We start from the raw sequence: 115,343 nt of genomic DNA, 5'->3' as shown, positions 1-115,343 counted from the left end.
TTACCAAGCCCTTTTCAAATAAGGACTTGGTTTCCAAAGTAAAATCATTAATTAATTAAAATCATTTTCAATAACCTAAAATAATTAAAACATGAGCGATAGAATTCATACACTAAGCGGATATTTCTACGAGTACCAGAAGTCGGTGGCAGAACCCGAAAATTTTTGGGCCAGAATAGCAGACTCTTTCTTCTGGCGAAAAAGATGGGATAAAGTTTTAGAATGGAATTTCGAGGGCCCTGATGTCAAATGGTTTGTCAATGCCAAATTGAATATTACAGAGAATATCTTTGAAAGAAATCTTTTTACCATAGGGGACAGGCCTGCTATCATTTGGGAACCGAGTGACCCAACTGAAAAAGGGAGAACCATCACTTACAATGAACTATATGCAGAGGTCTGCCAATTTGCCAATGCATTAAAAGCTAAAGGAATTGGTAAAGGGGACAGGGTCATCATCTACATGCCCATGATACCTGAAGCTGCTGTTGCCATGCTTGCCTGTGCTAGAATAGGTGCTGTGCATTCGGTAGTATTTGCAGGCTTCAGTTCCACTTCTCTAGCAGACAGGGTAATTGATTGTAAAGCAAAAGCCATATTGACTTCTGATGGAAACTTCAGAGGAAATAAAAAGATAGCAGTAAAAGCAATAGTGGATGAGGCAATGGAAAAGTCCAGTGTGGAAACGGTCATTGTCTGTAAAAGGACAGGACAGGATATCACCATGGTAGAAGGCAGAGATCATTGGTGGCATGATGTCATCCAGGATCAAGCATCTACCCATCCCGCAGAAGTGATGGACAGTGAGGATATGCTGTTTATCCTTTATACCTCAGGGTCTACAGGAAAGCCAAAAGGGGTAGTACATACAATTGGAGGGTATATGGTCTATACCAAATATACTTTTGACAATGTGTTTCAATACTCACCGGGAGATGTCTATTGGTGTACAGCTGATATAGGATGGATTACGGGGCATTCTTATATCGTTTATGGCCCCTTATTGGCTGGTGCTACTACATTGATGTTTGAGGGTGTACCTACCTATCCTGATCCAGGGCGGTTCTGGGCGGTGATTGAAAAACACAAAGTCAATCAGTTTTATACTGCTCCGACGGCTATAAGGGCTCTGCAGGCTTATGGTACCGATCCGATAGAACCTTACGACCTGAGTTCTTTGAAAGTATTGGGTTCGGTGGGTGAACCCATCAATGAAGAAGCATGGAAATGGTATTATACACATATTGGGCAGTCGAGGTGTCCAATAGTAGATACTTGGTGGCAGACAGAAACAGGAGGGATTATGGTTTCCCCTATTGCAGGCATCACGCCTACGAAGCCAGCTTATGCAACACTTCCATTACCTGGGATTCAGTTGATGATAGTAGATCCTGAAGGAAAGGAATTGACAGGGAATTCAGTAGAAGGAAATCTCTGCGTCAAGTTTCCATGGCCTTCGATGATACGTACGACTTATGGGGACCATGAACGCTGCAAACAAACTTATTTCTCGACTTATAAGGGGTTGTACTTTACAGGTGACGGGGTGAAGCGTGATCATGATGGATATTACCGTATCCTTGGCAGGGTAGATGATGTGATCAATGTTTCAGGTCATAGGATGGGAACCGCGGAAGTGGAAAACGCCATCAATGAACATCCGCTTGTGATAGAATCAGCCGTAGTCGGGTATCCACATGATATCAAAGGTCAGGGCATTTATGCCTATGTGATCTGTGACATGTCTCATAGGACTGAAGATAACCTTATCAATGAGATCAAGGATATGGTCAGTAAAATTATAGGACCAATCGCTAAACCTGATAAGATTCAGATAGTTCCTGGATTGCCCAAAACACGTTCTGGTAAAATTATGAGAAGAATTCTCAGAAAAGTAGCTGAAGGCAGTACGGACAGTATGGGAGATACTTCTACTTTACTTGACCCGGATGTGGTGACGGCAATTATTGAGGGCAAGAAGTAGAAGGTAAATTATTTCTAAATAGACCCATCAAGAATGTCCAATGTCATTGTCAACAGAGTCAAAGAATTTCTAAAGAGATACCCGCCTTTTTCTTTTCTCAGTGATTCCTCCTTGGAGTTGGTCGCAAAAGGAGTAGAGGTACGGTATTTTGTGAATGAAGAAGTATTGTTTGAGCAGGGAGAACCTGCTCAAAACTATTTCTTTGTGCTGAAAGAAGGATCAGTTGAATTGACTGAAAAAAAAGATGGTGTGTCCAAGGTGGTGGAGGTGTGTGATGAAGGAGATGTTTTTGGAGTACTGGCACTGTTGGGTAAAAGACCCTATATCCTAAGCGCTCGGACCCGAGAGGAATCCCTGATTTATGCCATACCTGTTGCCATTTTTGAAAAAATTCTACAGGAAAACAGTAGGGTCAGCTTATATTTTGCTGCAGGATTTGCCTCAGGCCAAGTAGTAGTCAGGTCGGATCTTTCGCAATCCCAAAAAGCCAGAACCGCTTTCACCGAATTATCCAAAGACAATGGCCTGTTAATATTTACCGGTCAATCCGACCTGAATTATTCCCATGAAGTACTCACCTGCCAAGCAGGAGAAACGGTGGCAATGGCTGCCAGAAGCATGTCTGAAAAAGGAGTAGGGTCAATCGTGGTAGTGAATCAAAAGAAACACCCGGTAGGCATCATTACGGATAAAGACCTTCGCAACAGACTGGTGGCAAAAGGCAGAAGTTACGATACTTTGGTAGATGACCTGATGACAAGTCCTGTGATGACCAAGAGTAAAGAGGCAGACTTTTCTAGCCTTTACCTCACTATGATCAAAAATCGGCTTCATCATTTGATTTTCACCGAAGATGGTTCGCCTGACAGCCCGGTAACCGGGATTTTATCGGATCATGATATTCTTCTATCTCAAGGAAACAGCCCTGCTGTATTGATCAATGCTTTGATGAATACCTGGGAGGTCAAGGAAATGGCTAAAATCCGAGATAGGGCCGAGCGCTTGTTGAAATATTACCTAGAAAATGAATTGGCGATGGATTTTGTTGCCAATATCATTTCCGAAATCAATGACATCATCATCCAAAGGGCCGTTCAGATTGCCAAAAATAAGCATGATGTAGCTTATCCCGATGAATCCAAAGTAAAGTTCTGTTTTCTTTCATTGGGTAGCGAAGGAAGAGAGGAGCAATTGCTAAGGACTGATTTGGACAATGCCATTGTATTTGAAGATGTTAAGGCTTCAAAGCTGGGAAAAACCAAGGAATACATGTTGCTGATCGGGCAGGAAGTGATTGAGATATTATTGTCCTGTGGGTTTCAATCCTGTCCTGCTGACATGATGGCCAATAATCCAAAATGGTGTCAGCCGCTCTCTGAATGGAAAAAATATTTCAGTGATTGGATCCTAAGTCCTAATCAGGAAGCGCTGATGCATGCGGCTATTTTTTTTGATTTCAGGCCCATTTTTGGGAGTAAAAGTTTGGCAGATGATATGACATCCCATATCTATCAGGAAATAGCAGGGAAAACCATATTCTTAAATTTTCTGGCAAAAAATGCGTTGTTGAACCCGCCCCCTTTGGGGTTTTTCCGAAACTTCATCATGGAAAAGTCAGGTGAGCACCGGGATAAATTTGATATCAAATTACGGGCGATGATGCCATTGGCGGATATTGCAAGGCTTTTAGTGCTGAGCCATAAGATAGTAGGTATCAACAATACCTTCAAGCGATTCGAGAAATTGTCAGAACTGGAGCCAAATTATAAGGATCTTTTTTTGGAAGCGGGTAAAGCTTATGAAATCCTCATGCGGATGCGTGCCATTGAAGGCCTGCGATCCTCAAATTCCGGTAGGTATATATCACCTGAATCATTGGGCAAGCTGCAGAGGCAAATGCTTAAAAACACTTTTGCTCCCATAGATGAGCTTCAAAAGATCCTGAGGGTAAGGTTTCAATTGGATTATTTCGGAGGTTGATATGGCATGGTTTGACTTTTTGAAAAAGAATAAGGTTCCAAAAGCAGGATTTGTAGCCGAATATGAAAAGTTGTTTGAAAAAAAAACACCTTCTTTAAGACCTTTGGACCAATTGGGATTTGTGGTTTTGGATACAGAAACTACGGGATTGGATCCTAAAAATGACCATATTCTTTCCTTTGGAGCCGTAAAAATCAAAGGATACAGAATAATTGTGAATACGGTATTGGAAGTTTATCTCGATGCTCCCAAAAGAAACAAAGAAGCTGTTCAGATTCACGAAATATTGTACGACAATCAGGTATTTCCGCAGGCAGATTTTGTAAAAGAACTTTTAGCTTATGTTGGTTCAGACATCATAGTAGGACATCATATTGGTTTTGATATGATGATGTTGGAAAAGACATTAAAGCCTTTTGGTTTCAAAAAATTCCTAAATCCTACGATTGATACCTTGTACCTCAGTTTAAGACTTGAAAAGGGGCCCCACTATGATATTTCCCTTGGAAAACCCGGAGAACACTCACTTGATAGCTTGTGCCAAAAATATGGTATTCCGCTTGATGACAGGCATACTGCGGCAGGTGATGCTTTTTTGACTGCGCAGCTGTTGATGAAACTATTGAAAATTGCAGAAAAAAAGGGGATAAAAGATTTTGGGAGTTTGGTGAGGTGAGGATGAGGTGGTATCCGCAATAAGGCCAAATCTTACCTTCCCATCACTTCATAAACCATTAAAGGCACCTTTTTATTTTTCATTTCTAAAAGTCCGATCGTTTCACAATTAAATGAGTCTTTGATGATATGATAACTATTTTCTGCTATAAAAATTTGACCTTCTTTTGCGGATGATTGAAGTCTTGCAGCGGTATTGACAGTATCCCCGATTACAGTATAATCCAAGCGCCTTAAAGTAGAAGATCCAATATTTCCAGAGATCATTTCACCTGTGTTGATGCCTATAGAGACATTGGGTTTAAAATTCATCTTCCCTTCGATTTCCGGTTTATTGGATATTTCGTCTTTGATGTTGAGACAGGAATTTATGGCCCGCTCCAAATGGTTATCTCCTTTGAAAACAGCCAAAACGGCATCACCCATAAACTTATCCACAATTCCGTTTTCATCGATTATTGACCTTGCCATGATGTCAAAATATTCATTTAAGAGTCCTACCACTTCATCAGGTGGGTGGTTTTCGCTAATGGCTGTAAATCCGCAAATATCTATGAATGCAACGGTTCCTTGGATAGTTTCATTGTCAAATAAGGATGCTCCGATTTCACGGCTACCCATAAAATTGAGTACTGTCTCGTCGACATACATTTTTAAAATATTATTTTCTTTCATGGCTTTCAGGGTGTCCTTGATCATACCAACATGCTTGACAGTTCTGTCAATGGTAATTTCAAGGTCAGAAAAATTGACTGGTTTGGTGACAAAATCAAACGCGCCCCTGTTCATTGCAGTACGGATATTGTCCATATCACCATAAGCGGAAACAATGACCGACTTGAGCAGCGCATTTTTTTCATTCAACTTGGAAAGCAGTGTCAATCCATCCATTTCAGGCATATTGATATCACTCAACACCACATCCACATCATGATGAACTTCCAACTGTTCTAAAGCATGTCTTCCGTTGATGGCAAAAATGAATTCATATTCATTTTGCCGGATTTTTTGCCGGAATTTTTGCTTGATCAGCACTTCTAGATCAGCTTCATCATCAACTACAAGTATCTTCGCCATAATTATAAAAATCTAATTGTATTCTCTTCAATTCAATAATTCTTTTATTTCTTTTTTTAGGGAATCAAAATCAATGGGTTTGGTAAAAAATTCCTTCGCACCGGAATTAATCGCTTTATTAAAGTTTTCGCTGTCGCCATAAGCCGAAATCATACTTACATTGATTTGGGGAAAACGTTTTTTGACCTTATCCAACAATTCAAGCCCTGTCATTCCTGGCATATTAATATCAGAAAACACATAGACTACTTTTGGTGGATCAGATTCTTCCAAAATATTTATTGCCTCTGCACCGGAAAAAGCAAATACGAGTTCAAGTTCCCCATTTCGGACTTCTTTACGGAATTTTTGCCGGAAGAGCATTTCAACATCTTTTTCGTCATCAACTATTAAAATTTTCATACCATTCAATCTTTATTTTGAGTGTTCATTAAAGTAATACTAAAACGGGTAAAATTTCCTACTTCCGAATTTATTTCAAGAGTTCCTTCATGGGCTTTGACAATATCATGGGTGATACTCAATCCCAGGCCCGTTCCTTCTGTTCCTTTTTTGGTGGTAAAAAAAGGCATCAACAATTTTCCTCTATTTTCTTCGGATATTCCCGGTCCGTTATCCTCAACTTCCAAAAAAATCTTATCTCCCATTTCTCTGGTACTTACAATTAACCTGGGCAGATAACCGGTAGTGTTATCTATGGTTTTATCCCTCATGGCATCAAAGGCATTCTTACAGAGGTTGAGAATTACCCTGCTGAAGTCTTCCGGATTGAGATTGACCTTCGGTAGTTTTTCGTCCAACTGTAATTGTATATCCACATTGATCGGATTTTTGTTTGCCCGCATACCATGAAAAGCCAGATTGACATATTCCTTTACCAATTCATTGAGGTCGGTAAGTTCCATGATTCCCTTTCCTCCCCTTGAGTGCATCAACATGGATTTGACAATGCCATCTGCCCGTGAACCATGCTGTAGTATTTTCTGTAGATTGTACTTCACATCTTCCAACAAAGCCCTGATGTCTTCTGTGATTTCACTTTGTTCAAGTTTTGTCATTTCCTCATAAATCTCTTCAATATATTCCAAGCTTAGTTCGGAGAAATTATTGACAAAATTCAATGGGTTTTTGATCTCATGGGCTATACCTGCAGTCAGTTGTCCTAAGCTTGCCAGTTTTTCCTGTTGGATCAATTGTTCTTGCATGGTTTTGAGATTCTCGTGGGCTTTTTGGATTTCCCTTGCTTGCTTCAGTTCTTTTTCTCTGTTTTCTTCATGGACTTTGGCCAATAACTGTCTTTTTTGAAACATATTGATCAAGAACATCAAAAAAACAAGTATGATCAGGTATATCACAAATGCCTGCCAAGTAGCATACCAATAGTTTTGTGTCCAGGTTTCCTCGTCCAATTCTGTGAGACCGGAGGTTGCAACAAAACACATAGTTCCTCTTCCGGTCTGTATCACGCTCCACACATGGCGCGGGGCAATAGAGATTTTTGAGGCGTAGGTTGATATAAACGGAAGCCCCGGTTCAGGATGGGATTGAGCAGACGCATGTACTGGCACCAAGAATGGTGTTAGGAAAAATATTATTAAAAAGAAAAACCTCTGTATCAAAACTATCTTGGGTGTGGTGGTTTTCGTTATCATTAAACCATAGTTTAATTTTTATGTAAAATACACAATTGCATTGAAATTTAACTACTTATTGGGTTCTAATGGAAAATCTTGGGTGATTCTTTACCTATGATGGGCTTCCAAATTCACATGTTTTGCATAATGATGACAAATTCCAGCAGACGACCGATTTTTTCAAATATCTCTTAAATAGGTAGTGTAACAATAAAAACTGTTCCTGCCTGACCGTTAGACAGGGTAGGCAGGCCTTTTCCTTCTTTAGCGGGAGACTCGACTTTAAGTTCCCCTCCATGGGCTTTCACAATATCATAACTCAGTGAGAGACCTAGACCCGTACCTTGTCCTGTGGGTTTGGTGGTGAAGAAAGGTTGGAATATTTTATCTTTCATTTGTTTAGGAATGCCTGGACCATTATCTGCAATTTTAATTATGATTTTATTTTCTTTTTCATTCATCGAGGTATTTACCGTTACCGAGGGTTTAAAGTCTGAATTCTCTGCCTTTTTTCGTTGGTCATTGACTGCATAAAAGGCATTGTTGATCAGATTGAGCATTACCCTACCAATATCCTGTGGGACAATATTGATTTTTGGAAGATTGGTCTCAAAATCGGTTTTAAAATCAGCGTTGAAAGATTTGTCTTTTGCTCTCAATCCGTGATAAGAAAGTCTGAGATACTCATCAGCCAACATGTTGATATCAGTTGGGGTTTTTTCTCCCAAACTTGAACGGCTATGCAGTAGCATTCCCTTGACTATATTATCTGCACGACTACCATGATGATGGATTTTTTCCAGATTCTGTTTGATGTCTAGGGCTATAGCCTTAACCTCTTCTAGGTCACCGCTCTCTAACTCCTGATGCATTTCATCAATCAATTCTTGACTTACCTCCGAAAAATTATTGACAAAATTCAAAGGATTCTGTATCTCATGGGCAATTCCAGCTGTCAGTTCCCCTAATGAGGCCATTTTTTCCGATTGGATCAATTGGGCCTGCGCCGATTTCAACTCCTCCAGTGCTTTTTCAAGTTCTTCTTTCTGTTTGACCAGTTCTGCTGTCCTTTCCGCTACATCTACCTCAAGTTTTGCCTTTAGAGTTTGGGTGATCTGAAATTCTTTTTCCCTTTCCAAGGCCTTGATTTTCTCAGCCAAAAGTGCTTTTTTCTGCTTTCTATACGTGATATACATTGCTACCAACCAGATAAAGGCAAAGAATGAGGCAACGTCGAATACCTTATCCCAAGTCTTGAAAAATTCAGGCATGGCCAGTTCAAAAATATCTCTGATTAAGGATACAGCGATTAAAGGCAGTGCTGCATAGACCAATGATTTTGTTCCCGAAAATTCCGGATGGGTGAAAATATTGTAGACAATGTAAGAAATCAGCAGAATGCTTAAAAATTTGAGAAGCAGATCATTTACAAGACCGGAACCCGCCAAAATGGCTAAACTGACAACGATGATCAGTCCGTAATTTATTGGCTGCCTCCATCTCTCAGGGATTTCCTTTGTTTTCAACTGCCTGCGCAGATAATACAAGAAGATAAATGCAATGACATTTTCGAAACCCATAAACCTATCTTTTATTTTTAAAATTGTCCATTAGGAAGATTTTAACCAGAATTTTTCCTCTACAGGCAATTCATCTAGGTAAGATTTGGTTTGATCATGGCCTTTTTTCACAACCCGCTTCCATTTACTGTCATCCAGAAGACTGACTGCCCTCAGGTTGATTTCAAAAAAGAGAGATACTTTGGATTTATTGATCTCTTCCCGCTGTCGGGAATTGAAAGTCATGGAGTTGACCATTACAGTGGTGATGACAGGATTATCATATCTCTTTTTCTTCGCAAATTTGCCTTTCACTTGATCCCAAACCGAAGGGACGTTTTTAAAATCCACTTTTTCTGGTTCTGATCCTGAAAGAGAAACAGCAATGATGTTTTTGACAGGGTATCGGTACATGGGGTCTATGGGAATATTATCTGCCATGGCACCATCCATATACACCTGATCATCCACCACTACAGGAGGAAAGATTCCGGGAGATAAAAAGCTTTCCCGCACTTGCTGCCATACCTTGCCGGTACTATGGATTTTAACCTCGTTGTTTGTCATATCAGTTGATACGCAATACGAATTAACCCAAATATCCTCCAAAGCGGTACTGCCAAAAACATTTTTGGAAAACTCTTCAATTTTTTGGGTACTGTTTTTCGCAAAAAAGGTCAAAAAGAAATCGTTTATTCCCAGGTCACTCTCTGCGGATTGCTGGCATATTGCCTCAATTCTTTTTTGTCGAAAATCAGCAAAGGCCATAATGATACCATAAAGTGCCCCTGCACTGCTTCCCCCAACAAAATCTATCTCCACTCCGGCTTCCAATAGTGCTTGAGCTGCTCCGACATGAGCATAGCCTTTTGCACCACTGCCACCTAGAACCAAGCCCACGGCCTGATTGGTGATAATCCTACATAGCCTGCGCATGTCCCTGCTGTTATTTTTACGGGCATGAATATGTAAATGGATATTTCTGTCTTTAAACCACTTAGCGGTATTTTCAGGAAGGTCTACATTTTCAGGATGTAATAGCAATAAGTATTTTTTCCTGTTTAGGATATTATTCTCATAAAGTTTCTGCTCCTTCTCGATATCATAAAGATTCGAATCCGCATAAAAGTAAGAAGCTAAAATCACCAGATCAGCATAAAGGAGGCATTGCTTGGACCAATCAGGATCCTGTCCACTGCATACGATCAAATTGACCCCTTTATGTTGTTCCAAAAGCTCAGGAAGTTCTTTGTAGTTTTTTTCTCCTTTTTCTTCCTGACCCAATACCTGGATTGGAATGTGCATAGCTTCCAGATTGTTTTTGATTTCTGATACCCAATAGTCAATATTTAAGTCTTGTTGAAGCTGGATGATGACGATGTTTTTTGGGATGGCCTCTACTTTTTGTTCAAGGACATTTCTCCTCATCCGGTTGATCACAAACCTTGTCAAGGCTGATGCAAATTCCGGGTTTTTTGCTACTGCACTATGATATTCGGTTTTACTGATTTCAAGTACAATGGATTTTCTGATCGCAATGACCGCAGCCATACGGGGCTCATTGGTAAAAAGTGCGATTTCACCAACAGGTTCGCCTTCGGCAATGTCACCCAAAATAACCGTCCCACCTTTATCCTCATTGATGGCACGAAGCCTCCCTGACAATACTATGAAAAGTTCATTTTGGCTGTCACCTTGTCTGAATAAATAATCTCCAGCTTCAAGTTCTATTTTTTTGCCTCCTTCAAAAATTTGCTTAAGGCTACTCTCTTCCATCTCCCCAAAAAGATTGCTAAGGAGCTCTCGGTAATGATCATCAAATTTATTTTTCATTTCCATTGACTTTATTTTTTTTAATTTATGTGGATTTTTTCGAAAAAGGTAAAATTAAAGCAAAAACTGTTTCATAATAGTGTGTTTTTTCTGTTTTGCCTTATTTTATAAGGTTTGGTTCAATTATTTCTACAAAATACATGTCTATTTCTCCCTTTCCTTTGGCGGCGATCTTGCCACGGTGACTACATTTAAAAAACTCCTTTACTTCTTGATAGGTAGTTCCGCTGATATTGACTTTTCCGGTTTCTCCACTACTTTCCATTCTACTTGCAGTATTTACAGTGTCTCCCCAGATATCATATTGGAATTTTTTTACTCCTACAATTCCCGCAACTACAGGACCTGTATGAATGCCAATCCTGATCTCAAAAAACAGTTCACCTTTGGCTTCTTTGGTCAACTTGTGGTTTTTCATATACTCCTGAATGTCCAAAGCGGCATTGACCACATCTTTAGCATGCGTCTGATTGGGTGTCGGTAATCCTCCCGCGGCCATGTAGGCATCTCCGATCGTTTTGATTTTTTCAATTTTGTGTTTTTGCATGATATAGTCAAATGCAGAAAAACACTCATTTATTTCTGCCACCAATTCTCTTGGGCTGAGTTTTTCAGACAATTGGGTGAACCCTTTGAAATCTGTAAAAAGCACAGTGACCTCATCGATTAATTGGGCATCGGCACTTCCCTTGGCTTTGAGTTCTTCTGCCACTTCTTCCGGAAGTATATTCAATAAAAGATCATCGGATTTTTTCTTTTCTGCCCTCAGTTCGGCTGTCCTGACATCCACCGTATGTTCCAGTTCTTCCTGCCGTTTTTTCAAGGCCCATTCCCTCCGTTTGACATAAAATCTTAAGCTTCCAATAAATCCCAAGGCATATATCAAATAAGCCCACCAAGTACGGTACCAAGGAGGCAATACGCTAAAGCTATAGGTTAAAGGTTCTGTCCAATCATTAGCACCCTCCTCCACTACACCTATATATCTCGCCCTAATCTGGAAAGTATAATTTCCTTCCCGGATATTCCCAAAAGTGACTTTAGGTTCATTGTTCACAGGACTCCAGTCCCGGTCATATCCTTCCAGAAAATACTGGTATTCGATCAAGTTAGGATGAGAAAGCTCATTGGTGCCATATTCAAAAGTCACCCGGTTGAACCGATAGGGAAGGACAAGTTTTTGGGGGATGAAATAAAAAGGGCTGATATCATCAAGCCTGACACCAGCCAAATGTGTTGCCAATGAATCCCGCTTTTGTGTATCTAGTTTTACACCCAATTTTTGCATTTCTTCCACATGGACAGCTACGGTATTGGCAGAATCTTTTTCTTCGATCTCTAAGGGATTTGAGATTATGGAATGCCAGGATACAGGTGTTTCGTTTAGCCTGATGTCTTTTAATTTTAATTGAGGTTTATTCTTTCTTTTATGGATTGTCTTGTAATCAAACCTTACCAAACCAGTGTTACTACTTTCTGTTGCAGCCCAGATTATTCCATCCCTATCCAAAAACATGGTCTTTTTTCCAGCCGGGTTGATCTCTTTTACCGGATATCCTGTACTGATATGATACCAGTCAGATCCAACTATTTTGGAAAAATTCGATTCTCCCATGGAAGGAATGTCAAATAACTGAATTCCCTTTGCTGAACCCACCGCTATTTTCCCCTCCGGTAACGGAAGTACCTGAAATGCTTGTTTTTCCACAAGACCATCTTCTTTGGTCAGATGCCTGAAATCAAGTTTTTTGGATGGATTGTTTTTTAATTGCGTGAGTTGATCCGAATCCAAAAAGGCAATTCCTTCTGAAGTAGCTAACCAGAGGTTGCCATTTTCATCTTGGGATATATCTCCAACCAAAATTGGTAAACCCTGTTCTGGACCATAATGTGCGAACATTCCATTTTCAAAAAGTGTAAGTCCATGCCAAGAAGCAATCCAGAAGTTACCAAAACTGTCTATAAAAATCTCCTTAATCTCCTCAAGGACTCCATTTCCTGATTGATAAAATTTAAATTCCTCACCATTGAAACTGGAAAGTCCATTACCCAAGGCAAACCAGAAAATTCCCCGTTCATCCTGTGTGATATCCAATACTTTTTTGTCATGAAACCCCTGTTCTGGGCCATAATGAAGAAATCTTTTTCCATCAAAACGAGAAATACCAATGGGGCCTCCAAACCAATATTCTCCGTTTGTGTCCTGATAGGAACAATTGACTGTATTCTCAATTAGCCCTCCTTGAGTTCTACTAAAAGCAGTGAATGAATATTGGTCATATTTGTGTAAACCAAGAACAGAACCAAACCAAATATTGCCTTCCCTATCTTGAAAAATATTATCGATTATTGCGGTTTCTTTTAAACCTTCATTCTTGGTGAAATTGGTAAAAGCATCTCCCTCAAACCTACTCAAACCCGCCTCTTCTGTCCCAATCCAGATTGTACCATTTTCTTCTATAGCTATATCGCGGGTTCCGTTATCCAAAAGTCCTGTTGCCGTTGTATAGGATTTGAATTCATGCCCATCAAATGAACTGATACCATAAGCAGTAGCCAGCCACAATTTTTTATATGATTCCTCAGCAATACCCCAAACAAGGTTATCTGCAAGGCCATTTTCTACATAATAATTTTTAAAACCCTTGCCATCAAACTTACTCAATCCCAAAACTGTACCCAACCACAAGGGACCGTTCTTTTGCTGTTTAACAGTCAGTAAAGCATTTGAGGGGAGACCATTATCGATGGTATAAGTTTCGATTTTTTCTCCGGACATCTTGTTAAGCCCCGCAATTCCCCCAAACCACATCGTCCCTTCCAAATCTTTATCTATCCCCAAGATAAAATCTCCGGCCAGTCCATCTTCAGAACCGATTGTAGTAAATGAATTTCCATCATATTTGACTACTCCCGCATCATAGGTGCCAAACCAGATGTTTCCTTCCAGGTCTTCCCCCATACTCCAAATAATATTTGAGGACATGCCTTCAAATGTCCTGTATTTGGTGAACTTTTTGCCATCATATTTGCTGACACCTCCAGTATTGGAGGCAAACCAGAGGTTTTCATTGCTATCCTCAAAAATCCGTACAATGGCTTCATTGGGCAAGCCATGATCCACGGTGAAGTTTTTGAATTCCAATCCATCAAAACGGCTGACCCCCCCTCCGAATGTCCCTATCCATAAATCACCTCTGCTGTCAATCAGGATACTTCGGATCATATCAGCAGCTAAACCATCCTCAGAAGTATAATTCTTAAATTGACCTTTGCCCCCATTACCGATCAAATAGGGAATTCCTTGCTCATTTAATGGGGTGAGGCCATTTTCATCGATCAAAACAGGGAGGGAGTAAAGTTGAGGAGGTTCGAGTTCTACAATTTGCCTTTCTCCTGCTATATTGGTTCTTTCGTAGGAATTTCCTTTTTGTTTTGGGACAGGTATCACCCTGGGTTTGGGCATTTCGCTGAGGAGAGATTTTGTAGGTTGGAGAGAATCCGGGAGCTCTGAGATATAAGTTATTTTTGGGTTTGAAAAAGGTTTATCTGTAATGATTTCTTCTGAAACCGACCTAAAAGGAGAATCCTTTTTTGTACAGGAATAGAAGATAAAAAGCACCAAAATGAAAGTATAGCAAGGAATCAAATAAAGAGAGGAGATACCTTGAAAATCTGGATGTTTTTCCATTTAGATTAGCACTGAAGGCTATTCTTTTTTAGGTTCCTTATCCTCAATGATCTTGTTCAATTCCACTTTCAGGTTTTCAAAGTTGATCGGTTTTACAAAAAACTCCTTTGCCCCCAATTCGATGGCTTTTTCATAATTTTCAGCGTCACCATACGCTGAGATCATGCTTACAGGTATTTGAGGAAATTTTGCTTTTAACTTATCCAACAATTCAAGTCCGGTCATTCCTGGCATATTGATGTCAGAAAAAATATACATCACCTCTTCTGATTCACTTTTTTCCATGATTTCAAGCGCTTCATTTCCTGAAAAAGCAAACTTTAGCTCAATGGAACCATTTCTGATTTCTTTTCTGAGTTTTTGTTGAAACAATAACTCAACATCCTTTTCGTCATCAACCACTAAAAATTTCATTTTTTTTTAATTTATGTGAATTTAAAATTTAATTATTTACACAAATAATTCTTTTTAAAAGCTGAAGAGCAATAAACTCTCAACTTAATTTTAAATACAGGTTTTTGGTAATTATGGTGTTATTTCTGGACTACAATTTAGCAATTTTCATTAATATTTTTCGAAGTAAAGCAACTTTATGTAAGTTTTTACCTATGCTTCATTTGCGCCTTCATGGGCAGGCACATCAATCAAAAAAGTAGTTCCTTTTCCAACTTCTGAAAATACCTTAATTTCTCCACCATTTGCTTTTACGATGTCATAACTCAAACTCAAACCTAATCCGGTACCTTCTCCGGTAGGTTTTGTGGTAAAGAACGGTTGAAAAATTTTACCTTTGATCTTATCAGGAATTCCAGGTCCGTTGTCGGTGATGGAAATTTTTGCACCTTTTAATCCTTGAGGGTTGGTGTAGAAAGAAGTCGTAAGGGTTAGCGTAGGAAGCTTGTCTTCGTTTTGAGTTCCATTTTTTTTGTTAAGGACGTAAAAAGCATTGTTGATGATATTCAATAATACCCGTCCGAAATCCTGTCGTACTATCTCGATTTTTGGAATTGATGTATCAAAATCTGTAATCAGTTTGATGTCTGCATCCTTGTTTTTGGCCTTGAAACTTTGATAGGTCAAATTCAAATATTCTTTTGCAAGTACATTAAGGTCAGTCGGTTCCTTCTCACCATGACGGATCTTACTATGTTCTAACATTCCTTGCACAATGGCATCGGCCCGCTGCCCGTGATGCGTTACTTTTTCAAGATTAATCCTAATGTCTCTCAAAAGTTCATCCTCCAATTTGTCATTTTCTGTTTTTAGAGTTTCAGAGGGTTGATTTTCGGTGTCCTGTTTGCTTCTCAATTCCTGTATCTCCAGAATCATGTCATAACTTACTTCTGAAAAATTGTTCACAAAATTCAAGGGATTCTTGATTTCGTGGGCAATGCCTGCGGTAAGTTCACCTAGGGAAGCCATTTTCTCAGAATGGATCAATTGTGCTTGGGTGGATTTCAATTGATCTAAAGCCAATTCAACCTTTTCCCTTTGGGCATGGATCTCTTCTTTTTGGGCTTGGAGTAGGCGGTTGGCTTTTTTCTTGCTCAGGTTGTTACGGAAAAGCGAAATACTGATAAAAAGAAACATGAACAAGCCCCCAAATGCTGCAAAAATTACAATCCGCTGATTGGATACTGCTGCATTTTTCAACTCCGTGTCTTTTTGGAGGAGTTCTATTTCAGCTTCTTTTTGGCTCAGTTCAAATTCAAACTGAAGCTGCCTGATCATCTCATCCGTGCTGGATTTTGCAATTTCCTCTTTTATAGATTTTGCATTGATCTCATTCTCATAAGCGGTTTTGTAATCACCAGTCAATGCAAATAATTCAGATAAACCCTCATAAGCATCTTTTAATTCGTTTTTGGCATCGATCTCTAACGCAAGAACTCTTGCCCTTTCCAATGTTCTGATAGCCTGTTGGGAATCCCCTTGTCTTTTTTGGGTTTTTGCAAAACCGATAAGACTTTGGGTAAGATCAAATTTAGCATCCAGTTTTTCTGAAATGCCCAATGCCCTTCTATGATAGTTATTTGCAGTTTCGAATTCACCCAAAATACCATATATCTCTCCCAATTGGGTAAGTGGAAAAGGTGCATCAATAGTCCCATCACAAATTTCCAAGGCTACTTGATGGTATTGTATGGCAGAATCGTATTTAAATTCCAAAAAATAGATTTCTCCAATATTCATGGCCACTGTGGAAATTCCGGCTTCATAATCTATTTGCTCAAAAACATCCAAAGCTTTTTTGTAGGAATCCAATGCATCATCAAGCGTACTTTCGGATTTTTGATAAACTGTACCAATATTATTATATGAAGTTCCAATTCTTAATTTATTATCGATTTCCTGAGAAATTTTGAGGGATTGAAAATGATATTCCAAGGCTTTGCTACTGTTTCCCATTCTGTAATAAATAGACCCTAGGTTGCTTAGAATATTAGCTTCTCCGGCTTTGTCATTGAGATTTTGATATTCAGCTAAAGATTGTCTGTTTATAAAAATAGCATCCTGGAAATTGCCCTGATTGGCCAATGCCCTTCCTTGTAAATTATAAGCATCTGCCAGCCCCTTTTTATAATCGATTTTAAGGGCTATAAGAATGGCATCATCAAGGTAATGGATCGCTTGACTGATGTCTGAACTCAAAAATTCCTGACCCAAATCCAAATAGGCCCTAACCTTCAAACTATCATCCGACGAGGAATTGACTACTGTTAAAAGACTATCTGCTCTCGGTGTTTGGGAAAAGCTTTTTTCCGAAATAAAAGTGAGTGACAAAACTAAACCCAGAACAAACCTAATAGGCATCATTTGACAGTTAAATAATTTAAGTGATTCATTTTCAGCAACGCTTATTTTACTTTTTTTGTCCAAAGTTCTTGTTTTTTTATTTAAACAAGGAAATATAATCATCAAGAACGGATAATTTTTGTAGATCACTGAATTTCATTGGAATTTATTGTGTAAACCAATTTTTGATTCCTTGAGGATGGTCAAAAATTACATTTTGACTAAAAATTAACTAAAACGCTCAACATCCATTGAATTTTAGGCCTTGGTAGAATTATTTCTTTTTCTCAGGAAAGGGATTCATCCAACCCAAATTATCAAGGATTACCACTCCTTTGGGGCTTCTGTCAAAAACAAACCGGATCAAGGCCAGGCGACTGGGGTTAAAATCAGGGTTAAGTTGCTTAAATGTATCCAAATCGAAGATGAATTTTTGAAAAACCATTTCTGATTGCTTGTCCCCTTTGATAAAATCCGATTTCCAGATGGCTACTTCCAATTGGTTTTGTAGGGCTGAATAGGTGCTCAGTGGAAATCTGATTTTTTGACCTTCAAAATCCTCCAATTCGATGGAAAAGTCTATGGGATATTTTTCGGGTTTATCATCCTTTTTGCCTTTCTTGGATTTTGAAGTTTCTTTTTCAGGTTCATCCTCGTATTTGTCGTTTTCCTTCTCTTTGGCTTTTACCCATTTTCCTTGGCTTTTGGGATTGCTTTCTTCTGAAGATTCAGCCAATGAAAAAACCAATAGATCATTCGATTTTAATGCTTTGAATCCTGAATCCAATAAAATGGTATAATTGGCTATCAGCGAATCCGGAAAATCGGTACCTATGGATTTCAGGTTTATGGAATCCTTCAATGCCGCTTCGTAATGCCAGCCCAATACGGCTGCTTTTGTGCCTGATTTTCCCGGTTTGAGACTCAGTTCCTGTTCTTTCCAAACGGTAAGGTTACTGGCTTCTATTTTTCCATGATCGAGGGTAGTGGTACTCAGGTCAAAATCTTCCTCAAAATCGCAGATGTAATGCGTTTGTGAATCCTCAAACTGGCTCAGGTAAACTGTTTCAGGAAACCAATTTTTGCCATACCGGGCATCCTTGAATAGAGGCAGATATTCAAATTTATCCATTAAAGTACCTTGAAGAAAGGCACTGATGTATACTTTGGCGATGCTTCGTTGGGATTCTCCGGACATCAATTGTTGGAGATTGAGCAGCCCCAAAAACGGTGAGCCTATATCATTTTTCCCCCAAGAGGTGTTGAATTGCCCATGGTTAGCGCCATAGATGTAGAGGCCTGATTTGAAATGGTAGGTATCTCTGTCTTTGAAACTTATCCGATTAAACTGCTGAGCACCCATGTAGGAAGTGACATCCCCATCCTGAGCACCATGAAAGACGAGATAGTTGATGTCTTCAAGGCTGGTTTTGCGGTCACTTGGCATGTATTGGGCATCTACCGGGGCAATGGCAACAATGGATTTTATGGAAAAATTGTAATCAAATGCCACTGATGCATCATCGGGATAGAAGGGCAGCCGGTTAAAAAGTGCGGCATGTGCTACTGCTTCTCCACCTCTGGAATGTCCGATCAAGGCAATATTTTGTAAGTTAGCTTTTTCAAATAAAGGATGTTCTGCATCCGCTTTCGATTGTCTCCACAGCTTCAAATGCTCCAACAACAGCCATGCCCTGGCATCATTTTCTTTCTCCAAGTTTCCAAAAAGGTTAGACCAGGAACCATTGATGAAATTTTGATCAACCGAAACCAAAATCATACCTTGAGAAGCCAGTAACTCGCCCAAATAGGCATAGCCTGGGTCTGAATAATCCTGCATGAGGTGGTTGCCATGAACAATTAATACCAAGGGAAAAGGACCGTCTCCCTCCGGATACCAAACCCGGGCATTCAAAGGCAGGTTACTTTCATCAAAACCCCAGTATTTTTCCCGCCACCAACCACTGATGCCTTTCCAGTTGTCTATAAACGGCAATCCATTGACTGCTTTTGTTTTGAGGTCTGCTTTTTCCCCGAATCCAATGCGGTGTTTATCTTCCCCACTGCCATAATTTAAAGTGCCGACAGCATAAGGCCCATATTCGGCCGGAGATTCAATTTGTAATGGCTGGATGTTAGTTTCCGCATAAATGGCCGCGTTTATTGGCGGGTCCATTTCAAAGCCCTTTGATTGATAAAAATAGATTGCGGCCACTAAGCCTGAAAAACCTAGAACCAATCCAATCAGAAGGATGGATTTCTTTGGCCAGGTCAAATTGGAATAGCCAGTATATTTAAAAACTCCAAAAGAAGCCCCCAGCAATAATCCAATCCATAAAACGGTCAATAAAAGGATCAACTGAAAAGACAAAGAAACAAACCAGATAGGAATGGAGAAGAGCAGGGACAATATAAGTGCTTTCGGAAAGGAGAGCAGCAGCTTAAATATCCAACGACCAATAAAGGCAAACAAAACAGCTACTACGAGAACGCACAAAGCAAGTACCAAAATCCATGGGTCTTTGATTGCAAAAAATATGATGAACAGCAGATAGATGAATAAGGAAAGCAAGGCCAAACCCCAAGCAGCACCTTTTACGGCATTGGGACCAGGTTTAACCAGCTGGGTTTTTACCTTAATCCATTCCCGGATTTTTTTAAAACGTTTCTTCATGTGAGGGAAAAATAAGTGAAAATAGTAAACTGTCCTTTATAATATATTTTGTTTAAAATCCTTTTTAAAAATAGTAACGAATTTCTTGACCGATTCTCCTCTTTGGGCTTTCAGATGGAACACAATTTCATCTGGTAGGTAGTTGTATGATAAATGTAGTAACTGTGTCCCCTGCCGGCATCCTTCTGGAAAAAGTTAACTACTGGAATAACTGATCCATTACCTCAATATTCTTTCACCAATGTATTCGTATCCTTGTTTTTCAAATCAATGGCTTTGCCCAAGTATGCCAAGCGACAACCTTTTTCTATAATTAAATTCTCAGAGTGGGCGAGTACTTCGATATTGCCATTTTTGTCTTTCATGAATATCGCTATGGCGTTATCGTCTTTTTCAATTGCTTCCAATAGGTGCGAAAAAGAATCATTTGAATCTATCGGGATTTCATGGATAAAAGGATATTGCCGTGCTACCGTAGTTATCTTAACGTAATCGTGGGTTTTTGAAAAGAGTTCTTCGGAAGCCCGTTCTTTTTCGGATTTCATTTCCTCGGAATTGATCAGTCTAAAAGAACCATGTTCCCCAAATTCAGACCCAAGCCTTTCAATAGCCTGTTTGTTGATATCATCGTTTCCGGTCATTGCCAGGAGGAATCCCATGTCGTTTAATTCGAGGTATTCATCCAGGTCATCAGAATAGATATCGGCATATATGGCTTCCAATCCTATGCTTTTGCATCTTTCTAAATTAATGCGGTTGGTATCTGCGAGAACCACATGCCGATCATGTTCTTGTAGGTAGCGCCCAATTAAACGGGATGCCTTCGAAGCTCCTACGATCAATACACCATCAGATTTTTTGATCAAGCCAGCCACGGAAGCGAATAATCTTGCTGTGGTCGCATTCAATAGTACGGTTATCAGCACTACAGAAAAGACTAGCGGCGTGATATATTCCGCCCCTTCAACTCCTGCTTGGGTAAGTTTTGTTCCAAAAAGAGAGGCTATACCAGCAGCCACAATTCCCCTTGGACCGACCCAACTGATAAATAACTTTTCATTAGTCCCAAGAGGAGAGTTGGTAGTACTCAGAAACACCCCCAATGGTCTGATGATAAATATGATAATAGCCAGCAAAATGGCTGTTTCCCACCTAAAAATCAAAATCAGTTCATCCAGATTGATATTGGCAGAAAGCAAAATAAAAAGAATGGATATCAGCAATACACTCAAGGTTTCTTTAAAATCGATCAATTCCTTGAGGTTTGGAAGATCACTATTGCCCAAAAACATGCCCATAACCACCACTGCCAACAAGCTTGACTCATGTGCCAAAAGGTCACTAAAAACAAAAGTGAATAGGACAAAGGATAATGCCACTACATTCAATAAATAATGAGGAACCCATTTGTTCTTGATCGAATAATAAAGGGCGTAACCTGCAGCAGTCCCAAAAGACAATCCTACGACAACCACTTTTCCAAAATCATACAAAGCCTGTCCGGTATAGCCTGCATCGCCCTCAACACTGATAAAGTTAAAGACCAAAACCGCAATTAAGGCCCCGATGGGATCAATAAGAATTCCCTCCCACTTCAAAACTGCTGAAACGTCTTTTTTTAATGGAATATTCCTCAGAATAGGATTAATTACAGTAGGTCCCGTCACAATAATTAAGGCAGAAAATAAAAATGAAATGCGCCAGCTGAAATCAAACAATGTGTGGGCAGCCAACCCAGCCCCTATGAAAGTAACCACCGAACCCACACTGATGAGCTTGCCAATGACCGGCCCCACTTTTTTTATTTCTCCTCTCCGTAAGGTTAATCCTCCTTCAAAAAGGATAATTCCAATGGCCAGAGAAACAAAATTAAACAGGTTTTCGTCAGGGAAAAGCCCATAATTTCCTTGGTATATCGGTTGGATCCATTGCGATCTTTCATCAGTAAAAAGAGAAGATATTGGTCCTACAAAGAGGCCTATCAGAATCAAAGGCAGGATAGAGGGAATTTTAAGTCTCCATGCAAGCCATTGTGCGAATATTCCCAAAATAATTATTCCTGCTAATTCCAGCATACGATCTATTGGCGGTAATTAAATATTGATAAGAACACTAAGAAACAGCTTTTATTAAAATAAGCAACTTTCTTGCAGGACATTAAACACATAGTATATCATAAAATCTAAGCTTTTGTTTAAAGAAGCCTTTAAAATCTTTAAGAAGTCAAGGTTTATTTCTTGTTCTTTAGCGTTTGAATAGTTAAAAAATACTGCCCGAAATAATTAACCACAGGCAGGTTTTCAAAATCATATAATTAATTTAACAGCATGTTTATAGGACTTATTTACATAAGATTAAGCTGGTAAATTTATAATAAACTCACTCCCTTCTCCTTCCTTGCTCTTCACCTTCAACTCTCCGCTGTGAGCCTTCACGATATCATAGCTCAAACTCAACCCCAAACCTGTTCCCTGCCCTGCAGGCTTGGTAGTAAAGAAAGGCTGGAAGATTTTGTCTTTGATGGAGGAGGGGATGCCGGGGCCGTTGTCCTGAACTGAGATTTCTACCCACGTCCTCTCGCTACCCCCAGCCCTCCCGAGGTCTCGGGACAGGCCTGAAGGGGAGCCTTCCCGCTTCTTAGTGGTTACGGTTACTCGAGGCTTGAAACTCTCCCAGGGTTCTGAACCCTTGGAGAGTTCGTGTGTGGCTTGAAACGCATTATTGATAATATTCAGCAGCACCCTACCGATATCTTGTGACACCACACTGATTTTTGGAAGGTTTGGATCAAAATCAGTGATAAAGTCGGCGTTGAAAGACTTGTCCCTAGCCCGCATTCCATGATATGACAAGCGAAGGTATTCATCCGCCAAAGCATTAATATCAGTAAGTACTTTCTCTCCTGGACTTGTCCGGCTATGCTCCAACATCCCTTTCACTATCGCATCAGCACGTTTGCCGTGGTGGTTAATCTTTTCCAGGTTTTGTTTAATATCCTCCAGAATTTCATCTTCTATCTCATCCTCTTCGGTTTTAGGTCTTGATTCTTGGCTCTTGGCTCTTGTCTCTTTAATTTCGTCCACCAACTCCGCACTTACCTCACTGAAGTTATTCACAAAATTTAAAGGATTCTGTATCTCATGGGCAATACCGGCGGTGAGCTCACCAAGGGAGGCCATCTTTTCGGATTGGATCAGTTGGGCTTGGGTGGATTTTAGAGTTTGGTGAGCTTTTCCAAGTTCACCATAGGCCTTCTCGATTTCTTTTGCCTGTGCAAGTTTTTCCTCCCGAGTCCTCTCCCGTTCCCTGTGAAGGATCTTCCGGCGCTGAGTCCGGTCAACGGCAAATATAACCATCGCTCCCATCAACCCATAGCATCCGTAGGCCCACCAGGTGCGCCACCAAGGTGGGAGAACAGTGACGGCAATGGATTTTTCAGCCCAAACTCCCTCACTACTGGCTGCTTTCACCCGAAACTCATAATTGCCCGGGGGGACTTTATAATAAGCTGCCGAATGCAGCCCATTGGCCGGGCGCCAATCGGTATCATAATTCTCCAGCATAAAAAACTGCTGGTTCTGTTCCGGATTGGTAAAGTGAATAGCTACAAATTCAAAGGTGAATACGTTTTGTTTATGGTTAAACCTGATCTCCTCCTTCTTTCCAACTGGCATAGCCCAGGGACCCAACTTTCCCAGTACAACCGGTTCATCAAAAAGACGAACACCTGTCAGCTCCACTTGAGGTGGATGAAGGTTATGCTTCATATCTTTCGGATTAAAAGTGTAAAAACCTGTTGTATCAAAGAAATAAAGATTTCCTTGTCTTCCTTTATAAGTAACCCCTGTAAAGGCTCCTGAGTTTAGGCCCATTTCTACCCCATAAGTGGCCACTATCTTTCCCGATTTATCAATTTTATCCAATCCTGAAACGGTGCTAACCCACACATTTGCGTGGTCATCCCGGACCATGCCCAGAACCCTTGTCCGATTAATAACACCGGTCTGTTTATCTTTGAAGCGAACAACTTCGTCCTTTTGTTGGTCATAGGTATATAGACCATGATATAAGGAACCAATCAAAAGTGTATTCGAACCATCTTCCAAAATAGAAAAAATTGTCTGCCTGTTGTTTGCTAAGTGCCTCTTGAATTTGCCTGTTTTTCGGTTTAGTATGTTGACTCCAGCAGCGGTTCCCACCCAAATATTGCTTAAATGGTCCTCATGAAGAGTATAAACCTTGTTGTTGCTTAAGCTTTGAGGATTTTGGGGATCATGGGTAAATGCGGTAATGGAATGGGTTTTAGGGTTCAATTGAAAAAGGCCTTGTGAGGTTCCAGCCCAAAGCATTCCTTCCCGGTCCTCATAAAGCACATATACAACATATTGACCAGCTTCTTCAGCACCTTTTGGTTCAAATGGATATGATTTATAGGTTTGATTAGTAATGTCGTATTGCCAAACCTCATTTCCCCCAATCCAAATGTTGAATTTCCGATCCACAAGAAGGGCATTTACGGGGTCCCTGGTTAGGGGTGGCGGAAAAGATAATACCTCTTCTGGTTTCTGGATTTTTCCAGTATGCAAATCATATAGTTTTAAACCATTCTCCGTACCGGTCCAAACAATTCCAAAGTTATCCTCAACTAAAGTATTAACAACACCATCAGTTAAATGATGGGAAATGCTTACAGCCAATGGGTCCGCCCGGTATAAATCACCACTCAGTGTGGTCATCCAAATTACCCCTTCCCTTGTGCTTTGTGCTTTCCAGAGATCATTATTCTTCAAACCATTCGGATTTTGGGTTCTAGCGGCAAAATGCTGCACTTTTTCCGTTATGGGTTCATAGCGACTTAATCCGTTAAAACAGTTGCCTATCCAAATGGCTCCCGTTACATCTTCGTGGACGAACGAAATGTGTGCAGGATTACCCCTAAAATTTGGAGCCGGGCTCAATTTTTCGGGATTTTCGGGGTCGTATTGGTGGCTGGTAAAGGTCCCTTTTTCCCGATCCATAGTGCGCAGCCCATTATAAGTGCCTACCCAAAAGGTGCCACGACTGTCCTCGAATAAAGCGGTGATTCTATTTTCGAGTATTGACTTTGAATCCATTGAGCTGTTCATGTATCTGGTAAAGGAGCTGTTTTCCGGATTGAACTTATTAAGACCGCCTTCTCCCGGTTTAGATTCCCAAGGGCTGCCTGTTCCTATCCACAATGTTTCTTGCTTATCCAGATATAAGACCCTCACCTTATCATGACTTAAGCTGGTCGGATCTTTAGGATTGTGTTGGTATCGGGTAAAGGTACCACTCTCTGGGTGGAATCGATGTAGTCCACCATGAGTGCCCACCCACAGGATTCCTTGAGCGTCTTCCAGAATGGCCGTGACAGTATTGTTGTTTAAACTAGTGGAATCTTTTGGATTATGGGAAAAATGGGTGAAAATTTTGGTGTTAGGGTCAAACCTGTCAAGCCCCTTTTCAAAGGTTCCGATCCAAATAATGCCACTTTTAGAAATGAATATAGATTCAAGCCTATCTGCTGCGATTGAATTATCATCGTCCGCATGGTGGTAGTAGGAGACAAAGCGAGTTCCATCATATCGGTGCAATCCGTCCACCGATGCCAACCAAAGAAACCCTTGTTGATCCTGAGAAAGGCCGGTAATTGCCTCCCAATTGATTTCAGCGGGTGGGCTGACTTTGTTTAAAACTGGCTGTTGCCCATAACTAGGAAGTCCGAAAATCAGCAACAGGGGAATGAAGAGAATGAATCGGATAAAAAGGAAGATTATTTTCATGATACTTATTGTCAAATAGATAGCCTGATATGCTTTCTTTAACTCATTATACTAAAGCAGTAACTTAATTGGTAGATTCTTTAGCCAAAGGGATAGGTTCAACTTGGGAAGTAGAAGTCACAGGAAGGAGTATAGTGAATTCAGAAAATGCTCCCTCCTTGCTTTCCACTCTGATCTCTCCCCCATGCGCCTTAACAATATCATAACTCAAACTCAATCCCAATCCAGTCCCTTGTCCGGTCGGCTTGGTGGTAAAGAAAGGTTGGAAAATTTTGTCTTTGATGGCTGAGGGGATGCCGGGGCCGTTGTCTTTGATTGAGATTTGGACCCACTTCCTCTCGCTGCCTCCAGCCCTCCCGAGGTCTCGGGACAGGCCTAAAGGGGAGCCCTCCCGCAGCTTAGTGGAGACGGAGACCATTGGCTGTAGGGACAGGGTATGTGTCCCTACAGCATAAAAAGCATTATTCAGAATATTCAACAACACCTTGCCGATATCTGAACGGACGATTTCAATTTTGGGAAGGGAAGATTCAAAATCAGTTTTGAGTTCTATCTCAACATCTTTGTTTTTGGCCTTGAAACCCTGATAGGCGAGGTTCAGGTACTCTTTGGCCAGAGTATTCAGATTGGTCAATTCCTTTTCTCCTGAACCCGACCTACTATGCTCCAGCATCCCTTTCACTATCGCATCAGCACGTTTGCCGTGGTGGTTAATCTTTTCCAGGTTTTGTTTAATATCCTCCAGAATTTCATCTTCTATCTCATCCTCTTCGGTTTTAGGTCTTGATTCTTGGCTCTTGGCTCTTGTCTCTTTAATTTCGTCCACCAACTCCGCACTTACCTCCGAGAAGTTATTGACAAAATTCAAAGGATTCTGAATCTCATGGGCAATGCCTGCTGTGAGTTCTCCAAGAGAGGCCATTTTTTCGGATTGGATGAGTTGGGCTTGGGTGGATTTGAGTTCTGAATAAGCCTTTTCAATTTCTTTTGCCTGTGCAAGTTCCTTGTCTTTGGTTTTTTCACGTTCTATTCGGATGGTTCTTGCTTTTTGGATCAAGTGAATTCTCCAGACTAGTCCAACCATGAATAAAGCATAAATTCCATACGCCAACCATGTGCGGTACCATGGTGCCCTAATTTTGATAGCAAGGTCACGTACCTCACTCCAATAGCCCTGATGGTTTGCAGCTTTTACCTGAAACTTATAGTTACCAGGGGGGATATTGGTGTATATCGCTTCCGTTTTATGCTTTACAAATTGCCAGTCATCATCAAATCCAACTAACCGATAGGCATACTCTACATTTCCATAATAATCAACTGCCGCATATTGAATAGTGAATTTATTTTGTGAAAACCGTAGATTGATTTTTTGCATAAAATTGATCGCCTTCGGCAACACGGCATCATCCGATCCAACATTGACTTTCTTATTCCCAATTGAAAAATCTGTGAGAAGTACAGGGGGGACAAAAGAATGATAATTTCCAATACTGTCAGGATTAAACGAACGGATACCTTCGCTGTGCACTAAATACATCAAACCTTGTTTTTCCTCAAAAAAAACCTTTTCGACAAATGATGCATCAAATGCAATACCGTCCTGATTTCTGAAAACGATAAAACGATTTTCGGAAGGTTCCCATTTGCAAAGGAATTGGCGTGTCGTCACCCAGAATACACCATTTCGATCTTCGGTAATATCCGTAATCATCAATTCAGGCAAACCGTTTTTTCTAGTGAGATGTGTTGCTTTTCCTGTGGAAGGGTTAAAAATAGAAATACCCTTGTTGGTAGTTCCTACCCATATCTGTCCTGATAGACTTGTGTACAATGCACTAACATTGTCGCTGCTTATAGAGTTTGAATCATTTGGGTCATGACGATACTCTAAGTACTCATTTTTTGTATGGTCGTATTGAAACAATCCATTGGCACGGCTTCCGACCCATAAATTATTTTTGTTGTCCAATACGACTTTGGGATTAAACAAACCAAACGACTTAAGGGCCTTCAGTATTTCGAATTTTTCTTCCTTCCTATCAAACTTTCCGATTTTACCATTTGTCATAATTAACCATGAATTGCGAATGGAATCCGAAAGTATTTGCATAAATACGCCTGTTTTGACAAGAGAATCCAAAACCGGGTCATTGTAAGATTTAAGTATTTTTCCGGTGCTGTCGCATAAATTAAGGGAAGGATGCAAATCCGGATGTTGAAAAGGATAATATCTAACTGCCACCCAAAATTGACTTGTGGAGGGTAATGAGCCAATCATATACGCCATGCCATCAGGATATTGAAAGGCGGGTCTAATTTGAATAGAGTCGTTCAGATATTTTTGATTTAATGCGACTGGTCCTCGTCTAAAGTTAACATAGGCTTTACCGTTTATAATGTTCAATCCTCTAAATGATAACTGACGTGCTAAGGAATCATTCATTTCCATCGCATTCTCGAACAAAGAGGTGCGACCATCAAGAGGATACAAACCATTTTCTACACAGACGATTGCGTTAGCTCCTATTTTTGCGGGGATAATAGCTTCAATTTCTTTTCCTTCCTTGTACTGCCATACAAGTTCAAATGATTTGGTGGATGGATCTAATTTCAATATAGCTCCCTTGTTTGTGGAGATATAGTTTTCGGTAGCATTGCTACTGATGCCATTGGGACGACCATAAGTGGCGGGAACCGGCAACAAGATTAGTGTGCCGGCATTAGGGTTAAACTCGTGAACGGTTCCTCCGATATACACCAAGTAAGATTCGTCCTGAGTACCTAATAATTTCTCAGTATTTACATATGCTGTCATATACCTGCCAACATTAGAATTTGCAAGATCAAAGTTTAACGTGCGGACAACCTTTTTCTCTTCGGGATCATATTGGCTGAAAGTTAAACCTCTTTTTCTCTCTAAGCCAGATAGCCAAATAGTATGACCAGTCCCTCCAAATAAATTGAATCTTACCCCATCACCGTCTGAAGGAAAAAGGGTGTTGATTTCTTTTGTTTTTAGCGAATAACTTATTAATGCACTGCCTCCAAACCAAACCGTACCCGTTGGATCTTCATACCATGATTCCGTATGAGTTTGCCTATAATTTGTTTGATCATAAATCGCCTGTTGGATGTCATCAAACTCTTTAAGGATGGGATCGAAACGTAAAAACCTGCACCCGGTTGATATCCATATTTTTCCTTCTATGTCTTCCTTTACAATATTGACAAAATCGCAACCTGAAAGTTCTTCCAAAATATCTGCATCACTTTGGGGGTCACCATAAAGCCATCTGCCGATATTTCCAGCATTATCGACATACCAGATATATCCTTGCCGATCTTGTATGAGAGGCCATTTTTCAAAAAATGGTATTCGCCTCGAATTATCTTGAGCATTGATTTCCTCCCGAATTAGTATAATAATAAGCAGCGCCAGCACTATTGATTTAATGTGCATATACTTTTTGGTTTTACCAAAATTAAAAAAAATTAAATAATCACATATGAATACTCACTTAAATAATTGATTCTCTTTTTATTGACTATGACTTTGTGCAAAAAATCTAATTCAATAGGCAGGGATGTTGATGAGAAACTTACTTCCTTTACCCTCCTCGCTATCCAGGCGTATCTCCCCCCCATGCGCCTTCACAATATCATAGCTCAGACTCAATCCCAATCCTGTCCCCTGTCCTGTAGGCTTGGTAGTAAAGAATGGCTGGAAGATTTTGTCTTTGATGGCGTCGGGAATGCCGGGGCCGTTGTCGGAGATGGAGATTTGTACCCCTAAATCCCCTGAAGGGGACTTGGTTGCCGTTGTTTTAACGGATACCGTTGGGATATGAGATTCTCCCCCTTCAGAGCCTGTCCCGATATTTCGGGGGGGCTGGGGGGTAGAACATGCCTGAAAAGCATTGTTGATCAGGTTCAATATAACCCTGCTGATATCCTGTGCCACCACATTCACCTTGGGGAGATTGGGATCAAAATCTGTTTTAAAGTCGGCATTGAAGTTTTTATCCTTGGCTCTTAAGCCGTGATAGGATAGTCTGAGATACTCATCTGCCAGGGCATTGATATCGGTAAGTACTTTCTCACCTGTAGTCGTACGGCTGTGCTCGAGCATCCCTTTGACAATGGAACCGGCCCGATTTCCGTGGTGATTGATCTTTGTAAGGTTTTGTTTGATATCCTCCAGTATTTCGCTGACCAAAGTCTCGTCTCTTGCTTCTTGGCTTTTGGCTCTTTCTTGCTCAATCTCAACGATCATCTCGCTACTGACCTCCGAAAAATTATTTACAAAATTCAACGGATTCTGGATTTCATGGGCGATACCGGCTGTGAGTTCGCCCAATGAGGCCATTTTTTCGGAATGAATAAGCTGCAATTGTGTTGATTTCAATTGATCCAGTGCATTTTCAAGTTTTTCATTTTTATTTTCAATTTCAAGATTTTTTCCCTTCAGAATTTGGTAAGCTTTGTCCAATTTGTTCCTGTTTCTAAAAACAATAAAGAGAATTACCAAAAATGTGAACAATCCTATAAATGCTGAAAAAATCAGCCAACGTTGCCGCAGACTGGCTTTTTCAAATTCCAAGGTCTTCTTGGAAAATTCAAATTCAGACTCCAGTGTTGCTGCCAAGCGCTGTCCTTGAGCATTATTTATGCTGTCGTTGTATTGCTTAAACAGCTTGAAGTTATTCAGGGCTTCACTGTAGTCATTTTCCTTTTCATTGATTTTAGCCAACAATTCATGTGCGTTGCGCTGTTGCATGACCTGACCCATTTTATTGGCCTGTTCCAATCCTTCATCGGCATATACGAGGGCCTCTTGGTAGCTTCCCTTTCTATAAAACAATTCTGCCAATCCTATCAAAGAATGGGAATAAGGGACGCCATACCCTTTTTCTTTGGCAATGGCGATGGACTGTCGGTATAAATATTCGGCCTTATCCATACTGTCAAGCGCAACATAAATATCAGCCATTGTCCGGGCGGTCATTTCTATAAATTCGGGACTCTGTAAAGCCAGGGAAGAGGTATGGGCTATCTTAAGATTTTCAAGGGCTTCCAGGGGTTTGTTCTGCTTGAGCGCCACATCTCCGATATTGTTATAGGCAAGAATCATCCGTCCCTGATTTCCCAGTTCACTATAAATAGCAAGCATCTCCAGATATTTGGATTTAGCTTCCTCTAATTTTCCCTGTTCAAAATATATCATGGCGATGTTGTTCAAAGCAGCCGCTTCAACATTCAAATTCCGAGTATTTTCAGCTCCTTTTATCGCTTCAAAAAAATTACCCAATGCCTCTGCATAATTTCCAAGATTGAAGTATACCAATCCGATGTTATTCAATATTCCCGGAATCAAGCTATCATCAGGGATACTTTCTGCGATGCTGAGCGCATTTTTGTAATACTCCAAGGAATTAACAAAATCACCCTTATTTTGGAGTGCATTTCCATATATTTTCAAAGCTTCGGATTCGCCCTTTTTAAAATTGGCTTCACGGCACATCAAAATCTGCTTATCAAGAAAAACGAAAGCACTGTCAGGATTACTTTCTGCCAGCATAAAACCGAGGTCATTGGCTTTGTTTAGGTAAACAGTATCCTTGGCATAGCCTTGCTTTGCGGAAAGGTTGTCGAGATCAGCTTTTAGTTTTTCGAGGGTCTGTGATTGTACAGCTAACCCGAAAATGATAAGAATACAAAAAACAAGAAAAGAGACCCTTCCAAGTTTGAACCCATATGATCTATAATGGACTTTCATTTGTAAATTATAATTTATTGATTTTTAGAATAGGAAAGGACGAATTTCAAAGTAATAAAACTTGGATTTTTAACTTAAAAAACTAACTTTAATACATATTATTTGCAGTTTAAATTTAAAATCATGAAAAGAAACTATTCTATTACCGGAAATACCTTTATTTTATTTTTCTATACGGAATTAGAATCATATTTAGAAATGGTTGATTCAGATTCGGATGACCAAGATAATGATTCTTCTCCCAATGAGTCTTCCAACGATGATGAAATGGCGGATGAAGATTTTTCCGAGTTTTCCGTAGATCCTGCCCGTACCGCACCGGTAGATCCTGCCCGAACAAGGAGGTAACAATTAACCATCTATGTGGAATAAATCCCTGCCTGAATCTGGTAAGGGATGATTTTTTGTGCGGATCAATTATCTTTTTTGTTCTCATTTAATCCCATTCTTGAACTTCACATATTTTATTCTTTAGGATAAGCTTTGAATTATTTATTATATCTTTAATGTGATTGTGATCTCAGTTCCTGCCTCTCCGGCAGTCAGGCCCTCTCCATCTCTGGATTCTACACTGATCTCCCCCCCATGCGCTTTTACAATATCATAAGATAAGGATAAACCCAATCCTGTTCCCTGGCCGGAAGGCTTGGTAGTGAAGAAAGGCTGAAAGATTTTGTCTTTGATGGCATCGGGGATGCCGGGGCCGTTGTCGGAGATGGAGATTTCAATTTTATCGCCGTGGTTTTTGGTGGAGACGGTCACCGTAGGTTGTAGGGACATGGCATGCCCTGTCCCTACATGCCCATTCCCTACAGCATAAAAAGCATTATTCAAAATATTCAGCAATACCTTTCCTATTTCCGGTCGGACAATTTCGACCTTGGGAAGGGAGAGATCGTAGTCGCTGATCAGCTTAATATCGACATCCTTATTTTTGACCTTGAAGCCCTGATAAGTAATTTTGAGATACTCTTTGACCAAAGCATTCAGATCGGTTAATTCTTTTTCTCCCGAACCTGTTTTGCTATGCTCCAACATCCCCTTCACTATGGCATCTGCCCTTTTGCCATGATGATTGATTTTCTTCAAGTTTTGTTTGATATCCCCAAGTATTTCACTCACCAATGTCTCGTCTCTCGTATCTTGGCTCTTGACCCTTTCTTCTTCAATCTCTTCCACCATCTCCGCGCTGACCTCACTAAAATTATTCATGAAATTCAGCGGGTTCTGAATCTCATGGGCAATGCCTGAGGTGAGCTCACCAAGACTTGCCATTTTTTCGGATTGAATAAGCTGGGCTTGGGTATTTTTGAGTTTCCTGAGGGTTTGTTCAATCTCTTGCTTCTGGTTGCTCAACAATACATTGGCTTTCTTTTTTCCAAAATATGCAGCTAGAGCCCCTAGGATCAAAATCAAGGAAAGAATAAGGCCAATGATCAATGCAACCTGCCGGGTATACATTATCTCATCTTTTGCTTCCTGAATGGCCTGAGCTGTAGTCATCTTTTTCTCAAACTCATAATTCATCGTCAGTTCGGTTGCTTTTCGGATATTTTCCTTCTGCCGTACCGAATCATCAATACTTTTGGATTGCTTGAATAGCTCAAGGGCTTTAGCGTAGTTACCGGTATTTTCATAGCATTCCGATAATTGTTTGGTAACCATACCGATGTGGGCAGTATAGATATCTGAGTTTTGAAGATTTTCAAAACCCTTTTCATAGTATGGAATAGCTTCTTTCCAGCGCTTTTGCGCCATCAAGGCATAACCCATAGAGGAATAAGCTTGGTTGATATTCATTGGAAGGGTAGATAATTCCGCCAATGTGATTGCCTCCTTGGATAATGCTATTGCTTTTTCGGGCTGGTTCAAGTTTACAAGAGCCTGTGAAGCTTTCGACAAACTGGCACCTTCTATTCCCTGATCTCCCATATTGCCGCCCAATTCGGCTGCCTTCATGGCATATTCATAACTGCTTTGCCATTTATTTTCATCTGCATATAGGCCTGCGAGATTCGAATATGCGTAAAGTTCTACATTTTGCAACTGAACTTTTTTGGCAAGCTCTATCGACCTTAGGAAAGTACTTTCTGCCCTGATATGATCTCCCGTCATGAAATGAGTGATGGCCATATTGACAAGTGTATAGGCTTGTCCTATTTCACTATCTTCCAACTCCTCATATGTTTGAAGTGATTTTTGCTGGTATTGTAAGGCCATCGGAAAATTTGACTGCTGTTGATAGGCGATGGCGATGTTTGAATTGATCAGGGCAATGCGGTTTTTATTACCTACCTGTTCATTTATCCTCAATGCCTTTTCATAGAAAAAAATGGATGAATCGTATTTGCTCTGCATGCCGTAAAACATTCCCTTATTGGAGTATAAAACCGCAAACTCTATTGAATCCTTGGATGGTTTGATCGTATTTTCCAACTCTCCCAATTGTTCTGCAGCTGATTTGAAGTTGCCTTTAAAGGAATAATTGGTAAAAAGAGAAGTTCGCAGATCCATCTCCCCACGGTAAAAACTGATGCGCTGGGCGTCTCCAAGTGTTGTCAAGGCCAAGTTGATTGCCGAATCAAGGTTGATCGTGCTGAGAACATCCAGCTTTTTCAAGATCAAGTTAATTCTTCCAGTATCTGTTGGGGCAATTGCTATCAGACTATCATATTGTGCAATCTTGGGATTTTGTGCAGAAGATGACTCGATACAGAGGAATACCAAAACAAAAATTATGAGACTCGATATTTTATTCATATTTAATCAGCTATGGGTAATTGGATAATAAATTCACAGCCATTCTGTACTTCACTTGCCTCGTCGGCAAGGTGGCTTTCCACTTTCAACTCCCCTCCATGCGCCTTCACGATATCATAAGATAATGATAATCCCAATCCTGTTCCCTGCCCTGTCGGCTTAGTCGTGAAAAAAGGCTGAAAGATTTTGTCTTTAATGGAGTAGGGGATGCCCGTTCCGTTGTCTTTTACGGAGATTTTTACCATAGCCCCCTGTTTATCCTGAGGTGGGGAATAGGCAGTTGAAATCTTCACGGTTGGTTTATACCCATCTTCTCCCATTTTCTTTCGTGCATTGACCGCAAAAAACGCATTGTTGATCAGATTTAACAAAACCCTGCCCATATCTTGAGCTACCAAATCTACCTTGGGTAGATTAGGGTCAAAATCTGTATTGAAATCAGCATTGAAGCTTTTGTCTTTGGCACGCAAACCATGATAAGACAATCGTAGGTATTCATCTGCCAAAGCGTTGATGTCTGTGGGTATTTTCTCACCGGAGCTACTTCGGCTGTGTGCCAGCATGCCTTTTACAATGGCATCTGCCCGCTTGCCGTGGTGGGTGATTTTCTCCAGGTTTTGTTTGATGTCTGCGGAGATGGCTTTCGCTTCTTCTATGGCGCCTTTATCCAATTCTTCATTCATCTCATCCATCAACTCATGGCTTACTTCGCTGAAGTTATTGACAAAGTTCAAGGGATTCTGGATCTCATGGGCAATGCCGGCGGTGAGTTCTCCCAGGGAGGCCATTTTTTCAGCCTGTATGAGTTGGGTTTGTGTAGTTTTTAGTTCGGTATATGCTTTTTCAATTTCTTTGGCATGAATTAATTCCTTCTCACGGTTTTTCTCCCTTTCGGCCTTAAGCAACCGCTCCCTCTGAAAGCGATCAAAACCGAAAATTGCAGCGCCAAACAACAATACATAAATACTATAAGCCCACCAAGTACCCCACCAAGGGGGCAGAATGATGATATCTATTTTCTTCTCAGCCCAAACGCCATAGCTGTTTGCACCTTTTACACGAAATGTATATTTTCCCGGTGGCACATTAAAGTAGTAAACCGTACGACCTGTAGCCTGAAGCCAGTTTATGTCATAGTTTTCGAGGTAATAGATCATCTGGTTTTGTTCAGGTTTTGCATAATCAATTACACCGATGTCAAAGGAAAAAACATTCTGGTTATATTTTAACTGAATTTCCTTTACGAGGGAAAGGCTTTCTTTCAGCAGGCTCCCTTCGCCGGGCGTTACCTTCTGATCGGAAAGGCGAAAACTTGTAATAGCAATTTCAGGAACCCTTAATTTCTGGATCAACTCAACCGGTGAAAATGAAAAATAACCAGTAGCATCACCAAAATAAATTTTTCCATTGCTCCTTTTGAAACCCGAATTAAGGGTCAAAGAGTTAGTAATACCGAAATTTTTACCAAATAAGGTGTTTTCGTTTCGTTGGGCATTAATTTTTACGATTCCCGATGAGGTACCCAGCCATAAAATTTTCTGGTCATCTTCAACAATGCTTGTTATTTCTGCTATACCCGATGGAGAACCTGAGTCGGTATAACGAATAAAATTATCGATGTCGGCGTTGTATCGGTAAAATCCATCATAGCCACCTATCCACAAAACGCCATCGGTATCTTGGTAAATGCTCACAATACCGGTACCCATAAGATAATTTTTAAATGTTTTATTTTCACGGTCAAATGAACTTATCCCACCTGTATTCCATGCACCTACCCACAACCTGCCATCTTTCGTTTCTAATAAATCAGTAATTAAATTTTCTCCAAAGGGTTCGGTATTAGCCGGATTTTTAAAGTATTGGGTAAACCTGCCCGTTTTACGGTCCATCAGGTTCAATCCCCGAAATGTTGAAACCCAGAAATTTCCTTCTTTGTCTTCATATACCCAGGTTACATTATTGTTTGAAAGGCTGTTGCTGTTGTTGGGATCGTTGATATACCTGATAAATTTTTCATTTTTTCTATCCCATAAATTTAATCCACCTGTACTGCCAAACCAGATATTGCCCTGTTTGTCGGCTCTTATGGAATATACAATATTTGCATCTGCATTAGCAGGGTTCGAATCAATTAAATATCGTTCTTCTATGCCATTTTTAATACGAATGACACCCTGGTTGGTGCCCATCCAAAATGTACCGTCGGGCTCTTCATAAAAGCTGTTGACATTCGCTGTTGAAATTAGGGTGTGTGGGATTTCCTTGTGCAAAGGATCGATGTGGTGGATATTTCCCTGTGTAGAGCCAATCCACAGAATACCATCGCGGGAGTTAAAGGAGGTCCAGGCACCGAGGTCATTAAATCCTTCTGTTGAACCAGCGGTTCTTTTATAGTTTACTATTTTTCCAACGTCAGCACTGAAGTAAAAAAGTCCCGCATCCACAGTTCCATACCAGAGACTTCCGGCTGCATCTTGATTGATAAAAGTAATATGTTCATAATCCGGGCCTGCAGTCGTAATGGGCGGGCTGCTTAACTTTTCTGGATTTGACGGATCGTAAACCAAAAGTTCAAAAATTCCGTCCTTGCGGTTCATTTTGTGCAATCCCAATTTGGAAGTACCGATCCAGAGGTTTCCTTGTTTATCCTCAAATATTGCACTTATTTTATTGGTTAGCAGGCTTTTGCTGTTATTAGGATCGTGCATATACCGGGTAAATTTACCGGTTTCTCTGTCGAACAAATTTAAACCTCCCGCATCGGGCCCTCCACCGTTATCAAGGTAAGGACTGCCGGTACCAATCCAAAGTCTTCCTTCGCTGTCCTCATACATACAGCGTACCTGATTATTGCTGATAGATGTTGTATCATCAGGCGAATATCGATAATGATTAAATTTGTTTGTTTTTGGGTCATATTGATCCAACCCACCGTGAGTGCCAATCCAAAGTGTACCCTGCTTATCTCTTAATATCACAGTTACAGTATCGCTGCTTAAACTTTCGGAATCGTTAGGATCGTGCGTAAAATGGGTAAAGATTCCGGATTCCGGGTCAAAATGATCCAGGCCTATTCCCAAACTACCTACCCAAAGGGTGCCATCATGATCAGCATAAACCGATTCCAAAAAATTGCCCATTATCGAATTCGGATTTAATGGATTGTTTTGGTAAGATGTAACATTTTTGCCATCGAAACTGTACAATCCCTTTTTGGTGGCATACCACATAAATCCATTTACATCCTGGGTTATACCTGTCACAAAGGTGAAATTGCCACCATCAGGAGGGGTTACGCTGTTAAATTCAATTTGCTGGCCAAATGCCTGAAAAGTTAAAACTATCAGGAACAAGAAAATACCTAAAGTGTATTTGAATAGATGTTTCATTTTATCAATTAGGTTTTGTTAGAGGTAATTGAATAATAAACTCGCTGCCTTCATATTCTTGAGATTCCACTCTTAATTCCCCCCCATGCGCCTTCACGATATCATAAGATAAGGATAATCCCAATCCCGTCCCCTGCCCCGTGGGCTTGGTGGTGAAAAAAGGCTGGAAGATTTTGTTTTTGATGGCGTCGGGGATGCCGGGGCCGTTGTCTTTTACTGAAATCTCGATTTTGTCGCCGAGGTTTTTGGTGGAGACGGTGATCGTAGGCGGTAGGGACAGAGCATGCTCTGTCCCTACATGCCCTTTCCCTACAGCATAAAATGCATTATTCAGAATATTCAACAATACCTTGCCAATATCCGAACGGATGATGTCGATCTTGGGAAGTGATGGATCAAGGTCTGTGATCAAAGAGATTTCAACCTCTTTGTTCTTGGATTTAAAGCTTTGGTAAGCCAGGTTCAAATATTCGTTTGCCAGACTATTGATGTCAGTCAGTTCCTTCTCCCCCGAACCTGTTCGGCTATGCTCCAACATCCCCTTCACTATCGCATCCGCCCGCTTGCCGTGGTGATTGATCTTCTCTAAGTTCTGCTTAATATCCTCCAAAATCTCATCCTCCAACTCCTCACTTTCATCTGGCCTCTCGCCTCTCGCTTCTCGCTTCTCATCTTGTTTCTTGGCTCTTGCCTCTTGCATCTCTTCAACAAGCTCCGCACTCACCTCCGAAAAGTTATTCACAAAATTCAATGGATTCTGAATCTCATGGGCGATACCTGCCGTCAGCTCACCGAGACTCGCCATTTTTTCGGATTGGATGAGTTGGGCTTGGGTGGATTTGAGATTGGAAAGGGTGGTTTCCAATACTTTGTTTGTCTTTTGTTTTTGGCGGTTGTTTCTGTAAAGAACTACAGCTACAACTAGGAATAAAGCGACTCCGCCAATCAAACCCCGTTGCCTTAAGTTGTTTCGGTAGGCAATTGCAGCTGCTTCAATTTCGGTTTGTCTTTCCTGTTCTTCCATCGTGGCAGACTGAAGCTGCTGAAATTTTTGTATGCCGTACAAACTGTCTTTTGCTGCCGAAGCCATCTGATAATACTTAACCGCCTCTTTGGGATTTTCTTCAGCATATAGCTCCGCCAATAAACTGCTTGCTGTGAGTATCCTGTTGGTGTAAGAAAGTTCTTTTCCGAATTCCAATCCCATTTTTGCATAAAAAATGGCTGAATCAGGCTGATTTAGCTCTTTGAAAATCAGGGCAATTTCGTTACTGGCTGTAGATGCTTCTCTTATCACATTTTCAGCCATCGCCGCCGTCAAGCCTTTTTTCAAGTACATCAGGGCTTGTCTTGGTTCCCCTCTTTTCTTTTCTAATTCTCCTCGTAAACCATTATTTATAATAATCCATAATGGAACAGAAACATACTTTTTTTCAAGTAAGCCCAATCGGTTTTCAACAGCATCCAATTGGTTTAATTGTAGGTTAATTTGAGCTATAAAATATTGTGTAACCCGCCATTGAAATTCATCATAGTTTCTTTCTAAAAGCTTATCCGCCTTTTGGAAATATGGCAAGGCCTTTGAAACATCCCCGACACTTAGATAAACATTGCCCACCCGGATCAAGCTATAAACCCATACGTAAGTAAGCTGTTCTTTTTCGGCAATTTTCAATCCCTGAAGTCCCATTTGTAAGGCATAAGGTAAGTCGCCTTTTTCCCGGTACAGCACACTCAGAACATTCAGTGCCATTATTTCGCCCTTCTTAAAACCTATTTCCCTTGCTTTGTATAATGCCTGATTGGCAAGAATCAGGGAGGTATCCGGATTATTGCCTCTGTAAGCCTCACTTAACCGACTTTTTAGTACTACCCTGCCTGTATCAGTTCTTGCCTGAGAAAGTTCCTGAAGCAATCTTTCCGCATCCTTGAATGTTTCTTCCTGAGAGAATGCAGAACCACAAGAAATAATCAGTATTAGAAAAATCAAAAGGATCTTCATATTCCGGGATTTTTAGAAACCAATAATAATTATAAATTCACTTCCCTCTCCCTCCTTCGTTTCCACCTTTATTTCCCCCCCATGCGCCTTTACAATATCATAAGATAAGGATAACCCCAATCCTGTTCCTTGTCCTGTCGGCTTGGTCGTAAAGAATGGCTGGAAGATTTTGTCTTTGATGGTGTCGGGGATGCCGGGGCCGTTGTCGGATATTGAAATTTCTACCCACTTCCCATCGCTACCCCCAGCCCTCCCGAGGTCTCGGTACAGGCTTGAAGGGGAGCCCTCCCGCAGCCTCGTGGAGACGGTGACCGTAGGCGGTAGGGACCGCTCTGTCCATACATGCCCTGTCCCTACAGCATAGAACGCATTGTTCAGGATATTCAGCAATACCTTTCCGATATCCGCACGGATAAGTTCTATTTTGGGGATTGTTGGATCAAGGTCTGCAATCAGTTCGATTTCAATTTCTTTGTTCTTAGATTTGAAGCTTTGGTAGGCCAGATTCAAATATTCCCCTGCCAAAGAATTGATGTCGGTCAGTTCTTTCTCCCCTGAACCAGTCCTACTATGCTCCAACATCCCCTTTACGATCGCATCCGCCCGCTTTCCATGATGGTTGATCTTTTCCAAGTTCTGCTTGATATCCTCCAGAATCTCATCCTCCAACTCCTCCCTTTCATCTCGCCTCTCGCCTCTCGCTTCTCGCTTCTCATCTTGGCTCTTGCTTCTTGCTTCTTGCATCTCCTCAACCAGCTCCGCACTCACCTCCGAAAAATTATTGACGAAGTTTAATGGATTCTGAATCTCATGGGCAATGCCTGCAGTAAGTTCTCCGAGGGAGGCCATTTTTTCGGATTGGATCAACTGGGCCTGAGTAGCCTTTAATTCGGTATAGGCTTTTTCAATCTCCTTCGCCTGTTCCAATTCTTTTTCGCGGGCTTTTTCTCTTTCTCTCAGTACAACCCGATGGCGAAAAATCCTGTCTGCACCGAATAATGCACTTATAAAAACAAGCCCATAAAATAGATATGCCCATATTGTCAGCCACCAAGGCTTATTTATAATAATCTTCAATTTTGCCCCTTCTTCGTTCCATACCCCATTGTTATTGGCTGCTTTGACATGAAAGAGATATTCCCCAGGGGAGAGATTGGGGTAGTAGGCATCCTGAAAATTGGTGGATTCCCGCCAGTCATTATCATAATTATCCAGTTTGTAAGCAAACTTATTTTTTAAAGGATTGGAATAATGAAGGGCGATGAATTCCAGCGTGATGTTGTTCTGATTGTGTGCCAAAACAATTTCCTCTGTATCATAAATAGGATCTTTCAGAATTGAGTTTTCACCGGGCAATACCCTTTCATTAAATAATTTAAACTCTGTTAGAAATACCCTTGGAGGGATGGAAGTTGTATTAACTGTATTCGGGTCAAAAATAGTGATGCCGTTTGACCCTCCGAAAATAAACTGGCCCTTAGAGGTTTTCAAATAGGATCCGTCTGCATACAGCTGTCCTTGTATCCCATCATCAATGGAGTAATTGTAAAATTGCTCTGTGGGGATATGAAACCGACTGATTCCCTCAAAGGTGCTCAGCCATAGATTTTCATTTTCTTCATCAGCTATAATGGACTGAATGCTCATGGAGGGCAGTCCATCATTGACCGTATAGGTTTTTATTTTCCCTGTTGCCACATCAAAGCGATTCAATCCTCCCTGCCAGGCACCTACCCAAGCTATTCCATTTGTATCTTCATAAAAAGAATTGATGTCCTGAGTGCCTAAAATATCACCTTGGGCTTTATCATGACCTATGGACCTGATTTGTCCGGTGGTGTAATCGTATAAAAACAACCTGTCATCAGTGGGTAACCATAAACCATACTTTTCACTTTCATATACCCGGACTACTGAATGAAGGCGTTTTTCATCATCAGCGCTTAATTCCAATTTGAGCCTTGAATAGGGTGCGGCACTGCTTTTCCTGGTGTAAATTCCCCCATTGGTAAATGCCCATTGATTTCCCTGACTGTCATTAAAAAAACTATTTACCCAGTTGGATTCAGGTATGCCGGGTATGCTTATCTTCTTTATTGTTTTTTCAGGATAGGTAAATTGATATACTCCAAAAGTGGAATTCAGGTAGTATTCTCCCGCTGACACTTCTGAGATTGAAAAAACTTTTGGTGAAGATGGAAAATATTTGTTGTAAGGTAAACTTTCGATCACATTGCTTTGCAGATCGATTATATTTAAGCCAGAAGTTGTAACCAGTAATTTTCCATCGGGTAGTTCCAAGATATTATCCGCCCAGCCAGAAAGTATGGAATTGGGATCCTCATTTTTGAAAGTGTAGGATTTGAAGATAGAGCGTTCTTCATACCTTAATAAACCCATCACCCGGGTTCCTGCCCAAACCCCTCCGAATTGATCCACCGCAAGGGTATTGACTGCATCTCCTCTGAAGCCAAATCTATCGGATAAATCCTCTTTGAAATACACCACTGAATCTTGCGTTGGGTAATACAAAAAAGGACCATAGTTGGTAGCCATCCACAAATTCCCATCAGCATCTATGGTCAGACTGTTAAAGAAATTTTCTTCTAAAATTCCTACAGGTGAAAAAATCTCATATTCACCATTCTCCACATTTAGCTTAAACAAACGTCCGAAATTGGTTATCATCCAAAAGTAACCTTCTCCGTCGCTGACCATACCTGTTGGATATTCGTCTTTCAATTCAGGTTGGCTTGAAATATTCTTTGGGGTGACTTCTTCAAGTTTATTTCCTTGGGTTATTTTTAAAATTCCGGAGTAGCCAATGGCCCAGATAGTTCCGTCCTGGTCTGAAGTCATGCTGACAATATTTTTGATCGTCAAATCTCCAAGTGTTTCAAAGCTTTTGATTTTATCCTCTTTCTCATCCAGATACAACAAGGTATTCGAAATCTCTTCCCCATGATAAGTATGAACTCCAAAATATATCCTGCCATTATTATCTTCAGCAATCTTCCATATTCCCTTTTCTACATTAATATCAAATTCAAACAAATCTCCAAAGGGATATTCTCGAAATATTTGAGTTGAAGGATCATAGACATTCAGTTTACCAGGTGAGGCACCTACCCAAATTTTGCCTTTACTATCCTCAAACAAGGACCAGACATTGAGTCCTTTGATTGAACCGGGGTTATTGGGGTCTTCATAAAAGCGTTTGAAAGAATAGCCATCGAACTTTGCAAGTCCGTTGATGGTACCTACCCAGATGTAGCCGAATTGATCTACAATTATGTTATTGATCTGGGTCCCGGGCAGACCATCCTTTTCTGAATATAAGGTCAGGTTATTGGAGTTTAACTGCGCTAAGGAGGGGGATGAAAAAAGCAAAATACAACCAAGGCTTACCCAAATGAAAAGATTCAAACGAATAGCAGTCACATAGGATTTTTTGGGTGGTATCATGTGCTTTTGGATTTATTTTAATAAAGTAATGATAAATGTTGTCCCTTTTCCTTCTTCACCTGCCTTGTCGGTAGGCAGGCTTTTTACTCTGATCTCTCCCCCATGGGCCTTTACGATATCATAAGATAAGGATAATCCCAATCCTGTTCCTTGTCCTGTCGGCTTGGTCGTAAAGAATGGCTGAAAGATTTTGTCTTTGATGGCATCGGGGATGCCTTGGCCGTTGTCTTTTATTGATATCTCAATTGCGTTTCCGAGGTTTTTGGTGGAGACGGTGATCGTAGGCGGTAGGGACAGAGCATCCTCTGTCCCTACATGCCCTTTCCCTACAGCATAAAATGCATTGTTCAGGATATTCAACAATACCTTTCCGATATCCGCACGGATAAGTTCTATTTTGGGGATCGATGGATCAAGGTCTGTGATCAGTTCGATTTCAATTTCTTTGTTCTTAGATTTGAAGCTTTGGTAAGCAAGGTTCAGATATTCCTTTGTCAAATTACTGATATCGGTCAGTTCCTTCTGCCCCGAACCTGTCCGGCTATGCTCCAACATCCCCTTCACTATCGCATCAGCCCGCTTTCCATGGTGGTTGATCTTTTCCAAGTTCTGCTTAATATCCTCCAATATCTCATCCTCGATTTCGTCCTCCTCTGTCTTGGGTCTTGTGTCTTGTGTCTTGTGTCTTGAATCTCGTATCTCATCAACCAACTCCGCACTTACCTCCGAAAAATTATTCACAAAATTCAGCGGATTCTGAATCTCATGGGCAATGCCGGCTGTCAGTTCCCCGAGAGAGGCCATCTTCTCGGATTGGATAAGTTGGGCTTGGGTGGATTTGAGCTGATGCAAAGCGGATTGAATTTCCTCTTTTTGCCTGGCAAGCAGCAGGTTAGCTTTTTGTTTTTGGCGATTGGCACGAATAAGGATGCCCCCTATGAATAAAAATACGGTCAGTACAAATACAAATAAATAAGTTCGGTATCTACTCTGAATAGCAAGATTTTCTTTTTCAAGGTTTGCGAGTTCTCGTTCTCTGATCAAGAGAACTTGTTGAAAAGCAGCCATATTGGCAAACTTTCTTTTGGTCAAAACAGATCTTTCTACCTGAGCCTGTTCCAAATATCTGAATGCACTGTCAGGCTGGTTAAAATGTCGAAAATGCCCGTAAAGGTTTTGATAAGCCGAGGCAATATCTATTTCAAACATCTGGATCTCTCGGATTCTCCTTAATTCATTTATGGATTGTCTTGCAAAAAAGTAACTGGAATCCATATTATTGAGATATCTGTAGGTCTCTGATAATCCAAGATTATTTGTGGCTTTGCCCACAGGATAGTCCTTTTCAATGGCATCCTCAAGACCATCCCAAAAAGCGTTTAATGCAGGTTCATACAGCTTCAATCTAAGCTTGATTGCACCATCAATGTATTTAATTTCAGGATATCCTTCGAAATTGTATAATTCCGGTGGATAGGACCTTGCTTCTTCAATTTTCATCTGAGCTGAATCCAATTCATTATTCGTGAGATATACGAAGGCCAATCCAGTTAAGGAAAAAACAGTATTCATCACATCTTCCTGTTCTTTGGCTATCTGATAAGCTTTTTGATAGTAGTAAAGCCTCTCTTCGATATTTCCTGTTGCCCCCATCAGGTGGCCATAATTAAAAGTTAAATTGGCCAGCACGCTCCAGTAGCTTTTTTCATATTCATTATCATGCTTGACTTTCTCAAAAATTTTGATGGTTTCTGGATTTTCCCAAAAATCAAAAGCCTTCCTAAAGGCTTCATAAGCCACAGCAAATTGACCTGTATTGGTTGCAATCCAAGCTTTGTTGCCCAACACATCCATTAATTTTATGGCCGTCTGAACTCTGACAGAATCCAATGAGGCATTTTCATATTGAATTTGCAGACTATCAATCCTCCTATCCCATTGCCTTAGGTTTTGACCAAGGCAATAATCCTGGATCAAAAAGAAAAACAGTACCATTAAAATTCTTTGCTTCATCACTTAGGTTGTATTGGTAATTGAATGATAAATTTCGTTCCAGTTTCAGCTTTACTCAATACGCTTAATTCTCCCCCATGGGCTTTGATAATATCATTTGTAATACTCAGCCCCAATCCCGTTCCCTCAGTACCTTTTTTGGTCGTAAAGAAAGGCTGCAGGATTTTGTCCTTGATCTCATCGGGAATCCCCGGTCCATTGTCATCAAACAATATCCGAACCTGACCATTTTCAAGGATCGTGGTCACCTTCAATTTCGGCAGGTAGTTTACATCATTATGCGCCTCATCTTGGTACATGGTACTTTGTACATTGTATATCCTCACCTTCTCCCGCATCGCATCAAAAGCATTGTTACAAAGGTTGATCACCACCCTCGTAAAATCCTCTTTGATCAGTGGTACTTCCTTTATCTCAGGATCAAGATCCAAGGATATTTCAACGTTGATGGATTTTTTACCGGCCCGCATCCCATGGAAACAAAGATTGACATACTCCTTGATCAGGGCATTGAGATCAGTGGGTTCAATGATACCTGTACCTTCGCGGGAGTGCTGTAGCATAGAAGTCACAATACTATTGGCCCGTGTACCGTGTTGATGGATTCTCACCAGATTGGACTTGATATCTTCGAGGATTTCATCTACCAGTGTCTCATCCCTTGATTCTTGGCCTCCCGATTCTCGGGACAGGCCTTTGGCTCTTTCTTCTTTAATTTCCTCAATCATATCAATCGACACCTCCGAGAAGTTATTGACAAAATTCAACGGATTCTTGATCTCGTGGGCGATTCCGGCTGTGAGTTGACCGAGTGAAGCAAGTTTTTCCTGTTGCACGAGTTGGGCTTGGGTAACTTTTAAGTCCAGGTAGGCCTTTTCTATTTCCTTGGCCTGCTCAAGTTCTTTTTGCTGAATCCGATCTCTTTCCTTGCGGATGGTTCTGTTTTTTTGGAATTTATTTATCCTATTGATACCCGCCAAAAAAAAGATCAGGTAAATCAGATAGGCCCACCAGGTTCTGTGCCATGGAGGAAGGACGGAAAATCTATAGACAGCCTCTTCTGACCATTCTTTTCCTTCAGCTTCGGCAGGACCGATATATCTTGCTATTACTTTAAATACATAATCTCCTTCACTGATATTGCCGAAAGTAGCAAGGCTGTTTTTTATGACAGGACTCCAGCTTTTATTGTACCCTTCAAGGATATACCTGTATTCCATTAAATTGGGTCTTACCAGTTCATCTGTCCCAAAATCTATGGTGATTTGGTTTTGAAAGAAAGGAAGTATCAGGTTTTCAGGAAAGTTTTCAAATCTCCTGATATCTGAGAATTGTATTTTTGAGAATTCTTTTTGCTGGGATTTTCTTTCTTCAGTGCTGAGTTGCCTACCAAACACCCTGACTTCATCGGTGATATAAGCCATGGATTTTGAACTATCGGAAAGCGCATCTTCAAGATTGCTTTTTTGCAGGGAAGTCCAACTAATAGGCTGTTCATTTATTCTGATATTTTTGATTTTTATGCCAGGCTTTGTTTTCTTTTTTCTCAAAGCTTGGTAATTGAATTTCACCAAACCTGTTTTGTCACTCCCATTGCCTGCCCATATATTACCCTGCCTGTCCAGGTAGATACCCTTATTTACATCTTTGACGGGATAGCCATTAGGAGTATTGTAGTATTCTAAACTTCCGTGTATTTCCTGAAACGGTAGGGTTGCAACAGGTGCAGGTATTACGGTAAAACCTTGATTCGTTCCTATAAAAATATTTCCCTCCTTATCTTCCAAAAGATCATAAACAGTGTCATCACCTAATCCCTCTCTTTTGGTGAAGCTGCTGAAAGATTGGCCATCAAACCGGGAAACCCCTCCGCCTTGGGTTGCAAACCACAGGTAACCTGCTTTGTCTTCCAAAATACTCCATACGATATCATTGGACAGACCTTGGGGAGTACTGAAATTGGTAAAGGCATTACCATCAAATCTGGAAACACCCCCGCCGGCAGTTCCGACCCAAAGATTTCCTTTACTGTCTTCCAAAATGCTGTAAATATAATTGCTGCCCAAGGCATGTTCTGTGGTGAATACAGTAAAACTTGCCTGATCCACAGGCTTGATATTCCAATCAAACTTTACCAAACCTCCTCCACCGGTACCTATCCAAATATTACCTAAGCGATCTTCTTTGATGGTGTATATGATATCATTGGGCAGACCATTGGCAGTGTTAAAAGTGGTAATTCTGGTATTTTTGCTTTTATCAGATTCGTCCTTGAAAAGCGCAATGCCTCCGCCGCCTGTTCCAAACCAAAGTTGGCCATTTTTGTCTTTAAGAGCGCTGATGATCAGTGGATTTGGCAGTCCTTGTTCTGTAGTGAAATTTGTGAATGATTTGCCATCGTATTTTGAAACTCCCCCTCCATCTGTACCAAACCACAGGTTGCCATTATTGTCCTCCAGGATACCATAAACACTGTTCTTGACAAGACCAAGGTCTGCCGTGAAGTTGTTAACTGCAGGACCTTTGTAAAGTGAAACACCTCCTCCTGCAGTTCCAAACCAGATATTTCCTGATCCATCAGTGGAGATGCTGTAAACAACATTTTTGGGCAATCCTTGGGCAGTGGTATAAGTTGTAAATGATTTGCCATCAAATTTTGAAACCCCGCCGCCCTCGGTGGCAAACCACAAGTTCCCATCCAGATCTTCTTCAATATCCCAGACATCATCATGTCCCAGTCCATTCAAAGTGGTGAAGTTTGTAAAGGTTCCTTTTTTCTTTAAATCAGCACTTTCCTGATACTTGGAAACCCCACCGCCCTTGGTTCCAAACCATAGGTTGCCTGACCTATCCTTGGCAATACAATTGATCGCGTTATCCACCAAACCATCTTCGATGGTAAAATGCAGGAAGGATTTGCCATCAAATCTTGAGGCCCCATTACTCCCTGTTCCAAACCAGATAAAACCATTGCGATCTTCAGCAATTTTTATAACAGTATTTTCCGGAAGACCGTTTTCCTGATTAAAGTTGGTAAAGCGTTCACCATCAAATTTTGAAGCTCCACCTACTCCGGCAGCAATCCACATATTTCCACTTTGGTCCGGGGTGATTCCATAGATAATATCATTTGCCAGCCCATCAGATTTGGCTTTGATGGAAAAAGAATATCCATCGTAGATGGAAATCCCCCCGCCTTCAGTACCAATCCAAATGTTCCCGTCTTTGTCTTCAGCAAGGCAGTGTACCAAGTTGTTGGAAAGTCCATGTGCAGTTGTAAAGTTGATAAAGGAAATACCGTCAAATTTTGAAATTCCTCCTCCCCAAGTACCAAACCATAGATTTCCTGACTTGTCCAACAAAGAAGAGGTGATATTGTCCAAGCTCAAACCATCATCGGATGTGAATGTTGCGAAATGGGAAATACCACCATCACCTAAATAGAAATGATTCCCTTTAGGGTCAAGAATAGCTTCCCCCTTTTCGTTTTTTAGGTAAGGTCTTTGAATGATTTGAGGGGAAGAAATGGTACGCGTTTGGCTTTGCTCATCTTGGAGGGAATATTCCTCACGCGGACTTTGGGGAACCGTTATTGTTTTCGGAGGGGAATTGTCTCTGATCCAATTCTTTTGGGGTCGAAGATAATCTTCAAGGCTGTCCAGGTAAATGATTGTTGGTAAAGCGGGATTTACGGGATCTTTAAAATCTTGATTTTGATCAGTACCTTTTTTATCAAATTGCTGACAAGCCCCAAAAAAAATCAGATAACAGCAGAAGCCAAAAGTTGCGTGTATACATCTTCTTATATCAACTTTGGCCGGAAAATTCATTGCTTTACGTTCAGCAACCATATCTTTCAGATTGAATCAAACTTAAATATTTACTGACATTTTTATAGCTGGCATTCGTGAATCTGGGTGATAAATTCAAACAGATTTTTTTTTAAAGAAATTGATTCGGTCATTATCATCTAACCGAATCAATTCATTTTGATCAATTCCTAACGATAATTCTTGGTGGAGATTGACCTCGGGCATAAGTCATGGATTCATGGATAAAGACAGTGTAGGCAAAAGTACCTTTCGGGCTATTTGCGGAAACTGCCATCACCAAAGGATTTCCATCCTTTACATCTCTGGTTTCTTGACCAAAAATCCGAATATCCGGAAATGCAAAAGAGGCATCAGAACCTTCGACGATCCATCTAATCCGATCGCCTCGTCTTAAGGTGACATCACTTTTGGATTCATCATCTTCCAAGACTACTCTCCATTCATCTCCGATGATTTTCACCACCACTCTGTATTCCACTCTGCCCTGATCGAATTCCAATCGATCTTCTTCTATGAAGGATTGATAATTTTGATTTGAAAGGAAGAGTAGGGGAGTTAATAAGGCAAAAATTAAGATTTTTTTGACGTGCATAATTTATTGGTTTTTAGTTAAGTAAAAATTATTTCTTGATCGTTTATTTTCTTATTTCATTTCAAAATATTTAGAGATTGGTTCATTTTGGAGGCTGTCTTTTGTCGGAACCATTTTCATAAATATACATAAACATCTCTTTTCAGGAGAAGTAGTAGTACCCTGAAAGTTATATTTTAGATTATCTAATTTATTTATACCCATCCTGTCCTTTTTTGACTATTTATTTTTTATTTGCGCTATTAAACAAGTATGTGACAAAATTTTAAATAATTTCCGGAAGCACCTTGAATTGCCTGTTACTTCGGACTTCGGTCTTCTAACCATTTTTCTGGGAAAGAGAAGGCTAATTGTAGAAAGGCGGGTAATCATATTATTTATTTACTTGGATTATGAAAGTAGTTCCTATGCCAATGGATGTTTGTATTGTCAACTCCCCCCCATGCGCTTTTATGATATCGTGAGTAATACTCAGCCCCAACCCGGTTCCCTCAGTTCCTTTTTTGGTGGTAAAGAAAGGCTGTAGAATTTTATCCTTGATCTTATCAGGAATCCCAGGTCCATTGTCTTCAAAAGCTATCCGAACCCGACCATTTTTCAAACTTGTAATCACCTTCAATTTAGGATCATATTTAATGTTTTCGGAATTCACATCTTCTGTCTTCCGTCTCCTGTCTTCGGTCTTTAAAACCTTCTCCCTCATCGCATCAAAAGCATTGTTACAAAGATTGATCACCACCCTGGTAAAGTCCTCTTTGATCAGGGAAACTTCCCCTAGCTCTGGATCTAAATCAAATACCAAATCAACATTGATCGGACTTTTTCCTGCCCGCATGCCATGAAAACTCAGATTGACATATTCCTTGATCAGGGCATTGAGGTCAGCGGGTTCCTTTTTCCCTGATCCTCCACGGGAATGATGTAGCATGGAGGTCACAATACCATTGGCACGGCTTCCATGCTCGTGGATTTTCTGCAAGTTTGCTTTTATATCCTCTAAAATCTCATCCTCAATTTCATCAGCCTCCGTCTTGTGTCTTGAGCCTGCCTGACCGGTAGGCAGGTCTTGTGTCTTGTGTCTTGAATCTAGTATCTCCTCAATCATCTCTATCGATACCTCCGAAAAATTATTGACAAAATTCAGCGGGTTCTTGATCTCATGGGCGATGCCTGCGGTAAGCTGACCTAGGGAGGCGAGTTTTTCTTGCTGTATCATTTGGGTCTGGGTAGCTTTGAGTTCACTCATGGCGAATTCTACTGCTGATTTTGCTAATTCCAGTTTATGAAAATCTTCATACCGAGCATAAGCTGTGGAGAATGTTTCTGCAAGGTTTTGCACCAGTTTGAGTTCATCCTCTTTTAATGGCGCATCATTGCCCACATACAACATGCCCTGAAGGAAGGGAAGAAAATGCAGGTAAAGATCTGTGGGTCGGTTTTCTGTCACATATTTTTCATTGCCGGCTAAGGCACCCTGCTGCACCAGATTTTTGGTATATGCGGCAAAGGCAGCTTCATCCATATGGTCTTTAAATAGTTGCTTGTGCTGCCAATGGGTAACTATTTGCTTTGATTGTTCAGTAGCATAATAAGGCAGCCGGAATGCGGCCATGGACTTCCCGTCAGGTGTAGAAAGAAAGGCCTGCACATCCTGCGTTGCTTCATCCATAATAAATACTCCACATCGGATGAAGGGCACACCCAGTGTTTTTAATTCATTCCAAATTAGTGGTTGAATCCTTTCCAGATCGTCCGTGGTACGCATGGAGGCAATCTCTGCACGTACCCGGTCAACCGATGCCCGTTTGATGGCTTCCAAAGCCTGGGTTTCTGCTTTTTGGAGGTCTATGAATCTGGTGTAAGCTTGCTCAAATACTTTTGAAAAGCGTTTTAGAACTTTCAATTCATCTTCCGAATGGGCTTGAGTGGAATAATTAAATAGAGAAATCCCCGAATGCTTAGCAAAAACCCAACTGATTGCCAAACCATCAGCTTGGATGATTCTCTCCTTTCTATCTTCGGGTATCCTACTGAACAGCGTGTGTTCAAACAGGTACTCAAAAAATGAGTCCTTCAGTTCTTTTGGATATACTTTTGAGAATAATTCTTCACCATTGCTTCTGGCCTCATTGACATCCTTATTTATCTGATCTTCAAAGACCTTGAAAAAGAATGGCTGTGGGAAAGTAAATTCCTTATTGGCAACCCACATGTCATGGTCAAGGGTGTTTTCCTTCCAGATAACAATATTGGCCACATCCATACCAACATGCAATTCACGTAATTTTTCAAAAACCACCTCTACAACCATTTTAAGGTCAGTACTGTTGTGCATAGCCAAAGATTGAGAGCGGACTTTTTCCAAAGCGGTTTCTATCTGCGCTTCTCTTGCTTGGGCCTCCGCTTTTTGCAGATCAAGGAAGCGGGTGAAGGTTTGTTCGAATACCCGGCCAAATCGGATGGCAACTGCATTCTCTTCTTCTGAAAATGCTTCATTGCTAAATCTTTGTAGCACCAGGCCGGAATTTTTTTGTAGAACTACAGTTTGGGACCATCCTGGCGCATTTAATAGAAATTCCTTCCTTGCTTCGGGAATGAATTTTAAATCAGATTCTGCGAAGACGATATTGAAATATTGATCCTTTTCTTCTTTTGAAAAGCTTATGGTAAAAAATTCTATTTTATTCTGATAAGCTTCTTCCATTCTTTCATATAGCCGATGTCTCATTTTTGGAAGGAGAAATTTATTGCTGTATGTTTTCCCCGGTATTGAAAACCACATGGAATAGGTACCAGATTTCTCCTTCAGTTTTATATCTGTTACTAATGCCGTATTATCTGAACGAATACCCAGATTGGTGATTTCAGCATTTATCTGTGCGATTACTTCGGCAAGTTCTTCACTATTTTGCATGGCCATTGAGCGCGAACGAACCCGTTCCAAAGCAGCTTCAATTTCAAGTTCCCGGATTTTTATTTCCAGCTCTTTTTCCAGTTCTCTAATCTTCTCCTCTAGTAGATTTTCTTTATTCATGTTAATATTCTTAGGAATGATATCAAAGAGTAGATGTCAGCTTGCATTTTTCATTTGGGAATGGGTTAAACCTATTTCGAGTGGATTATAAAAAATGCAAGGTTTAAAGGAGTGGACAAACAATCCAAATGCTAAAAACTTTGCATGATATGTTTAAATCAAGCCCACATTCCAGCTTTTATCTCCATAACCGGTCGTTGATTGGAAAAATCCAAAAAAGAATAATAACCATTTCCTTTTCCGAATCCGCTGTGACCTACTCCTCCAAATGGTAAAAATGGAGATAAATTGTGCAGTATGGTATGGTTCACGACAGTTCCGCCTGCGGTAGTTTGATTGATCACTTTTTCAATATTTGCTCTATTCTTCCCAAACACATATAATCCCAAGGGATGATCACGTTGATTTACAAAATCGATGGCATCATCTAAAGTTTCATAGGTCATTACCGGGAGCACCGGGCCAAAAATTTCCTCTTTCATAATGATATGGTCCGGGCTTACATCTGCGAGGAGTGTTGGCGAGATGTAGTTTTCCTCTTCATCGGTCTGTCCGCCTGCTACCAGAGTAGCGCCATTGTCCAAGGCATCCTGAAGAAGATTTTTTACCCTGTTGAAGTGTTTTCTATTTACCATTCGAGAATAGGCGGTGCTGCTGATGCCCGGACCTTCAGGGCCATACATGGCTTCAATGGTCGCTTTCATAGTAGCCAAAAATTCATCCTTTCGCTTTTCGGAAACCAGGACATAATCTGTGGTCATGCAGGTTTGTCCGCAATTGAGGTATTTTCCAAAGGCCAATTTTCCGGCGACTTCTGCTAAATCTGCAGAATCATCAATTATTGAAGGAGATTTGCCTCCCAATTCCAAGGTCACGGAACTTAAATTTTCGGCTGCTGCTTTCATGACAATTTTTGCCACTTGGGGACCTCCCGTATAAAAAATATGCTCATAAGGCAACTTCAATAGCTCAGTAGCTACCTCGGCACCTCCTTCAAACACACATATCTCGTCTTGCGGAAATACCGACTCTAAAATCTTCTTCATCAGCTTGGCAGAGTGGGGGGTGAGTTCTGAAGGTTTGACCATGACGGTATTACCGGCAGCAATGCAGGCAACCAAGGGGCGTATGGTAAGCAAGAAGGGGTAATTCCACGGAGTAAGAAATAACACAACGCCTTTGGGTTCCAGAATTATTTTTGAATCCGATGCTTCACCTCCAAAGTCTTCCGGCGTAGGTACCACCTGAGGTGTCATCCAAGATTCTAAAAATGCATTGATAAAATCAATTTCATTCGTAATTCCACTGATTTCAATTCCAGCTTCTTGCTGTGGTTTCTTAAAGTCGAGGTACAAGGCCTCCAAGATTTTTTCAGCATTGGCATTAATCGCTTCTTTTAATTTAGACAACTTGACTATCCTTTCCTGGGCAGTGGATTTTTTTAACTGTAGGGCTTTACGCTTCTGACTTTTAAAAACGTTAGCAGGTTCAACTTTCGAAAGTGTTTTGGTCTCCATATTGTTAGTCCTTTAGGTTATTTGTTTAATGTTTAAAAATTTACAAATGTGTTTAAGAATTCAAGGGTTAGAAATTCGATTTCCTGCATTTATCAATAATTTAAGTACTTAATACCTATAATTTACAACTATTCTTCTGCTTTCCGAATTATTTTATACTTATGTTTATCAGGATTTTATATGTTTCATTTCTTTTGACTACAAGGGCAAATTTATATTGAAGCAAACCCCTTCGTCAGGTTTGTTATCCAAGGTCAACTCCCCTCCATGCGCCTTCACAATATCATGGGTAATACTCAGCCCAAGACCCGTCCCCTCAGTCCCTTTTTTGGTGGTAAAGAAAGGCTGTAGGATCTTGTCCCTGATCTCATCAGGAATCCCCGGTCCATTGTCTTCAAAAGCTATCCGAACCCGACCATTTTCAAGCATTGTGGATACCCTCAATTTTGGCAGGTAGCTTTCATCCACTCCTGCCCCATCTTCCGTCTTCTGTCTTCCGTCTTCCGTCTTCAACTCCTTCTCCCTCATCGTACTTCGACTCCGCTCAGCACAGGCATCAAAAGCATTATTACAAAGATTGATCACCACCCTGGTAAAGTCCTCCTTGATCAGGGACACTTCCCCTAGCTCTGGATCTAAATCAAATACCAAATCCACATTGATCGGGTTTTTCCCGGCCCGCATCCCGTGAAAGCTGAGATTGACATATTCTTTGATCAGGGCATTCAAATCAGTAGGTTCTTTTTTCCCTGATCCCCCCCTGGAATGCTGCAACATCGAAGTCACAATACCATTTGCCCGGGTGCCGTGTTCATGTATTTTCTTCAAGTTTGCTTTAATATCCTCCAAAATCTCCTCTTCAATTTCGTCCTCCTCTGTTTTTGGTCTTGTTTCTTGTCTCTTGTTTCTTGTCTCTTTTATTTCATCTAAAAGCTCCAAACTCACTTCCGAAAAGTTATTCACAAAATTCAGCGGATTCTTGATCTCATGGGCAATTCCAGCGGTGAGTTGGCCGAGGGAGGCGAGTTTTTCCTGTTGGATGAGTTGATCCTGGGCGGCTTTTAAATCCTCGAGTGTTTTTTGTAGAGCCAGATTACTCTCTTCCACCGCTACCCTTTTTTGTTCCAACTCTTCTATAGTTTCCTCGAGTAAAGTCGCAGTTGTCCGCTTTACCTTCTCCGTGCGATCGAGCATGAATTCCACAATAGTCATATCTTTGTCAGCAGCCTTCAGCGATTTTGTGATGCCTGATTTCTGTTCCTCAGAAAGGTTCTCGATCTGTTGAATGGTGTCTAAGATATGTTGGAGGTGTGTGTTCATTTACTTCTCTTTCAATGCCAACCAGCTTACCGTTGTTCCCTGAAATTCACAGCGTCCTTCATCCAGTTTTCCAAATTCACCCAAGGAGAAATAGCCTATCATGGGCTTGCCCCAGGTGGATGCCAGACCTTCTATTTCTGTGGAGATCAGTGGACCAAAAGTCCCTAATCTTCCTACACATGAAAAAACCAACAACACATCGGCATCCGGCATCTCCTTTTCTTTACTGATTCTGGTGGTTTCTACCACTTTGTCAATCACATCAAAATCCGGTGGCAGGGAAAAACGGAATTGATCTCCTTCATTTACACCACCTGCAATCATGACGGATTGATCAGCAGGATTGAAAAACAGCGCAGGCTTCATAATGGCATTTCCTGATGCCCTCTCAAACTGTAATGGATAGCCAAGGTCTGTTGGAATAAATCCACTTCCTTCTGGATTATCCCTTACTATATCATTCCCTAAGAATCTTTGAATGACATGCATCGCCGGTTCATGGTCAATGGTGAGCGCCCAAGTGCCTTCACATTTCGTGATTTTTTTGCTTGTCCCTACCGGCTTCCATCCTGAAACAGCCAGACCGCTCATCGCAACCTTGTCCTGATCCAGAATGAGTGCAAGTAATCCCCCCTTACTTGATACATCATTGGTGAAAAGGATTCCTGTAAAGTCAGCCGGATCACCACTACCGCCGCCCGCGATCATAATATCCTGGCCTGCGGCATCCGTCAATCCTTGGATGAGCCCATCGTAAGAAATTCTGAAATCCAATGGTGAAATGATGAAGCCCGGATTCTTAAAAGCGCTCTTCCCAGTTATACCTGTATTATACCCGGCTTCATAAGCAGACGATCCTTCGTAATCGTTCAACACTATTTTGAAGTTCTCCGGTTTAATATCCAGAAGCATCACAACGATATCACTGTCTGTAATTCCCTGATCTGTAAAGTTTTGTGGTGCAGTGACCCCGAAGATTGCAATGCCCTGATTCTCACAAATAGAGCGAAGAGGTTCCGCATCGTCCATATTGCTTATCATAATGATAGCAAGGGTCGGTTTGAAATTCTGGTCATTGGGCTGGCTGGCATCACTTATGGTTTCCTCCAATGCTTTTTGTATTTCTTCTGCTGATTTCCCTTTGATTGATTTTGCTATCATAACCTCTTTTTTTAATTTTTTATACTAATTGTCATTTTTTAAAACCCATTGCCTTTATGATCTGCTGATGTTCCTCGCTATTAAAAAAGACTTTATCATATTTAAGAGGAATATAAAAGGTATAGGCGTTAGAGGAATTTTGCTCTACCGCTTTCCACTCCCATTCGATCGCTTTTTCATAATTCCCATTAAGGTAATAAATGGATGAAAGGGTGGACGGGTCTTTCACGGTGTTTTGAGAAGCATATGTTAAAAACCGCTCTATTACTGCGTCGGCTTTTTCTTTTTCATTAGATTTTGTATAAATATATGCAAGTGCATCCTGGATGAGTTCCGAACCCCAACCATCTGCCAATAATGTTTGCGCCTTATCAGCCAGCATGATGGCTTCATTATATTCGCCCAAAAGTGCATGCCCATAAGCTTTCTTTATATAACCCCAAATCCAATTTGGATGTAATTCAAGTGCTTTACCAAATGCTTCATGACTTTCTTTGAAATTACTTGCTAATAGGTTACACCATCCCAGGTTGTGCAGGCTTGAAATAGAAACCGGGTCCAATTCGATAGCCTTGTTTGCCAATGGTATTGATTCTGTATGTCTTCCTAAAATGGCCAGGGTTGTTGCATACCGGATATAAACCTGTACATCGGCAGGGCTAAGATCCAATGCCTTTCTATATGCTTCTAAAGCATCCTGCCATTCCCATTCATAATAAAAATTCAGTGCGCCTGTCACAGTATATATCATTGGAATCGAAGGATCCAGTGCCTTAGCTGCTTCCAATGCCGTTCGTGCTTCGTATATAATTTCTTTTGTGGAGGCTGTTCCGAACTGCCCCTGCACAACTTTCTCATTGGCAAGAGCGGCGTAAGCCAATGCATATTTGGGGTCTATTCTGATGGCTTCCCTGAAATGCTCAAGGGCTTTTTCCGATTCTTGTGGGGTTGATCCATAACTTAAATGCCGGCCCATCAGGTATTCGGCATAGGCAGCCGGATCTACTTCCCTGTTTTCATTTACTTCATTTTTGGATTGAATTTTCAGTGCCCTCATCAGATCTGCAAGAATAGAATTTTCAAGACCCGAAATATCATTCATGTCCAACAAGTACTTATTACCCCAAAGCTGATTCTGACTTACTGCATCCACCAACTCACACCTCAGAAAACTCTCGTTCGCTGATTTTTGCAACGAGCCCCTCATTACCAGGTCGGTATTTAAGAGCTTATGCAAATGCTCGTTTGTTTTTGCGGAATCGGGCAATCCAAAAGTGGCGGAACGCGAAAATACTTTAAGGTGAGTTTCTAATGCAGATAAGCTGTTGATGAGATTTTCAGGAATGCCATCCGTAAGGAAATATAAAGTACTGTCCCTTTGTAAATTTTCAAAAGGCAGAATGGCCATCGATCTCATTTCTAAGGTTACACCTTTTGTACCAAACAACTGATCTTTAAATAGAATGAATGCCGCAACCAGGAATAGCAAAAGCCCTATCGGGATCCACACATTCTTTTTCCAGGTTGATTTCTCAGAAGCGCTTTTTAGTTTTCCATCCATATCAGCCTTCTTTGGTACAGCAAACCCAGGATTGGAAAGCGCGAATATTTCCATGGGTTCATCTACATGTTTAAAATCGAAAGACCCAAGTGAAGTAAGTTCAAACCCTGATTTATTCTTTATTTCATTAGCGATACTCTTTGAAAAAAGAATGGATCCCGGTACCCCAAGCGTTTGAATGCGTGAAGCAATATTGACCGCATCTCCAAATACATCATTATTCTCAAAAATTATTTCACCATAATGAATGCCGATACGCAAATTGATTTCGCTTATTTTTTCACAGGCTTGCTGAATATTCATTGCAGCAAGCATAGCCTCTGAAACCGATGGAAAACTTAATAGCATACCATCCCCCAACTCCTTTATAAGTCTGCCATTATGCGGCTCAATAGCATTTAGATGGATATCCCTGTTCATCTTGATTAGGCTAAATGCTTTTTCTTCATTGTTACCCATCATTGCTGTGTAGCCGACAATATCGGTAAACATAATGGCGGAAAGTTGACGTGATACTGTCATAGTTATTTAATTTGATTTCTCTTTCAATGCCACCCAGCAACATGCCGTCGAGTGGACATGCTGCTGTCCGTTTTTTGCCCTTCCAAATTCCCCATAAGTAAAAAACCCTGCCATGGGGCTTTTCCATACTTCGGCCAATCCTTCATTTTCCATGCTTACCAATGGGCCAAGCGCCGGTTCTCTTCCTGCACAGGAAAATACCAGCAAGGCATCTGCATCTCCACCTGCAGCCTTTTTGACCTCTTTTGCTTCATCGATGATTTCCTCCACAATATCAAAATCAGGAGGAACCGAAAACCAGAAAGTCTCGCCCTCCTTCATCTCCATGTCCATGACCAGCGCATTTTCTTCGCGATCAATGTTCATGGGTGACTTGATTAATATTTCATGGCTGTTTTCCCGCTCTGCGATGGCAGAACTAGCGACTTGTTTAGCTGCTGCCTGAATACTCCGCGCTCCCATATTTTCAAACACAATAGCATATGAATCCCGTGATAAGTCCATCAAGAGGATGGCTATTTCGCCCTTGCTTTGGTGACCATCAACAAACTCCCCGCAGGATGTCGCCCCGAACACGTCGATGTCCAGTGCTGCAAGGATTTCGCTTACTGCTTTTCGATCCTGCTTTATGGAGATAAAGACAATGGCCAGAGTGGGCATAAAATCATCGCTTATTGCTGCTTTTAAAGCGGCTTTGATTTCCTCAGGAGATTTGCCGTAAATAGATCTTGCTTTCATCTGTTTAGTTTGATAATAAAATTTGTCCCTTTGCTAATGGTTGTTTCTATTTCCAATTCTCCCCCATGCGCCTTCACGATATCCTGGGTAATACTCAGTCCCAATCCCGTTCCCTCAGTTCCTTTTTTGGTAGTAAAAAAAGGCTGCAGGATTTTATCTTTGATGTCTTCTGGGATTCCAGGTCCGTTGTCTTCAAAAGCTATCCTTACCTGCCCATTCTCCGACCTTGTTGTCACCCTAAATTTTGGTGCATAATTTTCATCCTTTCCTGCCCCATCTTGGTTCTTTGTACTTTTTACTTGGTACTTTTTACTCCGCATTGCATCAAAAGCATTATTACACAAGTTGATCACCACCCTGGTAAAATCCTCTTTGATCAGGGACACTTCCCCTAACTCTGGATCTACATCAAATACCAAATCAACATCGATCGGGTTCTTCCCTGCCCGCATGCCATGAAAGCTAAGATTGACGTATTCTTTGATTAGCGCATTCAGCTCAGTGGGTTCCATTTTCCCTGATCCGCCCCTGGAATGCTGTAGCATCGATGTCACAATACCATTTGCCCGCGAGCCATGTTCATGTATTTTCTTCAAGTTTCCTTTTATATCCTCCAAAATCTCATCCTCAATTTCATCAGCCTCCGTCTTGAGTCTTGTATCTTGTCTTCCCGATTCTCGGGACAGGACTTTGTGTCTTGAATCTATTATCTCCTCAATCATCTCAATAGACACCTCCGAAAAATTATTGACAAAATTCAGCGGATTCTTGATCTCATGGGCGATTCCTGCGGTGAGTTGTCCGAGGGAGGCGAGTTTTTCCTGTTGGACGAGTTGGGATTGGGTGGCTTTGAGTTCGCTCATGGCGGAATCTACTTCAGCTTTGGCCTGTTCTAGCTTGACAAAATCTTCGTATCGTGCATAGGCAGTGGAGAAAGCATCAGCCACCGACTGAACCAATTGCAGATTTTCATTAGTCAGTTCAGCAGTGTTTCCGACATATACTATCCCTTGCAAAAACGGTACATAATGAAGATAAAGGCCGCCTTTTGGGACACTATTCAAATATTGTTCACGGTTGGTTAGCTGCCCTTCCTTGACCAATGAATCTGCGAGTGCTGAAAATTCTTCTGTGTCCCAGTGGGAAATATGAATTTTTTTTGCCCGCCATTCTTCAATGGCATTAAAAAAAGGATTGGAAGTATAAGGCAGATGAAATGCTGCAATGGCCTTGCCATCGGGCGTAGATAGAAATGTGTGGATGAGTTCTTCCTGTTCATCCATGATGAACACCCCGCACCGGAGAAAGGGAATACCCAATGTGGTGAGTTCTTTCCAGATGAGTGGGGTAATGCGTTCCAGGTCATTGGTGTTACGCATGGAGGCGATCTCTGCCCGGACCCGGTCAAGGGAAGCTTGCTTGACAGCTTCTTTTTCCCGGTATTCGGATTCTAAAAGGTCTTTATACCGGCGGTAGGTAATCTCCACGACACGTGAAAATTTCTTTAAAATGCCGATCTGTCCTTCCGAGTGCGGTTCTGCTGACCAGGCGTAAAGACATCCTTCTTTGAAATAGAGGAAGCAGCCAAAGTGTTTTGTATCAGTTCCCTGTCCCTGCACATTCACATACCCCTGTAGCGCCGAATAGTAACTATTTATTTCCTCCCCTTCCAGAATGGGGAAATAATCCTTTTGCTGCTTAAAGTGATTGTAAACACTATCAAGAACCGGGTCACCTTCTAACCTGAACTTTCCGCTCACCTCAAGAATATGGTCTTTCTCGTCAATTCGGGATGTGACGATTTCACCTTCTGGACTATCCGGATTGACCAATCCCAGTCCTAAGCGGATTGTTTTAATATTTAATCCTTTCAGTTCCTCAAAAATGGCGGTGATAGTCTGCCGTAGATCTTCCGAATTGTGCATGGCCAGGGCTTTAGCCCGAACCCGCTCCAGAGATGCCTCGATTTGTGATTCCTTGGCTTGATTTTCAGCTTTTTGAAGATCCAGGAATCGGGTATAAGTCAGGTCAAAAACCTGTGCAAAGCGCTTGAAAATTTCTTCCGCTTCACAGGGGACTTCGGTAATGATCACCAGGTAACCGGTCTTAAAGTAGGCCGCGTGTAGTCGCTGCCAGTTTGGACGCGGAATGCCTGAACCTTCCATTTCCTCAAATATCTTCCTGGAGATTGGAATATTCATCAACCAATCGTAATGTTCCTGAAGCACTTCATCTTGCAGTGTTACCGTCCGGTAGCTTTCGCCCTTTTTCCATCCTTCATAGAGGCTTTCATGCGCATAGTCCCCAATATTGGGGAGGAAGAACGGTTGGATCAAACCATTATCTAAGCTCAGCCACCACTCATCTTCTTGGCGATTTTTTTCACATAGAACAAAGCCACAAGTCCATAAATTATCAACTAATGTATTGAGCTCGCTGAATAATACTGTCGCTACATCTCCCAATTCCTCTGCTTTTTGCATGGCCATGGTTCGGGAGCGCACTTTTTCGAGGGCTACCTCGATTTTTGCCTCTTTAGCTTGAGCTTCAGCTTTTTTGATATCAAGAAAGCGGATATAGGTTTGCCTGAACTCTTTTGCAAAGCGTTCGTAAATCTCAAGTTCCTCATATGTATATGGTTCTGTATTCCATTTTACCATAGAAACAGTTATCTCTTCCAAAAAAGCATCTACTATTATTGAACCTGGAGTGGCATTAACATAATTGACAAATTCATCTGACACAGCTGGTACATGCTTCCAATAGTGGTCGAGAAATTCATTCTTCTCTTTCTTTGTGAATGTTTTTACTTGGATGGGCTGGCCGGTCTTTTGGTACTCTTTTACAGCTTTTGCTGTTTTTGTGAAATACGGAGTCTCTATATAAGGAATGAGAATTTTATCGGTTGTATTTTCTGCCTCCGGCGCATAGCTCCATAGATCCCAGTCTCTTTTTTTTGTGATGGGTCCTTCGATAAACGTGACGTTATCAAACCTTATACCTACAGCATTCAGTTGTTCGCCAAATAATTCTATGATACCGAGGAGATCAGACTGGGTTTTCATGGCCATGGTCTTAGCTCTCACTCTTTCCAACGCCAATTGGATTTCAGCTTCCCTGGCTTGTGCCTCTGCTTTTTGCAGATCGAGAAAGCGGGTATAGGCCTGCTCAAAGACCCTACCAAAGCGTTCGAGAATTTCTAATTCGTCTTCAGATATAGGATTAACACTCACTGTTTGTAGTCCGCTATACTTGAAGAATGTAAAGCCGGCGACATAGCGTTCTAGGGATTTATTTGCTTCTTGGACGTTTTTTGGGAAACGTCGAAATTCAGTATCATTATAAAGATATTGATCATAGATTTTTTTCTCTTCTCCTTCTATGGTATAAACAAATCGCTTTTTCTGAGCTTTCCAGGCATCCCACATGGCGTGATGGAAGGGATAATCTTCAAATTTCATGTAATAGGATTCCGGGTCTTTTCCCTCTTCTGGGTTGGCAGCCCAAACTGTATTGCTCATGTCTTGTTCATCAATCAAATTGATGATACAGAAGGTAAGGGTGAATTCAAGATTGGTGAACTCCTTAAGCAATGTATCAACTACAGCCGATAATTCTGATGAATGATGCATGGCCAAACTGCGGGACCTTACCCTTTCTAATGCCGATTCTATTTTGGCTTCCCTTGCCTGCGATTCGGCTTTTTGTAGATCAAGGAAGCGGGTGTAGGATTGCTCAAAAACATTTGCGAAACGCTTAAGAATGGATCGGTCATTATCTGTAATATCCTCATTCTTTGCCATTGCTATCACCCCATATTTATGGTTACAATCGACAATTTCCACGCGTTTCATACGTTTCTTTTTCTGGATTTGATGAAAACTTGGATGATTCGTCAGCGCAGACAACTCCTTCATCACTTTATCCACTTCCCCCAGGCCATTCCATGATAAATAGGAAAACTCTTCACCAGCTTTCCAGGTTTTTATTGATAGATTCTCAAAGGGTTCAAGGGGTACTAGAGCGGTGTATGCTTCATTAATTACTCCCTTTACGGGAGAAAACCAACAATCGGAGACTCCTTCTTCCAAGCGGAAAATGTTGATCCATACTTGATAAAAATCAAGGTCCAATTCAGAGAACTGTAAAAAAAGCATTTCTACCACTTTTCCCAGTTCATCGGTTTTGTGCATTGCCATTGAGGCTGATCGTACCCGCTCTAATGACACTTCTATTTGCGCTTCCTTTGCCTGCGCTTCTGCTTTTTGGAGATCGAGAAAGCGGATATAGGCTTGCTCGAAGACTTTGCCCACCCGTTTCATGATTTGAATATCTTCAGGCGTAGGAAGTTTCCCTTCAAAACTGGGAATGCATATTCCCGAATTCTTAGCAAGTGTGATGGCAATGGCATAGCCTGGAGCCTGAAGTAGAGAGGATTTAAAATCTACTGGAAGATCTTTGTAATCCGTATGCTCAAAACCATGTGCTAGCCAGGTATTCTTTTCTTCGAGCGTATAAACCTTTGTGAAAAAATCTTCCCCATTTTCTTTCGCATCAAAAAGGTCGGAAGAAATCGGATGGTCAAAATAGGGTACACTCATTGAAGAAACACCATCCGGCAAGGGCAGCCATTGTCTGATATTCCTTGATCCATCTTCAAAAATAAAAATGCTTACCGATGCAAAACCCATATCCACGCTTAGCCCTTGCATTTGTTCAAATAAGACCTTCACTACCTCTCTCAGGTCATCGGGTTTTTGCATGGCCAAAGAGCTGGAACGGATTTTTTCCAAAGCCGCTTCGATCTGTAATTCCCGGTTATTTTGCTTTAATGCCGCTGTCTGCTCATCGACTAGCTGCTGGAGCTTCTCTTTTTCCCTTTTCCACTCCTCCATGTGCCATGGATCATTTTCGGTATCTACCGGTGTTGAAGTGTGCCAGTGGGTGAGTTTCCATTGGTTGTCCAGGTATTCCATCACACAGGTGGCCCTCATAAAAATGGTATGAATTTCTTTATCAGAAGAAAGTGTAAACGTAAGTTCTTCTATGATGCAAGCATTGTTCCCACTGTTTGATATCCGCAGGGCAATTCTTTTGCGCTCATAAGCAGGCTTCATATTTCCCATTTGTTCATATTGGGATTTGAACAAAGCCTCCACACCTTCAAAAGATAGGATCCTTTCATCTTTGGCAGTGCCATATACCATGGGGTCGGGACCTATGATATCCGATATATCTTCATAGGGAACTATACAGAAGCCTACATTGAGGATCCGTTTGTAAGTCTCTTCCAGGTTTTTTTTCTTCTTAGCATCCATACTATGCCTTTTTTTCTAATTCAATGATAAAAGTTGTGCCTACATTCTCTAAGGTTTCCACCTTCAGTTCCCCCCCATGTGCTTTCACAATATCATAAGATAATGATAATCCCAATCCCGTTCCCTGTCCGGTCGGTTTGGTGGTGAAAAAAGGCTGGAAGATTTTGTCTTTGATGGCGTCGGGGATGCCAGGACCATTGTCCTTGACGGAGATTTGGATTTTATCGCCGAGGTTTTTGGTAGAGAGGGTTACTAATGGGTTAAAACCCTCCAAGTGTTTGGAACCCTTGGAGGGTTGGCCAGCACAAGCCTGAAAGGCATTGTTGATCAGGTTCAATAATACCCTTCCGATATCCTGTGGCACCACATTCACTTTGGGTAAATTCGGATCGAAGTTTGTTTTAAAGTCAGCATTGAAAGATTTATCTCTGGCACGCAATCCGTGATAGGATAACCTCAAATATTCATCTGCCAGGGCATTGATGTCAGTGGGTATCTTCTCACCGGAGCTGCTTCGGCTGTGTGCGAGCATGCCTTTTACAATGGCATCGGCGCGTTTGCCATGGTGGTTGATTTTTTCAGAGTTACCCTCAAGATCATTCAGAATTGCCTTGGTTTCCTCCAGGTCTCCCTTAGCCAATTCTTCTTTGGCTTCTTGAACCAGCTCCTTATTAAGCTCCGAAAAGTTATTCACAAAATTCAACGGATTCTGAATCTCATGGGCGATACCGGCAGTCAACTCTCCTAAGCTTGCCATTTTCTCAGATTGGATCAGTTGGGCTTGGGTGGATTTGAGGTTTTCGAGGGATTGGTTTAATTGTGAGGTACGATGCTTGACCTTTTCTTCCAGGATCAAGTTTTCCTTCTTGAGGGCCTTTGCCCGGTATTGAACTATTGCTCCAACTATTGCAGAAAATACTAAAAAGTACAATGACCAAGCCCACCAAGTATTCGTCCAGTGAGGGAGGATGGTAAAACTAATTTTTGCGGGTTCACTCCATAGGCCTTCCGGGGATAAGCTACTTACTAGAAAGGTATATTTGCCGGCAGGCAAGTTTCTATAATTTTCACTGAATGGGTTTGTGGTTACCTTGCTCCATTCCTTATCAAAACCTTCTAAGAAATAGCTGTACTTAGCTTTGTCTTGGTTTGAAAGTTGGGCACTAGTAAACTGGAAACTCAAAAAATTATGTTCAAAAGGAATTTCTAGATTGACCGGAAGATTAAAATAACCCGAAATGCTGTCCCAATTCACATTATTTTTTTGGAGCCAATCGCTTTGTTTGGGAATAGCATTAGAAAGGTAAAATGTATCTAGTTCGGCACTAAGTAGCGTGTCCAAATCGGGGTATTTTCTTAGAATATCCTCTCGGTCAAAGAAATTTTGAGCTTGATCTGAAATGGTGATGCCAGAGATAAAGGTCTTGATTTCTGATGAGTCCTCTCTGGGGATATTTGTAATCGTAAGTGCCTCCGTTTCAATTCCCCACCACAGCTTATTATTAAATTCAATTACAGCGTCAGCATTGAAATCAGTGTAAATTAACCCTTGACCTTTTTCAAATGATTTCAAGTCATAGCCAAATTTACCCTGTTCCTTTTTTTCTGTATTAGGAGTTATGAGGTTAAACCCATTTCCTGTTCCGAAATAGTATTTTCCATTTGATCCATATGAAGTGTAAACAGCAGGGTTTGACAGACCATTTTCAGTATTTATTTCAGTTAATGAATTTGCCTTTTGGTCGACAATCAAGAGCCCAGATCGACTTCCTATCCAAAGTGTTTCGTCTTTATCTGTAAAAAATGCACCCGTATTCCGTTGACTAAGCTCACCATCTTCCATCAAATAGGAAATCGTATTGTTTTCAGGGTTGATCACATTTATTCCTAAATCTGTCCCCGCCCAAATCTGACCATACCGATCTTCTGCAAACCCCCAGACTATATCTCCCATTATTCCATTCAGATTGGTAAGCATTTTTATTTCATTGGTTTCTAGATCAATAAATTCCACAGTACCATTTCTAAAGGAGCCGGTCCAAAGTCTTCCTTTACTATCTACAATAGACGAAGATGGAAAAAGCGTAACAAGACCTTGATTACCTCTGAGGTATTTGATTGTCTCGTTTACCTCGTCATAAATACCAAAACCAAAACCAGGCGAAGTAATTAAAATCTGGCTTGTTGAAAGCCTTTGCATTTTATGGGAAATATTGTTTGCCTTAGGGAGGCCAAGATTTATGTCTAATCTCGATATCGAATTTTTTCCGGGATCATACAGATCCAAACCTTGTCTAGTCCCAATCCAGAGTCTTTCTTCGGAATCTTCAAAAAATGACCAAGCGTCCGGTCCTGTTAATCCATCAGAGCTATTGAGGTAAATAGGAGCAAGACCTTGAAGATCATAAAGGTTGATTCCATCTTGGGTTGCAATCCAAAGTTGTCCCTTACTATCAAAAGTGGTGGTATTGATAAAATCATCAATTATTCCATCAGAAGAATTTAGATTTTTCAGTCTCTGGTTTTCTTTATTATAAATGAATACTCCCTCATTAGAAGACATCCAAATCGTTTGATCAGATCCTTCGGAAAAGTGGACTATACTTGTCCCGACTCCTTGCTCTGTACCTAAGAAACTGATTTTATTCCGATCAGAATTTAAAATTGCTACTCCCTGCTCAGAAGTGCCTATCCAGATCTGGTTCTCATTATCCGTGAAAAGGCCAGTTATCGGGGCGATCGAGGTATTGAATGCTTTTTCTAAGGTTTGAGTTTTTCCGCCCTGGATATCAATTTTTGAAAGTCCCAAAGCTGACCCTACCCAAAGGGATCCATTTTGATCAAGTGTAAGTTTTGAGGCATTTCTGTCATTATTTGGGCCCCATTGAGGAATGTGCTTATAGGTATCGTTGGATGAATTAAAGATGTATATTCCATCCCGAAGGGTACCGACCCAAATCTGGCCATCGTTGTCCATTATCATGGAGCAATTATCATTAAAGTTGAAATTTTGGCCTACAAAATTAAAGCTACTCACCAAGCCAACTTTCAGGTCAATTACATAGATGCCTTTTTGAGAGGTGTAGACCCAAATTCTACCACGCTTATCTTCTAATATTTTGTTTACAATTGCCTGACTTCCCGTGAAAAATGATTCAATGAAATCGAAAATTTCCAAATATGCGCCATCAAATCTAGTTAAACCTTTATCCGTGGCAATCCACATCATACCATTACTATCTTCCATTAAGGCTGTAACCAAATAGCTGGGAAGGCCTTGGTCCTCACTAAATTCTAAAATGCCTAGGGTTGAATTTTTATCTATTTTGGGTAACCCAGCTTTTATTTTTTTTGGACTTGCCAGTAAGGAGGTTTTGAATTCGATCTTGCTAGAAGGAAGCTCTGAAAAATTAAAAGAGGAGTCGACGAAAGAGTCAAATAGCACCTCATTTTCTGTCATGGGTGTCTTTAGTGGAAAGAACCGATCGGGATAAAAGGGTTTCTGCGGAAAGGATTGTATGTTAACCTTTCGCTCAGACATTCTATCAAAATCATTGATGTCTGTCACTTCCCAATTGATTTGTTTAGGCTCGCTTAATTCTAATGGAATTACCCTTGGCTCTTCAAATTCAACACTATCAATTGTGACATCCGCGGATACATTTTTTTCTTCACAAGAAGTAGTGGACAAGGCAATGAATCCTAATAAAAATAGAGATGATCTTAACTGTTTAGAAAGAAGGTTCATATGCTTTTAATTTTTCAATATTGGGAGTGTGATGTAGAAAGTTGTACCCTTATTATTTTCATTATCTGATTTGCTCTCTAAGCTCAACTCCCCACCATGCGCCTTCACAATATCATGCGTGATACTCAGCCCAAGCCCTGTTCCCTCTGTCCCTTTTTTGGTTGTAAAAAAAGGCTGCAGAATTTTGTCCTTGATCTCATCCGGAATCCCCGGCCCATTGTCCTCAAGTAATAACCGAACCCGTCCATTCTCAAGCATTGTAGACACCTTCAATTTCGGCAGGTAGTTTACAACACTGTGCTCCCCCTCTTGGTACTTTGTACTTTGTACTTCGTACTTTTTACCCCTCATCGCATCAAATGCATTATTGCACAGATTAATCACCACCCTTGTAAAGTCCTCCTTGATCAGGGACACCATACCCAAATCAGGATCCAAATCCAATTGGATATCCACATCGATCGGATTCTTTCCGGCCCGCATTCCGTGAAAACTCAGGTTGACATATTCCTTTATTAGCGCATTGAGGTCCGTAGGTTCCATTTTCCCCGACCCTCCTCGTGAGTGTTGCAGCATCGAAGTCACAATACCGTTTGCCCGCGAACCATGTTCATATATTTTTCCCAAGTTGGACTGGATATCTTCCAGTATATCGTCCACCAAAGTCTCGTCTCTTGTTTCTTGGCTCTTGGCTCTTTCCTCTTTAATTTCCTCAATCATCTCAATAGACACCTCCGAAAAATTATTGACAAAATTCAGCGGATTCTTGATCTCATGGGCGATGCCGGCGGTGAGTTGGCCGAGGGAGGCGAGTTTCTCCTGTTGGACGAGTTGGGATTGGGTGGCTTTGAGTTCGCTCATGGCCGATTCTACTTCGGCCTTGGCCTGCTCAAGCTTGACAAAATCCTCAAATCGGGCATAGGCAATAGAAAAGGCCTTGGCCAATGTCTGTACCAATTCCAATTCCTTTTCATCCAAGGGACTGACTGCGCCAACATAAAGCATTCCCTGCGCAAAAGGGACAAAATGCAAATCAAGAGATTCGGGAGGTGCTGCGGTACCCTGATAAGTACTGCCATCCTGAATCTGATCCTCTTTCATCAATTGTTTGATCCATTGGATAAAGTCCTCCTTATTCCAATGCTGCTTATACACCTCTCCCTTTCGCCAGGCCTCCACGGTTTGATAGGTGAGTTCGCTGGCCTTGTAGGGAAGCCGCAAAACCCCAAGTGAATTGCCTTCAGGTGAAGAAAGGTAGGCTTCAACGATTTTTTGTTTTTCCTGGATGATAAAAACCCCACAGCGGATAAATGGAACACCCAGTACGGTCAGCTCTTTAAAAATCAGCGGTGTGATCCTGTCAAGGTCATCAGCATTGCGCATGGATGAAATGTCAGCGCGAACACGGTCCAAAGAAGCCTGTCGCATGGCAGTCCTAGCGCTGGCTTGGGCCATTTGCAAATCCCTGAAACGGGTATAGGCAAAGGAAAATACTGCCGTGGCTCTTTTTAAAAGTTCCCAACTTTCTGAGGAAATCTCCCCGGGAGCTGCCGCACCGATAAAGCCGTTGGAAAATTTGTACAAATGATAGGTACGATCGGGAATAGTTTCTCCATAAAAATTGCTGGTCCCAAACAGGTCGGATTTTTCTTCACAATATCTGATCCATTCTATCCTTCCCTCTCCCTGCATCAGGATGGAAGTTTGTTTTGCTTTGGACCGGTAAAATTCATCCATCTTTCGGCCCACCCAGGTATCCTGAAGGTCAATAGTCATCTGGTCTGTTATGGCTTTGTCAGGGTTTTCCGGATTCTTAATGGTAAACCAACATTGGGTCAATTCGCTGCTTTCATCCTGGATGTAGATGGAGCTGGTCTCCAATTCCTCTACGCCCAATGCACCCATTTCTTCCCTAAGCAGTTGCGCTACCTCAATCAGTTCATCAGGACTTTGCATGGCCAATGACCTGGACCGGACTTTCTCCAAGGCATTTTCTATTTGAGCTTCTCTGGTCTGCGCTTCAGCTTTTTTCAGATCTAAAAACCGAGTGTAGGTTTGGTCAAATACCGAGGTAAAGCGTTTAAAAATACCATGAGCATCCGGAACCGGCTCATAGGTGATGAACATGAGAAATCCGCTCGTGAATTTGCAGAGGTGGTTGATCTGATAGGTGGGTAGGGAAATCCCTTTTGCCTCGATATTTTCAAAAGTGGATTTTAAGTCGGGGAAGGTTTTCATGTAGGCATAGTGATCTTCCAATGCTTTACCACCGAGTTCCTGAACAAACATTGTATGATCACTCAGGATGAATTCACCCATTTCATCAAAAGATGCTTCACCAAACAAGCGAAGCTGAAAAGGCGTTTGCATGATTCCTTCGCTACTCATCCAGGCAGTAGCTGTTTTTTTATCTTCAGCGAGAATATTGTAGCCGCAGCTCCAGGCAGGGATACCAAGCGACCTCACTTCTGTAAACAGCAGATTGGCTACTTCAGGCAGCTCATCGCTCGACTGCATGCCCATCGTTCGTGATCGGACTTTTTCAAGGGCTGCTTCTATTTTAGCCTCCCGTGCCTGGGTTTCGGCTCTTTGGAGATCTAAAAAGCGGGTGTAGGTCTGTTCGAAAACTTTGGCAAAGCGCTTAAAGATTTCAGGTTCGGGATAGGGTTCCAGCGTGATGATCAGTAAATAGCCCTTCGAAAAATAGGCGGCATTCCACTGCTGCTTTTCAGGAAAAGAAAGTCCTTCGTCAATGATTTTTTGGAAAAAAAGCCTGACCTCCGGAAGGGACAACATGTAATCGTAATGGCTCTTGAGCGCTGCTCCTGACTTTTCAATGGATAGAAAATCAGTTTTTTTCAGCCATCCCTGATACATTTGCTTATGTGCAGGATCAGTGGTGTTCGGAATAGCAACGGGCGGGAATACCCCATTTTCATTGGCGAACCAAAATTCATCCTTTTCAACATGCTCTTGGCACAAACCAAATCCGGTGCCCCAGAGATTGCCACCCAAAGCCCTAAGCTGTTCGAAAAGAACAAAGGCTGCATCTGCAAGTTCTTCGGACTTTTGCATTGCCATGGTGCGGGCCCGGACGCGCTCGAGGCCCAGTTCAATTTGTGCTTCACGGTGCTGCCGCTCTGCGGATTTCAAATCTTCAAAACGCTTATAGGCCAAATCGAAGACTCCGGCAAAACGTATCAAGGTATCTACTGCATTTTTAGGTGGATTTGTCACTACTCCCGGCAGGCTGTAACCGATTTCCCCGTGTGTGGTTCGTGCCATTACAAAAGTGAGGCCGCCAATATGCCGGATATCATCCAGCGTAGGCGCTTGCGGGTCCACCTGCTCAAAATCACCAAGGGTGATCATTTTGTGAACATAATCCACAGCCGTTTCTACTTCCATCGCAAGTACTACGGTGGGTTCCTTCGTCTTTTCCCAATCGGCTACCAATGGTATATCTCCGTGGATGTGCCGGGGAAGTGTCATCACCATACCGATTTTGGTACCATCACCGGAAGTCATCGCTTTATCATACCGCTCCGGCAGCCAGCGCATATGCCAGAAGTAATGCGCTTCATGACCAAGCTTAACAAATTCGGTCCGCATGGTCACTACAATATCGAGTAAATCGGAGGATTCCTGCATGGCAGTCACCTGGGATCGGATCCGCTCGAGGGAGAGTTCTATTTGTGCTTCTTTAGCCTGATCTTCTGCTTTTTTTAGATCAAAATATCGATTGTAAGTTAGGTTGATTACGCTGACAAATCGTTCGATAGTTCTCAATGATTCCTTATCGAACGGGTCTTGAGTCCAGGCATAAAATGTGCCATGCTCAAAAGGAAGGAAGTATCCATGCTGTGTTTCTTTTATTGAAAACTTAGGTTTAGGTAAATTACCGTAGCTTTCGAGAAGGATATCGTAATATTCCTTTAATTCCTGTCCATTGAGTTCTATATGATAAAACTGCTTGCTAATCACATTGTCATATATCGATTCTAATATATGATAATTGGTCAATGATATTTCTCCAATAAGCAATAGATTATTTCCATGATCAGAGGACACTGTGGCATACATGAGACCAATCCGGGTTTCTGCATCAACCAATCCGATTCCTGATCTTAAAGGTGAAATTCCTAATGCATTTAACTCATCGAATACTACGCTGTTTGCGTTTGCAAGGTCACTTGTATTGTGCATTGCCATAGCTTTGGCTCTTACCCGCTCCAAGGCGGCTTCTATCCGTGCTTCCCTTGCCTGTGCTTCTGCCTTTTGTAGATCGAGGAAGCGGGTGTAGGCCTGATCGAAAACCCGCGCAAAACGCTGGATGATTTCAACTTCCTCTTCAGCTAAAACCTTCCCTTCAAAATCATTGACATTAAACACCGCATTTTTAACTGCGACCATGGAAATGGTATAATTGGTGCTGTCGAATATCATGCGCTTGATATCTTCGGGCAAATGCCTGAATTCAGCAGTATTTTCTATCACATAATTATAGAAGGCATCTTTTTCTTCTTTTGAATAATGACTCACATAAAAATCCAATTGCTTTTCAAGAATGCTGTATAAATCTTTCGGTATTGGATTATCAAAATAAGGGATGCGATAGTTGGTGATGACCAGCCCGGAATCATTCTGACCGCATACAAAACCATTCAGGTCTTTTGAACCCTCAATCCTGATTGCAATGCCAACGGCTGTGAATGGAATCTGCAGGTCTTTTAATTTTTCAAAAAGAACGGAGACTACCTCATTCAGCTCATCGCTTTTATGCATGGCTAAGGACCGGGAACGTACTCTTTCCAGTGCCGCCTCTATCTGCGCTTCCCTTGCCTGTGCTTCCGCTTTTTGTAGATCGAGAAAACGAATATAGGCTTGTTCAAACACATTGGCCGAGCGACGCAATAAATTTCGTGATGATGCATCCGGTTCGCCATAGGTTACCATAACTAACGCCCCACCAGAAAAATCAGCAACCGACCAGTTGGCTTTGAGCTTATTTACTGAAGCATAACCTATTGCGTGCATAATGGATGCGTGCAGTTCCGGTGCATTATTTTCCATCACCATAAACCACTCCTCAATTTTTTCTCCTTCATTTACCAAAACATAATCCCTGCTTCCATTTTTATATTGTTGCATCAATTCATCAACAATGCGAATTCCCTTTTTTGGAAAGTTGGCCTGCGTCTGAACTATTTCTGTTTCAGAATCCGCTGCTTTCATAGCACTCCACGATTCAAAGGAATCTTCATCATGGCCATACAAATGGATTGCACAAACTTCCAGGTCTTTTTGACCAAGCAATCCCATTTGTTTTCTCAACTCCAAAGCCACTTCTTTTAATTCCTGTGAGTTGTGCATGGCCATTGCCCTGCTTCTTACCCTTTCTAATGCTGCCTCAATCTGCGCTTCCCTTGCCTGGGCTTCAGCCTTTTGCAGATCTAGGAAGCGGGTGTAGGTCTGCTCAAAAACTTTGGCGAAGCGTTGGAAAATGGAATGTGATTCGGGAACCGGCTGATAGGTAATGAACAATAAGAATCCATGCTTGAAAAAAGCAATATGGTCATACTGCGACTCGGGCAAAGAGGCACCGGACGACACAATTTCACGAAGTGCATCACCCATGACCGGAATAGTCATGAGGTAATCATAATGGACTTTGCAATCTTCGCCTAAGAATTCTTCCACATGGAAAGTTTCTCCGGCTTTGCCCTTTTCGTAAAATTTTAAGAAGAAATTTTCTCTGGGAGTTTTGTAAAATGGCAAAGAGCCTTCACGGCTGCTAAACCATTCATAGTCACCGGCAGGATCATCTGCATAAATATGAAAAGCACAGCCCCAGGTTTCGATACCCAATTCGCGGACTTGCCGGTCCAAAACTTCTGAAGCTTCGGTCAGCTCGTCTGAGTGCTGCATGGCCATGGTCCTTGCCCTTACCCGCTCGAGCGCCAACTCGATTTCTGCTTCCCGGGCTTGGGTTTCTGCTCTAACCAAATCCAGATACCTTCGGTAGGTTTGTTCAAAAAGCGCACTGAAACGCTTGGTAATATGAATTAATTCGGGTTGGAATTCACGGGGACTGAATGCATAAAAAAATCCATGCTCGAATATGAAACAGTGTTGTATTTCTTTTTTGGGTAATTTTTCTATCGGAATCTGAATTTTATAGTCAGGGGCATTATTGAGCATTTGGTAGTAATTCAGTAAATCTTCCCCTTCCAATACATACTTGTGAAATGGAACCTGCTCTAGCCAAGCCTGACGGGCTCTCATTAGCATGGGGTGCCAAGCCATATCGATGTTTCCGATATGCATGTTGACTTCCTCTCCGGTTTTGCGTGCCGTCCAAAGCTGATTGTTTTCATTCTCATGATTCAGGATACCGATACCAAAGCGGGTTCCCTCATCCACCCCTAAGGCTGTAAGTTCACTGAACATCTTGACAACACATTTCCCCACGTCCTCGCTGCTGTGCATGGCCATGGTCTGAGCTCTGACCCTTTCCAGCGCAGCTTCAATCTGAGCTTCTCTGACTTGAGCCTCAGCTTTTTGGAGATCAAGGAAGCGGGTGTAGGATTGTTCGAATACATTGCCAAAACGCGTAATGATTTTGTTTTCTTCTTCGGTGTACGGCACAGATGCGTAGTTTGCCAGAATAAGGATAATATTGGGGTTTATGGAGATTGATCTGGCCATTCCCCTACGCATAATATATTCATTTATCTCTTCCGAAAAGATTTGAGACCCACCATATTTGAGCAAATGCGCGTGCCATTTCCTGTTATCCTTCCGGCTGAGGATGTCGGTATAAAAATGAACTCCATCCTGCTGCGCTTTTTTTAAACCCGTAAAGACGGATAAATTGGCAAAGGGAACATTGAACCGCAAAGGATTCATCCCTTTTAGCGAAGACCAAAATTTATAATCCTGGTCAATTTCGTTGTTCGCAAAACTAACGTGGTTAAATCTCAAACCAAGCTGATGCAATTGCTCGGAAACCACTGTGATTACATCTAACAACTCTTCACTTTTGTGCATGGCCATGCTCCTGCTGCGCACGCGCTCCAATGCTGCCTCAATCTGCGCTTCCCTTGCCTGCGCTTCTGCTTTTTGGATATCCCGAAACCGCTGGTAAGCCAAGGAAAAAACCTGATGAAAACGCTTAAACAAAGTCAAAACATCCTCAGCTATTGGCTGGTACAAAGTCAGTCCAAGTCCCCCTTCCCCAATAGACAAAAAGCAATAATCCAACTCGATGGCTTTATCCAAAAATGGATCGGGAAAATGGTTTTCTTCTTTTCGGTGAATCCTAAAATCTTCCAGTTCCTTGCTGCTGAGTCTACCGATGAAATACCCGTCCCGTGAGGCCAGCATCTGCCTGACCATTCCATGCTCTACCGGACTTTTGAGATATTCTGTTTTTTCAATGGTCGTTTTGCCATAAGGAGCGAAATACTGGTAGCAGAGGTATTGACCTATGTTTTCGTCTATAATCGCGAGCTGAACATTTCGGATTTTTTCTACTCCAAATTGCTGTAACTGGTCCGAAATGACCCGGCAGACATCGAGCATATCTTCCGGTGTTTTCATGCCCGTGGCCACAGCTCGCACTTTCTCGAGAGCCGCTTCGATAGCAAGCTCCCGGTTTTTGTTTTCCAGTTCGGAAGTGCGTCGCTTGACCGCATCCTTGAGTTCAAGGTTTTCTTTGGTGATTTTCTCTATAGCCATGGTTTCACCTTCCTGCACCCGCATGTCAGGTAGGGAACCGTGCTGCTGAATGACCTTCCAGCCGGCTTCGGCTTCTCTAAGAAAAGTGGAGATCCTGATTTTCGAATAAAATGTCCAAACCGGCTTGTCATTTGACAGGACTTGGCTATGGGCAGACAAGTCAGTTTCAGTCAAAACATAGATATCGCATTGCTCATTGACCAGCATCAGGTTTTCCACAGGCAGGACATTGATCTGCCGGTTTCTCATTTCCACTTTTCCGACAACCTCTTCCATTTGGGCTTTGAAAAAAGCGATGCCATCCGCTTTGGAGTGGCAAACTTCCGTTTCGGAGGTGCCGATCATTTCAAAAGTGTCATCCAGAGTAGAGGCAAAAGTTTCCAAGTCTCCCTTGGTATAGCTATCCCAAAAGATTTCGTAAATTTTTTTTGCTTCAGTTATTCTCGGGTTTATAGTTGCCATTGAAACTAGTTTTCGATAGGTAAAAAGATAATCATTTCTGTCCCTTCACCTTCTGTACCTGCCTCTCCGGCAGACAGGCTTTTGACCCGAAAATCGCCGCCATGTGACTTGACAATGTCATAGCTTAGACTAAGACCTAGCCCGGTACCGCTTCCAGTAGGCTTGGTGGTAAAGAAAGGCTGAAAAATTTTATCCTTAATGGACTTTGGGATGCCCCCACCATTGTCTTTTACACAAATCTCCACTCCACCAAGACTGCCTGCAAGTTCAACCAAACGGGTTTGGACAGTGACTTTGGGTTTGTAGCGTGATGCCCCATTCTCGGAGGACTTTCGGCTCCGCTCAGCACAGGCGTAAAAAGCATTGTTGATCAAATTCAAAATGACGCGCCCTATATCTTGTGCTACCACGTTTACGGGGGGTAGATTTGGATCCAAATCGGTTTCGAAGTCAGCAGAAAAGCTTTTGTCTTTGGCGCGCAGTCCATGATAGCTTAAGCGCAAAAATTCATCTGCGAGTGCATTGATGTTTGTAGGGTTTTTATCACTGGCATTATTTCTACTATGCTCCAGCATACCTTTTACGATCGAATCCGCCCGTTTTCCGTGGTGTTTGATCTTGGAGAGGTTTTTCTTTAGGTCATTGGAAATTTCCAGAACCAATTCCATATTCCCTTTTTCCATCTCGTCTTTCATTTCATCAATGAGTTCCTCACTGACTTCTGAGAAGTTATTGACAAAATTCAAGGGGTTCTGAATCTCGTGGGCAATTCCTGCGGTGAGTTCGCCAAGGGAAGCCATTTTCTCAGAATGGATCAGTTGGGATTGTGTGTTCTTCAGGTCTTTGTATGCTTTTTCAATTTCTCGTGCATGGGCGAGCTCTTTATCCCTATTCTTTTCCTTTTCTCTAGCCAACACCCTGCCCGTTTGAAATCTCACAAGTCCATAGACCAATAAACCGAACGCGAGGAAATATAAAATAAATGCCCACCAAGTAGCATACCAAGGTGGAAGGATGACGAAGTTATAGACAATCTCGTCTGAGAGTGTATTGAAGGTATTTTTGGCTCTGACCCTGAAAGTGTAGCTGCCATAAGGTAGATTGGTGAAATCACGAGAAACTTTGTCACCCCATTCACTCCAGTCTTCTTCATAGCCCTGCAAAAAGGTTTGATACTGAATCTTGTTTTCTCTCACGAAAAATGGGGCAACATAGTCAAAAGAAATACGGTTTCCCTTGAATGGGATTTCAGGAGTATTCCCGGCAAGAAATTTAGGTAGTGCAAATCGATTTTCTCCTGCCGAAACTGATCTGAAATACAATGGGACAGGATGGTCCACTTTATATTTTTTATTGGGGTCAAGTCTCATCAATCCCTCATCGGTTCCTATCCATATTACCCCGTTCGGTTCGGTGTAGCCGGAAGCTACGCCACTGGCAGTAATCAGGTTGACAGGATAGTTTTCAACTAAATAATTGCCGTCAGTCTGTTTGATGCCATATCTTTTTTCACCTTTGAAGTCCAAGTATACGTTTCCCGTCTCGCCTATGCCTATGCCATAGGTGTCCAAATTGATGTCTGCTACTTCATCAGAAAAACTGAACACCGGGTCTCGCTCAAATTCATTGACACTGGTATTGAAAAAGTAAAAACCGTCGATCCCTGAGGTGTAAACTTTTCCATCGATAGGGCCTACTGCAACTCCTGAGATTCCTCTGATTCCATCTTTTTCTCCATACTCCAGTATTCTTGCATTGGGTATATCCAGATTGCCCGAGGCTGTTTTTGAAAAAATAATGCGAAATAAAAACCCAGCCTGCGTACCAGCCCAAAGTTCACCTTCTTGATTTTCAGCCATCGAATAAACAGACCGTGCTACCCCAGAAATGGGACCGATATCCTCGTATTGGTATTCCCCATCACTACCGAGTTCTCTTTTGAATACTTGAATACCATAATTTCCGCTGATGAAAACATATCCCTCATGCCTTTCTGACACCAAAACCCTTAAGGTTTGTAAATTTTCGGTTCCTGGGATGATTGTCGCTTTGGAGCCCTTGATTTCGCTTAAGCCTACACCAGTACTCAAAACACCATTGGTATCTTTTTCTAAGTCAAAGACCTGGGTATTGGGGATACCTGCTACTTTTTTGATGATACCGTCCGTCTTATCGAGGTACAATACACTGGTGGAAGTACCGATATATAGGGTATTTTCAAAAGCGGATAGCGAAAGGGCATTACCGATTTCATAGGTATCAGAATCGAATCGGGTAAGGGGAGAAAAGATTTCGATTTTAGAGAGGCCACTATTTGTTCCTACCCATAAATTTTCCGTATTGTCCAAATGAAAGGCATAGACACTTTGGTCTGGAATAGAGTTTTTGGTATTGAAATGTGATTTGACCTTTCCTTCCCGATCGATGATAAAAAATCCGTTTCCAAGAACACTCAGAGCATAAGTACTGTCCGGCAGAGCCAAAGCTTTGTACAAACTTCTGTCTTGTAGCAAATCATCGATTTCAGTCTGGAAGGGATTGAAATTTTCGCCATCATAATGAAAAAGGCCACCCGCAAATGCACCCACTAGAAATTCTCCGGCAGTTTTGTATGGTAAGAGTACCTGAACCCTATCCGTACCAAGAAATTCGCTACCGGAAATAAATTCAAGATTTCCCCCCTTCTCTTTGAATAATCCGAGATTCATCTGATGTGTATAGTAGGTCTCATTTAAAGTAAAACCATACATAAATTCCGTATCCGGTTTCCATATTTTCAAGTTGCTCGATTGATTTTCCCCGCCGGGTGTATAAACAAAAATGGCCTCCCGAGCTTGGAAGTAAATTTTCCCTTGGCTTTCGCGGATAGACCAAATATCATTGAAAATAAAATCCGAAGGGAAACCTTCCAAGAGGGATATTTCCAAAGTTTTGCCTGTGGAATCTGTGGTTACGACCCCAAAATCTCCTAATGAGCCATAGTAAAAAGTGCCGTCTGAGGCATCTAAGGTAGAACGGACATTGGTATTGAACCCCGTACTTGGAGAGGCAAGTAGCTCCCAGTTTTTACCGTCAAATTTCTGTAAGCCAGAGCTTGTACCCACAAAAAGGAATCCATCCTGATTTTGATTCACATTCCAAACTTGCTGTCCGGCTATACTCAATTCTCCCACCACATAATTGGTATAACTAGGTACACCATTGGAAGCATTGACTTGACCATATGAAAATGAGCTGTACAAGCTCAACAAAAAGATGCTCAGGACTTTGACATATTTCGAGAGGTGTTTTTTCATGGTTTTATGGTTTTTCATAAGTCAATTTTTTGGCAGTAATTTTCATTTTTACAGATTTTCGTTGGGTAAAAAGATGATCATCTCCGTTCCTTCTCCTTCGGTGCCTGCCTCTCCGGCAGACAGGCTTTTGACACGGAGGTCTCCACCATGTGCCTTGACGATGTCGTAACTCAGACTCAGACCGAGACCTGTCCCGCTTCCGGTAGGTTTAGTAGTGAAGAATGGTTGGAAAATTTTGTCCCTGATGGCTTTTGGGATACCTCCACCATTGTCTTTGATGCAGATCTCTACTCCACCTGCATTGCCTGCCAGGTCGACCATCCGGGTTTGAACCTTTACTTTTGGATAATAAGTGCTCTCTGAATTACCTGATTCTACAAATGATTTTGCTCTTTGCCCGACTGCATAGAATGCATTGTTGATCAAATTCAAAATAACGCGCCCAATATCTTGGGCTACGACGTTTAAGAGGGGTAGATTTGGATCTAAATCGGTTTCAAAGTCAGCAGAGAAACTTTTATCTTTGGCCCGTAACCCATGATAGCTTAAGCGCAAAAATTCATCAGCGAGTGCATTGATGTTGGTAGGAATTTTATCACTTGCAGTATTTCTACTATGCTCCAGCATGCCCTTGACGATTCCTTCCGCTCGTTTTCCGTGGTGTTTTATTTTATTTAAATTCTCTTTCAAATCTTTTCCAATGGCTTTGGCTTCTTCTATGTCACCATTTTCTAGCTCCTCGTTCATTTCATCAACTAGCTCTTCGCTGACTTCAGAGAAGTTATTTACAAAGTTCAATGGGTTTTGGATTTCGTGAGCGATGCCGGCGGTGAGTTCACCCAGCGAAGCCATTTTCTCGGATTGGATCAATTGTGATTGGGTTTCTTTTAATTTGGTGTAGGCCTTTTCAATCTCCTTGGATTGGGCTACCTCCCGCTCTAGGTTTTGTGCTCGTTCCTTCATCCGGATTCTTCGCTTCAGTCCGGAGTAGGCAACTATTCCTACGAAAATTAAAGAGAGGCCATAAAGGGTATATGCCCACCAAGTTTTCCACCAAGGAGGAAGAAGGGTGATGGTCAATGATTTTCCAACGTCGTTCCAAACGCCATAGGCATTGGATGCGATGACTTTAAAGGTGTAGGTTCCCGATGCGAGATTGGTGTAGGAAGCAAAGTTTCTGTTGTCATAAATCCAATCCTGATCCAATCCTTCAAGCATGTGGGCATATTGGTTTTTGGAAGGATTGGCATAGTGAAGTGCTGCAAATTCAAAACTGAGATCATTTTGATCGTGGCGAAGGGTGATTTCATCTGTTGAAAGCAAGTCCACCTCCAAAGGCGATTCTTCCCCCATATCATACACGGAGCGATTGGAAAGCAAAAGATTGGAAATGATAATTGAGGGAGCGATTTTATTGGATGCCACCGAGGAAAAAGTGGTGAGCCCGTGATCTCCTCCGAAAAAGAAATTGCCAGCAGGAGTTTTTACAGCAGCGAGAGAAAGAAAGGACTCTCCCCCTATACCGTCTTTTTCGTTATAGTTGATAAATGTGACCTTGTCCAAGGCTTCATTTTGCATCATTTGAATCAATCCATTTTGGCTTGAAAACCACATTTCCCCATTTTCACCAGGCAATACGGTTTCAATAAAATTGGTAGGCAAACCATCCTGCTCGGTGTAGTAGGAGACTTCATCGGTGGCTATGTCCAAAATATTGATACCCCCGTACGTGGCCATCCAAAGAAGCCCGTCTTTCTCCAGCACATCAAAAACCTGTCTGTCGCTAAGTGCGGAAGGATCCATGGGATCACTGGTGTAAAACTTCACCGCATTGGTTTCAGGATCTATCCGAGTCACACCGGCGTTGATACTGGAGATCCAGATGTATTTTTCTCCTATTTCTATATCTGAGATATTGGCATCCTGAATGATAATTTCTGCTTTTTGCTCATTTACATCTACAACAAGCGATTGACTTTCTATCTGATCTTCCTGTTTGAAAATGGCTATTCCATAAAGCGGTAAAAACTCTGGTTCCGGAACATTCCAGCTATCGTAATGGTGACTATCATCGGAGGAGTAGCGAAGGGAGTAAGACCCCGGATTTAATTCTATTTGAGCAATCTGAAGTCGGTTTTTAAGGCCTCCTCCTGCCCAAAATGAGTCTTCCATGGTTTCCATCCCGATAATGGTTTCACCGGAGGCATTTTGAAGCCAACCGTAGTCCGCCATACTTGCAGGGTCTCCTTCTCCAACAGTTACTACATAATAGGTACCTCGCTCCCTTATTTCAAATCCCTGTGTGAGTTCCTCACTTTGACCCACACGCTCAATACTGGCAATCTCCCGGTCTGTTTCCAACCAGGTTCTGATTTGGTCCAGGATTTCTTGAGAATAAGTTTGGCTATATTGACTAACGATTTCTTCAAAGGTTTCTGTAGCAGGATTAAAGATGGCCAGTCCACCATTGGTTCCCACCCAAAGGTTTCCCTTTTTATCCTCTCGGATTACCCTGACCTGGTCATTGGGTAAGCTACTTGCATTGTTCCCCGCAGTGCGTTTGAATCGTTTGAGCTCTTGATAGTTTTGGTCCATTTTGATCAGGCCATCTCCCCAAGTACCAATCCAAAGGGTACCATCTGCTTGCTCATGGATGGCTCTGGCAGACCCTCCAAACATGTCATTGGACGATGAAAAGTTTACTTTCTGGATATTTTCGTTTGATTCGCTAAAAACATTAATTCCATTTCCTCGGGTACCCACAAAGATTTTTCCCGGAGTGATTTTCGAAGCAAATAAACCGTAGGTGCCCCCGGAACTTAAGGAAGCTGGATTTTGGGGGTCGTGACTGAAATACTTGAAGGGCTGATTGACAGGATCGTATTTGAAAAGACCCTCGCCACGCGAACCAAACCAAAAAATCCCACTTCTGTCAATGGTCAATTCAGTAAATCGATTGGTCCAATAACCAGTGTTCATTTTCCGATTTCCTGGGATAAACACCTCGGAGTACTGATCGCTATTGCCATCAAATTTGAGTACGCCACGGTAGTTATTTAATACCCAAATATTTCCGTCAAAATCCTCTACAATTGAATTTTTAAAAGTTGCGATATCCTCATTGCCTGTTTCATAGCTGACGATTTCACGAAGCTTGTTCTTTTCCACATCATACTTGTAGATTCCCTTTCTGCTTGTAATCCATAGAATTCTATCTTTGTCCTGATAGATATGGGTAATGGTATTTTCGAAGCTGTTCAGGGTATTATCTATGTCAAATTTGATAGGACTGAACTCATTTGCTCCTTTGGGCAAATACATCAATCCATGAAGAGAGGAACCTCCCCAAATTCCTCCTTGCGAATCTTCGTAAAGACACATGGAGAGGGAAGAATGGACAGCGGGCTTTCCATTGATATTCATGTAGGGAGCAAGTATCCAGCTATCAGAATCCGGATCAAACTGGATAATTTCAAATCCAATAGTTGTGGCCCAAACTCTTCCTTGAGAATCCGGGAGAACCTGGATGGTTCGAGCTGCTCCCGAAGTTTGGAATATGGAATCTACATTGTAATTTTTGAAGGTATTTTTTGCCCGGTCGAAATAGGTGAGGCCCAGCTCATTGGCGATCCATAGGTTTCCATCGGCATCTTCTGCTATGTCAAAAGTAGAGTTGTGCTGAGGGCTGTTCGGGTTTCCGATGATGTTTCGGTAAGTTTTCCAATTATAGCCATCGTAGCGCTGGACTCCATTTCCTGTACTGAACCAAAGCAAACCATGGCTATCCTGCATGACATTCATGACCATAGGTGAAGCCAAGCCATTGGAGATGGAAATGGTCTCTAGATTGATTTCTTGGGAATTTACTTCTGAAGTATATGCCCAAAGCAAACTAAAGAGAAAAATGATTAACCGAGGGGATTTAAGGATAGGTTGGTTCATGAACAAAACTGTTTTGGGGAATTATTTTTTGGTTATGGCATAAAATATCTTAGACAAGCAAATCGAGCGTCCAAAGGGTTTCTAATTCACCTTTTGGATAGCTTTTTCACAAGACTTCTTAAATCATCCGTAAAGCTTCCGCCATACTTTTTGCTTTTTGCATCGGGTAATCTTTATGTCCAATTAAAGTGCTTAGGCCTGCTCTTTGAGAATTTGTTCCACTTCACTTTTGAGCGAATCAAAATCTATGGGTTTGGTAAAGAACTCCTTTGCGCCTGAACTCATGGCTTTGTTGTGGTTGTCACTGTCACCGTAGGCTGAGATCATGCTTACTTGGATCTGTGGGAACAAAGTTTTGACTTTTTCCAATAGCTGAAGGCCCGACATCCCCGGCATATTGATATCCGAAAAAATGTACATCACTTCAGGTGGTTGCGTACTTTCCAGAATTTCCAATGCTTCCTGACCAGAAAAGGCGAAGACCAATTCTATGGCCCCACTTCGGATTTCTTTTCTGAGTTTCTGCCGAAACAACATCTCGACATCTTTTTCATCATCTACCACTAAAAATTTCATGTTCTATGTGTTTATTTTTATATTTATTTTAATTGAATTTTTAGCTTAAACCTTATGCAAATCATCATTTATTGTATTAGACTTATAAAGAATATTCTTTGTATTAGAAGGGTAAATTTTAAAGCTAGCTTTAAAGAGGAATCAAACTTTAATATAATGATTTATAGCTAATTTTTTGGATTTAATCTCATGTAGCTTTGGCTGCATAAGAGAGTTTTAGAATTATTTTTTACGTTTTTGTTCAAATTAAAAAATACTGGATTTATTGAAACCGAAGAAGGACGAACGTATGGTTTTATTGTCCCAAAGCCATTAAAAACTTTCCGAAGAAAACTAAGGTTGGTTTTTTTTTTTAAATTCATTTAACAAAAAAATGATTTCTAAGAAGAGCCATGATGAAGAGAAGAGTTATCGTTGATCTGAAATATTCCATGTACTAGGAATACTTGATTGCTTTGGTTATTCAAAAAAAATGGGCTTTTGAAAAAGTCATATTCAAAAGCCCTATAAAAATTGGTGGTTCTAGATTTTTTAAAAAATTTAATTGGATGGTGGTTTGATTTCGAATCCTTGCGCTTCCATAATATTGAGCATATCGTACCAGTAGCGTAAAAATGTAATCTTACCATTCACTACCGTCCCAGCTGTATGATAGGGAACTGTTATGATTTTACCTGTTGCTTTGTGCTGAAGGGTATTGGTGCCCCAAGATAAAATCCATTCCCCCTCGTTCCAATTATTGGTCACTTTGACAGGCAGATAAAGCTCTCCCGAAAGGGTATGTTTGAATTGGTTGGTACTATTGGTGTAATATTCCTTGTGTTGGGCTACTGTTAGTGAGTCTAAGCCTCCTCCCAAGCCATAGATCATCGCATTTGGTGCGAATTGCGCATTCATCGTAGCTACATCCCCGGCCTGAAGTGCTTTGGTATATTTCTGTACCACTTCCAAAGCTGTAGCAGCATTCTGAAATTCAAGCGTCACCACTTGATCCTGAGCGTTCGAAATCATCGGCGTCAGTATCATTAGCAAAGCTAAGGCCATTGTAATTTTTAAAATTTTCATAAAAGATTGAGTTAGGTTAGAACAAAATAAATTTCCGAATCAACATTGATTCTCAATCTAATGACTTGATAATTAATTGGTATTCAAATCAATCAGGGACGAATGACCCCTTTTACTGTCCCAAAGCCATTAAAAACTTTCCCGAAGAAAATTAAAAGTCGAAAAATCAACCTGGGCTAAGCATAGTAGATGCCACCACCAAAAAGGATGGGTTCAGCAGGTTTTCTTTGTTGTAAATTAAAGGAGTAAGCTCCGGTAAGTTTATTACATCTCCTCCCATTGCCAATACAATGGCATGTGCCGCAGCCGTGTCCCACTCCATTGTTGGCCCAAAGCGGGGATATAGCTGAGCTTTGTTTTCGGCCACAAGCGTAATTTTCAAAGAGGAACCCATGTTGGTTACCTTGACTTTAGGATATTTGGCAATGAAATCCTTTGTCTCTTGATTCATATGGGACCTGCTGGCTACGATTGTTTTGATTTCATTATCAGTAACCTTGCTCAGCCTTACAGGTTCCTGATTACCTCCTTGTTTCCAGGCACCGGATTCTTTACTGCCCCAATACAACCAATCCAAAACTGGCGCATAGACCACACCCATTATGGGTTTTCCGAGATGTATCAGCGCGATATTGACGGTAAACTCCCCGTTTCTTTTAACAAATTCCTTGGTACCGTCCAAAGGATCGACCAACCAATAATATTCCCAATCTTTTCGGATCGAATAGGGGATATCGGCACCTTCTTCAGATAGAATCGGCAAATTGGTGTCCTCCAGAACAGATACGATTACTTTGTGAGCCGCTTGGTCCGCCAAGGTTAAGGGGGATTGGTCTTCTTTTAAAGTGAGACCGATTTCATCGGAATGGTAAACTTCAAGGATTTTCTTGCCTGCAATGAGAGCGGCTGATTTGGCTAATTCTGTGAGGATGTTAATTTGCTTGAAATCGGGATTCATGGATTTTTTGATTAATTGAATATCGTTTATTTATTTCAAACCTTTACATTGATTAAAATATGGAACGCTGATGATGTTGATTTTGCGGATGAACACAGATTATAAAAATCAGTGAATATCTACTAAATCAGCGTCATCCCGATAATCGGAACAGGTCCTGCGTGCTATTGAAAACCGTTCTATCTAGGAAATAGTCATAAATAATGAATAAATCTCTTTCCCTTTTCAATACTAAAGTTGTTGAATTTCCCCAATTTAATTGGCAGATTTAGAAATTACATTTCAAACTAGAATACCTAATCATGAACTCAAACAATACCAACATTTCGATATTTACATTTTTAATCCTCCTGTTGTTTAGTCCCATAGTTTCAGCTCAAATCTCTGTAGCCGAAAAAGCCTTTGCAGAAGCTGAATCAAAAGGTTTTTCGGGCGTATTGCTTTTGGCTTTGGATGGGGAGGTGGTTTTTGAAAAAGCCACAGGCTACCGCTCTTTTGAGCAGAAAATCCCACTTCAAACCACCGATGTTTTTGAAATGGCCTCTGTTTCCAAACAGTTTACGGCCATGATGGTGATGAAATGTGCAGAACAAGGGCTTTTGACTTATGATGACGAACTCACTGATTATCTGGACATTCCTTATCCTGGCATCACCATCAGGCAATTACTGACCCATACCAATGGTCTGCCGGATTATCAGGCTGTCATGGACAAGCATTGGGACAAAAGCAAGGTAGCCGACAATGCAGCTATTTTGGAATACCTGCGCAAATACCAACCGCCCATGTTGGCCCAACCCGGAGAAAAATATGAATACAGCAATACTGCCTATGTGTTTCTGGCCAGTATCGTGGAAAAAGTCACCGGCAGGGATTTTATCGAACTGTCCCGGGAATGGATATTCAAACCCTTGGGCATGGGCAATACCGATATCCGGACTTTGGAGGAAAAAGCCAAGGTACCCAATTTTGCTGCAGGTCATCTGAAAGATGAAAACGGGAATTATATCAATGCCAATAAATTCCATTCTTCTGATTATACGGTTTGGTTGGGAAACAGAAAAGGGCCCGGAAGGGTCAGCAGTACGGCAAAGGATCTATTGATCTGGGATCAGGCTTTATATGCGGGTACTTTGGTAAGTAAGGAAACTTTGGAATTGGCTTTTTCACCTCAAACTTTGAATGATGGGAGTTTAAGTAACTATGGCTTTGGCTGGGATTTGAGTGAAGATCCGGATTTTCATAAAATCGTATCCCACACCGGAGACAATCCGGGATACAAAACCCTGATCATGCGCTTTATTGACCAAAACAAAACCTTGATCCTGTTGAACAACAATGCCCATGAGTCCAAAGACCAATTGATCAAGGGGGCTGTGGAGGCTTTGAGGGGGTGGTAAATTGAAATTGAATTGATCTTCAATACAATTTAGGTATTAAATGGAACGCTGGACCTGTCCCGATCATTTGGATAACGCTGATTTGGCAGATTTTCACAGATTTTTTTACCTATGTTATAAGGAAATGTTTAGGGATTTGAAGTAGACTTAATTCGGACTTTTGCGGTTCATGGTTGCCTGTTCATAGGCATAGGTCAGTTTGATCAAAACCGGTTCATCAAACATCCTACCCAAAAACTGTATGCCTGCCGGAAGGTTTTCGGAAGTATATCCCATGGGAACGGTAAAGGCGGGTTGCCCGGTATGGGGTGAGATAATCTGACTGTTATCCCCTTTATATTCCTCTTCAAAAAATGTGATCCGGGCAGGTTTGTTATTCCAGGAGGGGTATACCAAAGCATCCAATTGCAATTCATCCATTTTATTTTCGATGGCCTCCCTAAAGGCCACCCTTCTGATATCTGTATAGGCATCTCCACAAGGAATTTCAGGGTTTTCCCGACGCAGGGTATTGGATGACAAGCGCTCCATTCTGTCTCTGGTATAGGCTGACTTGGAACCTATTCGCATGATATCTTCCAAGGTTTGGACCGTATCCCTTTTGACATAAGTCTTAAGAAAATCCTCCAAATCCAAACGAAATGTGGGACACCATTGATCCTGACTGAGCTTATCGAAATCGGCTATTTCCACATTTTCGATGATCTCAGCCCCCTGTTCCTCCATATCAAACAGCGCTTTTTCGAAAAGCGCATAAACTTCATCATCAGGATTATTGTCCACCAGGTTTCTCAATACGCCTATTCTTGCACCCTTTAGTCCTTCCCTCTCCAGATACTGGGTGTAATTGGAAGGGATTTTTCCTTCGGAATACAGTGTTAAGGAATCCTGGGGATCATATCCCGCAATGACTTCCAGCACTTTCACTGCATCTTCGACCGTCCTGCACATGGGACCTACCACATCATTTCTAAGATAAAGGGGCACTATTCCCTCTCTGCTAACCAGTCCCAGGGTCGTCCGGAAACCAACCAATGCATTGTGGGAAGATGGTCCCCTGATAGAATTACCAGTATCCGTACCCAAGCCAATTGTCCCGAAATTTGAAGCCATGGAGGCACCTGTCCCTCCACTTGAACCTGCCGGAACATGGTCGAGATTATAAGGATTTCTGGTAATGCCTGCAGTTGAGCTTTCAGAATGCATCGGGCTGAATGCCCATTCAGCCATGTTGGATTTGGCGATAACAATCGCTCCAGCGGCTACCAGTTTTTTGATGATAAAGGCATCTTCCTCCGGGTAAAAGTCCTGCAAAGCCAGAGATCCGGCTGTGGTAGGTAATCCTTTGGTATTGATATTATCTTTTACAATCAGGGGAATGCCATGAAGGGGGCGCAGGGTTTTTGTTTGTTGAAACTCCTTATCCAAGGCTTTTGCCATTTCCATAGCATTGGGATTTACCATGCTGATCGAATTGATGTCCTTGTCCATCTCTTCTATCCTATCCAAATATGCCTGTACCAATTGTTGGCTATTGAATTTACCACTTTGGTATGCTTCATGAATTTCGGAAACAGTGAGTTCCGAAAGGTCAATAGATTCCGTATTTGGGGCGCTGCATCCTAAGAATGTATTTAGGATAATTACCCATAGGATGGATTTTTTGTGAAAATTTGTTTGGAGTTGTGTCATTGGTATTTCTTAAGGTCTTGTTTGATCAATTCTTTATCTCCAAAACTCAGTTTATAAATGTCATCAAAAATGCCCGTTTATTTGCGCTTTCAAGGAAAGGATGTTTTCCTTCCTTGTTTCAATTTTGGCAAGTAGGTTGAAGCACCTTCCCAAATCCCCAATAACATATGCTTCGAAACGGGGATCATATAGCACCTTTTCATGGTCACTTTTGATTATTCGGTTGTCCTTGATGGAATCAAGCAGCTCATAGAATTTTGAATTCCCTTTTTCTGCCATCACCATCTTACCTGAATTATTGGACATATGAAGGGAAGGAATAGTAGCCATGACAGGTTCAAATCTGTCATTGATGAAATCGGTAATGGAATTCATACTTATTCTGACATTTTCAAAATCAGCATAGTATTTGTCGAGTGCCTTGAGCGTTTCCTTTTGTCTAAAGTTGCTAAATGCCCCTGAGGATTTTGCAGATTCAAAAGTGGTAGAATAGCTCGTCGCAGCTTCTGAATAATACAGGGGTTCAACGAGCATGCCGAACTTTTCTGCTCCCATTTTATCAGCCGAATTTCTCAGGTGAGTCAATAAGGTGGATAAGATCTCAATCCGATTCCGGTGAAATTCAGTAAGAAAATCCAACTTTTCAAGGTCTTTGTCCAGGTCACTTAAGACGTCTGAGTAAAAATCAGCCTCCTGATTCCGGTACTTCCGATTTTCATTCCAGGTGTTGATTTGGAGGGCAATGAGGATACCGATTACAACGAGGAAAATTTCGCCGATGGCATAAACGAGATATCGGGTGAACCGATTCTGGGAGAGAAGTTTTTGGCGGATTTTGCGGAAAAGTGAGATCATAGCCTGTTTTTTTATTTTAAAATAAAACCACCCTCATCCTATCTTTCCATCTCCATCAATGTCTTTTCCACTTTGCTTTTCAAGGATTTTTAAGGTGTTGACCAAAAGAGATTTTGTCCTCTGAAGTTCATATTCTAAGTAAGCGACCCTTGCTTCTAAAGTTTCGGCCCTACCTTTTTGGTCAGAGATTTGGCTTTGTTGGATTAGATTCCAAAATAGTCCCATGTGGTTTTATGGTTTAGGTGTTTTAAATAATCTAAGTTTTTGGATAAGCCATAGAAATGGATTAGGTCGTTTGCCGGATCGATGCTCTCAAATCGTTTTTGGAAATAGGAAGTTGTCGTATCCGGATTCCGGTAGCATCAAAAATGGCATTGGTCACAGCAGGAGCGATGACCGGAGTACTTGGTTCTCCCCCTCCTCCGGGCGGGTTTCCGGAATTGATAATATGGGTTTCAATTTTTGGCGCTTCATTCATTCGGGTGACGGGATAATTATGGAAATTACTTTGTGCCACTGCTCCGTTTTCAATGGTAATCTCCCCGGTCATGGCAGCGGCCAATCCGTAGATTATTCCACTTTCCATCTGGGCAATGAACCCATTTGGGTGAATGGCAAAGCCGGGATCCACTGCACATACTACCCGATGCACTTTCACCTTTCCATCTATGCTCACTTCCACTTCTGCTACCTCAGCCACAATAGATCCAAAAGATTGGGCAATGGCGATGCCTCTGCCCCAATTGGCAGGAAGTGGATTTCCCCAATTTGATTTTTCGTAAACCATGTCCAACACACGTTGAAATCTTGAATTATCCTTAGTCAGGCTCTTTCGATAGCCAAAAGGATCCTGCTTTGCAGCATGGGCCATTTCATCAATGAAGGACTCAGTCAAAAACCCATGCGTGGAATGGTCGACGCTTCGCCAGTTGCCCCAAGGTACATGGGAGGCAGGACTGGAATATTGAATCAACTGATTGGGAATTGTGTATGGAATATCCGCCGCTTCCGGGGGATGGTGCTTGAATATAAACTGATGGGCGTAGGCAATGGGAAGTCCCGATTCATCCAAGCCTGCCTTCATCCGACTGATGGTTGCCTCCCGATAGACATCGTGCTGCGTATCTTCTTCCCTGGACCAGATTAATTTGACCGGGTATTCAACTTCCTTGGCGATCAATATCGCCTGCTTCATCACATCTGTCTCGGAGCGTCTTCCAAATCCTCCACCCAGGAGCTGATTGTGGACTGTCACCTGATCGATGTCTATTTCAAGGAGTTCTGCGGCGGCAGCTCGGACTCCAAGGGGGTTCTGACTTCCACACCATAGCTCACATTTTCCATCGTGCACCCATGCAGTGCAGTTCATAGGTTCCATGGTGGCGTGGGCTAAAAACGGAAGTTGGTATTCTGCCTCGACAAGGATAGTAGACTTTTCGAATGCTTTTGCAGCGTCACCGTCTTTGAAGTGTGTATCCAGATTTCCATCCGCCAAATCGGTATCCATGGCCTTTCGATAGCGGTCCATGATTTCTTCCTGATTCAGGCCACTGTTTTCTGTGGCTTCAAATTCTATCGGAAGTGCATCCAGCGTAGTTTTTGCCTGCCAATAACCATCAGCAATGACAGCCACTGCATCCCCTAAGTTTACAATCTTTTTCACTCCTTGTTGGCTCGAAGAGACAGTAGTGTCCACAGATTTTACCTTACTTCCAAAAACCGGGGCTGCTTTAATCGTGGCATATTTCATTCCGGGTACCTGCACATCCATTCCAAACTGAGCTTCTCCGGTCACCTTGGCCGGTATGTCAAATCTTGGCTGGGAAGTACCCATGAGGGTAAACTCTCCGGGTGATTTTAGCTTTGGCTGGGTGGGTATATTGACCTTGGCTGCTGCAGGTGCAAGCTCCGCAAAAGTAGCACTACGCTTACTGCTTGGATGACTTATGATGCTGTTTTGGGCAGTAAGCTCATCTACAGGCACCTTCCAAGTATCTGCTGCGGCCTGCATCAGCATGGATTTGGCCGCTGCCCCTGCGATCCGCATGGCCTGCTGACCGGTAAATCTCACCGAAGCACTTCCTCCTGTAATCTGGAAATTCAGGGATTTGACGGCAGTAAGGAAAACCCCATCGATCGTTTCTTCTATAAACTTTGGGAAAGTTGCATTGCCTGCGATAAAACCTTTCAATAAGGTGTAATTGGCATATTCTTTATCAGCGGGAGCTTCCTGAAACTTCATGTTAGACCAATCAGCATCCATTTCGTCAGCGAGCATCATCGCCAAGGCGGTATGCACGCCCTGTCCCATTTCGGCATGTGGAATGATGGCCGTGACCGTGTTATCCGGAGCGATTTTGAGCCAAATATTCATGACCGTTTCTCCTTCTGAAGCTATCAATCCGGCTACTTTGGAGGAGCGGTTTCCCGGTCGGATAGCTATCCCAATCACCAAGGTTCCTCCTGCCAAAACTCCAGCTCCTATAAATGCGCGTCTAGTCCATTTTTTCATTGTCGTATAGATTTAAAGCGGATTGGAAGATTGAAGAGTTGCTGAAGCGCGCTTAATGGCAGACTTTATGCGTCCATACATGCCGCAGCGGCAAATGTTTCCAGACATGGCTGCATCAATTTCCTCATCGCTTGGAGAGGGATTTTCATTCAGAAGGGTTACCGCTGACATGATCTGGCCGGATTGGCAATAGCCGCATTGGGGCGTCTGTTCCTCAATCCAAGCTTGCTGCACGATATGAAGTGTGTTTTTATCAGTAGCTATTCCTTCAATGGTGGTGATGTTCTTCCCTTCTGCCGAGATCGCCGGTGTGACGCAGGAGCGAACAGGTTGGCCATCAAGATGAACTGTACAGGCACCACATTGAGCGATACCGCATCCAAATTTGGTCCCGGTCAATCCACACTGTTCGCGGATTACCCAAAGCAGGGGTATGTCAGCTGTGGCATCAACTTTATATTCCTTTCCATTAATAGTCAAACTAGTCATAATTCAGCGTTAAAATTATTTGTCAATATCGGAATTTTATTAGAAATCATCGGTCTTCAAGTGCATTTGATTGAACTACCGCAGTGGATCATAGCACCTTTTTTAGGAACAAATGCCCTCTGAGGAAATTGATATTCTTTCATTGCAAATATATCCCGTACCCGCCTGAAGATCGGGCTGGCCTAAAGGCACGGTGGGGTTTGGTTAATTTTTTGTTCTACCCATATCAAGTCCCTAAAGGGACTACCGCCCTTATTTTCCTGAAGGAGTTTTTGCGAGTTTTGCGGAAGATGCTTGTCCTATTATTTCATTTTTTCTTTTTGATTGGTTAAGAAATTTTTCATCTATCCAACCTTTTTATCTCGACCTCCAAATCTTGGATCGTGGAATTTACAGATTTTCTCAGGTTTTCGTAAAAGTAGCCGATATAGGATCGTGTGCGATTTTGCTGGGTTTTGATGAAATATAGGTACTCCTGATCAGTTTTGAGGGATTCAAAGTCCATTGGTATCATGCTTCCTTCAAAAGTATTTTCCTTACCCTCAAAATTATATCCTGATTCAAACCGACCCGGCAGTATATGCCTCATGTGGTATTGCACTTCAGCCAATTCCTCATCCTCCGCTTTTAGAAAAAAATCATATTGGGAATCATAAACAGCAATTAGCTTATTTCGGATATCGGTGTTGGAAATGATGTCCAATCCTCTGGATTTAGCGGTTTCGAACGAACTGGTGGAGTGGACGAAATGCATGGGGAGTAGCGTATAAATGAAGTGAGAAGCCAGGGAATCGTGGTAGGAACCGTCATTTTCCAAAACTTCGAGGATCAGGTTTAAAGCGTTCTGGCTTTTCCTGAGTTCATTCATATTGAAATTGATTTCCGCCAAGTCGGTCACTAATTCCGTTTTGCATCCCTTCAGGATTTCAAGTTCTGCCCTCTTGCGGCTTTTATTTTCCCCATAGTTTGATAGCTCAAAGGCGCCCCAGATACCGATGATCAGCACAAGAATCTCAAAAAAGTATTCCGGCCATTTTTCTTTGAGGGTGGATAAGATTCGTTTCATCATTTGAGTTTGAGTTCTTTTTGGATCAGTTCTTTTAGTTTCTGGTTTTGGGACAGAACAGTTTGTATATTGGATTCTGCAGTTTTGGTTTTTATGGAAGCTTCCAAAAGCAATTGTTGAAATTCCGGTGATTTGGAGAGGAGGATTAATCCTGCTTTATCGACAAATTCAAAGGAAACTTCTTGTTTGGTATAGGTTTTGGTTTCAAACCAACTGGATAATTGGTGGACTTTTTTGTCAGCTAAATAAACCCGAATTCTTTTTTCTACCAAGTCTGAGAATTGCAAATAAGCATCATCCAGATCCTTTAAGTACCTGGCATACGTGGTTATCTCTTTCCTAATCGCTTCTCCAGATATTTTGGAGGCAATAGAAGGATCATTATTGATTGCGATAGGATTATAATAAATCATGAACCTGATCAAATTGGGGTTTTCAATTTCCGAGTCCATCCCTTTGACTCCGATTTGATAGAGTGCTTGGTGTAGGTTATTGATTTTGGCTAGGCTTGCCAGGTTTTCACGGTATGAGATGGAATCTGCTTGTAAATCCTGAACAAGATTATTTAAAACTACCCGTTCAGATTGTTTTGCCTTTCGGGCCTCATTTGCATTGTTGATCTGAAGTGCAATCAGGATCCCGATCACGACCAATATGATTTCACCAATGGCATAGGCTAGGTATTGAGTGATTCGGTTTTGCTCAAGGAGTTTTTGGCGGATTTTTCTAAAGAATTTGATCATAGGGTATCCGTTTTGTTTAGCTGTGTATCGATTCTTGCCAGGGAGCGCTGTGTGGAAATCACCATCTCTTCCAAGTTGCTGATCAAATTTTTGGCATTGAGAATGCAAAGAGAAAAACCATTTTTATAAGCTGGATCGTTTAGCAATACTTTAATGACATCCGCGTTTTTGGTATTTTTCGTTGCTTGCTCAAATCCGCCCAATATGGCCATATAATCTTTGTAGGCTTGCCCCATATCCCCGGTTCGGAAGAATGGACCATAGAGGTATTCTTGGTAATCATAGCGCAAATGCTCCTGATCACCGTCGATTTTGTCATAGCTGAGTTCCATGCGCAGCAGTTCATTTTTCAAACTGTCATCCGATAGGATGCCGAGGCTCCCCGAACTGATCATTTCCCTGAGGGTACTGTTATTTCGGATAAATGGATCCCAATACAACACTTCCATGGTGTGGAAATTCAAAGAATCCGTATTGGTAATAGGCGCACCTTCAAAGTACCTGATCATCACCTCTGCTGATCTTCCGGCCCTGCTATAGCGGTCGATGCTACGGTGCAGTTCATCAAGGTTGAGTAAGAGGTCTGAGCGCAAACCATGGAGAAAAGCCGTCTCTCGTGCTTTGGTTTGCTGTGCTTCCCGGTAGTTATTCACCTGCAAGGCAATCAGAATCCCGATGACGACTAGGAAGATTTCGCCGATGGCGTAGGCCAGGTACCTTGTGATCCGATTCTCTTTCAGGAGTTTTTGGCGGATTTTTCGGAGGAGAAATAGCATATTATTGAAAACCTTTTAAATGGAATTTTTTGAGTTCTGATTGAACGGAATCCCGGATTTGTAGCACTTGCGAATTGTAATCTTTGAACATTTCCAAAATTGCATTCCAGGATCTAGACTGTTTGGAAATTTTATTGATAAACTTTTCATCTGCCGCCATGGCTTGGAAATCATAAGAAGGAAGGGAAACGGCTGAATCGGTTGGTGCATTTTCGAATCGAAACCGAACATACGTTTCGAAAAATTGACTGTTTTGCATTTGAACATCTGTATTCATCCTATTTACCTCCATTATGAATTCCCTGTGATTTGCAAGACTGGAGAACGCATCTCTAATCCATTGATTTTCAATTAAATTAATTTCTCCCACACTCATCATCTCAGTGTAGGTCTTTGCATCCTGTATCATGATGTAAAACTGGTGGTACTCACTTAGGTATAAATCAAAATTCTCTTGTTTTGATATGGGCAGCTGTTTGGCTTCCAAAGCTTCCTGAACGATAATTGAATTTTTCAACTTTCTCTCTGCTCCTTTCAATGAATTATCCACATCTACAAGTATCAGGTCAATGTCCTCATTCAGTCGCAGCAAATAGCTGTATGATTTGATTTTGTCCTTGCGTTGTTCATTCCAATTATTCACCTGCAAGGCAATCAGTATCCCGATCACGACCAATAAGATTTCGCCTAAGGCATAGGCAAGATATCTTGTTACCCGATTTTGAGCGAGCAGCTTTTGACGAATTTTGCGGAAGAATTTTACCATGTTTAACCGTTGATTTTTTGAAGGTAATTGAGGATTTCCGTTGTATTGTTAAAAAGATCTTTTTTGGTAAACAAAAGGATTTTGTTCATTGCCATTTTCCCTGATAAAGTGTTGAGCATGGTTTGCAGAAGTTGCTTATCGTCAACAGTTGACCAGTATTGTTCAGATAAGGGTCCATCTATTGTAACTGAGCTCAGCATAGAATGGGGATTACCGCTTTGTGAAGCTATTCCAAGCCCAAATGAATATTGAGTATTCAAAAAGATAGAAACGTTTTCATCCATTATTTTTATGGATTTGAGTTGGTCAGAATTAAACTTAAGGATTTTTGCCTTTAGCCCGTGCTCAAAGTACTCTATAATTCCGGTGTTCAATATTGAAACTATCGTATTCCTGTTCATTTCATTGCTTGGATCAAAGAAGGGTATATATTCATAGCGGGCAATATGTCTTAAGGTGTCTATTGTACTAGTCGGTTGGGATAGTCTATCCTTGAATCCCCCAAGCCTTTCAAGATCTTCTTCAATTGTTTTAATATCCAACTTTAATTGAATTGTATCCTGTTTGAAATCCTCAATTAAAGATTGGATAGTCAAACGAATCGAATGATTCTGTTTTCTCTCCTCATTCCAGTTATTGATTTGCAAAGCGATTAAAATTCCGATGACAACAAGGAAAATTTCGCCGATGGCGTAGACCAGATAGCGTGTCACACGGTTTTCGGCGAGGAGTTTTTGGCGGATTTTTCTAAATAAACTAATCATGGGCTATATCTTTTTGAATCATAGAAAGGGTTTCTTCGCACTGTTGCAAGGCTTGACCCACCGCAGTATATTGGGTTGCCAGAAAGTTCATGTAGGTTTGGTTTACATAAAATTTGTCTTCCAACAAATCCCGGATTTCATCCGCTGTAGGGCTGTTGATGTTCTCTAATTTTTGGCTGGCATAGTTAACAACCGATTGACCTTTCTCCTGTCCGATTTTGAGTTTTAGAATCAAGTCATCATAAGTATTGTAGAGTGTGACGATTTGTCTTCGCACCGAAGGGTTTGAAATAAGATTGAGTCCATTGTTTGAGAGTTCGTCCACCGTGGTTGAATTCGGTACAAAATCGATCAAAAGATTATACTGCATTAAAAAATGCGCATTCAGCGAATCCGGGTCTGTTGCATTTCCTTTCATCTGACTTTCAAAAACTCTTTTGTAGCTGACGGCTGTCTTCAATTGTTCTTTAATTTTCGTGAGGCGAAGGGAATCAGATCTTAGGTCCTGTTGAAGGTTGGTAAGAAAGGCATGCTCGCGTTTTGCATTTTTATTGGCTTCATTCCAATTATTGATACTCAGGGCGATTAATATCCCTAAGACTACAAGAAAGATTTCACCAATGGCGTATTTGAGGTAACTGCCTATCTTGTTTTGCCGAAGGAGTTTTTGGCGGATATGGCGGAAGAATTTTATCATTGATCAAGGTATTTTTGTATTCGGCTTGATAAAGTCAGGTTTGTTTCTTTATAGGTTTTAAGATTATTAAAAACCAATTCACTCTGATGGAGCAGATCTACCAGGAAATTCAATACTTGAGGATCTTTGATAAATTCTTTAAAATCCGTGGCATACTGATCTCCAACCCCCAAGCGAAAATCAGGAATGAATTGATAATTGGCACCGCGCTGAAGTTTATCTAATGGGTGAAATTGAGGGGTATCGTTAAAGTCAAAGGTGCTGGCCTTTTGTTGGTAAATTTCTAAAGACCACTCTAAGAATTGTTTGGAATAGTAGGTGATGATTTCTTCTGAAAGTGTTTTGTCTTCAATTTCCTGCAACAGTCCACTTCCATAAAGTGTCTGGTAATTGGTGTTAAATTTTGAAAATTTTCGAAATTCAAAAGTGTTCAGAAAATATTGCCCTAGGTCTTGGTTGGTATTGCTTTCCTTACCTTGGTAATTTAAAAGAATTTGTTGAATGCCATTTGTAATATCACCATAGTAAGCCTGCAGAAAATCAATGCGTTCAACTTCCAATTTCAAATCAGCCTGAATGCCGATTAAAAGCTGCTCTATCACTATCTTTTCTTTATTCTCTTCCTTTTGAATATTTAATTGAAGGGCGATAAGGATACCTATCACTACTAGAATTATCTCTCCTACGGCATAGGCCAGATACCTAGTCACCCGATTTTGCTGAAGGAGTTTTTGGCGGATTTTGCGAAAGATTTTTAGCATTGGCAATTCATTTATTTAAAGATGTTTTCTGATACTTATATTTACTTGCCATATAAAACCCTGAGCGTTCTGCTGATGGAAGCGGCTACCACTGAATTATGGGTTTCATCTTCGAAAATATGGGAAGTTAATCGTAGTCCTTGATAATTTCGGAAGTGGAGAGAATCCGAAAAAGCATTCATCTTTGGGACCATGCTTGTCCCTTCCTTGCTTCCTACCGAAATAAACACCTTGGCATTAAAATCCTGGTATTGCTGTGAATAAAGCTGTTCCAAAGCAAAAATTTCATCCTTATTCCACCAAAATGAGGGACTGTTGATGCCAAATCTGCTGAAGGTATTTGATGCTTTGAGCAGACAATAGCCTGCAAATAACCCTCCAAAGGAATGTCCTGCTATCCCTCTGTCCTGAGTGGTTTTGTATTGTCCATCGATAAATGGGATAATTTCATTTTGGATCATATCCAAAAAAACCGGGCCTCCTCCTGATAATAGTGCTCCTTCCTCAAGGTCAAAAGTTTTTAAAAAAGCAGGATTGGAGTCACTTGCCGGATCAGCGGATGGGGTATAATCCGTCCACCGACTGCTCATCCAGGGAGAATAGGATTGCTCCCATTCATCACCTATGCCAACGATAATCACCCCTTCAATCTCTCCAAACATGTCCAAAAGTGTCCGGGCAGCATGGGCAATTGGAAATGAAAAACTTCCATCCAAGAGGTATAGTACCGGATATTTTAAACTGTCAGCAGGAGAATAATGTGGTGGCAACGATACGGTCAAATGATAACTTTTGCCGTTGGTTGTGGAGTGGAACAGGTGTTGTTCCTGCTGATTGATAACAGGGACAAGCCCTCTTTGTGCCGTAGCCTCAAAGGAAATAGTGATAATAAAAATTATTGGAAGGAAAATTGTGAAGAAAATTTTTAGCATATTATTCCTTATTTAATGATTACCGGCTTAGCAGTATAGGCGGCACTTAGAAATTTCCAGGTTCCCCCTTCCTTGATTAAAGTGAAATAATCCATATTATGGGATTGGGCTTTACCCTCCCGGTACAGGATGGCATCTGCTTTTACAAAGGCCAATTGCCCTTCACTGATATGGATGGTGTAATTGGATACCGGTTCGGTGAATCGGGTCGCGTTTTCGTTTTTACTGGCCAAATAATCTTCAATAGTGGTGGTAAACGTTTTCCACTTTCCTTCCCTAAAACTTGCCCCGCCAATGGTCGCTTTTGGCAAAAACATAGGCTCAACAGCCTCCAAATCGCCGTTTCCAACTGCAATTAAAAAGCTTTCCACCAATTTCTTGACAGCGGATTCATCGGATTCGGCTGCAGGTCTTGTTTCCTCAAATTCAAAAATGAATCTGATCCCATCATAAAAGCCCGGATAGGGCACATGGCCGTAATTGGCATAAGTGACATACTTGTAAGAAATCCTCTCTCCCAATCGGGTTTTGATCAGTTCCGAAAAGTCTGCCAATTGCTTGTGGATAACCCGATCGGCGTCATAGGCATCGTTCAGGGAATTGGCCATAAAGATTTTTCTACCCTCAAAATCGCCTGGCTTTTGAAAAGCCTTTTCGCTCAAGTCCAGAAAATAAGCATTGCTTTCTTCAAACCAACCGGCACTGTGTCCGATATAGGCTTCAAATAAGGTGGGTTTGGTAAGCAAGGTATACAATGTAAAAAGACCACTTAGAGACTGTCCTTTGAGGATTCTTTGTTCGTTGGTCCGGTAGGTTTTTTCTATGGATGGAATCAGTTCCTTTTCGATAAAGGATAGAAAATCTTCTGCCCTAGGTGGTCCAGGATAGCCTTTGGCCACCACAGGCATCATATCCCTGTTGCGGTTTGTATTCTCAATGGCCACGATGATCATTTCGGGCGCAAGGTTTCGACTCTGTAATCTTCGGAGATCAGAGAGGGCGTTGAATAGTCCATATTCCGAACCATCGAGCAGGTATAAAACCGGATAGGATGCAGTAGAAGTCTGATAGCTATCCGGCAAGTGAATCAACAGGGGTCTGTTTTCAAGAAGTATCTCAGATTGGATAGTTTTATGTACTCCGATTTGGATAGAAACATCCTGCGCTAGGAGGTCTCCTGACTTACTCCATCCCAGAAGGATCAGTAGCAAAAGGCAATATATATAAGTGTTTTTCATGATTATAAAGCCTAATTCAATTGGTATTTGTCTTTGATCTCTTTGATCAGGTCTTCACCCAATAGCAGCTGCGCCTTATACTCCTGAAGCGAGCGCCCCGTCATCGTCCGGACGACGGCGACTTTATTGATAAATAAGTCCAAGCTGTCTTGGTCCCGGATCTTGATGTAGGTCTCTTTGGTAATGGGCTTGTCGAACCGTAACTCACCAGTTACCTCAAAATTGATCAGTGTTGCTGCTAGTGGTACCAATTCCCATTCTCCCTTTTCTACAAGCTCATCCCGGAATACTGTTTTCTTCAATTGGTTGTCATAGGCATTCATTTTATTGACCAGCCTTTGATCAAAATACCGCAGGGTACCCGAGGATTTCATTTGGGAATAAGTGCCGTCTGTGGGTGAAAAAGGAAAAGTGGAGAAAACCATCGTCATACTTTTGTAAAATACCACCGTATCCCAATCCGCACCGGGAGCATGAAGCATGCGAAGGAATTCATCCATTTTTTGGTCTTTCTCCTCCATAAACCGGATCCCTCCCTGCAAGGCTTTTCTGTCCTGTTCCAGATCTTCCAACATGGATTGCGCGAGGACTTTGGCACTTTTGTTTTCGACGTAGGCTTCCCTCTGGTTTTCTACAAAAAAACCAAGGACGATTGCCAGAAAGAGCATCAGAAATTCCTTAAAATAGGATGTCCAGTTTCTCTTTTTGAAGACCTTTGACTCTTTTGCATTGGATTCTTCAATAGTCTGATCTTGATCTAAAGGCTGATTTTCCATGGTCAGTTGAGTTTATATTCTGACTGAATCAGTTCCAATAAGCCGCATGCGTCTGACTTTAAAGATTCGGCTCGGAGGCTATTGCCTTTGGTCATTTTGGATAGGTAGTGGATCTGAAAAGCAATCTCATTGATGACCCCAAAATCAGCTGTGATCAATTGGGGATTGGAGGTCGGCATGACGAATCTCATTTCTGAATCCATGGTGGCGTTCAATTCTGCGGAATGGAAGACCTTCCCTCCCATTTCGCGAAAGGTGGATTTGGTTCTGTTGTCATTCTCGTCCCATTCCTCCAACACCTTTACTTTTTTCTCATATGTAAGCAATTCATTGACGACGTTTCTTTTTCGAAGCAGCCGAAGATTTCCTGCATTTTTGAGCTGCTGTATGGTGCCATCCGAATAGAAAAATGCCTGTTCATTGAACACCTGCCTCGCCAAAAAATAAATCTGATTTCCCAACAAACTCCGCTCTTCTGATAGGATCATTCCTGCCAAAGAATCCATGAGTACGCTTTTTTCTTTTCGGAAAGAGATATATGCGCTAAGGTTGGTTGTATCCGTTTTTAAGTCTTCTATCAAAGAGAGGATGTATTCTTTTTCAATCTTTTTTGCACTCAAAGACTCTCTGTAATTCTCCGCAAGGAATCCACAGAAGACTGCCAGAAAGAGCATAAAGAACTCCTTGAAATAGGATTTCCAGTTCTTCTTTTTCAGGGAACTGATTACCTCTTTGTTGGAAAGGTCTTTCTCGTTTTCGGATACTTGATTTTCTTCCATCCCCTTAATTTTCCAAAGTGACAAACAACTGCGATTGAATCAGCCAAGTCCCGGATTTTTTGGTCCATTGGGCGGAGTACTTCCCTCCCACCACTGCCTCATCCGAACCTTCTACATATCCTTTCCAGGTTCCCGTTTCCCATGCCAATAGGGTTTTGGGATTGACCAGTACTTCGTCCGGAGTCCGGATCCAATACATTCTCGGGCCTGTCGATTCTTGGATATACTTGATCAATTCCTTTTTTCCGGAAATCAAAGTGCCTGCACCTGTGGTGATCAAGGCATCTTCGATGGAAAAGTTCGCATTCAACTCATCATCAAAAGCACGAAGGGCCTGATTCGATGCTTCACGTTGCGCAAGAATCTGAGACACCTCAGCCTCCTGCGCATAGGAGAAGGTGATTACCAAAAGCCCTATCAGGGAAAGAATTGATTTTCTTATACAACTCATTGGTTATCCCTATAATGGTTGAACCAACTCAAAATAGCCGCTGACTTACTCATCAGCATGCTGGGTCGATTGACCAGTCCATGGGACGCATTCGGTATTCGGACCAAAGCAGCTTCCACTCCTTGGAGTTTGAGTGCTGCATAATACTGTTCGGATTCAGAAATGGGCGTACGAAAATCCTGCTCGCCCGTCAGCAGCATGGTTGGGGTTTTAACATTGCCAACAAGTGATAAAGGCGATCTTCTCCAGTAATTCTCCTGATCTTCCCATGGCATTTTTCCGAACCAATACTTGGCAAAGAAAGCCGGGTTGTCCGCATGTAGGACAAAACTTGTCCAATTGATCACGGGTTTGGCTACCACGGCCGCTTTGAAACGATCGGTTTTTCCAATGATCCAAGCTGTCAAAACACCGCCACCTGAACCTCCTGTTACAAATAGGTTATTCGTGTCGACATAGCCTTTAGCAATCACCGCATCCACTCCGGACATCAGGTCCTCGTAGTCATGGTTGGGGTAGTCATGGTGTATTAAATTTCCGAATTCCTGACCGTAACCGGTACTCCCTCTGGGATTGGTATAGAGGACCACATAACCTGCCGCAGCATAGTTTTGGATTTCGTAAGCAAAGGAAGGCCCGTACATGGCAAAAGGACCGCCGTGGATTTCAAGGATCATTGGGTATTTTTTGGAAGGATCAAAGTCAGGAGGGGTGACAATCCATCCCTGAATTCTTCTCCCATCGAAACTGGATTCCCACCAGATTTCTTCAGTTTTTCCGATTTTCCGAAAGGAAAACAAATCATCATTGACTGCCGTCAGTCTTTTGGTTTCTCCGTTATTCCAGATGGCCAAATCAGCTGGATGTTCCGGTCCACCTTGGGTAAAAGCAAAGCGGTTGTTGGTTGAAACGGTGAAAGATCCAGCATTGTATGGCCTGCCCAAATCCAGTCCGCCAAGTCCTTCAACTATCGTTCGGATTTTTCCTGTAAGAGCCACATGCCCCACTTTGACATCACCTTGATCATTATACTGGAAGTAAATACCTTGTCCATTTCCTTCCCATTGCGGATTATTTGCGTCACGGTCCAGATCCGATGTCAGATTTTTTACTCCGGTTCCATCCGCATTCATGATATATAAATTGGTCACCATATAACCCTGGAAGGTGTCATCATGACCTGTGAACGCAATCATTTTGCCGTCAGGAGAAAGTGTGGGACTGCTATCTGGTCCAAACCTTGAGGTCAAGGCTTTCACCTCACCTGTGGACAAATCCAGCTGATAGATTTCTGAATTTCTTGGTTCTAATTCTGAATTTTCATGCAGGTTGGCCGAAAAGAAAAGGCTTTTCCCATCTTTAGCCCAAATAGGGCTTCCATGGTTATTGGCTGAAAATGTGCGTTGTCTCGGCGTTCCCCCATCGATTCCCAAGGTGAAAATCTGGGTTTTGCCGGGTTTTAAATATCCTGTACCGTCACCCCGATAATTTAACTCATCGATGAAGATCGGTGGTGCATTCCAATCCGCACCTTCAGGTTTTCCGGGGATGTTCAGCATGGATTTTTTGGCTTCGGGCACAAATTGCGTAAACGCCAATTGCCTGTCATCCGGACTCCAAGCTACTGCACCGGGAGGTATGGAAGTATTGGTCAGTGCTGCGGTTTCCCTGGTATCGAGATGCATCAGGAAAAGTTTGACCTTATCATCTTGTTTGTTGGAAAGAAAGGCCAGCTTCTTACCGTCATTCGACCATCTTGGGGCATAGTCTCGTTGGTTGCCCTGGGTGAGTTGTCGGATCCGGGAACCATCGGGATTACTGATCCAGAGATTGGAATAATCCCGGTCGGTCATGATGTCCTTGAAATTTCGGACAAAGACAATTTGGGTGCCGTCCGGGGAAATCTGCGGATCGGTGACATACTCCATATTGAAGAGGTCGGTCAGTTCGAGATTGGTTTTTTCCTGGGCCTGAATACTGTTGATGTAAAAGACAAGTAAACCAAGTAATAAGGGGATGCGGTATTTCATGCGATTAACGATTTAAGAGTTTAATGATTTGAATTGGGGAGGAAGTGCCCTTGTTTTCAAAATTAACTTTTTGAAAGCACAAGGGAAAATAAGACTCGGGATGAAAAGGAAGATGAGTGGCTTTTTTCATAGGGGTGTTATTTGTTGGTTTATGGAAGGTTTCTTTCTTTTATAGAAAGCGATCAGCTGATAGATTATGGACAGAATGAGTACGAAAAGACCAATGCCCAGGAGTTCGGTTTGGCTCAATTGAAAAAAAACCCATATCAAAGCAATCAGGGCAAAAGTACCAAGGAAGTATCCTCCTTTGATTTTAAATAAATCAGGACCTGGATTTTTTTCTGTTATTCTAAATTTGAAAAAGGCAAGGATTACTCCTAAATAAATGAGAATGGAGTTCCCTGTGACTAATATCAACAGGTATCTAAAGCTTCCCGTACCGGCAATAAGTAATTCCAGAATGGCCAGGAAAACAATCGCGATGGCAGGAGTGCCATATTTGGGATGAAGTTTGGCAAATACTTTTGGCAGGATTCCATCCACTGCTCCGGCGTATAGAATGCGGTTTTTCAGTAAAAAAATGGAACTGAATGTGCTCCATACTGCGATAAAGGAGACGAAAAGGATCAGAAGAAACCCGGTATTTCCTGCCAGGTTTTTGGCTAATTCGGCCAATGGAGCCTCTTGATTTTCGATCAAAGTCTGACCAAGAACTCCCTGAACGGCCAAATGGATCAAACAAAAAATCAAGACAACGCCGAAAATTCCAATCACGAATCCCAAAGGGGCTGTTCGTTTTGGATTTTTCATTTCACCCCCGACACTCAGGGCCAATTCACCACCAAGAAATGCGAATATCAAGAGTAGGGAAGCTTCTCCGATTTTGGAAAATTCAGAAAACCCTTTCCAGATAATGTTATCCAAACTTATGGCAGAAAGGCCAAAGGTCACCAGAACCAACATCGCCAAAACCTTGGTGAAGGTCAGGATTTTCACGAAGATCATGCTGTCTTTTATTCCCCGGACGCTGAGCAAAGAAATGATTCCCAGAATCACCGAAAATAAACCAATCCTGGCCCAAAGCTCCCCAAGAACAGGAAAAGAGGTAGCCGCAATATCTGCCATGGCATTAAGCAGTGCTGCACAGGCCAAAACACCCACTCCAAACAAATACAGCGAATTGGAAAGAAAACCTGCCAAAGGACCGAATGCACGCTCGATATAGACATACATCCCGCCCGTATCGGTAACTCGGCTGCTGACCTCAGCAAAACAAAGACCAAGCGCTAAAAAGATAAATCCACAAAAAATATAGGCCAAAATACTTCCGTTTCCTAAAATCACAAAGACCAGTGCTGGTAGCAGGAATATCCCACTTCCTATCGAAATGCTGAGTACATTGGTCACCACACCTAATATGCCGACTTCGCGTTTCAATTTATTGGTTTCGAGGTCTGCCATCATTAGTCATTAGATTTTCGCCAGATTTGGGTGTTGGAGTTCGGATACCAACCTGTTGGGAAAATTTCTCCCATTCCAGCAGTAGTTCTTGGTATTTTTCAGGATTCACCTCTTTCATATCCTGCTGCTCGGAGAGGTCATTTTCCAGATGATATAGCTCGAAGTTTTTCAATTCAAAAGGTTTTTCAGTATTCAAAAGCTTCCATTTTCCTTTTCTGAGCATCGCATCGCCCCGATGTTCCAAGCCAAAAACATAAGTGGAATCATGAATTGGATCTGGATCTCCGGTCAAAGCAGGTAAAAGAGAGCTTCCCGCTAATCCTGCAATTTCTTTCCCTCTCCAGGTTTTCGGGTAGGTTATTCCGGCGAGTTCGTAGAAAGTCGGAGCCAGATCCATGATGCTGAGAAATTGATCGTTGATTTGGTTTTTTGGGCTGACTCCCGGACCGGAGATTATCATGGGGGCATTCATTCCCCCTTCGGTGGTGTATCCTTTGAAGTATTTGAAAGGAGAAGCACCTGCCTCTGCCCATTGCGGACCATAGGAAATAAAGGAGTTTTCCTTTCCCATATCTTCAAATGCATCTGAATAATTTTCCTGTAGAAATGGCCCAAAATAGTCATGGTAGAAGAAGTCCTCAGCGGCAGCGCCATTATCTGACAGAAAAACAATCATCGTGTTTTCGTATTGGCCTGTTTCCTTTAGGTGGGAAATCAAACGCCCGATGTTGTAGTCCAGGTTCTCCACCATGCCGGCATAGAGTTCCATCTTTCGGGATTCTTTTTTCTGTTTCTCCGGAGAAAGCGAATCCCATGGTTTGACCCTTGGATGAAGCGGAGGTGTTTCTGCGGTTGGATGGATCATCCCTGCTTTTTTGAGTGATTCCAGTCTTTTGTCGCGAAGGACTTCGTAACCGGCATCATAGCGGCCCTCATATTTTTTCCAGTAGCTTGAATCTACCTGTAGAGGCCAATGTGGGGAAGTATAAGCGGCAAAAACGAAGAAGGGCTGTCCATCCTCGCTATCCCCTTTGATGTAGGATATCAGTTTGTCTGTATAAAAATCCGCGGAATACGCGTCTTCAGGCCAATTGGCTTCTTCTCCATTTTCGGTATAAATTGAAGTGGGTGTATCCGGGAAAATACCTCTTTCGCTGTAGTGGTTGGCCCCACCTTCCAGGGTCACAAAGGATTTTTCAAAACCTTTATTGGCAGGATTGGCATCAGCAGATCCTCCCAAATGCCATTTTCCGGCCATATAAGTATGGTAGCCTGCTGAGCGAAGCAGTTCAGGAACAGGAATAATCCGGCCACTGAGTTTTCCTTCGTATCCGGGAATTCCCGTGACCAAATCCTGTGAACCCATACCCGCCACATGGTTAAAATTTCCCGACAGCAACATGGCCCGGCTTACCGCACAAAATGGGGCGGTATGAAATCGGCTAAACCGGATGCCCTCTTTGGCCAATTGATCAAGATTAGGCGTGGCAATGTCTCCTCCAAAGGAACCCATATCTGCATAGCCCAAGTCATCGGCCATGATTAAAAGGATATTGGGAGGCTTAGGGGGCGGTATTTCTTTTTGGCAGGAAAATAAGAGTATTCCTAAAAAAGTGGTAAGGATAATTGGTTTAATTTGATAATTCATTTGTAAATCTGTTTTTCAGAAAGCTTATAATAATTAATGGTCAATAGCTTAGCATCTGCTTAATAATAAATAAGATAAGTGTTTTTTGATTGATTTCATTATCCATCTAACCTTTATTCTTCTTCCACATCCGATACACCTTACCCAGGAAATAAATCCCTGTCAATACCACAATCAAGATCAGTATTCCCTTTATCTCAAGTCCTGTCAAATTGGATAGGAAAAAAAGAATGATACCCGCCGAAAGAATTGGAACGGTGTAACCAAAAGGGATTTTGAACCCCCCATTATCCAAATCCTTCTTTCTTCGAAGACCGATCACCGAGAGCGAAACGCCAAAATAAAGCAGCAACACACTTGAAGCGGCGATTACGGCCAATTGCCTAAAGCCTCCTATGGTGGCAAGGGAAAAACCCAGCCCACTGTACAGCAAAATCGCCAAATAAGGAGTTTTGAATTTGTGGTGGATAGAAGCCAACCTACTGAAAGGAATCACCCCATCCCGGGAAAGTCTAAAAATCACTCTTGGATTATTCAGGATCTGCCCACTGACCATTCCAAACATCGATATCCCTGTTCCAACAAAAAGAAGGGTATATCCTACGGGTCCAAAAACAATTTCAGCAGCTTCTGCCAAAGGTGCTTCTTTTTGATTTGGAAGGTCGTTGCCCAAAACTCCCTGAGAAACCAATTGGATAAGTATGTAGAGCAATAGCACTCCCGAAATTCCTATAAAAATCGCACGGGGTACCGTCTTTTGTGGGTTTTTGATTTCCCCACCAATCGACAAGCCCGCGTCCCCACCCATAAAAGCAAAAAACAAGATCAGGGAAGCCTCTCCCAATTTTTGGATGGTCGGTTCAGATTCCCAAGATAAATTGACCCATTGCACATCTTTCCAGCCAAAGCTTATAAGGAGCAATAGTGGAATCAATTTGGCGACGGTAGTGATTTTGACCAATCCTATCCCTTGTTTGACTCCGATCACATTGAGGATGGTCAAACCTGAAAATAAAAGAAAAAGGGAAAATATTCTGAGAGTTGAATTCTTGAAAATCGGAAACAGTAAAGCCAAAATCTCAACTAAGGCATTGGAAACTGCCGCATCTGCAAAAATACTTCCCATCAAAGAGAATATTGAAACCAAAAATCCCGGATAAGCCCCAAAGGCAGTCTCCACATAAGCGTATCCTCCACCGGAATGGGTCACCTTGCTCCCCACCTCTGCAAAACAAAGCATGACCAAACCGATCAGCAATCCACAAAACAGGTAAGCCAAGACCCCGGAAGCCCCCATGGTTTCCGCGATGATGGCCGGCAAAACAAAGATGCCGGCACCTACCATGATATTGACAATATTGGCCGAGAGCCCCCACACGCCAACTTCTCTTTTTAATCCTTCTTGGGTGGTTTGCATAGGAGGTTTGAAAAATGGGGATGAATGGAATTTTTGATCATGTTTAAGTTAAATACCAATGCAATTTGTTCTTGTAATCCTTGAAAAGGATCTTAGGTGATGAATGCATTTGGGATTAAGATAAAAAAATCAATGGTTCGAGAACGTCGAGTTAGGACGAAGCGCAGGATTTTCTTCCCCAATCAGGGGATTTATTGTCCGAAGAAAAATTTTTGGGGGAGAAGGGGAATTCAATTTGATCCGAAGTATTTGTTTTGGTTGATTTAATTTCGGTCAAATGGGATAGTGAAATTCAACTTCTACCTGATGGCAGACAGGCCTTTAGAGTTTGGAAAACCTAGGGACTGCTAATCATAAATTACCCCATATTGTTAACCCAAATCTGCCTGTTCAACAATTGGTAAAAACAACCTGATTTTCTTTTCATCGGCCGGATAAAATAAAAAAGGGCTCACGTCGGCTAGTATTTCTTCAATATATGTACGGGCATAGAGGTCCAGGATTCGATCAACTAACTGCCTGGAATTCCTAAAAAAATTTTTGAGAATTCTAAAATATTCATTTCTATTTATCCTAATTAAATAGGTTTTATAGAATCATATATAAGCAAATTGATCGAACCTTTAAGTTTATTAAGAATTTTTGGCTGGAAGTATAGGGATGAATCAATCAAAAATCAACACCTAATTCTCACACCTATATTTATCACTTCATATATTTCTCAAACCAGGTCAAAATGCGCGGGGAAACATCCATCAGGAATTTGGGTTCAGTGGGTCCATGCGGCGTTCGGGGATACATGATCATTTCTGTGTCCACGTCCTTTCGCTTCAAAGAATTATAAAACTCCTGACCCTGAGCGAGGGGGAAAAGGCAAGGAAAAAGGAAAGGAAGATAGTTTTTTTCATTTTCAGCATATTATGATCAGTAATATAAGTGAAAATGTCCGGGTCTCAAAAGCCCTGGTTTTGGGAATATTTGCCTATGGATTTTCAAATGAAAATAATGTAGAATAAAATGGCATGAAGCGCATAAAAACTGAACTGAAAAAATAGGAACTTAACGTTTCCCTTATGGGCCTGTCCCGCATAATTAAAGTCATTTTGATTCCCAATTCAAATGAAGGGTTTGGTAAATGCATTTGGGTATGAGATAAAAATATCAATGTTCTTGAACCCTGACCTAGGACGAAACGCTTGAATTTCTTCCCCAATAAATAGGATTACTTTCCGAACGGGAATTGTCTAACCTTAGAAGTTCGAAGCAGGAAATATTCCTTCTTCAACATTTTAAAATTGTTAAAATTTGACTTAGGAATTTAAATAAATTTTATTTAAGTTGTTGATAAGAAACCACTTAAAAACCAATGACTCGTACTTTTTTTCTGTTTTTCATTTTTATTACCATCTCTTTTCTATGTAAAAGCCAGGACGTTAAAATCACAACTATTCCTCACATATTCGATCCAAATCATACCAATATTATGGGAATGTGCCAGGACGATAAGGGCTTCATCTGGCTTGCGGATAACTTCAATGGTTTGGTAAGATACGATGGGACGAATAAAAAGTATTTTAAGTCCAATCCAAATGACAGCAGCTCGCTTCATACAAACCGGCTGGAATGCCTATATGCAGGAAAAGGTGGGATTATCTGGATTGGGAGCGTTCATGAGGGCTTGGATAGACTTGATACCTCTAAGGAAACTTTTACACATTACCAAAATGATTCAAGCGATACCACCAGTCTTCGCGATAATCGGGTCTCTGCTCTTCTGGAAGATCGCTCGGGTACTTTATGGATTGGAACAGCAAAAGGACTCGATACCTTGGACAGGAAGACCGGGCATTTTGTTCATATCCAAGACGACACTCCTGCCGGTCGCTCCATTGCAGAGGCAGCAGTAAGAAGTATCTATGAGGATCATGCCGGACGGATTTGGATTGGCGCAGGCAATGCGTTCGATTTTGAGGAACACCCTTCTTCTGGATTATATAAGTTTGAAAAAGAGTCTGGTCGGATCACTCACTTTAGACATGATCCAAAAGATTCGGCCTCCCTAATTAGTAATAGGGTCAGGGCTATATTTGAGGACAGCAAAGGTAATTTTTATGTCGGTTCAGATGGGGATGGACTCCATATCATGAACCGGGAACAAGGCACATTTCAACGATTGTCCAACGTCCCAAATAATCCACATGCATTCTCCCGTCCACCTGTCAACCCAAACGCTCTCTTTGCAGTGGATCACATTACCTTTATCAATGAGGATTCTCAAGGGTGTATTTGGATCGGAACTTATGCAGGAGGGATCAACCGATACAATCCGAAATCGAAGACCATTGAGTTTTTTGGAATTTCGGGAATTGGACCGAATTACATGGAGAAAAATGATTTTCGGTCCTTGCTGAAAACCAAGGATAATCTTATGTGGGTTTCGGGATGGGAGCCCGAGACAGAGAATCAAGTGTTGTTTCAAATCTCTACCTTTAAAAATTATTTTGAACACACCCCTATCGGAACACGGGCAATGGTCTTTGCCCAAGACCAGGAACCTGGCGTTTGGATTGGCACCGGGCAAGGCGTGTTTGGCCATGACGTGAACCAATCGAGGGATAGTTTTTTCACCTTTGTCCAAAATACATTGAGATCAGTAACAATCACGGATCTTAAATTTGACCAAGCATACAATTTATGGGTCGGCAACCGATGGGGCGGAGCGTACTTTTTCGATCGACAGACAATGACCTATATGCTATATGGACCGGAGGAGAAGGGTAAAAACGGTCTTTCCTCTTCGTTTCAATATGTCATTTTGCCTATCGATGAGGATACTATCTGGATAGGCACGAATGGGGGGCTTGACCTGTTCAATTCAAAAAGCGGAAAATTCACGCATTTTACCCCTAACCCAAACAATCCCAACAGTTTAAGCGGATTCGCTGTGGAAAGTCTCCTTCAAGATTCCAATGGAAGACTTTGGGCAGGCACCGGTAATGGTCTTAACCTTTATCGGAAAGAATCAGCTGATTTTGAAAGATTTTTGGATAGCGCAGGTGTGCGTATTATCGAAATTTATGAAGATAGCAAAAAGCGAATTTGGGCCAGTTCCTACAGGTCAGGGTTTTTTTTATTAGATCCGGAAACAGGAATTTTCGATCGGTATTACGACAATACCGGTCTAATCACAGATTTGCTTCTCATCACAGGATTAGTGGAGGATGATTCAAAATTGCTTTGGTTGTACACAGATATTGGGTTCATCCGATTGGATCCCGAAACTAAAAACGCAGCCCTTTTTGGGTACAGTTGGAAAAAACCCAACCAGACTGGCTTTTACTCTAAAAACGCATTTATTTCCAAGAACAATGAAATTTTTGTCGGAAATGCCTCAGGGTATTTTTCTTTCTATCCGGAAGAGTTGGAAAAGCAATATCCCGATGAGCCTATTCCGTATTTCTCTGCTTTCTTTCTGGGTGACCGTCATATTTCATCCCAAACGGATAAAAAAATCCTGCCGAAGCGTCTCAATGAAACCAATGAGATAATGTTGTCTCACCATCAGAATACCTTTACGTTTGAATTTGGAAGTATTGATTTCGTAACCTTGGAATCAGAAAAAAACATCCGCTATAAGTTGGAAAACTTTGATCAAAACTGGAGGGATGGAAAAGCTCACACTGCTTCTTATTATTCCTTACCTCCAGGAGAGTATATTTTTCATGTCCTGGCTACTAACCGATACGGGAATTTGGGGCAGAGATCGCTATCCATTACAGTGATGCCGCCTTGGTTTACCCAATGGTGGGCTTGGCTGGCGTATGCCATGCTGCTGTTTTTACTGCTTTATTTGATTTATAGCTTTTTGCTTCGCAGAAAACTGGCCCAAGCGGAAGTTATACGTCTGCAAGACCTGGATCTCGTTAAAACCAGAATCTACACCAATTTGACGCATGAATTCAGGACGCCCTTGACAGTGATTTCAGGTATTGCAGATCATATATTATCACAACCTTCGATTGAGACTATGAAAGAGGGACTTCCAATGATTAAAAGGAATAGTGCCCAACTGCTCAGACTGATCAACCAGATGCTGGATCTATCCAAACTTCAGTCAGGTAGATTGACCGCAAAAATGATCCATGACAATATCCTGACTTATTTAAAATACCTGACCGAGTCCTTTCATTCCCTGGCCGATTCCAAGGATATTCGACTGCATCTACTCCCCCGTTTTGAGGAGTTGTACATGGATTTTGATCCGGAGAAAATTCAGGCCATTTTTTCCAATCTGGTAGGAAATGCTGTAAAATTCACGCCCCCTGGAGGTAATATTTACATTAAAATAGAAAAGATCAGCTCCAGGGAATTGGAGGATTTTTTGGAAATCAAAGTGAAGGATACCGGCAAAGGAATTCCTTCCCAACATTTACCCTATATTTTTGATCGTTTTTATCAGGTAGATGATTCGGCTACGAGGTCAGATGAGGGAACAGGAATTGGCCTGGCGCTCACCAAAGAGCTGATGTTGCTTATGTCCGGAACCATAGAAGTCAGCAGTCAGATGGGAAAGGGTACGGAATTTACAGTTAGACTTCCCATAAAAAAAGTTGCTCCAAAGGGTAATGCAGGCGAATTGGCCCATGAAACATGGTCAACTGTCAAGGATTTGGTGGATGCATCTTCTTTTGGTGCTGAGGAAGATTACGATGAAAGCCTCCCGCTGGCCTTACTGGTGGAAGACAATGAAGATGTACTCAGCTACCTGGAGCTCTGCCTCCAAGACAAATACAAAATCCAAAAAGCCAGAAATGGCATCCAAGGCATCCAATTGGCCATTGAAATGATTCCAGACATCATCGTCAGTGACGTGATGATGCCAGAAAAGGACGGCTACGAACTCGTCGAAGGACTAAAAAAAGATGAACGCACCAGCCATATTCCTATCATCCTACTTACTGCCAAAGCAGATCTGGAATCCCGATTGGAAGGTCTCGAAAGAGGAGCGGATGCCTACCTTTCCAAGCCCTTTGAGAAGAAAGAACTGGAAGTCCGACTGCGGAAATTGATTGAGGTACGACAAAAACTTTCAGCTCGCTATGTCACTCTCAACCCTGCAGGAACACCCGAAACCCCTGCCGAAATACAAGAGGATGGTTTTCTGAAAAAGCTTCGCTCCATCGTGGTTGCTCATTTGGAAAGTGAGGAGTTTGGCATTGGGGAGCTATGCAAAGAACTGGCTGTAAGCCGAACCCAGCTTCACCGTAAACTCAAAGCCCTGACCAATAAGTCCACTTCCCAAGTCATCCGAACGATTCGGATGCAGGAAGCAAAGAAGCTTTTGCTCAATTCGGCCTTGAATATTTCAGAAATTGGCTACGCTGTAGGTTATGGCAATCCCAGCCATTTTACGCAAGAGTTTACCAAGGAATTTGGGGAAGCCCCGAGCTTTTTTAGAAAAGGGTGATACTTTTAAGTGGTTATTCGCTTCTTTGCCAGTAAGCCTTTAACGTATTTCAAGCTTGACGGTATTCCGATAGCTCCTAAAATCCGTAAGTGACCTAATGACATTCAATTCTGTAAACCAAA

General features: G+C 41.7%; 62 protein-coding genes (1 of these 62 running past the window's edge). 7 read left to right on the top strand and 55 right to left on the bottom strand.

From position 1 onward, the window contains the following. The 4 genes in view from HMJ38_RS05400 to HMJ38_RS05385 are tightly spaced (at most 33 nt apart) and all read left to right on the top strand, a layout consistent with a single transcriptional unit that may run on beyond the window. Positions 1 to 59, top strand: partial view of a response regulator transcription factor gene (locus tag HMJ38_RS05400; protein ID WP_194973353.1) — the 3' end only. It extends 298 nt beyond the left edge of the window; 59 of the gene's 357 nt are visible here — the last part of the coding sequence; its start codon lies off the left edge, out of view; its stop codon occupies positions 57 to 59. A 32-nt stretch (positions 60 to 91) separates the two neighbouring features. Beyond that, on the top strand, positions 92 to 1,984 hold the full coding sequence (acs, locus tag HMJ38_RS05395) for an acetate--CoA ligase (RefSeq protein ID WP_194973352.1): 1,893 nt from the start codon (positions 92 to 94) through the stop codon (positions 1,982 to 1,984). A gap of 33 nt (positions 1,985 to 2,017) precedes the next feature. Then, positions 2,018 to 3,964 (top strand): DUF294 nucleotidyltransferase-like domain-containing protein, encoded by a 1,947-nt coding sequence (locus HMJ38_RS05390; protein WP_194973351.1) that lies wholly within the window; start codon positions 2,018 to 2,020, stop codon positions 3,962 to 3,964. Positions 3,965 to 3,983: 19 nt separating this feature from the next. Continuing rightward, positions 3,984 to 4,640: a 3'-5' exonuclease gene (locus HMJ38_RS05385; protein WP_228779900.1), complete on the top strand. Its 657-nt coding sequence runs from the start codon at positions 3,984 to 3,986 to the stop codon at positions 4,638 to 4,640. Between the two features lie 32 nt (positions 4,641 to 4,672). Here HMJ38_RS05385 and HMJ38_RS05380 read toward each other — a convergent pair whose 3' ends face one another. From HMJ38_RS05380 to HMJ38_RS05320, 13 genes are all read right to left on the bottom strand, one after another. Beyond that, positions 4,673 to 5,716: an adenylate/guanylate cyclase domain-containing protein gene (locus tag HMJ38_RS05380; protein ID WP_194973349.1), complete on the bottom strand. Its 1,044-nt coding sequence runs from the start codon at positions 5,714 to 5,716 to the stop codon at positions 4,673 to 4,675. 27 nt (positions 5,717 to 5,743) lie between these two features. Next, positions 5,744 to 6,118, bottom strand: coding sequence for a response regulator (locus tag HMJ38_RS05375; protein ID WP_194973348.1), 375 nt, complete (start codon positions 6,116 to 6,118; stop codon positions 5,744 to 5,746). 5 nt (positions 6,119 to 6,123) lie between these two features. Beyond that, positions 6,124 to 7,368: a sensor histidine kinase gene (locus tag HMJ38_RS05370; protein WP_194973347.1), complete on the bottom strand. Its 1,245-nt coding sequence runs from the start codon at positions 7,366 to 7,368 to the stop codon at positions 6,124 to 6,126. A 173-nt stretch (positions 7,369 to 7,541) separates the two neighbouring features. Next, positions 7,542 to 8,930, bottom strand: a complete 1,389-nt coding sequence (locus HMJ38_RS05365) for a sensor histidine kinase (protein WP_194973346.1) — start codon at positions 8,928 to 8,930, stop codon at positions 7,542 to 7,544. Positions 8,931 to 8,960: 30 nt separating this feature from the next. Further along, on the bottom strand, positions 8,961 to 10,742 hold the full coding sequence (locus tag HMJ38_RS05360; protein ID WP_194973345.1) for a patatin-like phospholipase family protein: 1,782 nt from the start codon (positions 10,740 to 10,742) through the stop codon (positions 8,961 to 8,963). A 100-nt stretch (positions 10,743 to 10,842) separates the two neighbouring features. Next, positions 10,843 to 14,433 (bottom strand): adenylate/guanylate cyclase domain-containing protein, encoded by a 3,591-nt coding sequence (locus HMJ38_RS05355; protein ID WP_194973344.1) that lies wholly within the window; start codon positions 14,431 to 14,433, stop codon positions 10,843 to 10,845. Between the two features lie 18 nt (positions 14,434 to 14,451). Then, a complete protein-coding gene (locus tag HMJ38_RS05350; RefSeq protein WP_194973343.1) occupies positions 14,452 to 14,847 on the bottom strand; it encodes a response regulator in 396 nt (131 codons plus the stop codon). A 192-nt stretch (positions 14,848 to 15,039) separates the two neighbouring features. Beyond that, positions 15,040 to 17,250, bottom strand: coding sequence for a tetratricopeptide repeat-containing sensor histidine kinase (locus tag HMJ38_RS05345; protein WP_194973342.1), 2,211 nt, complete (start codon positions 17,248 to 17,250; stop codon positions 15,040 to 15,042). A gap of 253 nt (positions 17,251 to 17,503) precedes the next feature. Continuing rightward, the gene (locus HMJ38_RS05340) at positions 17,504 to 19,903 is read right to left on the bottom strand and encodes a poly(ethylene terephthalate) hydrolase family protein (RefSeq protein WP_194973341.1); all 2,400 of its coding nucleotides are present in this window, start codon (positions 19,901 to 19,903) and stop codon (positions 17,504 to 17,506) included. Positions 19,904 to 20,127: 224 nt separating this feature from the next. Beyond that, positions 20,128 to 21,978: a cation:proton antiporter gene (locus HMJ38_RS05335; RefSeq protein ID WP_194973340.1), complete on the bottom strand. Its 1,851-nt coding sequence runs from the start codon at positions 21,976 to 21,978 to the stop codon at positions 20,128 to 20,130. A gap of 279 nt (positions 21,979 to 22,257) precedes the next feature. Further along, complete coding sequence (locus HMJ38_RS05330) at positions 22,258 to 25,707, bottom strand: two-component regulator propeller domain-containing protein (RefSeq protein ID WP_194973339.1); 3,450 nt, start codon at positions 25,705 to 25,707, stop codon at positions 22,258 to 22,260. A gap of 64 nt (positions 25,708 to 25,771) precedes the next feature. Further along, positions 25,772 to 29,170, bottom strand: coding sequence for a sensor histidine kinase (locus HMJ38_RS05325; RefSeq protein ID WP_194973338.1), 3,399 nt, complete (start codon positions 29,168 to 29,170; stop codon positions 25,772 to 25,774). Positions 29,171 to 29,281: 111 nt separating this feature from the next. Further along, a complete protein-coding gene (locus HMJ38_RS05320; protein ID WP_194973337.1) occupies positions 29,282 to 31,486 on the bottom strand; it encodes a tetratricopeptide repeat-containing sensor histidine kinase in 2,205 nt (734 codons plus the stop codon). A 123-nt stretch (positions 31,487 to 31,609) separates the two neighbouring features. Between HMJ38_RS05320 and HMJ38_RS05315 the strand changes: the two genes are divergently transcribed. Next, complete coding sequence (locus HMJ38_RS05315) at positions 31,610 to 31,834, top strand: hypothetical protein (RefSeq protein ID WP_194973336.1); 225 nt, start codon at positions 31,610 to 31,612, stop codon at positions 31,832 to 31,834. 147 nt (positions 31,835 to 31,981) lie between these two features. Here the strand turns inward: HMJ38_RS05315 and HMJ38_RS05310 are convergent, their stop codons facing one another. The 21 genes from HMJ38_RS05310 to cysQ form a co-directional block, all read right to left on the bottom strand. Continuing rightward, positions 31,982 to 34,246 (bottom strand): tetratricopeptide repeat protein, encoded by a 2,265-nt coding sequence (locus HMJ38_RS05310; RefSeq protein WP_194973335.1) that lies wholly within the window; start codon positions 34,244 to 34,246, stop codon positions 31,982 to 31,984. 2 nt (positions 34,247 to 34,248) lie between these two features. After that, entirely contained in the window at positions 34,249 to 37,638 is a 3,390-nt protein-coding gene (locus HMJ38_RS05305; protein WP_194973334.1) for a sensor histidine kinase, read from the bottom strand. Positions 37,639 to 37,642: 4 nt separating this feature from the next. Continuing rightward, complete coding sequence (locus tag HMJ38_RS05300; protein ID WP_194973333.1) at positions 37,643 to 39,640, bottom strand: sensor histidine kinase; 1,998 nt, start codon at positions 39,638 to 39,640, stop codon at positions 37,643 to 37,645. Positions 39,641 to 39,652: 12 nt separating this feature from the next. Next, on the bottom strand, positions 39,653 to 43,105 hold the full coding sequence (locus HMJ38_RS05295) for a sensor histidine kinase (RefSeq protein WP_194973332.1): 3,453 nt from the start codon (positions 43,103 to 43,105) through the stop codon (positions 39,653 to 39,655). 12 nt (positions 43,106 to 43,117) lie between these two features. Next, positions 43,118 to 45,118, bottom strand: coding sequence for an ATP-binding protein (locus HMJ38_RS05290; RefSeq protein WP_194973331.1), 2,001 nt, complete (start codon positions 45,116 to 45,118; stop codon positions 43,118 to 43,120). Beyond that, positions 45,118 to 48,969 (bottom strand): sensor histidine kinase, encoded by a 3,852-nt coding sequence (locus HMJ38_RS05285; RefSeq protein ID WP_194973330.1) that lies wholly within the window; start codon positions 48,967 to 48,969, stop codon positions 45,118 to 45,120. Before HMJ38_RS05285 ends, HMJ38_RS05290 begins: the two co-directional genes overlap by 1 nt. Before the next feature lie 142 nt (positions 48,970 to 49,111). Further along, on the bottom strand, positions 49,112 to 49,543 hold the full coding sequence (locus tag HMJ38_RS05280) for a hypothetical protein (RefSeq protein ID WP_194973329.1): 432 nt from the start codon (positions 49,541 to 49,543) through the stop codon (positions 49,112 to 49,114). A gap of 373 nt (positions 49,544 to 49,916) precedes the next feature. Next, positions 49,917 to 52,577, bottom strand: a complete 2,661-nt coding sequence (locus HMJ38_RS05275) for a sensor histidine kinase (RefSeq protein ID WP_194973328.1) — start codon at positions 52,575 to 52,577, stop codon at positions 49,917 to 49,919. Between the two features lie 158 nt (positions 52,578 to 52,735). Next, positions 52,736 to 54,094 carry an aldehyde dehydrogenase family protein gene (locus HMJ38_RS05270; protein WP_194973327.1) on the bottom strand — a complete coding sequence of 453 codons (1,359 nt, stop codon included), beginning with the start codon at positions 54,092 to 54,094 and terminating at the stop codon, positions 52,736 to 52,738. A 198-nt stretch (positions 54,095 to 54,292) separates the two neighbouring features. After that, entirely contained in the window at positions 54,293 to 55,414 is a 1,122-nt protein-coding gene (locus tag HMJ38_RS05265) for a sensor histidine kinase (protein ID WP_194973326.1), read from the bottom strand. Further along, positions 55,415 to 56,575 (bottom strand): FIST signal transduction protein, encoded by a 1,161-nt coding sequence (locus tag HMJ38_RS05260; protein WP_194973325.1) that lies wholly within the window; start codon positions 56,573 to 56,575, stop codon positions 55,415 to 55,417. A 31-nt stretch (positions 56,576 to 56,606) separates the two neighbouring features. Continuing rightward, the gene (locus HMJ38_RS05255; protein ID WP_194973324.1) at positions 56,607 to 58,658 is read right to left on the bottom strand and encodes an adenylate/guanylate cyclase domain-containing protein; all 2,052 of its coding nucleotides are present in this window, start codon (positions 58,656 to 58,658) and stop codon (positions 56,607 to 56,609) included. Positions 58,659 to 58,664: 6 nt separating this feature from the next. Beyond that, positions 58,665 to 59,396, bottom strand: a complete 732-nt coding sequence (locus tag HMJ38_RS05250) for an FIST C-terminal domain-containing protein (RefSeq protein ID WP_194973323.1) — start codon at positions 59,394 to 59,396, stop codon at positions 58,665 to 58,667. Next, positions 59,393 to 64,714 (bottom strand): ATP-binding protein, encoded by a 5,322-nt coding sequence (locus tag HMJ38_RS05245; protein WP_194973322.1) that lies wholly within the window; start codon positions 64,712 to 64,714, stop codon positions 59,393 to 59,395. Before HMJ38_RS05245 ends, HMJ38_RS05250 begins: the two co-directional genes overlap by 4 nt. 1 nt (position 64,715) lies before the next feature. Further along, complete coding sequence (locus tag HMJ38_RS05240) at positions 64,716 to 68,462, bottom strand: sensor histidine kinase (protein WP_194973321.1); 3,747 nt, start codon at positions 68,460 to 68,462, stop codon at positions 64,716 to 64,718. Positions 68,463 to 68,468: 6 nt separating this feature from the next. Then, positions 68,469 to 76,664 (bottom strand): ATP-binding protein, encoded by an 8,196-nt coding sequence (locus HMJ38_RS05235; RefSeq protein WP_194973320.1) that lies wholly within the window; start codon positions 76,662 to 76,664, stop codon positions 68,469 to 68,471. Positions 76,665 to 76,669: 5 nt separating this feature from the next. Next, positions 76,670 to 79,978 carry an ATP-binding protein gene (locus HMJ38_RS05230; protein ID WP_228779899.1) on the bottom strand — a complete coding sequence of 1,103 codons (3,309 nt, stop codon included), beginning with the start codon at positions 79,976 to 79,978 and terminating at the stop codon, positions 76,670 to 76,672. A 30-nt stretch (positions 79,979 to 80,008) separates the two neighbouring features. Then, the gene (locus HMJ38_RS05225) at positions 80,009 to 83,902 is read right to left on the bottom strand and encodes a sensor histidine kinase (protein WP_194973318.1); all 3,894 of its coding nucleotides are present in this window, start codon (positions 83,900 to 83,902) and stop codon (positions 80,009 to 80,011) included. A 192-nt stretch (positions 83,903 to 84,094) separates the two neighbouring features. Beyond that, positions 84,095 to 84,478 carry a response regulator gene (locus HMJ38_RS05220; protein ID WP_194973317.1) on the bottom strand — a complete coding sequence of 128 codons (384 nt, stop codon included), beginning with the start codon at positions 84,476 to 84,478 and terminating at the stop codon, positions 84,095 to 84,097. A 540-nt stretch (positions 84,479 to 85,018) separates the two neighbouring features. Further along, on the bottom strand, positions 85,019 to 85,543 hold the full coding sequence (locus HMJ38_RS05215; RefSeq protein WP_228779898.1) for a nuclear transport factor 2 family protein: 525 nt from the start codon (positions 85,541 to 85,543) through the stop codon (positions 85,019 to 85,021). Positions 85,544 to 85,709: 166 nt separating this feature from the next. Next, positions 85,710 to 86,501 carry a 3'(2'),5'-bisphosphate nucleotidase CysQ gene (gene cysQ / locus HMJ38_RS05210; RefSeq protein ID WP_194973316.1) on the bottom strand — a complete coding sequence of 264 codons (792 nt, stop codon included), beginning with the start codon at positions 86,499 to 86,501 and terminating at the stop codon, positions 85,710 to 85,712. A gap of 302 nt (positions 86,502 to 86,803) precedes the next feature. On the opposite strand from cysQ, the gene HMJ38_RS05205 reads away from it, so the two are divergent. After that, positions 86,804 to 87,901 carry a serine hydrolase domain-containing protein gene (locus HMJ38_RS05205; protein ID WP_194973315.1) on the top strand — a complete coding sequence of 366 codons (1,098 nt, stop codon included), beginning with the start codon at positions 86,804 to 86,806 and terminating at the stop codon, positions 87,899 to 87,901. Between the two features lie 147 nt (positions 87,902 to 88,048). Here the strand turns inward: HMJ38_RS05205 and HMJ38_RS05200 are convergent, their stop codons facing one another. The 21 genes from HMJ38_RS05200 to HMJ38_RS05100 form a co-directional block, all read right to left on the bottom strand. Then, positions 88,049 to 89,593, bottom strand: a complete 1,545-nt coding sequence (locus tag HMJ38_RS05200; protein ID WP_194973314.1) for an amidase — start codon at positions 89,591 to 89,593, stop codon at positions 88,049 to 88,051. A gap of 63 nt (positions 89,594 to 89,656) precedes the next feature. After that, positions 89,657 to 90,448 (bottom strand): DUF6090 family protein, encoded by a 792-nt coding sequence (locus HMJ38_RS05195; RefSeq protein WP_194973313.1) that lies wholly within the window; start codon positions 90,446 to 90,448, stop codon positions 89,657 to 89,659. A gap of 33 nt (positions 90,449 to 90,481) precedes the next feature. After that, positions 90,482 to 90,673 carry a hypothetical protein gene (locus HMJ38_RS05190; RefSeq protein ID WP_194973312.1) on the bottom strand — a complete coding sequence of 64 codons (192 nt, stop codon included), beginning with the start codon at positions 90,671 to 90,673 and terminating at the stop codon, positions 90,482 to 90,484. 61 nt (positions 90,674 to 90,734) lie between these two features. After that, positions 90,735 to 92,960: a xanthine dehydrogenase family protein molybdopterin-binding subunit gene (locus HMJ38_RS05185; protein ID WP_194973311.1), complete on the bottom strand. Its 2,226-nt coding sequence runs from the start codon at positions 92,958 to 92,960 to the stop codon at positions 90,735 to 90,737. 12 nt (positions 92,961 to 92,972) lie between these two features. After that, a complete protein-coding gene (locus tag HMJ38_RS05180; RefSeq protein ID WP_194973310.1) occupies positions 92,973 to 93,449 on the bottom strand; it encodes a (2Fe-2S)-binding protein in 477 nt (158 codons plus the stop codon). 340 nt (positions 93,450 to 93,789) lie between these two features. Next, positions 93,790 to 94,518 (bottom strand): hypothetical protein, encoded by a 729-nt coding sequence (locus HMJ38_RS05175; protein ID WP_194973309.1) that lies wholly within the window; start codon positions 94,516 to 94,518, stop codon positions 93,790 to 93,792. Next, positions 94,515 to 95,258 (bottom strand): DUF6090 family protein, encoded by a 744-nt coding sequence (locus tag HMJ38_RS05170; protein WP_194973308.1) that lies wholly within the window; start codon positions 95,256 to 95,258, stop codon positions 94,515 to 94,517. The genes HMJ38_RS05175 and HMJ38_RS05170 overlap by 4 nt, the downstream gene beginning before the upstream one ends. Further along, entirely contained in the window at positions 95,255 to 96,034 is a 780-nt protein-coding gene (locus HMJ38_RS05165; RefSeq protein WP_194973307.1) for a DUF6090 family protein, read from the bottom strand. The genes HMJ38_RS05170 and HMJ38_RS05165 overlap by 4 nt, the downstream gene beginning before the upstream one ends. 1 nt (position 96,035) lies before the next feature. Then, positions 96,036 to 96,800, bottom strand: a complete 765-nt coding sequence (locus HMJ38_RS05160) for a DUF6090 family protein (protein WP_194973306.1) — start codon at positions 96,798 to 96,800, stop codon at positions 96,036 to 96,038. Between the two features lie 2 nt (positions 96,801 to 96,802). Then, positions 96,803 to 97,564 (bottom strand): DUF6090 family protein, encoded by a 762-nt coding sequence (locus tag HMJ38_RS05155; RefSeq protein ID WP_194973486.1) that lies wholly within the window; start codon positions 97,562 to 97,564, stop codon positions 96,803 to 96,805. Continuing rightward, positions 97,557 to 98,261 (bottom strand): DUF6090 family protein, encoded by a 705-nt coding sequence (locus HMJ38_RS05150; protein WP_194973305.1) that lies wholly within the window; start codon positions 98,259 to 98,261, stop codon positions 97,557 to 97,559. The genes HMJ38_RS05155 and HMJ38_RS05150 overlap by 8 nt, the downstream gene beginning before the upstream one ends. Continuing rightward, the gene (locus tag HMJ38_RS05145) at positions 98,258 to 99,022 is read right to left on the bottom strand and encodes a hypothetical protein (RefSeq protein WP_194973304.1); all 765 of its coding nucleotides are present in this window, start codon (positions 99,020 to 99,022) and stop codon (positions 98,258 to 98,260) included. Before HMJ38_RS05145 ends, HMJ38_RS05150 begins: the two co-directional genes overlap by 4 nt. A gap of 41 nt (positions 99,023 to 99,063) precedes the next feature. Further along, the gene (locus HMJ38_RS05140; protein WP_194973303.1) at positions 99,064 to 99,954 is read right to left on the bottom strand and encodes an alpha/beta hydrolase; all 891 of its coding nucleotides are present in this window, start codon (positions 99,952 to 99,954) and stop codon (positions 99,064 to 99,066) included. 8 nt (positions 99,955 to 99,962) lie between these two features. After that, entirely contained in the window at positions 99,963 to 101,192 is a 1,230-nt protein-coding gene (locus tag HMJ38_RS05135; RefSeq protein ID WP_194973302.1) for an alpha/beta hydrolase-fold protein, read from the bottom strand. 11 nt (positions 101,193 to 101,203) lie between these two features. Then, a complete protein-coding gene (locus HMJ38_RS05130) occupies positions 101,204 to 101,968 on the bottom strand; it encodes a hypothetical protein (protein WP_194973301.1) in 765 nt (254 codons plus the stop codon). Between the two features lie 2 nt (positions 101,969 to 101,970). Then, positions 101,971 to 102,747 carry a hypothetical protein gene (locus HMJ38_RS05125; protein WP_194973300.1) on the bottom strand — a complete coding sequence of 259 codons (777 nt, stop codon included), beginning with the start codon at positions 102,745 to 102,747 and terminating at the stop codon, positions 101,971 to 101,973. Between the two features lie 4 nt (positions 102,748 to 102,751). After that, entirely contained in the window at positions 102,752 to 103,198 is a 447-nt protein-coding gene (locus HMJ38_RS05120) for a nuclear transport factor 2 family protein (RefSeq protein ID WP_194973299.1), read from the bottom strand. After that, complete coding sequence (locus HMJ38_RS05115) at positions 103,195 to 105,228, bottom strand: S9 family peptidase (RefSeq protein WP_194973298.1); 2,034 nt, start codon at positions 105,226 to 105,228, stop codon at positions 103,195 to 103,197. The genes HMJ38_RS05120 and HMJ38_RS05115 overlap by 4 nt, the downstream gene beginning before the upstream one ends. A gap of 126 nt (positions 105,229 to 105,354) precedes the next feature. Beyond that, positions 105,355 to 106,692 carry an APC family permease gene (locus HMJ38_RS05110; protein ID WP_194973297.1) on the bottom strand — a complete coding sequence of 446 codons (1,338 nt, stop codon included), beginning with the start codon at positions 106,690 to 106,692 and terminating at the stop codon, positions 105,355 to 105,357. Then, entirely contained in the window at positions 106,667 to 108,337 is a 1,671-nt protein-coding gene (locus HMJ38_RS05105; RefSeq protein WP_194973296.1) for an arylsulfatase, read from the bottom strand. The genes HMJ38_RS05110 and HMJ38_RS05105 overlap by 26 nt, the downstream gene beginning before the upstream one ends. Before the next feature lie 106 nt (positions 108,338 to 108,443). Further along, a complete protein-coding gene (locus HMJ38_RS05100) occupies positions 108,444 to 109,754 on the bottom strand; it encodes an APC family permease (RefSeq protein ID WP_194973295.1) in 1,311 nt (436 codons plus the stop codon). Between the two features lie 1,483 nt (positions 109,755 to 111,237). On the opposite strand from HMJ38_RS05100, the gene HMJ38_RS05095 reads away from it, so the two are divergent. After that, a complete protein-coding gene (locus HMJ38_RS05095) occupies positions 111,238 to 115,221 on the top strand; it encodes a hybrid sensor histidine kinase/response regulator transcription factor (protein ID WP_228779897.1) in 3,984 nt (1,327 codons plus the stop codon). The last annotated feature ends 122 nt before the right edge of the window (positions 115,222 to 115,343 follow it).

It is taken from the genome of Aquiflexum lacus (assembly GCF_015476655.1).
Classification (GTDB): domain Bacteria; phylum Bacteroidota; class Bacteroidia; order Cytophagales; family Cyclobacteriaceae; genus Aquiflexum; species Aquiflexum lacus.
The sequence above is the reverse complement of the archived record's forward strand: the minus strand, read 5'-3'. Positions and strand labels throughout refer to the sequence as shown.

What these genes read in the sequence shown, in the direction of transcription:
- HMJ38_RS05095 (WP_228779897.1), top strand. Translation starts at nt 111,238, where the DNA reads ATGGGAATGTGCCAGGACGATAAGGGCTTCATCTGGCTTGCGGATAAC.
- HMJ38_RS05320 (WP_194973337.1), bottom strand. Translation starts at nt 31,486, where the DNA reads ATGAAAGTCCATTATAGATCATATGGGTTCAAACTTGGAAGGGTCTCT.
- HMJ38_RS05120 (WP_194973299.1), bottom strand. Translation starts at nt 103,198, where the DNA reads ATGAGTTGTATAAGAAAATCAATTCTTTCCCTGATAGGGCTTTTGGTA.
- HMJ38_RS05170 (WP_194973308.1), bottom strand. Translation starts at nt 95,258, where the DNA reads ATGATCAAATTCTTTAGAAAAATCCGCCAAAAACTCCTTGAGCAAAAC.
- HMJ38_RS05230 (WP_228779899.1), bottom strand. Translation starts at nt 79,978, where the DNA reads ATGAAAAACCATAAAACCATGAAAAAACACCTCTCGAAATATGTCAAA.
- HMJ38_RS05260 (WP_194973325.1), bottom strand. Translation starts at nt 56,575, where the DNA reads ATGATAGCAAAATCAATCAAAGGGAAATCAGCAGAAGAAATACAAAAA.
- HMJ38_RS05215 (WP_228779898.1), bottom strand. Translation starts at nt 85,543, where the DNA reads ATGAAAATTTTAAAAATTACAATGGCCTTAGCTTTGCTAATGATACTG.
- HMJ38_RS05125 (WP_194973300.1), bottom strand. Translation starts at nt 102,747, where the DNA reads ATGGAAGAAAATCAAGTATCCGAAAACGAGAAAGACCTTTCCAACAAA.
- HMJ38_RS05105 (WP_194973296.1), bottom strand. Translation starts at nt 108,337, where the DNA reads ATGAATTATCAAATTAAACCAATTATCCTTACCACTTTTTTAGGAATA.
- HMJ38_RS05245 (WP_194973322.1), bottom strand. Translation starts at nt 64,714, where the DNA reads ATGGATGCTAAGAAGAAAAAAAACCTGGAAGAGACTTACAAACGGATC.
- HMJ38_RS05375 (WP_194973348.1), bottom strand. Translation starts at nt 6,118, where the DNA reads ATGAAAATTTTAATAGTTGATGACGAAAAAGATGTTGAAATGCTCTTC.
- HMJ38_RS05180 (WP_194973310.1), bottom strand. Translation starts at nt 93,449, where the DNA reads ATGACTAGTTTGACTATTAATGGAAAGGAATATAAAGTTGATGCCACA.
- HMJ38_RS05330 (WP_194973339.1), bottom strand. Translation starts at nt 25,707, where the DNA reads ATGAAAATAATCTTCCTTTTTATCCGATTCATTCTCTTCATTCCCCTG.
- HMJ38_RS05280 (WP_194973329.1), bottom strand. Translation starts at nt 49,543, where the DNA reads ATGCACGTCAAAAAAATCTTAATTTTTGCCTTATTAACTCCCCTACTC.
- HMJ38_RS05350 (WP_194973343.1), bottom strand. Translation starts at nt 14,847, where the DNA reads ATGAAATTTTTAGTGGTTGATGACGAAAAGGATGTTGAGTTATTGTTT.
- HMJ38_RS05290 (WP_194973331.1), bottom strand. Translation starts at nt 45,118, where the DNA reads ATGAAGCAAAGAATTTTAATGGTACTGTTTTTCTTTTTGATCCAGGAT.
- HMJ38_RS05175 (WP_194973309.1), bottom strand. Translation starts at nt 94,518, where the DNA reads ATGATGAAACGAATCTTATCCACCCTCAAAGAAAAATGGCCGGAATAC.
- HMJ38_RS05285 (WP_194973330.1), bottom strand. Translation starts at nt 48,969, where the DNA reads ATGGTTGCTGAACGTAAAGCAATGAATTTTCCGGCCAAAGTTGATATA.
- HMJ38_RS05145 (WP_194973304.1), bottom strand. Translation starts at nt 99,022, where the DNA reads ATGCTAAAAATCTTTCGCAAAATCCGCCAAAAACTCCTTCAGCAAAAT.
- HMJ38_RS05110 (WP_194973297.1), bottom strand. Translation starts at nt 106,692, where the DNA reads ATGATGGCAGACCTCGAAACCAATAAATTGAAACGCGAAGTCGGCATA.
- HMJ38_RS05190 (WP_194973312.1), bottom strand. Translation starts at nt 90,673, where the DNA reads ATGGGACTATTTTGGAATCTAATCCAACAAAGCCAAATCTCTGACCAA.
- HMJ38_RS05345 (WP_194973342.1), bottom strand. Translation starts at nt 17,250, where the DNA reads ATGATGCCTATTAGGTTTGTTCTGGGTTTAGTTTTGTCACTCACTTTT.
- HMJ38_RS05300 (WP_194973333.1), bottom strand. Translation starts at nt 39,640, where the DNA reads ATGAAGATCCTTTTGATTTTTCTAATACTGATTATTTCTTGTGGTTCT.
- HMJ38_RS05225 (WP_194973318.1), bottom strand. Translation starts at nt 83,902, where the DNA reads ATGAACCAACCTATCCTTAAATCCCCTCGGTTAATCATTTTTCTCTTT.
- HMJ38_RS05205 (WP_194973315.1), top strand. Translation starts at nt 86,804, where the DNA reads ATGAACTCAAACAATACCAACATTTCGATATTTACATTTTTAATCCTC.
- HMJ38_RS05265 (WP_194973326.1), bottom strand. Translation starts at nt 55,414, where the DNA reads ATGAACACACACCTCCAACATATCTTAGACACCATTCAACAGATCGAG.
- HMJ38_RS05160 (WP_194973306.1), bottom strand. Translation starts at nt 96,800, where the DNA reads ATGGTAAAATTCTTCCGCAAAATTCGTCAAAAGCTGCTCGCTCAAAAT.
- HMJ38_RS05380 (WP_194973349.1), bottom strand. Translation starts at nt 5,716, where the DNA reads ATGGCGAAGATACTTGTAGTTGATGATGAAGCTGATCTAGAAGTGCTG.
- HMJ38_RS05275 (WP_194973328.1), bottom strand. Translation starts at nt 52,577, where the DNA reads ATGAATAAAGAAAATCTACTAGAGGAGAAGATTAGAGAACTGGAAAAA.
- HMJ38_RS05250 (WP_194973323.1), bottom strand. Translation starts at nt 59,396, where the DNA reads ATGAAAGCAAGATCTATTTACGGCAAATCTCCTGAGGAAATCAAAGCC.
- HMJ38_RS05150 (WP_194973305.1), bottom strand. Translation starts at nt 98,261, where the DNA reads ATGATAAAATTCTTCCGCCATATCCGCCAAAAACTCCTTCGGCAAAAC.
- HMJ38_RS05135 (WP_194973302.1), bottom strand. Translation starts at nt 101,192, where the DNA reads ATGAAAAACACTTATATATATTGCCTTTTGCTACTGATCCTTCTGGGA.
- HMJ38_RS05155 (WP_194973486.1), bottom strand. Translation starts at nt 97,564, where the DNA reads ATGATTAGTTTATTTAGAAAAATCCGCCAAAAACTCCTCGCCGAAAAC.
- HMJ38_RS05185 (WP_194973311.1), bottom strand. Translation starts at nt 92,960, where the DNA reads ATGAAAAAATGGACTAGACGCGCATTTATAGGAGCTGGAGTTTTGGCA.
- HMJ38_RS05130 (WP_194973301.1), bottom strand. Translation starts at nt 101,968, where the DNA reads ATGGAAAATCAGCCTTTAGATCAAGATCAGACTATTGAAGAATCCAAT.
- acs (WP_194973352.1), top strand. Translation starts at nt 92, where the DNA reads ATGAGCGATAGAATTCATACACTAAGCGGATATTTCTACGAGTACCAG.
- HMJ38_RS05165 (WP_194973307.1), bottom strand. Translation starts at nt 96,034, where the DNA reads ATGCTATTTCTCCTCCGAAAAATCCGCCAAAAACTCCTGAAAGAGAAT.
- HMJ38_RS05315 (WP_194973336.1), top strand. Translation starts at nt 31,610, where the DNA reads ATGAAAAGAAACTATTCTATTACCGGAAATACCTTTATTTTATTTTTC.
- HMJ38_RS05360 (WP_194973345.1), bottom strand. Translation starts at nt 10,742, where the DNA reads ATGAAAAATAAATTTGATGATCATTACCGAGAGCTCCTTAGCAATCTT.
- HMJ38_RS05270 (WP_194973327.1), bottom strand. Translation starts at nt 54,094, where the DNA reads ATGGAGACCAAAACACTTTCGAAAGTTGAACCTGCTAACGTTTTTAAA.
- HMJ38_RS05335 (WP_194973340.1), bottom strand. Translation starts at nt 21,978, where the DNA reads ATGCTGGAATTAGCAGGAATAATTATTTTGGGAATATTCGCACAATGG.
- HMJ38_RS05325 (WP_194973338.1), bottom strand. Translation starts at nt 29,170, where the DNA reads ATGCACATTAAATCAATAGTGCTGGCGCTGCTTATTATTATACTAATT.
- HMJ38_RS05200 (WP_194973314.1), bottom strand. Translation starts at nt 89,593, where the DNA reads ATGACACAACTCCAAACAAATTTTCACAAAAAATCCATCCTATGGGTA.
- HMJ38_RS05140 (WP_194973303.1), bottom strand. Translation starts at nt 99,954, where the DNA reads ATGCTAAAAATTTTCTTCACAATTTTCCTTCCAATAATTTTTATTATC.
- HMJ38_RS05370 (WP_194973347.1), bottom strand. Translation starts at nt 7,368, where the DNA reads ATGATAACGAAAACCACCACACCCAAGATAGTTTTGATACAGAGGTTT.
- HMJ38_RS05195 (WP_194973313.1), bottom strand. Translation starts at nt 90,448, where the DNA reads ATGATCTCACTTTTCCGCAAAATCCGCCAAAAACTTCTCTCCCAGAAT.
- HMJ38_RS05255 (WP_194973324.1), bottom strand. Translation starts at nt 58,658, where the DNA reads ATGACAGTATCACGTCAACTTTCCGCCATTATGTTTACCGATATTGTC.
- cysQ (WP_194973316.1), bottom strand. Translation starts at nt 86,501, where the DNA reads ATGAATCCCGATTTCAAGCAAATTAACATCCTCACAGAATTAGCCAAA.
- HMJ38_RS05305 (WP_194973334.1), bottom strand. Translation starts at nt 37,638, where the DNA reads ATGAAACATCTATTCAAATACACTTTAGGTATTTTCTTGTTCCTGATA.
- HMJ38_RS05365 (WP_194973346.1), bottom strand. Translation starts at nt 8,930, where the DNA reads ATGGGTTTCGAAAATGTCATTGCATTTATCTTCTTGTATTATCTGCGC.
- HMJ38_RS05390 (WP_194973351.1), top strand. Translation starts at nt 2,018, where the DNA reads ATGTCCAATGTCATTGTCAACAGAGTCAAAGAATTTCTAAAGAGATAC.
- HMJ38_RS05100 (WP_194973295.1), bottom strand. Translation starts at nt 109,754, where the DNA reads ATGCAAACCACCCAAGAAGGATTAAAAAGAGAAGTTGGCGTGTGGGGG.
- HMJ38_RS05295 (WP_194973332.1), bottom strand. Translation starts at nt 43,105, where the DNA reads ATGATACCACCCAAAAAATCCTATGTGACTGCTATTCGTTTGAATCTT.
- HMJ38_RS05220 (WP_194973317.1), bottom strand. Translation starts at nt 84,478, where the DNA reads ATGAAATTTTTAGTGGTAGATGATGAAAAAGATGTCGAGATGTTGTTT.
- HMJ38_RS05310 (WP_194973335.1), bottom strand. Translation starts at nt 34,246, where the DNA reads ATGAATAAAATATCGAGTCTCATAATTTTTGTTTTGGTATTCCTCTGT.
- HMJ38_RS05115 (WP_194973298.1), bottom strand. Translation starts at nt 105,228, where the DNA reads ATGAAATACCGCATCCCCTTATTACTTGGTTTACTTGTCTTTTACATC.
- HMJ38_RS05235 (WP_194973320.1), bottom strand. Translation starts at nt 76,664, where the DNA reads ATGGCAACTATAAACCCGAGAATAACTGAAGCAAAAAAAATTTACGAA.
- HMJ38_RS05340 (WP_194973341.1), bottom strand. Translation starts at nt 19,903, where the DNA reads ATGAAGAAACGTTTTAAAAAAATCCGGGAATGGATTAAGGTAAAAACC.
- HMJ38_RS05355 (WP_194973344.1), bottom strand. Translation starts at nt 14,433, where the DNA reads ATGGAAAAACATCCAGATTTTCAAGGTATCTCCTCTCTTTATTTGATT.
- HMJ38_RS05240 (WP_194973321.1), bottom strand. Translation starts at nt 68,462, where the DNA reads ATGAACCTTCTTTCTAAACAGTTAAGATCATCTCTATTTTTATTAGGA.